This window comes from Thermodesulforhabdus norvegica (assembly GCF_900114975.1).
Taxonomy (GTDB): Bacteria; Desulfobacterota; Syntrophobacteria; order Syntrophobacterales; family Thermodesulforhabdaceae; genus Thermodesulforhabdus; species Thermodesulforhabdus norvegica.
The window spans coordinates 630048-740885 of the sequence record NZ_FOUU01000001.1 but is presented as its reverse complement, the minus strand read 5'-3'; the positions used below and the strand labels follow the sequence as shown (position 1 = coordinate 740885).

At 49.9% G+C, this 110838-nt stretch carries 102 protein-coding genes (1 of these 102 cut by a window edge); 47 read left to right on the top strand and 55 right to left on the bottom strand.

Annotated elements, in window-relative coordinates; genetic code table 11:
- On the top strand, positions 1–193 hold a 193-nt coding region (locus BM091_RS14050; protein ID WP_218148791.1), incomplete at its 5' end, for a hypothetical protein.
- Positions 194–831: 638 nt separating this feature from the next.
- On the opposite strand, the gene BM091_RS03545 is transcribed toward BM091_RS14050, so the two are convergent.
- The 15 genes from BM091_RS03545 to BM091_RS03480 form a co-directional block, all read right to left on the bottom strand.
- Entirely contained in the window at positions 832–1542 is a 711-nt protein-coding gene (locus BM091_RS03545) for a DUF4198 domain-containing protein (protein ID WP_093393496.1), read from the bottom strand.
- Positions 1543–1565: 23 nt separating this feature from the next.
- On the bottom strand, positions 1566–3395 hold the full coding sequence (locus tag BM091_RS03540) for a TonB-dependent receptor plug domain-containing protein (RefSeq protein ID WP_093393495.1): 1830 nt from the start codon (positions 3393–3395) through the stop codon (positions 1566–1568).
- 204 nt (positions 3396–3599) lie between these two features.
- Positions 3600–6032: a CRISPR-associated helicase/endonuclease Cas3 gene (locus BM091_RS03535; protein WP_093393493.1), complete on the bottom strand. Its 2433-nt coding sequence runs from the start codon at positions 6030–6032 to the stop codon at positions 3600–3602.
- Positions 6004–6753 (bottom strand): CRISPR-associated protein Cas5, encoded by a 750-nt coding sequence (cas5, locus tag BM091_RS03530; protein ID WP_093393492.1) that lies wholly within the window; start codon positions 6751–6753, stop codon positions 6004–6006. Before cas5 ends, BM091_RS03535 begins: the two co-directional genes overlap by 29 nt.
- A 10-nt stretch (positions 6754–6763) precedes the next feature.
- On the bottom strand, positions 6764–7777 hold the full coding sequence (cas7i, locus tag BM091_RS03525) for a type I-B CRISPR-associated protein Cas7/Cst2/DevR (protein ID WP_093393490.1): 1014 nt from the start codon (positions 7775–7777) through the stop codon (positions 6764–6766).
- Positions 7778–7790: 13 nt separating this feature from the next.
- Positions 7791–8783 carry a hypothetical protein gene (locus BM091_RS03520; RefSeq protein WP_093393489.1) on the bottom strand — a complete coding sequence of 331 codons (993 nt, stop codon included), beginning with the start codon at positions 8781–8783 and terminating at the stop codon, positions 7791–7793.
- An 817-nt stretch (positions 8784–9600) separates the two neighbouring features.
- Positions 9601–10581 (bottom strand): magnesium chelatase ATPase subunit I, encoded by a 981-nt coding sequence (locus BM091_RS03515; protein ID WP_093393547.1) that lies wholly within the window; start codon positions 10579–10581, stop codon positions 9601–9603.
- Between the two features lie 47 nt (positions 10582–10628).
- Complete coding sequence (locus BM091_RS03510) at positions 10629–12683, bottom strand: putative cobaltochelatase (RefSeq protein WP_218148789.1); 2055 nt, start codon at positions 12681–12683, stop codon at positions 10629–10631.
- Between the two features lie 17 nt (positions 12684–12700).
- The gene (locus tag BM091_RS03505) at positions 12701–13744 is read right to left on the bottom strand and encodes a hypothetical protein (protein ID WP_093393487.1); all 1044 of its coding nucleotides are present in this window, start codon (positions 13742–13744) and stop codon (positions 12701–12703) included.
- On the bottom strand, positions 13744–15216 hold the full coding sequence (locus BM091_RS14380) for a cobaltochelatase subunit CobN (protein ID WP_218148788.1): 1473 nt from the start codon (positions 15214–15216) through the stop codon (positions 13744–13746). The genes BM091_RS03505 and BM091_RS14380 overlap by 1 nt, the downstream gene beginning before the upstream one ends.
- A complete protein-coding gene (locus BM091_RS14375; protein ID WP_218148787.1) occupies positions 15213–17648 on the bottom strand; it encodes a cobaltochelatase subunit CobN in 2436 nt (811 codons plus the stop codon). Before BM091_RS14375 ends, BM091_RS14380 begins: the two co-directional genes overlap by 4 nt.
- A 92-nt stretch (positions 17649–17740) precedes the next feature.
- Positions 17741–18550 carry an ABC transporter ATP-binding protein gene (locus tag BM091_RS03495; RefSeq protein ID WP_093393486.1) on the bottom strand — a complete coding sequence of 270 codons (810 nt, stop codon included), beginning with the start codon at positions 18548–18550 and terminating at the stop codon, positions 17741–17743.
- Positions 18550–19551, bottom strand: a complete 1002-nt coding sequence (locus BM091_RS03490) for a FecCD family ABC transporter permease (protein ID WP_093393484.1) — start codon at positions 19549–19551, stop codon at positions 18550–18552. Before BM091_RS03490 ends, BM091_RS03495 begins: the two co-directional genes overlap by 1 nt.
- Complete coding sequence (locus BM091_RS03485; protein WP_218148786.1) at positions 19538–20533, bottom strand: ABC transporter substrate-binding protein; 996 nt, start codon at positions 20531–20533, stop codon at positions 19538–19540. The genes BM091_RS03490 and BM091_RS03485 overlap by 14 nt, the downstream gene beginning before the upstream one ends.
- Positions 20503–22839: a TonB-dependent receptor plug domain-containing protein gene (locus BM091_RS03480; protein WP_177193509.1), complete on the bottom strand. Its 2337-nt coding sequence runs from the start codon at positions 22837–22839 to the stop codon at positions 20503–20505. The genes BM091_RS03485 and BM091_RS03480 overlap by 31 nt, the downstream gene beginning before the upstream one ends.
- 172 nt (positions 22840–23011) lie before the next feature.
- Between BM091_RS03480 and BM091_RS03475 the strand changes: the two genes are divergently transcribed.
- On the top strand, positions 23012–23575 hold the full coding sequence (locus tag BM091_RS03475) for an isochorismatase family protein (protein WP_093393483.1): 564 nt from the start codon (positions 23012–23014) through the stop codon (positions 23573–23575).
- Positions 23576–23636: 61 nt separating this feature from the next.
- Here BM091_RS03475 and BM091_RS03470 read toward each other — a convergent pair whose 3' ends face one another.
- From BM091_RS03470 to BM091_RS03460, 3 genes are all read right to left on the bottom strand, one after another.
- Entirely contained in the window at positions 23637–24668 is a 1032-nt protein-coding gene (locus BM091_RS03470) for a peptidase U32 family protein (protein ID WP_093393481.1), read from the bottom strand.
- Between the two features lie 79 nt (positions 24669–24747).
- On the bottom strand, positions 24748–25545 hold the full coding sequence (locus BM091_RS14035; protein ID WP_093393480.1) for an N-acetylmuramoyl-L-alanine amidase: 798 nt from the start codon (positions 25543–25545) through the stop codon (positions 24748–24750).
- On the bottom strand, positions 25542–26516 hold the full coding sequence (locus tag BM091_RS03460; protein WP_093393478.1) for a UDP-glucuronic acid decarboxylase family protein: 975 nt from the start codon (positions 26514–26516) through the stop codon (positions 25542–25544). Before BM091_RS03460 ends, BM091_RS14035 begins: the two co-directional genes overlap by 4 nt.
- Before the next feature lie 81 nt (positions 26517–26597).
- Here BM091_RS03460 and BM091_RS03455 point away from each other — a divergent pair, with 81 nt between their 5' ends.
- Positions 26598–27110 (top strand): permease, encoded by a 513-nt coding sequence (locus tag BM091_RS03455; RefSeq protein ID WP_093393477.1) that lies wholly within the window; start codon positions 26598–26600, stop codon positions 27108–27110.
- On the opposite strand, the gene dacB is transcribed toward BM091_RS03455, so the two are convergent.
- Genes dacB through pheA form a run of 5 tightly spaced genes read right to left on the bottom strand, consistent with a single transcriptional unit; the run spans position 27005 to position 32540 of the window.
- Positions 27005–28540, bottom strand: coding sequence for a D-alanyl-D-alanine carboxypeptidase/D-alanyl-D-alanine endopeptidase (dacB, locus tag BM091_RS03450; protein ID WP_177193508.1), 1536 nt, complete (start codon positions 28538–28540; stop codon positions 27005–27007). The two genes, BM091_RS03455 and dacB, sit on opposite strands and share 106 nt — an antisense overlap.
- 1 nt (position 28541) lies before the next feature.
- Positions 28542–29834, bottom strand: a complete 1293-nt coding sequence (aroA, locus tag BM091_RS03445; protein WP_093393474.1) for a 3-phosphoshikimate 1-carboxyvinyltransferase — start codon at positions 29832–29834, stop codon at positions 28542–28544.
- Positions 29827–30663, bottom strand: a complete 837-nt coding sequence (aroE, locus tag BM091_RS03440; RefSeq protein ID WP_093393472.1) for a shikimate dehydrogenase — start codon at positions 30661–30663, stop codon at positions 29827–29829. The genes aroA and aroE overlap by 8 nt, the downstream gene beginning before the upstream one ends.
- Positions 30611–31378 carry a type I 3-dehydroquinate dehydratase gene (locus tag BM091_RS03435; RefSeq protein WP_093393471.1) on the bottom strand — a complete coding sequence of 256 codons (768 nt, stop codon included), beginning with the start codon at positions 31376–31378 and terminating at the stop codon, positions 30611–30613. The genes aroE and BM091_RS03435 overlap by 53 nt, the downstream gene beginning before the upstream one ends.
- Complete coding sequence (pheA, locus tag BM091_RS03430; protein ID WP_093393469.1) at positions 31359–32540, bottom strand: prephenate dehydratase; 1182 nt, start codon at positions 32538–32540, stop codon at positions 31359–31361. Before pheA ends, BM091_RS03435 begins: the two co-directional genes overlap by 20 nt.
- 230 nt (positions 32541–32770) lie before the next feature.
- On the opposite strand from pheA, the gene BM091_RS03425 reads away from it, so the two are divergent.
- From BM091_RS03425 to BM091_RS03415, 3 genes are all read left to right on the top strand, one after another.
- Entirely contained in the window at positions 32771–33793 is a 1023-nt protein-coding gene (locus BM091_RS03425) for a DctP family TRAP transporter solute-binding subunit (RefSeq protein WP_218148785.1), read from the top strand.
- A 78-nt stretch (positions 33794–33871) separates the two neighbouring features.
- Positions 33872–34348, top strand: coding sequence for a TRAP transporter small permease (locus BM091_RS03420; RefSeq protein WP_093393468.1), 477 nt, complete (start codon positions 33872–33874; stop codon positions 34346–34348).
- A gap of 21 nt (positions 34349–34369) precedes the next feature.
- Positions 34370–35653: a TRAP transporter large permease gene (locus BM091_RS03415; protein ID WP_093393466.1), complete on the top strand. Its 1284-nt coding sequence runs from the start codon at positions 34370–34372 to the stop codon at positions 35651–35653.
- Between the two features lie 56 nt (positions 35654–35709).
- Here BM091_RS03415 and katG read toward each other — a convergent pair whose 3' ends face one another.
- Both katG and BM091_RS03405 read right to left on the bottom strand, forming a co-directional pair.
- Entirely contained in the window at positions 35710–37914 is a 2205-nt protein-coding gene (gene katG / locus BM091_RS03410; protein ID WP_093393465.1) for a catalase/peroxidase HPI, read from the bottom strand.
- 75 nt (positions 37915–37989) lie between these two features.
- Positions 37990–38439, bottom strand: a complete 450-nt coding sequence (locus BM091_RS03405; RefSeq protein ID WP_177193507.1) for a Fur family transcriptional regulator — start codon at positions 38437–38439, stop codon at positions 37990–37992.
- A 239-nt stretch (positions 38440–38678) separates the two neighbouring features.
- Here BM091_RS03405 and BM091_RS03400 point away from each other — a divergent pair, with 239 nt between their 5' ends.
- The gene (locus tag BM091_RS03400) at positions 38679–39551 is read left to right on the top strand and encodes a PIG-L deacetylase family protein (protein WP_093393462.1); all 873 of its coding nucleotides are present in this window, start codon (positions 38679–38681) and stop codon (positions 39549–39551) included.
- Here the strand turns inward: BM091_RS03400 and BM091_RS03395 are convergent.
- Genes BM091_RS03395 through gatB form a run of 4 tightly spaced genes read right to left on the bottom strand, consistent with a single transcriptional unit; the run spans position 39475 to position 42957 of the window.
- Complete coding sequence (locus BM091_RS03395; RefSeq protein WP_093393460.1) at positions 39475–40299, bottom strand: tRNA (adenine-N1)-methyltransferase; 825 nt, start codon at positions 40297–40299, stop codon at positions 39475–39477. The two genes, BM091_RS03400 and BM091_RS03395, sit on opposite strands and share 77 nt — an antisense overlap.
- 21 nt (positions 40300–40320) lie before the next feature.
- The gene (locus BM091_RS14370) at positions 40321–40443 is read right to left on the bottom strand and encodes a hypothetical protein (protein ID WP_281243969.1); all 123 of its coding nucleotides are present in this window, start codon (positions 40441–40443) and stop codon (positions 40321–40323) included.
- Complete coding sequence (gene mtnA, locus BM091_RS03390; RefSeq protein WP_093393539.1) at positions 40440–41492, bottom strand: S-methyl-5-thioribose-1-phosphate isomerase; 1053 nt, start codon at positions 41490–41492, stop codon at positions 40440–40442. The genes BM091_RS14370 and mtnA overlap by 4 nt, the downstream gene beginning before the upstream one ends.
- A 25-nt stretch (positions 41493–41517) precedes the next feature.
- On the bottom strand, positions 41518–42957 hold the full coding sequence (gene gatB, locus BM091_RS03385; RefSeq protein ID WP_093393459.1) for an Asp-tRNA(Asn)/Glu-tRNA(Gln) amidotransferase subunit GatB: 1440 nt from the start codon (positions 42955–42957) through the stop codon (positions 41518–41520).
- A 286-nt stretch (positions 42958–43243) separates the two neighbouring features.
- On the opposite strand from gatB, the gene BM091_RS03380 reads away from it, so the two are divergent.
- The 3 genes from BM091_RS03380 to BM091_RS03370 are packed head-to-tail and all read left to right on the top strand — an operon-like array spanning position 43244 to position 45231.
- Entirely contained in the window at positions 43244–43576 is a 333-nt protein-coding gene (locus BM091_RS03380) for a hypothetical protein (RefSeq protein WP_093393457.1), read from the top strand.
- Positions 43554–44387 carry a BtaA family protein gene (locus BM091_RS03375; protein ID WP_093393456.1) on the top strand — a complete coding sequence of 278 codons (834 nt, stop codon included), beginning with the start codon at positions 43554–43556 and terminating at the stop codon, positions 44385–44387. The genes BM091_RS03380 and BM091_RS03375 overlap by 23 nt, the downstream gene beginning before the upstream one ends.
- Positions 44388–44418: 31 nt before the next feature.
- Positions 44419–45231 (top strand): inositol monophosphatase family protein, encoded by an 813-nt coding sequence (locus BM091_RS03370; protein ID WP_093393455.1) that lies wholly within the window; start codon positions 44419–44421, stop codon positions 45229–45231.
- Here the strand turns inward: BM091_RS03370 and nfi are convergent.
- Both nfi and BM091_RS03360 read right to left on the bottom strand, forming a co-directional pair.
- Entirely contained in the window at positions 45182–45916 is a 735-nt protein-coding gene (gene nfi / locus BM091_RS03365; protein ID WP_245735235.1) for a deoxyribonuclease V, read from the bottom strand. The genes BM091_RS03370 and nfi overlap by 50 nt on opposite strands.
- A 16-nt stretch (positions 45917–45932) precedes the next feature.
- Positions 45933–49238, bottom strand: a complete 3306-nt coding sequence (locus BM091_RS03360) for an LAGLIDADG family homing endonuclease (protein ID WP_093393537.1) — start codon at positions 49236–49238, stop codon at positions 45933–45935.
- 535 nt (positions 49239–49773) lie between these two features.
- On the opposite strand from BM091_RS03360, the gene dnaK reads away from it, so the two are divergent.
- The 5 genes from dnaK (at position 49774) to BM091_RS03330 (ending at position 56970) form a co-directional block, all read left to right on the top strand.
- Positions 49774–51681, top strand: a complete 1908-nt coding sequence (dnaK, locus tag BM091_RS03350; RefSeq protein WP_093393452.1) for a molecular chaperone DnaK — start codon at positions 49774–49776, stop codon at positions 51679–51681.
- Between the two features lie 99 nt (positions 51682–51780).
- Positions 51781–52737, top strand: coding sequence for a DnaJ C-terminal domain-containing protein (locus BM091_RS03345; RefSeq protein WP_093393450.1), 957 nt, complete (start codon positions 51781–51783; stop codon positions 52735–52737).
- 46 nt (positions 52738–52783) lie between these two features.
- Positions 52784–53125, top strand: coding sequence for a chaperone modulator CbpM (locus BM091_RS03340; RefSeq protein ID WP_177193506.1), 342 nt, complete (start codon positions 52784–52786; stop codon positions 53123–53125).
- Between the two features lie 51 nt (positions 53126–53176).
- Positions 53177–55816, top strand: coding sequence for an ATP-dependent chaperone ClpB (gene clpB / locus BM091_RS03335; protein ID WP_093393447.1), 2640 nt, complete (start codon positions 53177–53179; stop codon positions 55814–55816).
- A gap of 71 nt (positions 55817–55887) precedes the next feature.
- Positions 55888–56970: an NADH:flavin oxidoreductase gene (locus BM091_RS03330; RefSeq protein ID WP_093393446.1), complete on the top strand. Its 1083-nt coding sequence runs from the start codon at positions 55888–55890 to the stop codon at positions 56968–56970.
- Positions 56971–57005: 35 nt separating this feature from the next.
- Here BM091_RS03330 and qrcD read toward each other — a convergent pair whose 3' ends face one another.
- From qrcD to qrcA, 4 genes are read right to left on the bottom strand one after another with little or no spacing between them, the layout of a single operon-like run.
- The gene (gene qrcD / locus BM091_RS03325) at positions 57006–58250 is read right to left on the bottom strand and encodes a menaquinone reductase integral membrane subunit QrcD (RefSeq protein ID WP_093393444.1); all 1245 of its coding nucleotides are present in this window, start codon (positions 58248–58250) and stop codon (positions 57006–57008) included.
- A gap of 15 nt (positions 58251–58265) precedes the next feature.
- On the bottom strand, positions 58266–59036 hold the full coding sequence (qrcC, locus tag BM091_RS03320) for a menaquinone reductase iron-sulfur cluster-binding subunit QrcC (RefSeq protein ID WP_093393443.1): 771 nt from the start codon (positions 59034–59036) through the stop codon (positions 58266–58268).
- A gap of 34 nt (positions 59037–59070) precedes the next feature.
- Positions 59071–61458, bottom strand: a complete 2388-nt coding sequence (locus BM091_RS03315) for a molybdopterin-containing oxidoreductase family protein (RefSeq protein ID WP_177193505.1) — start codon at positions 61456–61458, stop codon at positions 59071–59073.
- 30 nt (positions 61459–61488) lie between these two features.
- A complete protein-coding gene (gene qrcA / locus BM091_RS03310; RefSeq protein WP_093393440.1) occupies positions 61489–62034 on the bottom strand; it encodes a menaquinone reductase multiheme cytochrome c subunit QrcA in 546 nt (181 codons plus the stop codon).
- A gap of 251 nt (positions 62035–62285) precedes the next feature.
- Here qrcA and BM091_RS03305 point away from each other — a divergent pair, with 251 nt between their 5' ends.
- The 28 genes from BM091_RS03305 to BM091_RS03170 all read left to right on the top strand — a co-directional run bounded on the left by BM091_RS03305 (position 62286) and on the right by BM091_RS03170 (position 84317).
- Positions 62286–63560 carry a double-cubane-cluster-containing anaerobic reductase gene (locus tag BM091_RS03305; protein WP_093393439.1) on the top strand — a complete coding sequence of 425 codons (1275 nt, stop codon included), beginning with the start codon at positions 62286–62288 and terminating at the stop codon, positions 63558–63560.
- A 2-nt stretch (positions 63561–63562) separates the two neighbouring features.
- The gene (locus BM091_RS03300; protein ID WP_093393437.1) at positions 63563–64342 is read left to right on the top strand and encodes an acyl-CoA dehydratase activase; all 780 of its coding nucleotides are present in this window, start codon (positions 63563–63565) and stop codon (positions 64340–64342) included.
- Between the two features lie 215 nt (positions 64343–64557).
- On the top strand, positions 64558–66270 hold the full coding sequence (gene ilvB, locus BM091_RS03295) for a biosynthetic-type acetolactate synthase large subunit (RefSeq protein ID WP_093393436.1): 1713 nt from the start codon (positions 64558–64560) through the stop codon (positions 66268–66270).
- Between the two features lie 4 nt (positions 66271–66274).
- Complete coding sequence (gene ilvN, locus BM091_RS03290; RefSeq protein ID WP_093393434.1) at positions 66275–66799, top strand: acetolactate synthase small subunit; 525 nt, start codon at positions 66275–66277, stop codon at positions 66797–66799.
- A gap of 89 nt (positions 66800–66888) precedes the next feature.
- On the top strand, positions 66889–67896 hold the full coding sequence (ilvC, locus tag BM091_RS03285; RefSeq protein ID WP_093393433.1) for a ketol-acid reductoisomerase: 1008 nt from the start codon (positions 66889–66891) through the stop codon (positions 67894–67896).
- A gap of 19 nt (positions 67897–67915) precedes the next feature.
- On the top strand, positions 67916–68575 hold the full coding sequence (locus BM091_RS03280; protein WP_093393432.1) for a phosphatidylserine decarboxylase family protein: 660 nt from the start codon (positions 67916–67918) through the stop codon (positions 68573–68575).
- Positions 68560–69396 (top strand): CDP-diacylglycerol--serine O-phosphatidyltransferase, encoded by an 837-nt coding sequence (gene pssA / locus BM091_RS03275; RefSeq protein ID WP_143083086.1) that lies wholly within the window; start codon positions 68560–68562, stop codon positions 69394–69396. Before BM091_RS03280 ends, pssA begins: the two co-directional genes overlap by 16 nt.
- Positions 69397–69406: 10 nt before the next feature.
- Positions 69407–70678, top strand: a complete 1272-nt coding sequence (leuC, locus tag BM091_RS03270) for a 3-isopropylmalate dehydratase large subunit (RefSeq protein ID WP_093393431.1) — start codon at positions 69407–69409, stop codon at positions 70676–70678.
- A 22-nt stretch (positions 70679–70700) separates the two neighbouring features.
- On the top strand, positions 70701–71216 hold the full coding sequence (locus tag BM091_RS03265; protein WP_093393430.1) for a 3-isopropylmalate dehydratase small subunit: 516 nt from the start codon (positions 70701–70703) through the stop codon (positions 71214–71216).
- The gene (locus BM091_RS03260) at positions 71213–72280 is read left to right on the top strand and encodes a 3-isopropylmalate dehydrogenase (protein WP_093393429.1); all 1068 of its coding nucleotides are present in this window, start codon (positions 71213–71215) and stop codon (positions 72278–72280) included. The genes BM091_RS03265 and BM091_RS03260 overlap by 4 nt, the downstream gene beginning before the upstream one ends.
- A gap of 27 nt (positions 72281–72307) precedes the next feature.
- Positions 72308–73333, top strand: coding sequence for an aspartate-semialdehyde dehydrogenase (locus BM091_RS03255; protein ID WP_093393428.1), 1026 nt, complete (start codon positions 72308–72310; stop codon positions 73331–73333).
- On the top strand, positions 73330–73878 hold the full coding sequence (gene rsmD / locus BM091_RS03250; protein ID WP_218148782.1) for a 16S rRNA (guanine(966)-N(2))-methyltransferase RsmD: 549 nt from the start codon (positions 73330–73332) through the stop codon (positions 73876–73878). Before BM091_RS03255 ends, rsmD begins: the two co-directional genes overlap by 4 nt.
- A gap of 33 nt (positions 73879–73911) precedes the next feature.
- The gene (coaD, locus tag BM091_RS03245; RefSeq protein ID WP_093393426.1) at positions 73912–74445 is read left to right on the top strand and encodes a pantetheine-phosphate adenylyltransferase; all 534 of its coding nucleotides are present in this window, start codon (positions 73912–73914) and stop codon (positions 74443–74445) included.
- A gap of 131 nt (positions 74446–74576) precedes the next feature.
- Positions 74577–74819, top strand: coding sequence for an AtpZ/AtpI family protein (locus tag BM091_RS03240; RefSeq protein ID WP_218148781.1), 243 nt, complete (start codon positions 74577–74579; stop codon positions 74817–74819).
- The gene (locus BM091_RS03235) at positions 74816–75220 is read left to right on the top strand and encodes an ATP synthase subunit I (protein WP_093393425.1); all 405 of its coding nucleotides are present in this window, start codon (positions 74816–74818) and stop codon (positions 75218–75220) included. Before BM091_RS03240 ends, BM091_RS03235 begins: the two co-directional genes overlap by 4 nt.
- A gap of 28 nt (positions 75221–75248) precedes the next feature.
- A complete protein-coding gene (gene atpB / locus BM091_RS03230; protein WP_093393423.1) occupies positions 75249–75923 on the top strand; it encodes a F0F1 ATP synthase subunit A in 675 nt (224 codons plus the stop codon).
- A 1-nt stretch (position 75924) separates the two neighbouring features.
- Positions 75925–76659, top strand: coding sequence for an ATP synthase F0 subunit C (atpE, locus tag BM091_RS03225; RefSeq protein ID WP_093393422.1), 735 nt, complete (start codon positions 75925–75927; stop codon positions 76657–76659).
- Between the two features lie 46 nt (positions 76660–76705).
- Positions 76706–76957: an ATP synthase F0 subunit C gene (gene atpE / locus BM091_RS03220; RefSeq protein WP_093393420.1), complete on the top strand. Its 252-nt coding sequence runs from the start codon at positions 76706–76708 to the stop codon at positions 76955–76957.
- Between the two features lie 18 nt (positions 76958–76975).
- Positions 76976–77401: a F0F1 ATP synthase subunit B family protein gene (locus BM091_RS03215; RefSeq protein WP_093393419.1), complete on the top strand. Its 426-nt coding sequence runs from the start codon at positions 76976–76978 to the stop codon at positions 77399–77401.
- Positions 77402–77429: 28 nt separating this feature from the next.
- The gene (locus tag BM091_RS03210) at positions 77430–78029 is read left to right on the top strand and encodes a F0F1 ATP synthase subunit B (RefSeq protein WP_093393417.1); all 600 of its coding nucleotides are present in this window, start codon (positions 77430–77432) and stop codon (positions 78027–78029) included.
- Positions 78030–78127: 98 nt separating this feature from the next.
- A complete protein-coding gene (gene ribD, locus BM091_RS03205) occupies positions 78128–79261 on the top strand; it encodes a bifunctional diaminohydroxyphosphoribosylaminopyrimidine deaminase/5-amino-6-(5-phosphoribosylamino)uracil reductase RibD (RefSeq protein WP_093393416.1) in 1134 nt (377 codons plus the stop codon).
- Between the two features lie 11 nt (positions 79262–79272).
- Positions 79273–79926: a riboflavin synthase gene (locus tag BM091_RS03200; RefSeq protein WP_093393414.1), complete on the top strand. Its 654-nt coding sequence runs from the start codon at positions 79273–79275 to the stop codon at positions 79924–79926.
- Between the two features lie 14 nt (positions 79927–79940).
- Positions 79941–80450, top strand: coding sequence for a rhodanese-like domain-containing protein (locus BM091_RS03195; RefSeq protein ID WP_093393413.1), 510 nt, complete (start codon positions 79941–79943; stop codon positions 80448–80450).
- Positions 80451–80564: 114 nt separating this feature from the next.
- Positions 80565–80855 (top strand): integration host factor subunit alpha, encoded by a 291-nt coding sequence (locus tag BM091_RS03190; RefSeq protein ID WP_093393411.1) that lies wholly within the window; start codon positions 80565–80567, stop codon positions 80853–80855.
- A gap of 121 nt (positions 80856–80976) precedes the next feature.
- Complete coding sequence (locus BM091_RS03185) at positions 80977–81966, top strand: MlaE family ABC transporter permease (protein ID WP_177193504.1); 990 nt, start codon at positions 80977–80979, stop codon at positions 81964–81966.
- Positions 81950–82711, top strand: a complete 762-nt coding sequence (locus BM091_RS03180; protein ID WP_093393409.1) for an ABC transporter ATP-binding protein — start codon at positions 81950–81952, stop codon at positions 82709–82711. The genes BM091_RS03185 and BM091_RS03180 overlap by 17 nt, the downstream gene beginning before the upstream one ends.
- Positions 82708–83667 (top strand): MlaD family protein, encoded by a 960-nt coding sequence (locus tag BM091_RS03175; RefSeq protein WP_093393407.1) that lies wholly within the window; start codon positions 82708–82710, stop codon positions 83665–83667. Before BM091_RS03180 ends, BM091_RS03175 begins: the two co-directional genes overlap by 4 nt.
- Positions 83668–83678: 11 nt before the next feature.
- A complete protein-coding gene (locus BM091_RS03170) occupies positions 83679–84317 on the top strand; it encodes an ABC-type transport auxiliary lipoprotein family protein (RefSeq protein ID WP_177193503.1) in 639 nt (212 codons plus the stop codon).
- Here BM091_RS03170 and dnaA read toward each other — a convergent pair.
- The 8 genes from dnaA to mfd form a co-directional block, all read right to left on the bottom strand.
- Positions 84288–85685, bottom strand: a complete 1398-nt coding sequence (gene dnaA / locus BM091_RS03165; protein ID WP_093393404.1) for a chromosomal replication initiator protein DnaA — start codon at positions 85683–85685, stop codon at positions 84288–84290. The two genes, BM091_RS03170 and dnaA, sit on opposite strands and share 30 nt — an antisense overlap.
- Before the next feature lie 381 nt (positions 85686–86066).
- Complete coding sequence (glgC, locus tag BM091_RS03160; protein ID WP_093393402.1) at positions 86067–87338, bottom strand: glucose-1-phosphate adenylyltransferase; 1272 nt, start codon at positions 87336–87338, stop codon at positions 86067–86069.
- 24 nt (positions 87339–87362) lie between these two features.
- On the bottom strand, positions 87363–87890 hold the full coding sequence (locus BM091_RS03155) for a peroxiredoxin family protein (RefSeq protein ID WP_093393401.1): 528 nt from the start codon (positions 87888–87890) through the stop codon (positions 87363–87365).
- Between the two features lie 25 nt (positions 87891–87915).
- On the bottom strand, positions 87916–88623 hold the full coding sequence (locus BM091_RS03150) for a cytochrome c biogenesis protein CcdA (RefSeq protein ID WP_093393399.1): 708 nt from the start codon (positions 88621–88623) through the stop codon (positions 87916–87918).
- The gene (gene recO / locus BM091_RS03145) at positions 88620–89387 is read right to left on the bottom strand and encodes a DNA repair protein RecO (protein WP_093393398.1); all 768 of its coding nucleotides are present in this window, start codon (positions 89385–89387) and stop codon (positions 88620–88622) included. Before recO ends, BM091_RS03150 begins: the two co-directional genes overlap by 4 nt.
- On the bottom strand, positions 89384–90331 hold the full coding sequence (locus BM091_RS03140; protein ID WP_093393396.1) for a helix-turn-helix domain-containing protein: 948 nt from the start codon (positions 90329–90331) through the stop codon (positions 89384–89386). Before BM091_RS03140 ends, recO begins: the two co-directional genes overlap by 4 nt.
- A 13-nt stretch (positions 90332–90344) precedes the next feature.
- The gene (locus tag BM091_RS03135; RefSeq protein ID WP_093393395.1) at positions 90345–91292 is read right to left on the bottom strand and encodes a peptidylprolyl isomerase; all 948 of its coding nucleotides are present in this window, start codon (positions 91290–91292) and stop codon (positions 90345–90347) included.
- Between the two features lie 13 nt (positions 91293–91305).
- The gene (mfd, locus tag BM091_RS03130; RefSeq protein ID WP_093393393.1) at positions 91306–94893 is read right to left on the bottom strand and encodes a transcription-repair coupling factor; all 3588 of its coding nucleotides are present in this window, start codon (positions 94891–94893) and stop codon (positions 91306–91308) included.
- A gap of 131 nt (positions 94894–95024) precedes the next feature.
- On the opposite strand from mfd, the gene selA reads away from it, so the two are divergent.
- Positions 95025–96473 (top strand): L-seryl-tRNA(Sec) selenium transferase, encoded by a 1449-nt coding sequence (gene selA, locus BM091_RS03125; RefSeq protein ID WP_093393392.1) that lies wholly within the window; start codon positions 95025–95027, stop codon positions 96471–96473.
- Here selA and BM091_RS03120 read toward each other — a convergent pair.
- The 5 genes from BM091_RS03120 to BM091_RS03100 form a co-directional block, all read right to left on the bottom strand.
- Positions 96442–96924 (bottom strand): N-acetyltransferase, encoded by a 483-nt coding sequence (locus BM091_RS03120; RefSeq protein WP_093393533.1) that lies wholly within the window; start codon positions 96922–96924, stop codon positions 96442–96444. The genes selA and BM091_RS03120 overlap by 32 nt on opposite strands.
- 249 nt (positions 96925–97173) lie before the next feature.
- Complete coding sequence (porB, locus tag BM091_RS03115; RefSeq protein ID WP_093393390.1) at positions 97174–98157, bottom strand: pyruvate synthase subunit PorB; 984 nt, start codon at positions 98155–98157, stop codon at positions 97174–97176.
- Positions 98158–99333: a transketolase C-terminal domain-containing protein gene (locus BM091_RS03110; protein WP_093393389.1), complete on the bottom strand. Its 1176-nt coding sequence runs from the start codon at positions 99331–99333 to the stop codon at positions 98158–98160.
- Positions 99333–99626, bottom strand: coding sequence for a pyruvate synthase subunit PorD (gene porD, locus BM091_RS03105; protein ID WP_093393387.1), 294 nt, complete (start codon positions 99624–99626; stop codon positions 99333–99335). Before porD ends, BM091_RS03110 begins: the two co-directional genes overlap by 1 nt.
- A gap of 3 nt (positions 99627–99629) precedes the next feature.
- Positions 99630–100178 carry a pyruvate ferredoxin oxidoreductase subunit gamma gene (locus tag BM091_RS03100; RefSeq protein ID WP_093393386.1) on the bottom strand — a complete coding sequence of 183 codons (549 nt, stop codon included), beginning with the start codon at positions 100176–100178 and terminating at the stop codon, positions 99630–99632.
- Positions 100179–100556: 378 nt separating this feature from the next.
- On the opposite strand from BM091_RS03100, the gene BM091_RS13840 reads away from it, so the two are divergent.
- On the top strand, positions 100557–100730 hold the full coding sequence (locus BM091_RS13840; RefSeq protein ID WP_177193502.1) for a hypothetical protein: 174 nt from the start codon (positions 100557–100559) through the stop codon (positions 100728–100730).
- Positions 100731–101147: 417 nt separating this feature from the next.
- Here BM091_RS13840 and BM091_RS03095 read toward each other — a convergent pair whose 3' ends face one another.
- Both BM091_RS03095 and ubiE read right to left on the bottom strand, forming a co-directional pair.
- Complete coding sequence (locus tag BM091_RS03095; RefSeq protein ID WP_218148780.1) at positions 101148–103007, bottom strand: menaquinone biosynthesis decarboxylase; 1860 nt, start codon at positions 103005–103007, stop codon at positions 101148–101150.
- A complete protein-coding gene (ubiE, locus tag BM091_RS03090) occupies positions 103004–103744 on the bottom strand; it encodes a bifunctional demethylmenaquinone methyltransferase/2-methoxy-6-polyprenyl-1,4-benzoquinol methylase UbiE (RefSeq protein ID WP_177193501.1) in 741 nt (246 codons plus the stop codon). Before ubiE ends, BM091_RS03095 begins: the two co-directional genes overlap by 4 nt.
- A gap of 103 nt (positions 103745–103847) precedes the next feature.
- Between ubiE and BM091_RS03085 the strand changes: the two genes are divergently transcribed.
- A complete protein-coding gene (locus BM091_RS03085) occupies positions 103848–105329 on the top strand; it encodes a hypothetical protein (protein ID WP_093393383.1) in 1482 nt (493 codons plus the stop codon).
- A gap of 3 nt (positions 105330–105332) precedes the next feature.
- Here BM091_RS03085 and BM091_RS03080 read toward each other — a convergent pair whose 3' ends face one another.
- From BM091_RS03080 to BM091_RS03060, 5 genes are read right to left on the bottom strand one after another with little or no spacing between them, the layout of a single operon-like run.
- Positions 105333–105722, bottom strand: coding sequence for a hypothetical protein (locus tag BM091_RS03080; protein WP_093393381.1), 390 nt, complete (start codon positions 105720–105722; stop codon positions 105333–105335).
- A 13-nt stretch (positions 105723–105735) separates the two neighbouring features.
- Positions 105736–106374: an SPOR domain-containing protein gene (locus BM091_RS03075; protein ID WP_093393380.1), complete on the bottom strand. Its 639-nt coding sequence runs from the start codon at positions 106372–106374 to the stop codon at positions 105736–105738.
- 6 nt (positions 106375–106380) lie between these two features.
- Positions 106381–108039 carry an arginine--tRNA ligase gene (gene argS / locus BM091_RS03070; protein WP_245735232.1) on the bottom strand — a complete coding sequence of 553 codons (1659 nt, stop codon included), beginning with the start codon at positions 108037–108039 and terminating at the stop codon, positions 106381–106383.
- Position 108040: 1 nt separating this feature from the next.
- Positions 108041–109183 carry an alanine racemase gene (alr, locus tag BM091_RS03065; RefSeq protein WP_093393378.1) on the bottom strand — a complete coding sequence of 381 codons (1143 nt, stop codon included), beginning with the start codon at positions 109181–109183 and terminating at the stop codon, positions 108041–108043.
- Positions 109137–109643 (bottom strand): ATP-binding protein, encoded by a 507-nt coding sequence (locus BM091_RS03060; RefSeq protein WP_093393377.1) that lies wholly within the window; start codon positions 109641–109643, stop codon positions 109137–109139. The genes alr and BM091_RS03060 overlap by 47 nt, the downstream gene beginning before the upstream one ends.
- 135 nt (positions 109644–109778) lie before the next feature.
- Here BM091_RS03060 and BM091_RS03055 point away from each other — a divergent pair, with 135 nt between their 5' ends.
- On the top strand, positions 109779–110838 hold the 5' portion of the coding sequence (locus BM091_RS03055; RefSeq protein WP_093393375.1) for a branched-chain amino acid ABC transporter substrate-binding protein. 74 nt of this gene lie beyond the right edge of the window; the window shows 1060 of its 1134 coding nt (coding positions 1–1060); its start codon is at positions 109779–109781; its stop codon lies off the right edge, out of view.

Below are 110838 nucleotides of genomic sequence, written 5' to 3'. Positions count from 1 at the left end.
ACCCGGTTGCGAGAGTACCTATGAGGGATTGAAACTGTTCTTCTCCAGCTTCAAAACCCCCTGCGCCAGCGGTTGCGAGAGTACCTATGAGGGATTGAAACGTAGCTCCGACGACGGGTTGTTGAGCAGTGACTTCGGTTGCGAGAGTACCTATGAGGGATTGAAACTTAGCTCAAGCGGAGCTTATCAGTGAAATCGTTGAAGTTGCGAGAGTACCTATGAGGAATTGAAACAACTCTGGTCTGGCATAAACAGACACATCTAGGCCCGTTGCGAGAGTACTATGAGGAATTTAAACTGTTTTTTCCGCCAAAGAGCCCTTTAAAGAAAAAGAAAGAATGGATCGTTGCGAAAGCACCTATGACTCAAGTTTTCCGTAAGCAATAATTTTACTATCTAACATCTTATAATTACTGGCAAAAACATGTAATGATACACAAAAAACAATAAATTACTTTTATGTACCTGGATTGATAAGGACGTTGTAAAATCAAGGTCGCTGCTAACATATTAAAATCACAAGCTTTCTTCAAATTACACGGCATTACACTATATCTATAATAATTTCCAGCGGTTATGTCATTTTGTGGAAAACTTCAGCCTGTATCTCTCCATTCCCACTAACCCACCCCTTAATGCCCAAAAAGGCACCTTCAAGGTACCTTCCGAGCTTCAAAGACTCTCCCCTTACCTCCAGGCTTGCCTGAATATCAACCCTGCCTCAGGATCGCTTACCCACGAATATCTCCCCTTCTCCTGGGATTTGCGTCCGGAAGGTGCTCGCATTTTTCTCTTGATCAGATTTCCAAAACAAATTCACGCAAGTCCAAATCAATCATTCACAGTGAATGTTAAAGTAGCCGAAATATCGACTTTGTGACTACATTGGACGAGCCAATTCCCGGGTCGATCGACCGGAACGCATGCTATTCCGTCCTCATCACTTTTAACGGTTATGGGAAAAGGTTCGGTTTCAGAGTAATAACCAGCATAAGTGGCATACAAATAGGTAGAAAGAGGTTGCCCTTCGTAAAGCACCTTGACGGGCAGACAGACACCAGGCTTAATCGAGGCAGGATTTTCCAACGGAAGGATATCAAGCCTGGGCTCATGTGGTAACGGTGGAATCGATTGTGACGTTCTATCCGTGCTGATTATAGCCTTGGCGTATTTCTCCGAAGGAACCTGCTTTTCTGAGCCCCTGCGCTTGATGCTGGCCACTACAACGTATGTTCCGGGCTCCTCTAACGGGATATCGGCCAAAAGAGCTCCTTTGCCGTCTCCTGTTTCTTCTTCTCTAACCTTCTCGACTTGTCGCCGTTCTCCCGATGGGACGACATAGAAGAAGTCCGCCAACCTGTCTTTGGTGATAAGGATGTCATAATAAGGAAAGTTGTGACCAAAGACCACTGCAACGGTGGCTTTGTTGTGCTTCACTTCTCCTACGTTGATCCAGAGGTCATGGGCAAAAGCGGTGGCACCCAGGAAAACGATGAAAAAAGCGGCAATTCCAAGCGGGCATGGGTTGCTAAACTTCTTCATTTTCTCTTCCTCCTTAATTTGTTCTAGAAGTTGACCTCGACCTTTCCGAAGAAAACCCTTCCTGTCCAATCCCCTGCAGGTTCACCGTAATCCGAATCGAAGAGATTATCTGCGTCGAAAGCAAGTGAGACGTTCTCCGTTATGCGTTTTTTGATGTGGATGCTTGATACGCTGTAGTCCTGCAACTTTGAAGTGTTTGTATCGTTTGTGAAGGCTTCGGAGTAGAAAGAGGTTGTCCAGCCGATGGACGCATCGAGAGGTTTAATATGGTAAGTGAAACCCACAGTTGCCGTATGGTGGGGACTGTAAGGAAGCTCTTTTTTTGTTTCCTTATCTTCCGTATCAAGCCAGGTATAGTTAACCGTGAACATGAGGGGCTCAACGGGTATGAACTTGCAACTTAACTCTACGCCCTGTGTGTAGGCTCTGTTCACATTCTTCCAAGTCCTGACCGGGTATCCATCCAGCGTCTCTCCCGTATCCACAGCTACGACCATGTCTTCCAGTTCGTTACGGAAGTAACCGACATCGAACTTCAACTTATCTCCAAATAAGTACTCAAGGTTAAAGTCATAGCCCCACGATTTCTCGGCTTCCAGGTCCGGGTTTGGTCTGTTCCACCAGTTACCGTGCTTGAAGAAAACGTAAAGCTGGCGAATCGTCGGTGATTTAAAACCTCGACCGACCGAAGCCCTTAGAGAAACAGACTCGTTTATATGCCATAGTGCTGCGAATCTTGGATTGAATTCGGTACCGTACAGAGAGTTATTATCAATTCGCCCTCCAATGACAAATCGAAAAGGCTTCCATTCAATCTCGTCTTGAGCATAAAGGCTCCAAAAACTGTCCGTCTCATCTGCGAAGGTAGCATCAATCCGGCGATTAAGATATTCACCACCAATGGTCAGGAAATGTCGATTCCAGAGTGGCTGGGCATACCTGATTTCGCCATGCCCGTAGGATATGTTCCCTTTTCTGGGCGTATATCCCGGAGAGAAACTATCGAGAAAAAGCTTGTACCAATAGCCCTTCAGAGTAATCGTTCCTTCGGTCGGCAGTTCATAGGTGATTGATGGGCTGATCCTGGTCTTTTCTTCAACCATGTAATTCCACTCCATTTTATCGTAGGCAACCTTCAACGAAGTTTCGAGGAAATCCGATAAAGGATGAGAGATTTTAACAAGGGCGTGGCGTCCGTTGAACTCGTCTGTCCGCCCACCGTAACGGCTTCGCTCAGACCTTTCCGCCTGGAAGCTTGACAGGATACCCGTGTGGCCCACCGTCCGTCCCAGAGTAGTACCTGCCTGGACGGTATCGTAAGATCCGTACCCCATGTGGAAACTGCACAGAGGTTCTTCCGGGATTGCTTTTGTAATTATGTTCACCACTCCAGCCAGGGCATCGCTGCCGTAGAGAACAGAACCAGGACCTTTGACAATCTCTACACGTTCTATCATCTGTGGAGGCAACTGGTTCAGGCTTATGCCGTATTCTCCCATTGCACCCCCAAGCACCCGTTCTCCGTCAATCAGAATGAGTCCATACCCGCGATCGAAATCCAAACCTCGAAGCCGCGCATGCCAGTATGAAGCCCCGGGCACATTTTCACCCCTTAAGTAAAAGCCGGGAATGAGCTTGAAAGCTTCTGCAACGTTCTTCGCACCAACATTTTCCATCTCTTCTTTCGTGATAACGTCTGTTTTCACCGGTACATCTTTCGTGCTTTCAGGATTCTTTGTAGCGGTGACCACCAACTCTTCGAGCACCGTCTCTGCAGCCTTGACTTGATGGCACAAAGTAACAAGCAAGCCCACAACAATAAGAAAAATAAAGTGAAACCTCCCACCACACATCAATTCACCCTCCACATGATTGTTTCTGCCTTTGCATTTCCTTCAATCGGCCGGACCAAACAAAAAAGCCACGAAGACCTAAGCCTTCGTGGCTTCAAGTTCGACAAGCTTTTTAAAAGTTGACTAACTTACAAAACCAGCCCCTTCACGGAAGCTTCTTTATCGGGACTCCTGATAGCACAAACACGCACGCCGGTCAACCGGTCAAGAAGAAATGGCCAAGAAATCGGAAGCAAATCCCGTTTCCGGGTCATAAGGTATTGCACATAGGAGCCACTTCTTTTTGCCGGCCTCGTGTAGATAAAACAATTTTAAGCGTTCACGGTTTGACTTCATGAGCCACCAGACCGGAACAGGTGCGAGGTAAATCGACTGACAACCTTCGTCGCCTAATTCCGTGAAAACCGCTTCCGGGATTACATCAATGGTGGGCATCACGATATCTCGTGGGCGGTAAACCTTGCCTTCTTCTTCGCTGAACCGAATTTCATTGTGGTTTAATCCAAACAAAGTACAAGCCTTGAAAAGCTCGTCAATTTGTGCCATTCCTAACCGTGCATCTGCGTAAACTAGGTCGCACTGCTCTTTAAGCCACCCGTAGGAAACCGGCAGGTTATCCTGAAGCACCTGCCATGTTCTGTTCAGTTCAGGGAGCGGGTCTCGCCTGTGGGAAATACAATAGGGTTGAGGATCCTGCACGCTAAATACCAGTAATTCAAACCCTTCAGGCTCAGCGGCGCCACGATGGAGCCTCCCCGCCCGTTGTCCTAATGCATCAATCGGTGCAAGCTCGGTAAACATGCGGTCGCAAGAGATGTCAAGGCTCACTTCGATAACCTGTGTCGCCACCAAGATTAACGGGCGAACCTTTTCCCGGAGCAGTTCCGTGATCCTCTGTTCCTTTTCTCTCCGGTGGGCGTAGCAAAAGCGAGAATGCAGGCACCAGAGTCGCTCATTTTCATCAATGCGCTCTTTGAGAGCACGGTAAAACATTTGAGCCTTTCTGACCGTGTTGACGATGACAAACTGACAAAGACCCCGTTTGAAGCCTTCAATAACTTCTCCAACAATCTCGTTATTAGGATTCAGGTTTCCTCCATCGTCTCCTTCAACCCGAACGAACATCCCCTCATTCCGCTTCCGTAGAATGAAGGGCTTGTGAGTTAGTCCCTCGTTATCGATTACGCGTTCGTAATCCCCGATACGAGTTTCACTTACCAGAAACTCCGGGAGGGTTCCGCTCATGATAAGGTGCGGGATTTTCATCTCCCGCAATAGTTTGAAGAGTTCTCGCAATTCGGCCAGCATTCTCCGGTCGTAACAGTGCACCTCATCAAAAACAACGGCTGCAGTCTGTAAACAACCAAGGGCGAAGTCAGCTTGGCGATAGCCGTGAACGAAAGTGAAAAGCAAATGGTCGGCAGTTGTTACCGTTATGGGCTTGGCGAAGACCTCGCTCCAGAAGTTTTCACTTCGAGCAAGTTCCTGCTCGATTTCTGGATCAAGGTCATCGCCTTCATCCGTTTGCACCACTCTTAATTGCACCAATTCACGGTGTTCCAGCAGGCTACGACCGTGATAAAGCCCAACGACATTATCACCAAAAAGAGATACAAGCCTTTCTCGCATGGCATTTGAAGTAACTTGTGTAGGCATCGCGATGATAAGCCTTTCGCACTTGTCAAGCATTCGCTGACGCAAGAACCATAGTAAAGCCCCTTCAGTTTTACCGCGCCCGCAGGGTGCCAGCACGATCACTCGTTCCGCTTCGGTCCGGTCCAATTGGGTCTGGAAGGAGTAGGGCTTACTGCCACCTCCGGTTAGCTTACTCCAAACTCGCTCTCTTGCATCGCAGGGAAGATGCCAGTCAGGCAAAGCCGGCAAAAGTTCATTTACAATTTTTTCAGACAGCTTTCCTGCTTGCTCCGAAAAGTTTCGACTTGCCCAGTAATCCGCAAACTTCAAATAAGCCAGAGCGAAAGTGTAGACTGCTTTCAACTTTGCAAGTGATGCAAGGTCTGAAGACGCTTTAATTTTTCGGTTTTGATCACGAAATCGGGAAAGGGCTATGGCGCAACTTTTCAGTTCCCACTTTGACCATTCGTTGAAAGGTAATGAGCGAAGGGTCCCGAGCCCTGACAAGTCAAACTGTTGGACAGCCCAGGAAAGGATTTCCGATAGCACGCTTTCCGCTTCCGGTTCGTATTCCAGGCGCTGCGAATGTTTAATAGCTCTTTGATACAAGTCATCGTAAAGCAAGGCATGATGAGCAACAACGACAAGCATTTCGACCATCGGTAAACCCAAGTCGCCGTAAAGACTTGGGAGTCTCAGTTGCTTCCACACTTCGCAGGCGCAAGGCAAAGCGATGAGGGCATGAGGTATATCCGAAAGGCGTTTGCCTTCGCAAATCGCTTTCTGGAAGGGTTTCGTCGCCTTGCCAATGTCATGTAAAGCTGCAATACCCAAAAGTGCTTTGCGAGCCTCGGTCTCATTGAGAGAGTGGCGACTGCAAAAAAGGCTGAAACCCGGGCATTTCGTGAGTTCGTTGACCAGGTGCAACACATCTTTCGTGTGTCCGAGAAGTGTTTGATAACGCAACCTGCCGTTAATTCGCTCGCTTTTCGCCAGAAGCATTTTCCCTCGCCTCTTTAGCGCTAATAAGGTGCACCGTCTCTTCAGCAAAACGCCAGAGCGACTCGGGTTGCGGTAACAGGAAGGGGAAATTCGACGGTAATGTGAGAAGAGGCGATAGCAGCAGTTTGCGCTCGCTTTCAAAGCCAATGGGGAGTCTCAAGAGTTCCGTCCCCTGGCCGTTAGCTTCGTACGAACCCCGAACCAATCCCCATGCTTCCCGACTCTCAACCTGCTCAACTTCGCCGCACCAGACAACTTTAAGCACAACCATATCATCAGATTGACCGAGATAGAGCGGTCGCTCGGGACAACCGAGCGCTTTCACTATTTCATCAACTGCTTCGCGATCTTCGCTTGCCACAAAAAAGCGGTAATAGGGTCGCGGAAGAAAATACCTGTACATGGGTGAAGAAGGAAAAGAAGTTGGACGGCGTTCTTCACGATTCTCCCCTACCAACTTCAGGATCTTCGCCAATTCCCGCGAGGGGCGTGGTAGTTTCGTTATGGGGCGAAGGTTGAGCCACAGGATGTTCTGAAGCCAGTTAATGCCTTCAAAGTACCCCGGTCGGGGGATGCCCAGGGCGTTGGCAATCATCCCCACAATGGTTGTGAACGGCGGGACCGGATAAGTCAGAATCACGCTCGTGCTGGCAGGCTTCCGGAAGCAGGCAAAATAGGGTAATTCTGCATCGGCTATGAAGCCGTAAAGCCTTTCCGCCATAGCTTTCACCTCACGATTGAACTATGCCAAGAGCCCTACTGCCTTCATCAATCGCCTGGCGTGGTGTTATGACGGGAATTCTCAGGTCATGAAGGACTTGCCTAACTTCGTCGGCATTCTCCACTATACCGTCAACCATCCCGGCCCACAGGGCGGGTGTGTCGTTAACCCTGACCAGTTCTTCTTGAAGTTCAAGGATGATCTGGCGCAGTCTCTCAACGTTGAGGTTGGCTGTACCATCACCCCGGATCTCAAGGGCTTTCTGGAGGCGATGGGAATAGTTATGCTGTAAGGCAATGAGCACGAAATCCGGCGTAAAGTCCGTAAGTAGCCGAGCCTGCTTGGAGTAGTCGCTGAAATACTTGATGGCATTAAGGAGTAAAGAGATACGGCGACACCGCTCTTGCTCATTCACATAATCCCTGAGACGAACACTCCTTATCGGGAAGCGACGTCTTGCATCTTCGGCGCTCACTAGATCCACGAGTTCTTCTTCTCGCCCCACTCGTCGAAGATCTATACATATGCCGGCCTTGTAGATATTGACTACCAGTTCAACGTTAACTATGCTTCGTGCATCTTCTACCTCTGTCGCCTCAACTGTCGTTTCTCTGGGACGCCTTGTCAGGAAGTCCGTAACCATTGTGTAATCCAACGGAAGCAATCCCATTGCAGGTGATACCTTTACAGGGGATGTCCGAACATGACTTCTGCCTTCGCCTCGTCTTTCAGAGCGTTCCGTCCACATGAAGCCAAACAGGTCACAAAGAACGCATTCGGCAATCCGTCCGCAGGTTTCGCCCTGCTCATCGGCGATACAGGCTTCTTCAGGTTCGAGGTGACGTCGTATGGATTCCCTGAGGTAATACCGCATCGCTTGCCCGCTGACATATGGAAACTCCTCGCCACAGTAACGGAATTTTTTGATGTCCACTAGGTTGCTTCCACCTTCACCGCTGTTCAGATTTGTTAGCCCCGTTTTGCTGAGCCAAACCAGTTGAATCGCCTTAACATCGCTTCTCATCGCTTCTCACCTCCTATTGAAGCTGGCGTTTTTGGGCCATTATATTTTTGGCATAGGCAACACCGGCGAAAACGATGAGGGTGTTTTTGATGTCCGAAAACCGTTTGGCATCCGTTGTCTGGTGTACGAGTTCTGTGAGCCTTTCGAGGGCATCCAGGGAAATGTATTGCATTTCCTCGGCGTCCAGACCTATGAGCCGATGGATACCCTCTTTTAGGACCTCAAGCAAATCGGAGCCGGAACGAACGCGCTCCAGAGCGTAAAGCAACACCGGCTGCTTTCGGCTGGCAGCAATCTGAGCCAGCGCCCTTCCCGCTTTCTTAAGAACTTCTAAGGTTTCGGTATCCATATTTGTCCACCTCCATAGTTGGACTAAATCTTCAACTTCGTCACCAATTACGAAAGGAAAACGAAGTTGTCTCCTGGGTTTCGTGGCGAAGGTTCTGGCAAACAAGTCAAAGTCATCGGTCAAAACCGCTTCTGAAAGAGACTCTCGCACGGCAGGGGTTTCTCTTTCCAGATATCTGCCTTTTTCATCGCTGAGCCAAATTTCAGTAATCATGTAAGCGTATGGCAACTTCCCTTTTCCCACCAATGCGGCTAGAAGTCTCAGCGTGGGTTCATCCAAGACCAAGTCGTGTGCCGTAATGTTTTTCATCCTTCCCTGAGGGATACTGACAAAAAGCCACCCGTCGGCAATTCGTTTTCGCGCTTCGGTAAATAAATCCGTTATTTCAACCTCTTCGGCAATTTCGTTAAGAGTTCGTTCAAGAAAAGCCAAAAGTAACGAATAGCGACCTTCCCTGACATTTCGTTCCTCTTCTTGCTCCTTTCCGTTTGACCTGCTTTTGAACTTCACGTTAGTTTTCCGTTCCCCGTATTTAGGACGGTAAGACTTAACTCGTCGCAGTCTGGTCAGACTGCCAGCCGTTGGAGCTGGAATCATGACAATCGCCGTTCCGTTGGTCCCGCCAATGTCGCAAAGGTAAAGTAGGGCATCGTCCATCCATGTTAATGCTCCTAAAAAGTAACAGTAAGGACAAACAATTAAGTATTCGGTAAAACCACTTAGACCACTGCCTTGCCATCGAGTTCGGACACCCGAAAATGATTTGATCTTGGTAACAAAGGGGTAAACCGAGAGAGTGAGTTTTTGTTCATGAGCGGCAATGGGTTCACCACAGAGAGGACAGCCCTTTAATTCACCCCGAGTTTGGACTTGAGAAGCAAACAACTGCTCAAGAAAATTACGGCGGCGGTCATCCTGAAAGATCGGTGGACGTTGTCTTTGGGGCTGTTGATTAAAGCCGACAAAAGGCTTTAAACTTTGACGCACTCCTACCGTATAATAAATTGCAGATTGACTTTTTTGCTTAATCTCGTCATCCAACAACTCGATAAAGCGGGATACATCTTTAATGGTTAACTTCAACCCATCCGGTTCCCATTGGACCTGAAGGATTCGTGGGTGCTGAGAGGCGATGTGCTCAACTATTTGACCGAATAATTCCAGCCCGTTGTCAAGCCACGGGTCATTACGCGTTCGCCATAGCATCTCGGCTTCCTTCTCGTGACCATGCTTTAATCACTTCTTTGAAACTCTTCTAAAGGTCCCTTCTTCCCCTGCGATAAAATCGTGTTTTCCGGGGTTAAGTAAAGCACCTGTAACAATATTAATTGAGTTGCTGCCGCTTATTTCAACATACGGTTATAGTTCTACTTTTTTCAAAAAAATCTTTTCCCCTTTTCCGTTAAATGAGCAAACGGAGCTTCAGGTCTTAGGTCTACCATAAGGGACAAGCGGTATTTAGACATGTCTATCTTTAGGCCGACTTCATCATTCTGAGGTCTTCAGCCATGTCCATAAAGGGCTGTTTTCTTACCCTGTGAGGAAGAACGAGTTCTGCGGCTTCTTCTATGTCGCCCGCTATCACTTCTGTTCTACCCTCAAAGGCCGCAATGGTTTTTGCGGTTTTCAGCATTATTATGTCGGCCCGGTGACCGTCCACCCCGAAGTCCAGGCAACAGGTTGCTATGTCGAAAAGAAGATCTCTTGGAACGACCACTTCGGGATAAAGCCTCCTTGCCCTTTCAATCCGATCCACCAGCATTTTGGACTCATTTTCCCAGAGTCTGCAAAAATTTTCCGGATCTTCGTCAAAGGCAATGCGTCGTTCCATTACCGTAACCCGACTTTCCGGGTCTTTAAGCCCTTCGACATGCACACACAGGCCGAAGCGATCCAGAAGTTGCGGCCTCAATTCGCCTTCTTCGGGGTTCATCGTGCCGACAAGGGTGAATCTTGCCGGGTGAGAAAAGCTCACTCCTTCTCGCTCAATGGTATTGACGCCCATCGCTGCCGAATCGAGCAAAACGTCCACCACATGGTCGTCCAGGAGATTGACCTCATCAACGTAAAGAATTCCTCGATGAGCTGCTGCCAGCAGGCCCGGCTCTATACGCTTTTCGCCTTTTTTGAGCGCATGTTCAAGATCAAGAGTCCCCACAACCCGGTCTTCCGTAGCCCCAACCGGCAATTCCACCACACGTATTTCACGCCATACCTTTTCCGGCTTTTTCCCGCCCATAACTTCACGGCTGCACTCGCTTCTGGGACATTCGCCACATAGACCTTCCGGATCGGCATCGGCCAGATTAAAGGGACAATCCCTGATCACCTCAATCTTCGGAAGTATGTGGGCAAGGGCTCTCACTGCCGTTGACTTCCCCGTGCCCTTTTCTCCCCGTATCAGGACACCCGAAAGGGTTGGATTGATGATGTTGAAAATAAGGGCTCGCTTCATTTTCTCCTGCCCAACGATTGCCACGAAGGGATAGATCCTGTCGCAACTCACCGAGATACCTCCTTTATAACCTCCAGAAGTTTCTCTGCCTTAAGGTCCTCTATGCGAAAATAAGAGGCATTCATTACATCGGCCAGTCTTCTTGCAAGCCCGAACCGAAAAACCCCTGATTTTTCCGTGTCAACCACGACGGGAAGAACCCGGTCGTCGGCGGCAAACTTCCGTGCGACGAAAAGCGCTTCTTCCAGTGGCTTCTTCCCTTCGCCCACCGAAACATTAGCCCTTCCGTCGGTAACAACTATCACTATGGGTCTTGCCGAGGGATCCTTCAAAAACACGCTCCTCAACACTTCATGGGCTTTAATAAGCCCTGCAGAAAGAGGCGTCCGCCCTCCTACGGGAAGTTCCCTAAGCTGTTTTGCCGCAAGCTCGACGGAAGAAGTAGGCGGGAGCTTTACTTCGGCTTCCTTTTGCCTGAAACAGACCATGGCCACTCGATCCCGCTTCTGGTAAGCGTCAAGGAGCAGAGACATTATGGCACCCTTCGTAGCGGCCATTCTCCCCTGAGCCCCCATTGAACCGCTTGCATCGACGACAAAGAGAAGAAAATTGCCCATGCGCTTCTCACGAATTTTGTGTCTGATGTCCTGAAGCGTCAGATGAACGGCCAGCTCTCCGATTGATTGTCCCCGACGGTGAATCTGATAAGGTGCTGCCGCCCTGAGTGTGGCATCCAGAGCCACATCCATACCGTCGGACATCAGACGACTACTTCTGACATAACGACCTCGCCTCTGAGCCGTTCTGGTTCGGCTTCTTCTCCCCGATCCCCTTCGTACCAGTCTGTCCTTAGGGGCGGAGATCTTTCTGACGCGAAAGGTTTCCCCGATTTCGAATACCCGTTCCATTATCCGCTCGTGGTTGACTTTTTCGTTTTCGGCCCCGTGATCCTCCGGGCTCTCGTCCTGTTCCTGTTTCCCATCGGCCGATTCAGCCTTCCCCGGGGACCTACCGGACTTTGCGTCGTCGAATTCACCTACAGCTTCTTTCGGTTCTCGCTGATGGCGGGTCTCGGCCTTCTGATCAGGCCGTTCATGCTCCTGATTTTCCCGGGGAGCGGGCGCCGGAGGAGCGGGTGCCGATTCTCTTCTTCGGTGTATAAGGACCATCTGTGCAACTTCGCCGACGTCTTCGATCGTTACATTAAGGCGTCCCTTAAAGGCCGCCAGAGCCCTTGCCGCCTGCTCAAGCACTATGTCGGCACGGTGACCCGCCACGTTGTTTTCCAGGCACAGGTCGGATATGAATTTCCTAATGGGATCGGGGGTTTTGACCTTCGATAGTAACTCCCTGGCCGCAAGAATCTTCCGGGCAAGGGACCTGTTATCCTCTTCGAAGCGCCTGTTGAAGCTTTCGGGATCATTGTCGAATTCTTCGCGAAGGGTCATCAATTCCACACGTCTGTTGAGGTCTTTTTCCCCGGAGACATCCACGCACACACCGAATCTATCGAGGAGCTGAGGCCTGATGCTTCCCTCTTCCGGATTCATCGTCCCTACAAGTATAAACCTTGCGGGATGGACAAAGGAGATACCCTCCCGCTCCACCCGGTTTAGCCCTGATGCTGCCGCATCTAGAATAAGGTCGGCGATGTAGTCATCGAGAAGATTAATTTCATCCACATAAAGAATGCCCCGGTGCGCTCTGGCAAGCACTCCCGGATAAAATCTGCGTTCTCCCGTTTTAATTGCCCTTTCAAAGTCGATACTCCCCACCACCCTGTCCTCCGTGGCGTTCAGAGGAAGGGTCACGACGGGAATGGGCTTTAAAACGACGGGCACAGGGGGCTTGAGTTGCCTACAGCCGCTGCACCATTCAGAAGGATTATCGGGGTCGCACGAAAAAGGACAGCCCTCTAAAACCCGAATTTTCGGAAGAATCGCCGCGAGTGATCTTACGGCCGTGGATTTTGCCGTGCCTTTTTCACCTCTTATGAGAAGGCCTCCTACGGCAGGGTTTATTGCGCAGAGGATAAGGGCCTTTTTAAGCTTTTCCTGACCTACTATGGCCGAAAAAGGGTAAAGCTTCTGAAAGACCTTCACCTGTATTCTCCGCCTTCTCACGAAAGGGTCATAAATGCCAAAAGCACGGCAACCCTTACCGCCATAACCAGAACCATGCTGGTAACCGCTCTAAGGGTCCCAAGCCTAATTCCAAAGATGGATATCCACTGGGGTAAGTAGAACCGCAGGTACAGAACCGGCAGCATGAAAATGCTTCCGAAAAGTAGAGCCGTGATAATCTGGCTGTCCGTAACGAGATGCTGTCTCCCAAGGGACCCCATCATGGAAATGCCAACGATGGGCGAGGCTATGTAGGCGGCAACGGCCGGAAGGGTTGCGCCGGGGAGGTGGAGTCTTTCGGCAAGAGGCATAATGGAGTGCTCGATCCTTAACATTAGACCTGCTTCGACGAGAAAGAATACGACGACGGTTACCGCGAAAAAGGTGCCTCCAATCCGGGCAAAGCGCCTTAAGAAGCGAAACAGGGCCTTTTTGAAGGATTTTTGGGGTTCACGGTAAATCATCCTGACTTCTTCGAAGCCATCCAAATCGACCTTCCGATCTTTCAGGAGGATACGGCCAACAACAAGGACGAAAAGAAGTAGAGCAATGCTTCCCAGCCAGAGCGTTGCCACGTAGATGCAACCGGCATAGAGTCCGAGAGCGGGAAGAATAACAGGGAGGTGATAGGTGAAGGTTACCTTTATCGGCGCTACCGCTCCCGTGAGAAGAGATGCAAAAAAGGTTTCTCGGTCGGTGAGAACCCTGTTTTCTCTCATGTTTTGAAGCATGGCATTTGCCGCAAGAAAGGAGACCGTTGCCGTTACTACTGCAATCCCGCACACCTCAGGGAGGCGGGCAAAACGACTGAGCGGACGCCCGATAGGGCTTATCCTCTGAATAATTCCCGTTTCCTCAAGGATTTCTGCAACGGCAAGTCCCGACCCGATTATCAGCAAAACAGGGATGGTAAAGTTCAAGGCTTTCCTGAAAACAACCACCGGTTCCATTGAAAGCTCACCGCAAAGTACGCCATCGCACGAAATGCAGTCAGTTTCCTGACTTCGGCCTTTGAATCGCAGCACCGACATGCCGACCATTACTGCGCTCCGAGAACTTCCTGCATCTTTTTCTTCCAGAATTCAACCTCCTCTTTCGTCACCACATCAACGGATCCCCCCTGGAATTCACCGCTGACTTCGCCCATTCTATCTTCAAGCCAGCCTTCAATTTCGAGATAGATTTCCTTCAATACTTCCTTAACATCCTCTGCCGGTTTCCAGAGCCCGCGCTCCCAGGCCTCAATAAGCCGTCGGCCTATTTCTTCAAGAGCCCAGGGGTTATGTTCTTCGAAGAACTTTTTGTTTTCCTCGTTCACCAGAAAGGTTCGTGCAATTTCGTCGAATATCCAGTCGTCCACCTCCTGCGTGGTGGCTTCCCAGCCGTAAACACGGCCAATTCTCTTCGAAATATCCCCCGCTCCCTTATATCCGTGGCGCTTCATGCCTTCGATCCAGCGGGGATTCAGGAGCCTGGTCCTCACGACACGGCGGATCTCGTCGGCGAGATCTCGAACCTCCACGTGCTCGCCTTCTCTCGTATCCCCGTAGTAGGTCTTCACATCCTTTCCGGAAAGATGTCGTGCCGCGGCGGTCATGCCACCGTGAGTACCGAAGTAACAACAACAGCCGAAAAGGTCGTATTCATCGCTTACCACTTTATTGTACGTGACATCTACGCTCTTAAGAATGCTCCCGAACTCCCTGTGCTTTTCCCTGCCCCAGATGCCTTTGCCGTAAGCATAGCCGTTCCAGTAGAGGAACACTTCGGCGAGGTCTTTTTCATCCTTCCATGCCGAAGCATACACGGCCAGTTGGGTTCCGGCCTGATAAGTGCCCGGCTTAGAACAGAAGATCCGAAGGGTTGCGTCTCTGAAATTGCCGCCGTCCTGCGCCATCCGTTCAAGAGTGTGCTTTCTCACAAAGTTCATTTCGGAAGGCTCATCAAGCGCCGCCACGGCCTGGACGGCTTCATCAACGAGTTCAATCACATTGGGGAAGTTGTCCCGGGTGATGCCCGAAACTCTCACCGTTACGTCAATCCTCGGGCGGTTTAACGCATCCAGCGGGATGATTTCAAAACCTTTGACCCTTCCGTTGGAAAGCCACAGAGGTTTAACTCCCAGAAGATACATTATCTGAGCCATACCTTCGCCGTCTGCCCACATAATGTCGTTACACATCCAAAAGATGGCAACGTTTTCGGGATACCTGCCCTCATCCTTCAGATGCTTTTCTATAAGGGCATCGGCAAGTTTTTTGCCGACTTCCCAGGCCGGCCTGGTGGGAACCCGATGGGGATCGAGGGAATAGAAATTTCTTCCCGTAGGCAGGATATCGTCGCGACCTCTCGTAATGAGCCCCGAAGGCCCTGAAGGAATATACCTGCCGGACATGCCCCGAAGAAGGGATTCTATTTCTTTGCTTTCTTCAATGCGCCTGTTTATGTCGAGAATCCTTTCCTTTATCTTTGCAAATTGCGGTTCATGCCAGGGAATAACAAGGGATTTCATGATTTCCGTCCTCCTTCACCCAAGGCCACACCTGCTTCCCGGAGCACCTCCCTGATGATGCTCCTGGACACGACATCGATCTCTTCAATAATTGCGCCGTAGGACTTCCCGGTTTTTGGGTCGACCCGTGATACGTTTTCAAGGAGCTCCGAAAGGTCGTAGCCCATGAGCTTTGCCACTTCCCGCCTGAGAGAAGCATCTTCTCCGGCGTCATAACGAAGTATCGAATAGATGAAGTCCACCCGCCGGTCTCCTTCGGGGATTGACCCGAATACATGCATTCCGTCCTGCATCTGGCTATTCCTTATAAGGGAAAGCTTTCCGTGGACCTCCTTTACGATCTCGTCAAAGGGGATTGAGTGGAGTTCTTCATGGCCAATTTCCGATAGGGATCTTCGCCTGCCTCCGATTCTTACTTTGACCTCGGCATCCAGCTTCGACTTTCTTAACTCCCGGAGTATGACATGTTCCAAAGCATGGGCACGACCCGGGTCTTTAATTCTCGTCTCCCCGTACTCCGTGAGGAGTCTGTCCAGTTCCGCAAGCTCTTCGTAAAGACCGCTTCCCGTCATAACAGTCTGCATGTGATCCACTAGAACGGCACAGGACCGGCGTTTGGCTATAGTTCCTTCCGGGGGGTTGTCGGCGTTGTAGATGTAAAGATGGGGTAGCGTGTCTATGCAGACGTCGGGCAAACACGCCGAAGAAAGCCCCACGCCTTTTCCGGGAAGAAACTCCAGGTTTCCGTGAGTCCCAACGTGAACCACGGCATGAGCCCCGAATTCTCTGGAAAGCCATTTGTAGGTGGCAACGTATTGGTGGGGTGGCGGGACGTCGGGATCGTGCAGAATTTTGCAGACCTGACCGTCACAACGAGCACCGGCACAGCCGCGCTTTGGCTGAACCATCACGAGGACGTTTCCGTAGCTTACTCCCGTTATGACGATTTTCCCGTCGTAGACCATTGCCGGGGGTATGCCGTCTTTTAATTCACCCGGAGGATTACCCCAGGCTTCAATCATCCTGAGCCTCGTTTTTTCGGGAAGTTCGTTAAACCACTCCTCGTATCTTTCCTTTTCAAGAAGCCTGAGCGCTCCACCCTTGCTCACGATCTCTTCAACAGTCGTCCACCGAAATTCGGAGATCGCTTTCTTTTCCATGATTTCGTCGATAAGGGCTTTGCCGCTTTCGGGTGGATCTACGGAATACCCCGCTTCCTTCATGCGCTTCATGATCTCCACGACGCTCTGGAGTGTATCCAGATGAGCGCCGGCTCCCACGGTAGCTTCCACAGAGGCGCAGGGATTGTTGTGCAATACGAAGGCGATCCTGCGCTCGGCAGGCGGAACCTTTCTGAGCTTTATCCACCGCTCAATTCTCTGTACCAGCTTATCGACCCGATCTTCTATGGGCACCCGCTCTCTTGAGTCCTCTTCCCCTTCCCTTTGAGCCGCAATGATGATCGGCTCGATGACGCCTTCAAACTCTGGGAGGGCAATTGCCCAGCCTATATCCAGATTCAGTTCTTCCCGTTCCCACTCTTCCACCGTCCTGTAATAGGAGCTTACCGGGCAGAAGCACGGGACGTTGAGCTTTTTCAGTACCGCGATCCCCTCCGAGGCCACATCCCTATCGGACAGCCCCTCGCGGTCTCTACCAGAACCGAGGAAAAAAGAGATAAGCTTAATCATGGCATCAATGCGGGGAGTTCCTCCGTCGTCCAGAAACCAATCCAGAACAACTTCACCACTTCCCCTTGTGCCGAGTGCCTCATCCTTTACGGAGTAAGCGAAGGCGGGAATGACCTTAAAGCCCGACTTTTCCAGGCGATGGATCAGAGTATTTTCCACGTCCAGGTTTCCGTTTATCCAGTAGTGGCGGGCAAAAAGGATACCAACCGTGCCTTTTGAAACCTTATCGTTCCAGTAAGCTTCATACCAGCGGAGAAAGTCTTCCACACCGGAAAAAACCTTTTCTGCGGCGGGATGGTACAAACCTTCCCAGGGAATTTCTTTTGGAGAAGCATAATCTACATCCAGGCCGAGTTCTTCTGCGGCAAGGAACCTGAGCATGTTCGTCACGTTTTCCTCGCCGTTTATCACCAGGTACGAGTAAGCCCGGCTTACCACTTCCGGCCGAACATTTGAAAGAGTCCAGTAGGCAGGATCATGGCTCAGGCATATAACCTTCGCCCTGGTTTTGCGCTCCCTTACGAATTTTTCAATTCTATCCCAGATGGATTCCACGGAACGGTATAAGAAAAGCATATCCGCCTCAGCGAGTCTTTCAAGAACACGATCAAACCTTTCGGGATCATTGTCCAGGGCCCTTGCCGAGTGCACCTCTATGTCCATCAGATGGCCCACATTTTTTGATGCTCTGTACAACATGTTGTAATAAGACTGCCAGACTATGACGATAACCTTTTTCACTGTAAGCCTCCGCAAAGTTTTTGCCGGAGTTAAACCATCCCTTCCAGGGGGGTTGTCTCTCAAACAGAGCTCTGTAGCTCCGGTAGCCCTGATCATCCCAGAGCTTCTTTACCGTATCGAAAAGAATACTTGTGATATACGGGACAGATGATACTCTGTCCGTTGACGAAAGCCTTCTTTACTTCCACGCCGTAAATCCTTCTAATCAAATCTTCCGTAATTATTTCTTCCGGAGAGCCCTCGGCAACTTTGCTTCCAGAGTTGATAACGAGGATCTTGTCTGAAAAGAGGCTTGCCAGATTCGGGTCGTGAAGTGTTACGACAACCGTAAGATCCTTCTCGAGAGCTATTTGCCTGATCTTTTTGAGCACGTTTATCTGGTTTCTGAAATCAAGGTGACTGGTCGGTTCATCGAGAAGCATTACGGGAGAACTCTGGGCCAGGGCTCTCGCAATAAGGGCAAGCTGGCGTTCCCCTCCGCTTATCTTCGTGTACGGTGTATTCTTCAGATGCTCAATACCGACCAACCCTATTGCCTCTTCCGCCCTTTCGTAGTCTTCCTTATCGGGTGATGAGAAAATGCCAACGTAGCCTGCTCTGCCCATCAGAACAACGTCCAGGACGGAATACGGAAAGGGCGGCTCATGGTCCTGAGGGACAATTGCAAAGAACCTTGCCCTTTCCCTGAAGGAGAGTTCGTTAACCGGAACACCCTCTACAGTGACCTGGCCTTTTTGATAGCTCCAGAGTCCGGAGATGCACTTAAAAAGGGTGGTTTTCCCCGATCCGTTCGGGCCGAGAATTGCGGTAATAGCCCCTTTGTGGGCCTCAAAACTTATTCCCTTTAAAACCTCTCTAAGGCTTCCTTTATGACGGAAGTGCAGGTCTTTTACGGACAACATTATCTGCCCCAGGCCTCCCTGCCCCCGCGCTTCATGAGGTACATAAAGAACGGTGCACCTGTGATTGCCGTAATGATACCGACGGGAATGTCAAAGCTCGTTAGTGTTCTTGAAAGAGTGTCTGCGGCGATCATAAACGCTGCGCCGGCGGAAAAAGAAAGCGGGACGAGGGTTCTGTGATCAGGTCCCGTAAGCATCCTGACAAGATGAGGTACCATGAGACCAACCCACCCTATGATGCCGCACAAAGACGTCGCTATAGCCACAGCAAAGGTCGAAAACCCGATGAATAAGAGCCTTTCTATTTTTATGTTTACCCCAAGAGCCTTTGCCTCTTCTTCTCCCATGCTCATCACATTAAGCCTCCAACGCATGAAAAAAATCGGCAAAACCCCAAAGGCCACCCCGAACATGGCCGTCTTAACGGCCTTCCAGTCCGAGAGACTAAAGCTCCCCATGAGCCAGTAAACAATGCTCTGAAGCTTGTGGGGATCGACCAGAAACTTAACGATTGAAACCATGGCCGTAAAAAAAGCCGAAACGATAACTCCCGAAAGTATGAGAGATAGCCTTGACATTTCACCCTGAGTCATTGCCACGAAGCAGGCAATAACCACTGCAAGGACCGCAAATAAAAAGGCCATTACCTGCACGGGAATGACGCCGAGAAACCCGATTGTCAGGGCACATCCGAAAGCAGCTCCTGCCGATATACCCAGGATAAAGGGATCAACCAGAGGATTTCTGAATATCCCCTGAAGAGCAACCCCCGACACAGAAAGGGCTCCTCCGACAAGACCTGCGAGTACTATCCTGGGAAGCCTTACATCAATAACAATCGTTTTCTCGGGTACATCTCCAACGTTAAAAATGTGGACGGTTTCGTTAAGTATGATTTTGATCACCGTTGACGGCGTTATTCCATAAGTACCCATAAATAATGCCGCCCAGCCGATAAAAAAGGGCGAAAGAATAATCGTTAAAGTCTTAAGGTTCTTCATATTTCTTTACTTCGTAATAGGACAATCCAAAAACCTTCTTGTAAAATTCGTCCACTCTTTTTTCAAAATCAACATCAGCAAAGCATTCAGGATAAACCCTCATTGCCATATAGAGTGCGATCGGTGCTAGCCTCGGCGACCAGGTTGACCACCGTGGAAGCTTGTGAACCTGACGGTCCCTTACGGCCTTTATGAACCTCCACTGAGAATTCCCGTAGAGCCAGGATTCATCATATCCTGCGCTACCCCAGATGAATATTACATCAGGATTCCATTCGATTATCCTTTCCACCGAGACATCAATGTTCTTTTGCATGATCTTCCCGGCGGCATTAATTGCCCCTACGGTCCTTATCACATCATTTATGACGCCAAGTCCTCCCGACACTCTTGTCGGAGCCCCTGCCAGATGAATGACTACTTTCCTTTTTTCGTAAGGTATTCTGCTCGTCCTTTCCGAGATAAGCTTAAACAATTTGTTCATTTCCCGAATTACTTCTTCTGTTCGGCCTTCCCTGCCAAAAATCTTTCCGTGCATTCTCATGTCTCTGTAAAGCTCTTCAAGGCTTTCTGGATATATCCCTATTACATTTATTCCACGTTGCTCAAGGAAGCCTATTACGTCCGGATTGTAGGTCCACGTTATCACAACATCCGGATCAAGCTTCATTACGGCCTCAATGTTTACGTTGGTTCCTACACCCACGACGGGTCTTTCAAGGGAGGGGTTTTCTGCAATCAGAGCCCTGTAAAGCCCACAATTTTCCTGCGCCCAGCGAGAAACCCCCACGACCTGATTCCAGAGATTAAGAGCAGGAATAAGTTCGTAGGATATGACGATAACTGCTCTTTTAACGGGAACTTCCAGTTCAACCCTACGCCCGAGCTTATCGATTACGGTTACGGTAGAGGCCTGGACTCCCCCTACCGTACAAACCATAAGCAACATTACTAGAATTTTAACCTTAACTCTGCATACCATGATCTTCCGGGAGCTTTATAGTACTGATAGTAATCTCTGTCTAAAATGTTATCGACCGAAAAGCTAACATCCACAAAGTCTGTAATTTGATAAGATATTCTTGCATCCACAGTAAAATAAGGATCATAAGATCCGTAAACATCATTTGTTTTGTCTGAATTATCATCGTAAATGTACCATTTGCCAACATATCTTCCTACAACATACGCTTTAAACTTTGATTTTTCAAACTCGGCACCGATGTTTGCTTTCCACAAAGGAGTATAGGTTAATCGGCATCCCTCAGTACTCGGTTTTGCCTCGTTTTCTTTGATCTCTGAATCTGTGTAAGTAAGGTTTCCAAAGAGTCTCAACCATTTGTCAAACCTCTGTTCAATCTCGAACTCAATACCCCTGGACTCGGCTTTTCCGACATTGACAAGTTCCTGCAGGTTATCCGATACAGTTTTACGATAGATTAAGTCCTCCATGTAGTTTTCGAAGTAAGTCAAAGATGCCTTTGCGCCTTCCCATAGTTTCTGTTCAATCCCAATGTCCCATGAAACAACCGTTTCCGGCTCCAGATAAGGGTTTCCCGCGTAGGTGGTTCCCCGTGAAGAAGTCCAGGTTCTATAGAGCTCGTAAACCGTCGGTGGGCGAAAGGCCTTTCCGATTGAGCCTCGAAGAGTAGTCGTGTCGAAGGGTTTGTAAACAAGAGCGAACTTTGGGCTGAAGGAAGAAGCCGTACTGGAGGAATAATCCTTTGGATAACCCGCTTTGCCAACATCGTTTACATATCCATCATAGGTCTTCCACCAGTCCTGCCTGAATCCGATATAGGCCGTCAGGTTATCAAGGAGCATGATTTCATCCTGAACAAAAAACGAGTAGGTTCTCGCTTTTCCTTCTGATTCATACTTTAAGGTCGTTTTTGAGTCTTCGTCCTTCCAGTTCGTCAGATACTTTTCTTTTGTATGAGCATGTTCATATCTGAAAGATCCTCCAAAGGTGATGATCTGGTTGTTCAACAGGGCAACGTTAATGTCGGATAAAGGCAGGGTGAACTGCAAGTCACCCATGTAAGCCTCTCCGGGGGTATTTGACACATAACAGGACGTGTCACCGCAACTGCCGTCTAATCTGGCACCTGAGACTGTCTGGACATACCAGTCTTTTTCGGTATCAATATATGACAGATTTAACTTCATCTTCAGGTCTTTAAAAAGAGTGGTCTCAAAGGTGGAAGCGTAACTATTCTGTGTTCTTCCACCTCCACCAGGTATAAAGGTATGTTCCCCAACCCTGCCGTAGGACCACACGGGATTACCTTCGGCATCCGTGAGGTAGGTATGCGGATTGTCGTAGTCGTACTCATATCGATTTCTCATAAATGAAAACCTTATCTTTGTATCCTTCGTAAATTCGTACTGTGCTTTTAAAGTTATTCCATCGTCCCACCACGTATTGTCTCCTTTATCACCAACGAGGTAGGCGGTTTGACCGGTTCTGGTTGAAGTTACTTCATATCCGGTAATTCCTTCAGGGGGTCGGCTTGACTGAACGTTAAAGTCGGTAGGATAACCGTTCGTGTCCTGTCGGCCGTAGCTGAGGAAAATACTGAATTTTTCCCACAGCTTATCTCCATAGGATAAGTAAACTCTTTTAAAGTCATCCATTGCTTCTCCGCGGTCGAAGCCTGAGCCGTATCCCGTCTTAAGGGTGAATTCCCGTTTCTCCGGCATTTTTGTAATAAAGTTGACAACGCCTCCCATGGCATAGCCACCGTAAAGAGAAGAAAAAGGCCCTTTTACGACCTCGACCCTCTCAAGGTCTTCAGGGAAGTACCCCCCGAACTTGACGTTTCCCGTATAGGGGTTATTCAAAACCATGCCGTCCATGAGTATGAGAGTTCTTTTTTGCTCTGGGATTCCCCTTAATGTGATAAAGGAAAGGGTGTCCATTAGGCCCTTACCCCGTCGTACCATAACCCCTGAGATGTCATTTAAAACTTGATCCAACGTTTTCGAGCCCTTTAGCTCAATTCTGTCCTTCGTAACAACGCTTACGGAAGCAGGTGCAGATTCCACTTCCTTTTCCGTCCTGGTCGCGGTTACCACGATTTCTTCGAGCCTAAACTCTTTTTCTTCTCCAAAAACCGGAACCACGAAGGTTAAAGTCAGGAAAGTACAAAGAATGCTTCGTAAAAGCATGCCCATACCTCCTGAGAAATGATGAACGATTCCGGGAGTTGAAGCCTTCGTAAGGCGGCCCTTAAACACAAAAAGGCCGCGGCAGGGATTCGTCCCTACCACGGCCTTCTTGGCCATCTTACGGTTTCCAGCAGGTTTATGCCATCACTCTGCCTTGCTGTCAAGCACTGAAAGTTAGCAGGTTAATTTTCGTTTTAAGATCTTTCACTATCTGCTAATCTGGATTTTGAGCGTTTTCTGACAGGTTAGCGTCAGGCGTTAACATCCCTTATGGGAAAGGAGTGAACCCGTGGAACAGGCCAGAGAGTTTTTAAAAAGGGATGATTGTCTTCTTCTGCTTGTGGATGTTCAAAAAACGCTTTTGGATCCCTGCGTAAGGCAGGAGCAAGTAGTAAAAAACTGTCATGCTCTAATTGAAATCTGTCAGATACTCGACATACCAATCGTTTTCACAACCCATAATGCCGAGAAGCTCGGTCCTTTTCTGCCGGAACTTGTAGAGAGAGTCGCCAATCCGACGATTTTAAACAAGCTGGAATTCAGCTGTTTCGAAAACGATTCCATCCGCAGTGCTGTTGAGCAACTAGGGCGCAGGACCCTTCTTTTGGCGGGCATGGAAAGCCACATATGTGTTTTTCACACAGGTGCTCACGCCCTAAGGCTCGGCTACAGGGTTGATCTTGCAACAGATGCCGTCACGTCCAGAAGTGAGGAAAACCGTCTTATCGGCATAAAACGCCTTCAGCAGGCCGGCGCTATTATGAGTTCAACGGAGATGATAATTTTCGAGCTTCTGAACAGGGCAGGAACCGAAGAATTTCGAAAGGCCCTGCCCCTCCTGAAGAAACTTTAATTGATGTGCCTCTTCTCCCCAACGGTCTTACCCACCTTGAGGGAGAAGAGGCCCTTTGAGGTTAGTAGAGACCTTTTATATTTCTGTGGAGTTCTCGAGTTTTCTCCATCCTGACACGATCCCTGTCACGGGCAATTTCATCAAGTTCATTCTGCAACGGGATCAGATCGGGGTGATCGTGGGGAAGACCTTTTGCGTGAGCATCGATCATGGTTCTGTAAATGGAAATCATCCTCGCAATCAACTCCACAGGGTACTCTCTTCCCTGAACTTTCAGGGTGGCAAGCCCAAGATCCATATAATCCCAGAGTTCCTTTCCGTTAATTGCAAAGGCAACGTTCGGATGTTTTCTTATCCTTTCGTTGATCGATTCTATCTCCTGATCAGATCGTCCTCGCTGCCTTAAAACCTTTCTCCTCTGTTCATCGGTCAGCAGACAGAGGCGGAAACAACTCCCACTCCTATCCGGCCATCCTTCGTATTCGACTATTTCATTCCCCTCTTCGTCGTAGTAAATTTTTTTTATGTAAGAGTCTGCTATCAGTTCATGAAAAGCACAGTTACCGACCCCACCAACACAGCGGTTGCCGTGGATGAGCACTTCCGTTTTAACTCCCACCTGATCCGCCGTTTCCTTAAATTTTTTCAGTTTTTCCACGGTATTGATTTCCGTACTGGCCACGATCTGGGTGGCTCCGTAGCTTTTGTACTCCTCCATCTGAGATCTCGTCTGAATGTTACACCCCACGCTTGCATGGATAACCAGACCCGGAAAGTTCTGTTTCACCATCTTCATGACGGCCGGTGTTTTCACAATTACACCTTCTGCACCCCACGAAGCATACCTGGCAAGCTTGCGCATAAGGACCATGAACTTTTCTTCCGGAATTTCGGCGTTAATGGCAACTCTTATCTTCTTGTTTCCCATCATCCGGGCGGTTTCTATGGCTTCCCTTATCTGAGAATCTTCCATTTCCCACGCACACTTTCTTCGACTAAAGCCTTTGGAGCCAACATATACCGCATCGGCACCGCTCCGGAGGACTGCTTCGACCATTTCCAGATTGCCACCCGGTGCCAAGAGTTCGTTCATCTTTGTTACCTCCTTTCCCAACCTTCTTTGAAAGGATTTTCTCTGGAACAGGCTTCGGACTTATCAAAACCGGAAAATGTTATTTTGAACTGAGAGCCAAGCGTATTGTGCGCCAGGGAAACAACTTTCCCGGACAGTCCGTTTGTGCTCCCGGAACATCACCGTGTCCCATAACATGAGAGGGAGGAATATGGTAATAATCCATAAGAACATTGAGGAGAAGCAATAGTGACCGAATCTGAGCCTCTGTGGGAGGTTTGTCATTAAAATCGCCTATCAAAGCAATACCTATTCCTACATGATTCATACCTCCTGCTTTACAATGAGCTCCATCCTGCTGTTTTATCCATCGAGGCGAAACCTCAATTTGCCCGTCGCCTTTGCCAAGCGTCCCGTTGTCAATTAAAAAATGGTAGCCCAGTCCGTAAATAAAACCCCTTTCTCTATGGCATTTGTGAATTACCGTCGCTTTACCTATATCCGTTGCCGTATGGTGTAATATAATATAACGCCATTTATTCGTGGGATAAAGGGGTATTACGTTCTTAAAGTAACGAGCATTCGGGATAACCAGTTTCTGACCAACGTATATAGTGTTATCCCGAAGGCCGTTTGCCTTCCTGATGGATTCAACGCTAACTCCGTACATTTTGGACAGCCGCCATAGAGTTTCAAGAGGGGCGACTTCGTGCACTATCGTCTTTGGGGCAGACCGTACCCACAGAGTTCTTTCAACTACCTCCGTATCCCGCTGTGGTTGATAAATTTCCTGTCGGTAATGAGTGGTGTAAGTCCCGGGTTGCTGCGGTACGCCTGAAGCACAACCCCACATAAAAAGCAGCAAAACCGAAACAGCCCCTGTCCTTAAACCACTCACCTTTCAATCACCCATCTGCACCACTCGGCGCGCAAACAATCATCAAAGTAATCAATCGTCTTTTTAAGACCCTCTCTCAAGGGAACGCGAGGTTCCCAGCCCAAAACTTTTTTTGCCAGAGATATGTCGGGGCACCTGCGCCTGGGATCGTCGTGGGGTAGAGGTTTGAATACTATCTCGGACTTAGAACCCGTAAGTTCCCTGATCGTTTCAGCCAGCTCAAGAATGGTGACCTCGTGAGGGTTTCCCAGGTTGACGGGACCCGTGAATTCGTCATCCGTATTCATAAGTAAGACCAGCCCTTCAACGAGATCGTCCACATAGCAAAAAGATCTGGTCTGCAATCCGTCCCCATAGATCGTTATGGGCTTTTCTCTCAGGGCCTGCAAAATAAAATTCGACACAACTCTTCCATCATTAGGATGCATCCGCGGTCCGTAGGTATTAAATATCCTTGCAACTTTTATCTTAACCCCATGCTGCCTGTGGTAGTCAAAAAAGAGAGTTTCGGCACAGCGTTTGCCTTCATCGTAGCAGGCTCTGGGGCCAAGAGGGTTGACATTGCCCCGGTAGCTTTCCGGCTGAGGGTGCACTTCCGGATCGCCGTAAACTTCCGACGTGGAAGCCTGCAATATCTTTGCCCTGGTTCTCTTGGCAAGCCCAAGCATGTTTATGGAACCGTGTACGCATACCTTTGTGGTCTGGACCGGATCGCTCTGATAATGTACCGGTGACGCCGGACAGGCAAGATTATAGATTTCATCGACTTCCACATAAAGAGGAAAGGTAATATCGTGCCTCATAAGCTCGAAATAAGGATCTTTTAACAGATGTTCGATGTTCACCTTGGAACCGGTGTAAAAATTGTCAACGCACAAAACATCATAATGCTCTCTAAGAAGCCTTTCGCAAAGATGTGAACCGAGAAACCCTGCCCCACCTGTGACCAGAACCCTTTTCCGCCAACCCATATCAAACTCCTTTTAAAATGTCCCTCCTATGTGATACCTCTCATTAGCAACAAAGGCCAGACAGAGAATGAGGAGGTTTCTATGCTACCTGCATTTATCGTTATGACCATCCTTTCCGTAATACTGGGAACCTACGCATACAAAAAGGATCCGACCCTTCTGCTGGAGTCCGCAAGATCCGGAGGTTTCCTTTTCATCAAGCTGCTACCCATAATGATCCTTGCCATGTTCCTTGCCGGACTTATGGAAAACATATTCCCGAGAGATGCCATAGCCCGATACGTAGGCCGTGAAAGCGGATGGACAGGGCTTCTGATAGGAACCGTTATGGGCATCCTTACGCCGGGCGGCCCCTTCGTCCAGTTTCCCATTGTCGCATCTCTTTTCAGAGCGGGCGCCGACATCGGTCCCGTGGTTGCCTATCTCTCTGCATGGTCTTTGCTGGGCCTGAACCGCGTAATCGCTCTGGAAGTTCCGCTCCTTGGCATTCATGTCGTCGGAATCCGATTTCTTTCAAGTCTGGTATTCCCTCCAATCATCGGTCTGATTGCTCGATGGCTATGGCTTGTTTTGAGATTTTCCCTGAAAACCTGAACCACATCCCGAACAAAGGATTCTATCAGTCTTTTTACTTTCCATGTTTCAGAACAATCATTGCACAAAACGGTAATCACGAAAGGATCGTTCTGGCGATCCCACAGGACATAGCCCGAAAGCCCAACCACGCCTCTGAGTGTACCGGTTTTTGCTGCAACCACAAAATCGTCCCCTTTCCAGTACCTTTTTAGCGTTCCATCGTCGCCGTTCTTTGCAAGAGAATTGAAAAATATACGCGAGTTCCTATCGAAATACATCGTGGTAAGAAGAATCTCAAAAGCCCTCACCGTTGCGCGATTGTCCCGGCTCAACCCCGATCCTGAAGTAAGGTGCAGATCTCCCCTGGGAACTCCAATTCCGTACAAATATTCTTCTATGGCTCTGAGACCTTTAAGTCTCGTACCCGGCGGCCCGTAAGTCCTTAGACCCAGCAATCTTTCAACGATTTCGGCAACGAAATTGTTGCTCTCGGTATTCATTTCCTTTATTGCATCAGCCAGAGTAGGTCCGTAACACCTAATAAGCACGAGATCCCCTGCCGGAATTTTCTTCCCCAGGGTTTTTACTCCCAGACCCCCAAGTTCCTTCAGGACAGCCCTCTCGATGAAGGTTGAAGGTGCCTCTATGTTTACTTCAACGGAAAGACCTCTCTTCAATCTTGCGCTCACACGCCCTTTAACAACGAGCACCTTGCCATCTTCTTTAAATCCTGCATAAAGACCAACATTTTTTGACGATCCTGTCGTAAGAACCCGATTTTGTACGGTAAGAAAATCAGAAGGCGGATCGAGCACTATTTTTGCCGGACCGCCGATTTTCCCGGGCAGGGCCGTAACCTTTAAGGTGTTAAAGTTGAGCGACAAGGGGCTTATCACCGGGTTGTAAGGCATGCTGCATCTATTATCTATGCACAGATGCTCAACCCCCGGAGAAAAAGACGACATATTAACAAATATCCTGCCTTCCAGGGTTTTAATGCCGTACCGATCAACCATTTGTGACAGGCACGTCTTCATGTCCTCGTAGGTCCAAAAAGGATTGCCATAAGAGTACAACAGGAGAGAGCTGGAAAGGATTCCTTTGTGAGGCATTATGCCCCGAATATCGGTGAAAAAGCGGTAATTTGCACCCAGGTAATGGAGAGCTGCCGAAGAAGTAAAAAGCTTGGTGACCGACGCAGTTGTAAGAGGTATAGTGTCGTTGTGGGACAAGACAACGGTTCCGTAAGGAAGCAGTCTTATCTGAAGTGCAGTTATCCCGCACCGGGCTGTAAAAAGGGGCAGATAGCCTCTCCACACTTCCTTAAGTCTGTATTTGAGAAAGGGTTCATTCCCTCCAGCCGGGGCGGCAAAAATCACACTCTGATATGAGGTTAAGACTACGAAAAGCCCCCAGATCCATAAGCGTCTTGACCTCTTTTCCCTCATATCAGTCCCCGTCCCGCCGCAGGACGAGTGACGAAAAAACATCCCAATACCCGGGAAAAGACTTCGCAACAACACCGGGGTTTTTAATAACCACGCCTTCAACCCTGAGCCCTAAAATCGAAAAAGCCATGGCAATTCTGTGGTCTTCGTAGGTTTCAATTAGTCCTCCGTGGAGCTTCCTGCCGCCCTTTATAACGAGGGTATCGTCCCCGACAATTTCCACATCTCCACCTACCCTGGACAGTTCGGTAGCAACCGCAGATAGTCTATCGGACTCTTTGATCCTCAAATGTCCCACGTTACGTATAACCGTTCGACCGCCCGCAAAAGCCGCCACAACCGCCAGGGTGGGCACCATATCGGGCATGGTGTTCATGTCAACATCAACAGGTTTCAGCAGTTCAGGCCCCTCGACAGAAACAACATCATCCCAGCGGTCGACCTTACAGCCCATCATCTCGAGAACGTCTAGGAAGGCGGCGTCTCCCTGATAGCTTTGTTTAAAAACCGGATAGGTTTCTACCCTTCCCCCCGTCACCGCCGCCGCAGCCCAGAAATACGAAGCCGACGAGCAATCACCCTCAATTTCTACTCTGCCAGGGGCATACTTCTGAGGAGCAGGGACTTCAATTGACGTCTCATCCAGATTTCTATATTCAATGCCACGCTCTTTCATCATCCTGAGAGTCATTTGAACATAAGGGAACGATGCCACGGGCTTTCGCCACTTTAAGACGACCGGTCCTTCTGCACAGGGAGCGGCAATAAGCAGGGAAGAGAGAAACTGGCTACTACGGCTTGCATCGACTTCGGCTTCACCTGACTTCAATCCGCTCGAAACAACGGCAACGGGCGGATATCCTTCTTTACCAAGGAATCGGCACTTAACTCCCAGACTCTCCAGAGCCCCGGCAACGGGTCCAATTGGCCTCTGGCGCATCCTTTCCGAGCCGTCGAGCACGATCCGACCCGTTCCTGCAGAAACAACACCGAGCAGAAGCCTCATGGTCGTTCCGCTGTTACCAACATAGAGCGGTCCATCAGGCACCGCCCAGCGCACCTGCGGCGGTCCTATAAAAACCCGATCCTGCTCCCAGCTAACCACTGCACCAAGTTTTGAAAGAGCCTCTGCCGTAAAAAGTGTATCCTCGGACTTCAGGGCATGCAGGACCTCCGATTGGCCATCCGCCAGTGCGGACATCAAAAAAGCCCTATGGGTCATGGACTTTGATCCCGGTAGCAAAACCCTACCGGATACGGATTTTACCGGTTTTATAGCAAGGACCTCAGACATGATCGTCCTGCTCCGCCGCTTCGTAAAGAGCCTTCTTCATAGCCTCTAAAGGGGCCGGCCTGTCAAACCACCATTCAAACTGGGCAACACCCTGGTAAAGCAACATATCAAGGCCTGAAATTACCGTACATCCACGTTCTTCGGCAGACTTCATGAATGCGGTCTTTGCAGGCCTGTAGACCAGATCCATAACGATCATTCCCGGTCGGAAAATATCGTAAGGCCAGAAATGCTCTACGGGATATCCATTCATTCCTACCGGTGTGGTCTGAAAAACAACCTGGAAATCGCAAACCCGCTCCTTCAGGCTCTTATGCTCCACTGCGTTAATGCCGAACTCATCTGCCAAAGAAAAGGCCTTTTCGTCGGTGCGGTTTACAACGGTCACTTCTGCACCCATCTTCAAAGCCGCATATATGACTCCTCTGGCCGCACCACCGGCTCCAAGAACCAGTGCTTTTTTTCCGGAAATGTCTATTCCCCGGCTTTTAAAACTATCAACCACTCCAATCCAGTCCGTATTCTTCCCCCGCCACACATCATCCACCCGTTTAAGACAATTGACGGCTCCAATAGCACGCGCAGCCTCATCATCAACGACGGCCAGCTTCATGGCCGATTCTTTATGAGGGATCGTCACACTGAGGCCGTCAAACCCCAGAGCGGTAATGTGTTTCATATCTTCAAGGAAATCCGAGACTTCAAGGGCAAGATAAAATGCGGGAATATCCAGAGCACGAAAGGCCGCATTCATCATGGCCGGACTGAGGCTGTGCTTAACGGGGTGGCCTATAACCGCAAACAGTCGGGTCTGTACACAGCGGATCATCTGGCACCGTTTCTCCGTGTAAATACTTCAATATCATGCGGGCGGTATGGGCATCAAATTTATGCCTTTCTTTCATATCAATAGGCGAGAAATGAACATAAGTCCAGGGGCTTCCCAGGAAAAGGCAGGCGATACGGCTCCATCTTCCCTTATTTCCCAGACCATAGGCTATTACGCCTTTTCCAAGCTCTTCCTGCATTTCCGGGATAATCTTAAGAAAGATGCAGCAATCCGCCGGATGCTCTACGTGACCTATAATTCTCAGAACATCTGCCCCTTTTTGAGCGATCTCTCTACATCGGTCTTTGAGCAAATTCGTATCTATGCTTTCATCGGGCTGTACCCGGTAAGTCCTGATAACTCTGGCCCGTTTTTCGGAAAATAAATGAAAAAACTCTTCCGGCTCATCATAACCGAGTTCAACCCACTCGGCGCCGCTTTCCACGGCCCTCAAAAGAACGCTGACTCTCTCTTTGTCGTTGCCTTCAAAGAATCCTCCGTCTCTCCTGGGCCTGCAGGCAATTATAACGGGCCACCTCTGAGCTTCAAGCAAGCCGTCAAAAAGGACATACAAACCGGCCCTTCCGACCTTTGTTTCCCACAGATCAAGCCGACACTCAACCAAATCCACATCAGGATGTCTCATGTAGGAGCCCAACACATCGAAGGAAACATGCTCCAGAATACCGCACAACTTAAACCTGTGATGCCCCATGACAGCTAATGCTCCCGCCGACACTTTCCGATCTTATCATCTCTTTGTTGACCTTAACCGGTTCATCAGAGGCCCGGGGATAAGAACCCAGAATTTTGACAAAGGGCAGAGCATCCTCCATTTCGCTCAGGGCCGCCCTTACCGAAGGATCATTTTCGTGACCTTCCAGATCCACGAAAAACAGATAAGACTTTAAAGGGACTCTCGCAGGCCTCGATTCTATGCGGGTTAAATTCACACCGTGACGAACACAGGGTTCCAGAGCTCTATAAAGAGCACCCGGGGCATGAGACACCCCAAAAATAATTGACGTCTTGTCATCACCGGAAGGCGAAGTTTTTTCACGACTCAAGGCTATAAAACGCGTTACGGAGTCGGGATAGTCTGAAATGTGTTCGGCAACAACGTTCAAGCCGAAGTGATGTGCTGCATAGAGATTGCATAAGGCGGCTCTTCCTCTAACTTCACGGCACAGCTCGGCCGCCTGAGCCGTAGATGAACATTCCACCAGTGCTACATCAGAAAGATGTTCGGCAAGCCAGCGACGGCACTGGCTGAAGGCCCTTGGATGGGCGTAAACCTCTCTAATTTCTTTCAAATCCTCAACATTCCCGGCCAGATGGTACTCCATTGCAACGTAACACTCTCGAACAATGTACAGGTCGTACCGGTACATAAGGTCCATTGTTATGCCGATACTGCCTTCAACGCTGTTTTCCACAGGAACCACCGCTATGTCATAACGATTGCGTGCAACAGACTCAAAGACCTCTTCCATGGAGCTGCAGGGGTTATATTCCACATCGTGGCCGAAGACGAAAAGGGCTGCTATGTGAGAATAGGTCCAAAGAGGACCCAGAAAGGCTACCTTCACGGGGTATTGAAGGGATCTGGAAGCGGCAAGAATTTCTCTGTATATGGAACGAAGAATCGGCGGTGTGAGGAGCGGTTCGGTGTTGAGCGTCACGAGCTTTTTCAAGATTGCTTCTTCTCTATCAGGATCAAAAAGAGGCAAACCCTGAGCTCGTTTCACCCGTCCAACTTCGTAAGAAAGCCTCATTCTCCTGGCAAGCCACCTTACGAGCTCTTTATCAACCTCGTCGATCTCAATTCTCAGATCATCAAGACTCCTCAGCGGGGGATTCCCTGAACTCTTTTCCATGACACGTCCTTATAATACCATTCATGCAAGCAATCTTTATGAGAATATTTACGATAGAAAAGCCGTCGCCGGGTGTCAACACAGTCAAGCGTAATTCAAGATATAAGAAGCAGTATCGGGCTTCAAAGGGTTTTTCCCTTCATGTCTTGACACCGAGCCTTAAAGCTGGCAGGAAAAATGCTGATGTTACGAAAACTTATCAAACTTTGTTTGAAACAAGGAGGTATTCTATGAGCCGAACCAGAGCTACGGGCCTCATGGTGGTGTTATGTGTTGCCCTGCTGACCTTATCGGGCATGGTGCAGGCTGCAGAGTACAAAAGTGAATATAAGATGAGCATTGTGGTAGGGCCTAAAGGTCCCTGGGGTGAAGCTGCTCAGAAGTTCGCCGACCTTGTAAAAGAGAGAACCGGAGGGCGTATAAACATCAAATGTTATTTTGCCGGTCAGCTTTTCGCCGGAAAGCAAACGAATGAGTTTTTACTTCTCCGTCAGGGTGTGGCGGATTTTGCCCTTGCGTCAACCATTAACTGGTCTCCTCAGGTTCCGGAGCTAAACCTCTTTGCTCTGCCCTTCTTTTTCGACAACTACGAGCAGGTTGACGCAGTAAAGAACGGCGAACCCGGTCGGATTTTGTTTGAAAAGATTGAGGAAAAAGGCGTTATCGGGCTTGCATGGGGAGAAAACGGGTTTCGTGAACTAACCAACCGCGTAAGACCTGTTGAAAAGCCCGAGGACCTTGCCGGTTTAAAGGTCAGGGTCGTGGGATCGCCGATCTTCATAGACATTTTCAGAGCACTGGGGGCAAATCCCATTAATATGAACTGGGGTGAGGCACAGACAGCCTTTCAGCAGGGAACCGTGGATGGGCAGGAAAATCCCGTAAACGCCGTAATCATTCCCTATCAGCTCTGGCAGGTTCATCCCTACATTACAATATGGCACTATGCCATAGATCCTCTCATTCTCGGAGTTAGCAAGAAGACCTGGGAAGGCTTTACCGAAGAGGATCGAAAGATAATTGCCGAGGCGGCGCAGGAAGCCTGTTCATGGGAGGTTGACCGCGCAAGAGAAGGCCTGACCGGAGAGATGCCCGCCTTAAAGATCCTTGAACAAAAAGGCATGAAGGTAACGGTTCTTACACCGGAACAGAGACAGGCTTTCAGAGCGAAAACCAGAGAAGTTTACGAAAAATGGAAGGCCACCATAGGGGCGGATCTGGTGGAAGAAGCCGAAAAGCTTCTGGGCAGATAAGGGCAAAGGAAACCGTGGCGGCCTTAACAGCCGCCGCGGCAGCACCCTGAGGGCAAACGGTACGGAATTTACGGCAAAATGAGAAAGTTCTTCGGACAGATTGAAGAAGTTTTCTGCGCTCTACTGCTTCTGATAATGGCCGTAGTTGCCTTTCTTAATGTTTGCGTCCGTTACTTTACCAACTATTCCTTTGCATTCACCGAGGAAATTGAGGTTGCAGGTCTTGTGTATTTGACCCTCTTCGGAGCTGCAGCGGCCTTTAAAAGAGGGCTACATCTCGGGATAGCGTTCGTTAAAAGGAGGTTTTCCCCTAAGATACAGGCCGGTCTTACGGTTTTCGCCGCAGTTCTGTCACTGGGACTCTTTTTAACGATAGCCTATTACTCCATCATCCAGATTAAAGACGAGCGTCTTCTGGGAACCACATCGGAAGCCCTTCAGATCCCCCAGTGGATCTACACCATGGCCATCCCGATCGGAATTTTTTTCATTACGGTAAGAATTTTGGAATACACATGGGATTCGGTAAAAGAGGGGTTTCGTAAAGATTTGTAAAGCTCTCTTTGAGGGGAATAGATGGAAGCCACACTCCTTCTTTTCGGCGGTCTTTTTCTTTTACTCCTCCTTGGGGTCCCTATTGCCGTTGCACTTGGAACCATGGCACTTCTGGCAATGTGGAAATACGAACTCGGCATATTCGTATGCTCGGCCAATTTCTACTCGGGAATTGCAAAATATCCCCTACTTGCCGTCCCCTTTTTCATCCTTGCGGGTATGATCCTCGAGCGAAGCGGGGTTTCCGCCAGGCTTGTTAATCTTGCCTCACTCATAGTTGGAGGCATCCCCGGGGGCATAGCCATCGTTGCAGTTCTCGTTTGCGTCTTCTTCGGCGGGATTAGCGGATCAGGACCGGCAGATGCAGCAGCCATAGGAGCCGTGCTAATACCCGAGATGGTAAGGAAAGGCTATTCAAAAGCTTTTGCCGCAGCCGTCATCGCCGCCGGTGGATCGACGGCAATAATAGTACCACCCAGCATAGCCCTTATCCTTTACGGAGTAATAACCACGACATCCATTCCCGCACTTTTTGCGGGGGGTGCAATCCCGGGCTTTCTTGCGGGAATGTCGTTAATCATTCCGGCCTACCTGGTTTCACGAAAGAGAGGATATGTGGGAGAGCGAAGAGGTTCGTTGCGAGAAATCGGCAGAGCTTTCCGGGAGGCCTTCTGGGGGTTGCTTGCTCCAGTGGTAATCCTGGGGGGTATATACGGTGGTATCTTCACAGCAACGGAAGCCGCCGTTGTAGCCGTCTTCTACGGACTCTTCGTCGGAATGATAGTCTACAGAACGCTGTCCCTTAAAGACTTTTACGAAATACTGGTTCAGGCTTCTCTTGCATCGGCCGTTGTTTTGCTGATTGTCACACTGGCAGGACTCTACAGCTGGGCCGGATCAACCCTGGGCGTAATGGAAAAAATGGCTTCTGCAATCCTCTCCATCTCCTCTTCTCAGATCACTGCCCTTATACTCGTGAATTTTCTCATTCTCATCGCCGGCATGTTCCTCGACGCGATTTCCATCTATTACGTCTTTTTGCCGATTCTTCTGCCCATTGTTGCCCACTTCAACTGGGATCCGCTCTGGTTCGGTATCGTTATGACCCTCAATCTGGCCATAGGTCAATTTACACCACCTGTGGCAGTCAATCTCTATGTGACAACAAATCTGGCTTCCATAAACCTGGAGGAAACCTCCGTTGCCGTCATACCCTTCGTTCTGGCCATGACGATTGCTCTTATACTGGTGATACTTTTTCCTTCACTCTCACTGATGCTTCCAAAAATCCTGAATCTCTATTAAAAACCGGCAATTCGTAAAAGATCTGGAGGCGAAAAGCTCGCCTCCAGATACGAAGCTTACCACCAGTAAACGTCAAATCTGTCGAGATTCATCACCTTATTCCATGCAGCCACGAAATCCCGAACGAATTTATCCTCTCCGTCGTCACTGGCGTAAACTTCTGCTATGGCACGAAGTTGAGGATGATGACCAAAGATTAAATCAACTCTGGTGGCCGTCCATTTTAATTCACCGCTTTTGCGATCTCGACCCTCAAAAAGATTGTCGTCTCCCTGAACGGGCACCCACTCGGTGTCCATGTCGAGCAGGTTAACGAAGAAATCGTTCGTGAGGGTCTCAGGACGTTTAGTGAAAACACCATGTGGTAACTTTTTGAAATTTGCATTTAATACGCGCATACCGCCGACGAGAACGGTCATTTCCGGTGCCGTGAGCGTAAGGAGCTGAGCCCTCTCTATAAGCAGCTCTTCCGCCGGTACCGTAAACCTGCTTTTGAGATAGTTACGGAAACCGTCGTATATGGGTTCCAGATACCTGTGGGTCTCAACGTCCGTTTGTTCCTGAGACGCATCAACACGGCCGGGAGTAAACGGTACGGTCACCTCGTACCCTGCCTTTCTGGCTGCCTCCTCTACGGCTGCACATCCGCCGAGCACTATGAGGTCTGCCAGAGAAACCTTCTTACCGTCATTTTTTTCGTGCTCGGCATTGAAATCACGCTGGATGGATTCAAGCACCCCGAGGACCTTTTGGAGTTGTTCGGGTTGGTTAACCTCCCAATCTTTTTGAGGAATGAGCCTGATACGCGCACCGTTGGCGCCGCCTCGTTTGTCGGAACCTCTGAAGGTGGCGGCCGCAGACCAGGCAGTATAGACCAGTTCGGAGATGGAAAGCCCAGAAGCAAGTATTCTGGCCTTCAATTCCGCTATTTCCTTATCCTCTATCAAGGGGTGATCCACAGGAGGCAGAGGATCCTGCCAGACGAATTCTTCTTTCGGTATGTCAGGTCCAAGGTAACGGGATCGGGGGCCGAGATCACGATGAATGAGTTTAAACCAGGCGCGGGCAAAAGCCTTTGCGAGTTCATCGGGGTGTTCGAGAAAACGACGGGCAATTTTCTCATACACGGGATCAAACCTCAGGGCGAGATCCGTCGTCAGCATCGTGGGTTTGTGCTTCTTATTGGGATCGTGAGCGTCGGGAACTATTTCCGGTGCATCCTTTGCAACCCACTGATATGCTCCCGCCGGACTTTTGGTAAGCTCCCATTCGTACTTAAAGAGGTTAAACAGAAAGTTATTGCTCCACTTTGTGGGTGTGACCGTCCAGATGACCTCAAGGCCACTCGTAATAGTATCGGGACCCTTACCTGTGCCGAAGGAACTCTTCCATCCCAGACCCTGCTGCTCAATGGGGGCTGCCTCGGGCTCGGGCCCCACGTGCGACACGGGACCTGCACCATGACACTTACCAAAGGAATGCCCCCCGGCAATTAAGGCCACCGTCTCTTCATCATCCATCCCCATACGACCGAAGGCAAGCCTTATATCCCTTGCGGCAGCCAGTGGATCGGGATTTCTGTTGGGCCCTTCCGGATTAACGTAAATCAGGCCCATCTCGGTAGCCGCAAAGGGGTTTTCAAGATCTCCTTCAGGAGTACGGCGTTCGTCGGTAAGCCATTCTCCTTCAGGCCCCCAATTCACACTTTCATCGGGCTCCCACCAATCAACCCTCCCCCCGGCGAATCCCAGGGTCTTAAAACCCATCGACTCAAGGGCGACATTTCCGGCAAGCACCAGGAGATCGGCCCAGGAGATCTTTCTTCCGTATTTTTTCTTAATAGGCCAAAGCAACCGCCTGGCCTTGTCCAGGTTAACGTTATCGGGCCAGCTGTTAAGAGGTGCAAAACGCTGTTGACCGGAGTTTGCACCACCGCGGCCATCGGCAACCCTGTAAGTTCCTGCACTGTGCCAGGCCATTCTAATCAGCAATGGACCGTAATGACCGAAGTCGGCGGGCCACCAATCCTGGGATTTGGTCATGAACTCTGCAAGATCCTTCTTCACCGCCTCGAGATCAAGGCTTTCGAATTCTTCTTTGTAATTGAAATCGGCACCAAAGGGGTTGCACAGAGGAGAATTCTGGTGCAGAAGTTTCAGGTTGACCCGGTAGGATACCCAATCTCTGGGTTTCGGGCCGGTATCTTTTTTTGCAGCCTTTTCCAGGCCGCCTTCGGATAATTTTTTTTCTTCATTACTCATGATTTCCTCCGTTTGTTAAATTTCCGGGTTTTGCCCTACCGTAAGTCCGCCGGCGGACGCAGGGTCCGGAACAGCTCAGCGAGTGCTCCTAAGGCATTCTTCACAGAGCCCTTCCAGAACGACCTTGACCGACTTAACCGCCACTCGATCTTTCAGATCAGGGGGGATTTCAAGAAAGTCGTAGGGAGGGTGTGAGAAGTCGATAATCCTATCGCATCTGGAACATCTAAAATGATGATGCTTTTTAAGATTAGGATCAAACCTTCTGGGCTCTCCCGTACCTTCCACCACCTTACCCAGTCCCATTTCAACAAAGGTCTGCAGGGTTCTGTTGACGGTATCGAGAGATATTGTAGGAAAGTCCCGCCTCAATCTCTCGAAAATCTGCAGGGCCGACGGATGATCTTCCGACGAGATAAAGGCTCGATAGATCGCTATCCGCTGGGGAGTGACTTTAAGCCGAAACTTACGGCAGATTTTTTCGAATTGTAAAAGATCGTCTTTTTTGGTTTCTGTACTATGCACTAGCAACTCCTAATTTCGGCTTCAACCAATATCGTAATAACTCCTATTTGTCAAGGGCTTTATTTTTCCGCGGGAGCCCGGGGCCAACAGCTAACCAATATACCAGGCTATGCGAATAGGAAAGGAACTTTTACACGGTGAATGGGAACTCCGGGAATTTCTGCCGTTCTGGAATTTTTAACCCTCCGTTGCCGTTGACTACTTCCGGTGAAAGGCGTAAGAAGCCTTGAGAAATCGGTATGAACTCCGCCTTAAACTTTTCGTTAAACGGCAGGTACGAGAACAGCATAACCCAATTAGAAATTATAGCCGAGAATTGGTGTATGAAGCAGGAGCAGGAGCTAATACCCTACGAATGTTCTCCTTTACCTGAAGGGCCCTATCTGGTATGCGCTCCTCATCCGGATGACGAAACCTTCGGAATGGGCGGAACCATTGTTAACGCCGTTGAAAAAGGAATCAGGGTTTATGTTCTTTTCGTAACGGACGGATCGGCAGGAGGAGACGGAAAAACCCGAAAGGAAGAAGCCAGAAGGGCCTGCAATTTACTGGGGGTTCATGAGATTTACTTCTGGGATTTTCCGGACAGGCAATTGATTTCTCACGGTCCCGCTTTTGAAGCGCGTTTTCGGGAGATCGTTGAATCATTGTGCCCCCGGACGGTTTTCGTACCCTCACTTTTTGAGTTCCACCCTGATCATCGCGCTACGGCTTTTTTTGTGTGGAAAACTCTGGCCGGATGCAGATACGCCGGTCAATTCTGGATGTACGAGGTAGGCCGTCAGGGAGAGGCCAACCGGCTTATTGACATAAGCAGCTATATGTCAAAGAAAATTGAGGCCATAAGGGCTTACAGCAGTCAGCTTCAGTGCAGGCATTACGAAGATGTGGTGGTTGCCATAAACCGGGCCCGTACTTTCACGCTGGAAGGAGTACGGTATGCCGAAGCTTTCTTTTGCATAGAGGCAGGAGACGATTTATTGGCACTACTGGAGTTCCGGGATCGATACGTTGAAGGATTTTCTTTAGCGGGTCTCAAAAAGAATTCTCCTCTTCTAGATCTTCTTGCAGTGCCTGTGCGCCGGGTAAGATCACTTTTCTTCCGAAGGTGAGAAACCCCGTGTGTGCGACCATACGATCCACAGGGCGAGTCCTTCGTTCGTCTATGTACCAGTCCCTTTTAAGTACTTCGAAGGTCTGAAGAAAACGAAAACCCCGGCGTTTCAACTCCTTCACCACGGCGTGTACCTGAGTAATCTGAGGACTGAGGGTGGCAATAATGCCACCAGGTTTAAGCAGTTCCGAAGCGGCAGATGCCGCTTTCCACGGCTCCGGCAAATCCAGAATGATCCGGTCAAAGGGCCCTTTAAGGCCGGGGTTTTCAATATCGGAGATGACCACGCTCCACTGTGCCGGTAAGTTCCCCAAAAATCTCCGTACATTGTCCATCGCCAGGTCTGCAAACTCGGGCCGCATTTCAACGGAAACCAGCATGCCATCGGGGCCTATGGCCGAGAGCAGAAAAAGCGTCAATGCCCCGGAACCCAGACCTGACTCAAGAACCCTCAGTCCCGGCCGAATGTCCCCGTAACAGATTATCATGGCCGCATCCTTCGGGTAGATAATCTGAGTCTTTCTCCGAAGGTGGAAAAGAAGATCTTTCATTGCGGGGCGAAACAGAAACACATTGACGCCCTTTGGTGTAACCCAGCAATGCCCTTCTTCACGGCCTATGATATCGTCGTGAGAGATACTACCAAGGTGACACGAGAAACTTTCTCCGGGTGAAAGACGAACCAGCCAATTTTTGCCCTTATCGGTTGTGAGAAGTACCCATTCGCCCGGCTGAAAAACGGTCACGGCAGTATTCCCATGTTAATTTCACAGGAGGTCACAGAAATGGGGAAACTTCCCCCTGTCCTCAGCGGCTCTGTGAGAAGTCAAATTCAGGGCCACAACCCTACCAAACCAGAACGGATCCCACGGGCAACACATAACCGTCATTTACCTGCCTCCTTCTGCAGTGCAAGCCTTATGTTTCTCGTATAGGGCCTGGTTATTATCCCCACTTCTGTAATAATTCCCGAAACGTACCGGGAGGGGGTTACGTCAAAGGCCAGATACAACGCTTCGGTCCCTGCAGGGGCTATGGCCTTTCCGCCGAGGTGAGTAATCTCCCTGCCGGGACGCTCTTCGATAGGGATCTGGTCTCCCCGGCTTTTCATCGGGTCTATTGTGGATCTGGGTGCCGCCACATAAAAAGGTATGTTGTGAGTTTTTGCAAGAACTGCAAGGGAGTAAGTTCCGATTTTATTTGCCACATCGCCATTTGCAGTGATACGGTCGGCTCCCACGACGACTACATTAATTTTCTTTTTCTGCATCAGGAAGCCGGCCGCGTTATCGGTGATCAGGGTAGCAGGTATGCCCTCCTTCAAAAGTTCAAACATGGTAAGCCTGCTTCCCTGAAGATACGGCCTGGTCTCACAGGCAAAGACATGGAACTTTTTCCCTTCCTCCCAGGCAGCCCGGATAACTCCCAGAGCGGTTCCATAGCCGCCCGTTGCCAGCCCTCCGGCATTACAGTAAGTCAGCACCGCTCCTTCCGCCGGTATTACATCTTTACCCCAGGCACCGATGGCACGGTTCACTTCAATGTCTTCGTTAATAAGAGCCTCCGACTTTTCCCTTAGCTTTTCTACGATTGCGTCTATGCCAATGGATAAGTTTTCGACGACCACCAGCCTCATTTGTTCAACCGCCCACTCGAGGTTATATCCCGTAGGGCGGGCACGTTTAACTCGATCACAAAGTCGATCGAACTTTTTCATGAAGGTATCCACATCCCGGGCATCTATCTCTCTCGCCCCCAGGGCAACGGCCGCAGCCCCGGTAAGGCCCACGGCAGGTGCTCCCCGCACGGCCATGTTCTTTATGGCTCTTATGGCTTTATCACTGGTATCGCAGTCTATATAGTGCTCCTTATGAGGCAAAAGCCTCTGGTCCAGTACTCTGAACACATCTCCATCCCATAAAACGGGCCGTATCGCCATGCCAGAGTTCGACATCTTCTATCTCCTACTTTCGTCGTTTTTCCAGATGCTCCCTTAAGAGCTGATTGACAATCTGGGGATTGGCCTTGCCCTGGGTTTTTCTCATAACCTGTCCCACGAAGAATCCTATAACCTTTTCGGCTCCCTTCAGGTACTTCTCAACCTCCGCAGGATGTTCATCGAGAACGGCACTAACCACACTTTCAAGTAACCCTTCGTCGGTAACCTGCTTCAATCCACGCTTTTCCACAATTGTGGAAGCCCTTTCTCCCGTTGCATACATTTCCTCAAAAACGCTTTTTGCAATCTTCCCACTTATGGTCTGGTCATCAATGAGGGTCAAAAGCTCGGCAAGGTTCTCAGGTGTTACCGGACATTCTGAAACCGGACGGTTGTCGCGGTTGAGTTCCCGCAAGAGTTCCGACAGGATCCAATTGCTGACCGTTTTGGGCTTACCGTAAAGCCTCACGGTAGCCTCAAAATAGTCGGCCAGATCACGGTCGGAAACGAGAATGTCGGCATCGTAAGCCGGCAGACCATATTGTTCCATAAAGCGCTTCTTTTTGGGCGTCGGAAGCTCCGGAATGGACTTTTTGACCTCTTCTATCCAGGAGTCGTCGATCACAACGGGCAGGAGATTCGGATCGGGAAAGTATCTGTAGTCGTGCGCCTCTTCCTTGGTCCGCATCCCTACCGTAATGCCCCGTGCCGCATCCCACAGACGCGTTTCCTGGACTACGGCTTTACCCTGCTCAAGCAGAGCCTTCTGCCTTCTAATTTCAAATTCCAGAGCTTTCTGCACATTCCTGAAAGAATTCATGTTTTTTACTTCGGTCTTTACCCCGAGCTCTCTGCTACCGGCAGGTCTCAAAGAAATGTTGGCATCACAACGAAAGCTTCCTTCTTCCATGTTGCCGTCGCAGATGTCAAGATAAACCACGATATCCCGCAAAGCCTTCAAATAGGCGGCTGCCTCCTCCGGTGTACGAATATCAGGCTCACTTACGATCTCCAGCAGTGGCACGCCCGTTCTGTTATAGTCAACATAGCTCAGAGGCTGACTCTCATCGTGTATCAGTTTTCCTGCATCCTCTTCCATGTGAATACGGCGTATGCCTATCCTGCGCGTTCCCGCCGATGTTTCCACTTCAAGCCAGCCCTGTTCTGCCAGGGGGAGTTCGTACTGAGATATCTGAAAATTCTTGGGCAGATCCGGATAAAAGTAATGCTTGCGGGCAAATCGACTTATCCTGGCTATCCTGCAATTCGTCGCCAGAGCAAGCTTCAGGGCGTATTCCACGACCCTGCGATTAAGTACAGGAAGGGCACCGGGCATACCCAGGCAAACAGGACAAACATTGGTATTGGGCTCGTCTCCAAACCTGGCGGGACACCCACAGAATATCTTTGTCTTCGTTTTTAACTGAGCATGAACCTCCAGCCCAATAACAGCCTCGTACTCCATGAGCAGGTCTCCCATGAGTTCTTAATTAAAAACACTCACCCGTAAACAGGATGAAACCTGACATGCCTCAATTCCCCATCACATCTCACCTTTTTTACGGGAAATAACCTATCACGCTCTTTAAGGTTATGCCACAGGGAAAATTTAGACACTCAGCCGGTCCTGTCGTTCCGGCGAGTAATTAACGCTACATTTCAAATCAAAAGTCCAGAGATTTGACGAAAGGAGTCATCTTTGCTAGATCCATCGATGAGAAAACCTTTGCTTTCCGGGGGAGCCAGAGGAAATGAAACAGTATGTAATCGATCAGCTCCGCGAATCCGATTTTTACAGGATAAGAGAGTATCTCAACGAGAATGCCGATTCAACGATAATGGAAGGAATCTACTGGGTTAACATCCCTGAAGAACTTTACACGGAGATCCAGAAAGCCCACAAGAGCTGTCAGCCCTTTTATTTTGCAGTAAATCTCCACAGGCGCTATGTCGGATTTGAGTGGCTAATAAGAAGCCGCAACGTTATAAGATGTAACTGTATCGGATACGCCACCCGTATCCAGAGAGACTACATAATAGATTTTGCGGATCGCATGCTTAATGACCTTAATATCAAGCTTTAACCCGGAATCTCCTCCTTACCTGTTTTCGACCGAATGTCCGTGGATCTTCTGGCCGGAAGAAGTCGAAATAGAAGGTAAACGGGTGTTTACCGTTGCGGGGAGCGGAGATGTGCCCCTTTACTTTCTTTATCGTAGTGCCGCAGAAGTAATAGCCTTTGATGTCTCTGAACACGCCTGTATGTGGAATAAACTCAAGCCGCTTTTTATGAAAGGGATAGGCTTTCGGGACCTAAGAAATCTTTTTAAAGACCTGATCGATAAGGGTGATACGGAACCCCTGTGGAACCTGATACGAAATAATTACCCGCGTCTTCGCCCCGGGCTGGAAAAAAATGCCCGGAAATACTGGGACGAACTGATTTTAAGCCCTCAAGCTTCCAATCCGCTTAAAAATTGGCTGAGACCGACCGACACACTTTTCGTACCACTTCTGTTCTATCTGGAAGAAGAGAAAACCTTCAACTTTCTGAAGAGGAAAATTAAGCCTTACAGGATTTTCAAAGGTTCAATTGAGATGGCATCGGAAATTATCGACGGAACTGCGGATATTTTGTACTGTTCCAATGTGTGTGAATATCTTCGTGTAGAAGGTGAAGGTCTCGCAATAACCTTCCTGAACAACCTGGGAAAATCCCTTTCCTCCGACGGGGTAATCATATGCTACGAAACCCAGAAAGCTTCACGGGCAACCGCAGCGTATAAACATCCAGGACTAAACTACAGGATTTTAAAGGTTCTGGAAGGAGTTCTAAAACCCAGGAAAGGTTTCTGTTTTAATCATTCTATGGTGGTGATGAGTAAGGCTGTATAAAACGTTAAACAACCGGAGTTGGAGGAATGAAATGGAATCGCTGTCCAAAGGTGAGATTGAGAGTTTTGCCCTGAATGCTTTAAAAAACGTTGCTTCCGTGGCGCTTCAATATTACGGGAAGGGGAACCCCTCCGTTAAGTTTGACCACGAACTGGTAACATCGGCGGAAATGGTCATAGATCGGCAAATGAGAGATGAAATCCGTTCCAGTTTTCCCGAGGCCGCCATCTTCGGCGAGGGTACCAAAGCGGTAGAGTACCGCCACGGTGAGGCCGGCCTGATGTGGGTTTACGATGCCCTGGACGGGGTGGCCAACTTCCAGGCAGGTATTCCCATGTGGGGGATTTCCCTCGCCCTTGTTGAAAATTTTTGGCCCGTCTTCGGAGCCTATTTCATCCCCGTGACAGGTGACATGTTTTGGGCCTTTGCCGACGAAAAGGCCTACTGGAACGGTAAAGAAATATGTCACGAAGAAGGTGAACCCACAAATAATGAAAGCCTGTTGTTCACCTACTCCAGATTTCACGATCACTTTAAGACGAACTTCCCGGGCAAGATAAGGAATCTGGGTTGTTCCGGAGCTCATATATGCTACGTTGCAGCAGGTCGTGCGGATGGTGCCGTGCTTTACAATGTGGGTTTTAGAGACCTCATCGCTCCCAGCATAATAGTGAAATCGGCCGGAGGATACATAGGTCGGGTAGACGGCGAGCCCTTTTACATTAACGATTACATAGACGGAAGAGGTATAAAGGAATTTCTCCTGGCAGCACGAAAGGACGAACACGAACAAATCAGGAGCTACTTGGTAAGGATTGATTTTCCCGAGAAAGATCAAGTTTAATTCTTCGGGCAATCTGCGTGGCCTCTCTGTGGGCCACGCGAAGGGGCTCGGGAATTCGATATCGTCCCAAGCATTTTTCAACCAGTCTTACGCTACTTTCTATATCCGTCTTATGGCCCGGAGAAACGTACAGCGGCTTAACCCCTGCCCTGGACCGGAGCACCACCCCGATTACCTTCTTATCGAGATAGAGAAAAGTTCGGACTCCTTTTTCAATCCCAAGCTCTGCGTGATGTCCGCAAAGGCGGGCTTTCGCACAACCCACTGTGGGTATGTCCAGCAGAAGGCCCAGGTGGCTGGCAAGCCCCAATCCTCTGGGATGAGCAATGCCCTGCCCATCACACAAAAACACATCGGGCTTTCTTTCAAGCTTTCTCCAGGCCTCAAATATGGCGGGAACTTCTCTGAAGGAAAGCAAGCCCGGTATGTAGGGAAATCGAACTTTACCAATATGCGACACAATCTCCAGTTGTTTTAGGTCCGGCCATGAAAAGGTAGCAACCACAGCAACATATGAATCGAGTTCTCTTACGTAAGCAAGATCCGCAGCCGCCAAAACGGAAAAGTCAAAAGAAAGAGGCTGCAAAACGACGGAATTTGCCAGCTTTTTCTGAAGCTTTATGGCCTCTTCCGGCGTTTTTACCTCGATAAGCTCTCTGTAGCGCAGCCACTCCCACTCGCCCAACCCCGAACTCTCCTTTTCAGGAGCATCGAGAAAATCCACAGGAACGGCAGACTATGCAACCGCCATCGTATTCAACGGCGGCTCCACAATCGGGACAGGCTCCCATCTCGGAGCGTTCAACTTCCACGCTGGACTTGGTGTACTCTTTAAGAGCCCTTGCAATCGCATCAGAGCAGGAAACGATTTGATCTCCGTTCTGCCAGACCGGCGATGGACATCTTATGCCCATAAGCTGTTTTATTATCGAATCCACCCGCACTCCCGACCTCAACGCCAGCGAAATCAGCCTTCCCGTCGCCTCTATCTGAGAATAAGCACAGCCGCCGGCTTTACCCATCTGTGCGAAAACCTCACAGATTCCGTACTCATCTTCGTTTATGGTCACGTAAAGCTTGCCGCAACCGGTGTTCATCCTGATGGTGACGCCCCGGGTGATCTGAGGCCGCGGCCTGGGCTCGATGCCTCGCGAACAAGGCGCAGGAGCCCTGGTGGCCTTCCCTACCGAAAGAACCTGTTGCTCACGGCTTCCGTCCCGGTAAACAGTAATCCCCTTGCAACCCAGCTTGTAGGCAAGGAGGTAGGCTTTTTCTACATCCCCGGGAGTGGCATTCTTCGGAAAGTTTATCGTTTTGCTGACGGCATTATCCACATACTTCTGAAAAGCGGCCTGAATTCTGACGTGCCACTCAGGTGAAACATCATGAGCAATCACAAAAATTCGCCTGAGGTCCTCGGGAATACCCGAGATATCCTTTATGGAACCCTTTTGAGAAATAGTCCTCATGAGTTCATCACTGTAAAACCCTCTGGACCTGGCTACTTCTTCGAAATAGGGGTGAATTTCCAGAAGCTCTTCCCCGTCCAGAACCCTGCGAACGAAACAGAGGGCAAAGACCGGCTCAATACCGCTGGAACACCCGGCAATGATGCTTATGGTACCCGTCGGAGCAATGGTTGTCGTCGTTGCATTTCTCATATAGGGCGTTTCGGGATTGTCCCAGACTGAACCGCGATAATTTGGGAAATTACCCCGTTCCATAGCAAGGGCCGCCGACGCTTTCTTGGATTCTCTCTGTATGAATGACATAACCTCTTCAGCAACCCTTTCGGCTTCTTCACAGTTGTAAGGTATCCCGAGTTTGAACAGCATGTCGGCAAATCCCATTACCCCCAGCCCGATTTTTCGGTTGGCCAGGGTCATTTGCTCAATCTGGGGAAGAGGATACTTATTTACGTCGATGACGTTATCCAAAAAGTGCACTGCCTCCCACACAACCCTACCGAGCCTGTCGTAATCAATTCGCCCGTCTTTGACCATTTGAGAAAGATTTATGGAGCCCAGATTGCAGGACTCAAAAGGAAGCAAGGGTTGTTCACCGCAGTTGTGCACAACAAAGCCATTGGCATCGAAAGCGTTCACTCCCGGAATGATAACGTCGTAAACTTCCTCCGCTCCATCCTCCGTAATTTCTTCGATAGTTGCGATGAACCTCTCTCTGTTAGGACTCCTACTGTACCTGCTTAAAAGCTCTTCCAGCATCTCTCTCTTCACCACATCGTTGAAACCCACTTTTTCCTGGAAAACTACGACGTTGTCGTTGGAGATCACGAGTTCATGCTGGTCCTTGAACTGATATTCCTTCTCTCCACCCTTTCCATCAGGCATTGGCCTTCTTCCAGCCTTTCTCCTGTATCGATAGATTTTTGAAGCTATGCCCATTCTAAGGAGCATTCTCTGAACACCTTTCAGCAGTTCGAGGTTCGACTGCGAAAGCCTGATGCTAAGGCCCTTCTCCTGTGATCCAACGACAGTGCCGTCAGAGTCAAACAACCCTCTCAGAAAACCTCTGTAGAACTGATAGGAAGCCTTCTCAATCTTTTCTGTTATGTTCTTGTTTCTGTAAACACCGATTTCCTTTGCGAGCCTGGTGATGTATGCCATTCTTAGCCTATATTCATTTCTTCCGTCAATTTTGCTCCAGCCCGCAAAATCGGATCTGTGAGGTAGGCCAGAGGCGTAAACTTCAACAACTTCTCTAACCGCTGCTGGACCACGGCTATCTCCCCATGAAGAGATCACGGCTCTGTTCTCTGAAAATGTCCCGTCCCCGAGGAGCAGTCCGATTAGGTATCCTTCTGCCTCCGAATACTGCCCGTCCCACTCAGGAATTGCCATGTGGTTGTTTATAACCACTTTATCTCCCTTTCTGAGCTCGGATACCTTTACCCACTCGGTTTCTAATCTGTATCTGGTTATTTTCTTCACCCTGAGAACGGGGTGGTCTGATGTGAGCCTGATCTCATAACCCTCCGTCGTGGTGAGTTTGTAAACCTTCCTGACACCTGTCTTAAAGAATCCCTTCTCGTCACTATCCCAGAAATCTCCGTTTACCACGGCAGTGAATTTCCTGCTGATGAGGTCTTTAACAAGCCTTGGCCCTTCAGCAGTCATCACCCAGGTGTCGGCTGTTACACACGGGTTGGTACTCTCAATCTGCCCCACGTGAGGCGTCGGGTTTTTTGCGTTAATCCTGTCTATGAAGACGACACCGGGTTCGCCATTTTTCCATGCAGCGTAAACTATTTTATCGAAAATTTCCCTTGCTCGAACTTCCCTTACGACTTCACCGGTTCGGGGGTTAATCAGTGGATAGAAAGTATCTTTTTCGAGGGCTTCCATAAAAGCATCGGTGACGGCAACAGAAATATTGAAATTCGTGAGCTTATCGTTATCTTCCTTACAGGTTATGAACTTTTCAATATCGGGATGGTCTATCCTCAGGATACCCATATTGGCACCACGGCGCGTTCCACCCTGCTTTATCGTTTCCGTAGCGGTATCAAAAACGGTCATAAAGGAAATGGGGCCGCTTGCAACTCCCCTCGTTGAAAGCACCTGATCGTTCTCGGGCCTTATTCGCGAAAAAGAGAAGCCCGTTCCTCCACCGCTTTTGTGAATCATGGCAGCGTATTTTATGGCCTCAAAAATGCTGTCTATGGAGTCATCAACGGGCAGGACAAAACAGGCCGAAAGCTGTCCCAGACGCCGACCCGCATTCATAAGCGTCGGAGAATTGGGCATGAAATCCTTGCCGACCATTAAAGAATAAAACTTCAGGGCCGTTTCTTTAACCTGTTCCGCCGTTTTCCCATACAGAGCATCAGCCTTGGCTATATGGCGGGCTACGCGCCAGAAGAGTTCCTCAGGGGTCTCAATGGGTTCCCCCTTTTCGCCTTTTTTGAGGTAGCGCTTCCTGAGAACGACAAGGGCATTCTGGGAAAGCCTGAGTTCCGGCACCTCGGGCGGTCTCGGCAGAGGCATTAAATCCAGTTCTTTTCTGATCTCCTCAGTTCCATCCCCATGACCGGAAGACAATATTTTCTCCACTCTACCACTTTTTTTCAGCGCCGTGGCTTCCATGCTCTCCCTCTTCTCCGCAAATTCCTTTATCGTACGGACCTGGACGGGCAAGCACAGGGCTCACCATTCCACCGTCCCATCAGGATCAAAAGAATTTTATTTTGCCCGTCGGGATAATCAAAGGTCTTAAATTTTCGTATTTACGCGGTTTTAGTTCTATTAGATTGTTTTTATTGCCAAAAATTTTTGCATCTTTTCAAGGTCGGGTCTGGAAAAGTTTACAACCGTGATTACCTTTTGTGTGGACTGATTATCCCCAAATCTGGAGGCAGGTAGATGACAGTTATGTGCCTCCCGGGGAATCTGGTTTGGCAGGGTTAGGACCCTGAATTTGATTTCTCTCAGAGCCACGGAGGTTACGGAGAGTTCTCTGTGACTCTGTGTGAAATTACAAACGGTGCGTTTGAGACATTTGTTCAAAGGAGGGTGATGGAATATGGGAAAAGCAGTAGGAATAGATCTGGGCACTACCAACTCGGTAATTGCCGTATGGGAAAACGGAAAGTATACGGTTATTCCCAATGCAGAGGGTAGTAGAACTACGCCTTCTGTCGTGGCCTACACGGAAGACGGACAGAGGCTGGTAGGTCAAATTGCAAAACGTCAGGCCGTCCTGAATCCAGAGGCCACTATATTCTCCGCGAAGAGATTCATCGGTCGGCGTTACGATGAGGTTCTTAACGAAATAAGCATGGTGCCCTACAAAGTAGAAAGAGGGCCCAACGATGCCGTGCGCTTTAATGTAAGAGGCAAGCTAATAGCCCCTGAAGAAGTGTCTGCTCAGGTATTAAGAAAGCTCGTCGAGGACGCCTCAAAATTCCTGGGAGAAAAAATTACTGAAGCCGTCATCACGGTTCCTGCGTATTTTAACGATGCACAGCGACAGGCCACGAAAAACGCCGGAGAGATCGCCGGACTCAAGGTGCTGAGAATCATAAACGAACCCACCGCCGCGGCTCTTGCCTACGGGCTTGAAAAGAAAAAGAACGAAACGGTTCTGGTTTTCGACCTCGGTGGCGGAACCTTCGACGTGTCCATCCTCGATGTTGGTGACGGTGTCTGCGAAGTCCGGGCAACCGCAGGCGATACTCATCTCGGTGGAGATGACTTCGACAAGCGAATAGTGGATTGGCTTGCCGACGAGTTCAAGAAGGAAACGGGTATAGAGTTGAGAAACGACCGTCAGGCTCTCCAGAGGCTTTACGAAGCGGCCGAGAAGGCCAAGTGCGAACTCTCCTCCATGATGGAGACGGAAATCAACCTGCCTTTCATCACGGCGGATGCCACGGGTCCCAAACATCTGGTAAAGAAAATTACCCGTGCAAAATTCGAATCCCTGGTGGCCGATCTGATTGAAAGGTGTATGGGCCCGGTTAAGCAGGCTCTTTCTGATGCCGGACTTACGGAGAACGACATAGATGAGGTAATCCTCGTAGGTGGGTCAACTCGAATTCCGGCAGTACAGCAGCTCGTGAAAAGGCTGACGGGCGGCAAAGAACCCAACATGAGCGTAAACCCCGATGAGGTGGTGGCAGTTGGTGCTGCAATTCAGGCGGCAATCATAAAGGGTGAAGTCAAGGACGTGGTGCTGCTCGACGTTACCCCGCTGTCCCTGGGAATCGAAACCCTGGGCGGTGTTATGACAAAGCTCATAGAGCGGAACACCACGATTCCATGCCGTCGTGAAGAGATATTCACAACGGCAGAAGACAACCAGACGGCCGTTGACATCGTAGTCCTTCAGGGTGAGCGTGAAATGGCCAAGGACAACCGCGTACTCGGCCGGTTCCGCCTCGAAGGCATTCCTCCGGCACCTCGAGGAGTTCCTCAGATAAAGGTAACCTTCGATATCGATGCCAACGGTATCCTGAAGGTTACTGCAAAAGACATGGCAACGGGAAAAGAGCAGACCGTTACCATTACCGAATCGACCAATCTGGATAAGAGCGAAATCGAGAGGATGATTCGTGAGGCGGAGCAGTACGCTGAGGAAGACCGAAAGAGGAAAGAACTGGTGGAAGCTCGAAATCAGACGGACAGCCTGGTCTATCAGCTTGAGAAAACTCTAAAAGAGCTTGGCGACAAGATCCCCGTGAACGAGAAGAGCCGTTGCGAAAAACTGCTGGAGGACGCCAGGACCGCTCTAAACGACCAGAACACGACGAAAGAAAGGTTCCAGCAACTCAATAGCGACCTGCAACAGGCCCTTCACATGATTGCGGCCGCGGCTTACCAGAAAGCGTCGGCCGGTCAGGCCGGCCAAAGCGAGGCCGCTTCCGGACAGGCCGGATCGAGTGGTTCCGGCGGAGACGACGTGATAGACGCCGAATTTACGGAGAAGTAATTCAACAAGGAGCGTCTGGGGACAGGGTTCCCACCCGGACGCTCTTCTCGGCACGGGGCTAACCAGAATCTTGTCTCTACAGGAGAGTAAACGAAAGCTATGGCCGTTCAGTATAAGGACTACTACGAGATACTGGGCGTCCCCAGAAACGCAACCCAGGAGGAGATCCAGCGGGCTTATCGTAAGCTGGCCCGAAAATATCATCCTGACGTGAACAAAGAACCGGGTGCAGAAGAAAAATTTAAAGAAATAAACGAAGCTTACGAAGTCCTTAAGGATCCAGAGAAAAGAAGACGCTACGATCAGCTTGGAGCCCACTGGAAAGCGGGCCAGGAATTCAGACCTCCTCCTGGATGGGACATCCATTTTGATTTCGGTTCGGGCGGAGAAGGTTTTGAAGATGTCTTCTTCGGCGGTTTCAGGGGCGAGTCCGGCTTCAGCGACTTTTTCGAGCTTCTTTTTGGGGGGCCGAGGCGTCGCAGAGCACACTACGGCGGCGCCACCTCGGGCGGTTTTACCTGGGTAAGAGACGGTGCCGATCGGGAGGCAACCATAAGAATTTCGCTGGAAGAAGCCTATAAAGGCTGTACAAAGACTTTTACAATTCCCGGAGAAAACAAAACCCTGGAGGTAAAGATTCCCCCTGGAGTCCTTCCGGGGCAGAAGATCCGCCTTGCAGGTCAGGGGAGCCCGGGAATCGGAGGCGGAAAAAGCGGCGATCTCTATCTTACCGTGGAAATCGACCCACATCCTCGATACCGCCTTGAAGGAAGGGACATATATGTGGACCTCCCGGTAAGCCCCTGGGAGGCGGCACTGGGAGCAACGATTAGCGTGGACACTCCCGACGGCCCTCTTTCGGTTCGCGTGCCACCCGGCACGCAAAGCGGACAGAAATTGAGATTAAGGGGCAAGGGAATGCCCAATCCAAAAGGATCCCCCGGAGACCTGTATGCGGTTGTGCAGATAAAGGTACCAAAGCATCTCAGCCCCAGAGAGCGAGAACTCTTCGAAGAGCTAAGCCGTATCTCAACCTTTAATGCAAGGTCGCCGTGATGGGGCCGCCCTGAATGAGCCAGTAGCCGGGGTAGGAGGAATAATAATGGCGACAACAAGGTACTGCCTTGTAAGGTATGAGGAAGCGGGACAGTACTTACGAATAGAGCAGGTTGCAGAAGCCTGCGGAGTTCATCCTGAGTTGATCGACCGATTTGTGCGGCTGGGACTTATAGACCCCGTGGACAACGAGAGTGAATTGCTGCTTTTCGAGCTGGACACCGTACCTCTGGTAAGGAAGATCATACGCCTCAGGAACGACCTGGGAATCAATTACGCAGGCGTGGGCGTGGTAATTGACCTCCTCGACAGGCTGGACAGCCTCGAAAGACGGATCGAAATACTGGAAGAGCAAATTGCCAAACTAATCGCCCTTGCGAGCACCTGATGAAAAATTCAGGTGCTCCCTTGACATAAAAACACAGCAGGAGGTGCGCTTATGGATATAAACAAATTTACGATAAAATCTCAAGAAGCTCTTCAACAGGCCCAGACCAAGGCCATAAAATACGGACATCAGGAAGTTGATGGGGAACATCTCCTTCTCGCCCTCGTCGAACAATCGGATGGTCTTATTCCCAGACTTCTTCAAAGAATGGAGATACCCGTTGATTCGGTAAAAGAACAGCTCGAGCAGGAACTGGAGCGAAGACCCAGAATAAGCGGCCCGGGGATAGAACCGGGAAAGGTTTACATTACTCAGAGGCTCAGCCGTTTGCTGGTTAAAGCCGAGGAAGAAGCCAAGAGGCTCAAAGACGAGTACGTTTCGGTTGAACATCTTTTTCTTGTGTTCGTAGACGAAGGACAGACCACTGCGGCGGGAAGGATTCTCGCCCGATTTGGAATAACGAGAGACCTGGTTCTTAAAACTCTTACGGCAGTTCGCGGCCATCAGAGGGTCACAAGTGCTACCCCTGAAGCGACCTATGAAGCGCTGAAAAAATACGGCCGGGACCTCGTTGCCGAGGCCAGAAGCGGGAAGCTGGATCCCGTAATAGGCAGGGACGCAGAGATAAGAAGGGTTATCCGAATACTGAGCAGGAAAACCAAAAACAATCCCGTTCTCATAGGTGAGCCCGGTGTCGGCAAAACGGCAATAGTGGAAGGACTGGCCCATCGTATAGTAAGAGGCGATGTCCCTGAGGGCCTCAAGGACAAAACCATCTTCGCCCTGGATATGGGAGCCCTGATTGCCGGTGCAAAATACCGGGGCGAGTTCGAGGAGCGCCTGAAAGCGGTCCTCCAGGAAATAAAAGAATCGGAAGGACGAATTATCCTCTTCATCGATGAAGTCCACACAATAGTTGGTGCCGGAAAGGCCGAAGGCGCCATCGATGCGGGCAACATGCTGAAACCCATGCTCGCTCGAGGTGAGCTCCACTGCATAGGGGCCACGACCCTTGACGAATATCGAAAGTACATCGAAAAGGACCCCGCACTGGAGCGGCGCTTCCAGCCCGTGCTGGTGGAAGAACCATCGGTAGAGGATACCATCTCGATATTGAGAGGCCTCAAGGAGCGCTATGAGGTTCATCACGGTGTAAAAATTCACGACAGCGCCCTTGTTGCGGCTGCCGTTCTTTCTCACCGCTACATTACGGATCGTTTCCTGCCCGACAAAGCCATTGACCTGGTTGACGAAGCCTGCGCCATGATCCGTACCGAAATCGACTCCATGCCTGCAGAACTGGACGAAGTAATGAGGCGCATCATGCAACTGGAAATCGAAGAAGCGGCACTGAAGAAAGAGAAGGATAAGGCGAGCCAGGAGCGACTTGAAAGTGTCAGGAAAGAACTGGCCGAACTCAGAGCCAAGGCCGACGCCATGAAAGCTCAGTGGGAGGCCGAAAAAGCGGCAATCAAGGAAGTGCAGGCTCTGAGAGAAGAAATCGAAAAGGTTCACAGGGAGATCGAAATAGCCGAAAGACAGTACGACCTGAACCGCGTTGCGGAGCTCAGACACGGAAAATTGCCTGAGTTGCAGGCCAGGCTCAGAGAGGCGGAACAGAAGCTCTCTCAGATTCAGGGCGAAAAGAAACTTCTTCGTGAAGAGGTAACGGAAGAAGAGATTGCAGAGATCGTTTCTCGATGGACCGGAATTCCCGTGTCCAGGCTCGTAGAAAGCGAACGAGAAAAGCTACTCAGGCTGGATGAAGTACTCCACAGGCGGGTCGTTGGTCAGGACGAAGCGGTCAAGCTGGTAGCCGATGCAGTGTTGCGGGCCAGGGCCGGGATCAAAGACCCCAGACGACCTATAGGCTCCTTCATATTCCTGGGTCCTACCGGAGTGGGCAAAACGGAGCTTGCAAAAACCCTCGCAGAAGCGCTTTTCGATACAGAAGAAAACATGATCCGCATTGATATGACCGAGTACATGGAGAAACATACCGTATCTCGCCTTATCGGCGCTCCTCCGGGATATGTGGGCTACGAGGAAGGCGGTCAATTGACCGAAGCCGTTCGCAGAAAACCCTATTCGGTCGTGCTTTTCGATGAAATAGAAAAAGCCCATCCCGATGTCTTCAACATACTGCTTCAGATCATGGACGACGGGAGGCTGACGGACGGACACGGTAGAACCATTGACTTCAAAAATACGATTATCATCATGACCAGCAACATCGGGTCAACCTATCTTCTTGAAGGGGTGGACTCAAGAGGACAGATTCGTGAAGAAGTTAGAGACCGCGTTATGGCAGAACTGCGACAGCACTTTCGACCGGAATTCCTTAACCGGGTTGACGAAATCATTCTCTTCAAACCTCTCACACTGGACGAAATCAAGCGAATCGTGGATCTTATGGTTGCAGACATACAAAAACGGCTGAAAGATCGTCATATCACTCTGGAACTTACGGAAGAAGCCAGAGAATTCATTGCACGGTCTGGATATGACCCCGTGTTCGGTGCCAGACCCCTCAGACGCTACATCCAGAGGAACCTTGAAACCAGAGTTGCCCGTGCCATAGTTGCCGGGGAGGTTCCCGAAGGTTCGGTTGTGAGGGTGGTTGTTGAGGGAGACGAACTGGCAGTTAAGGTTATAGCTCCTGAAGAAGAACAACAGACGGCTGTAGCGTAGTCAAAACACCCTGCGGCGAGGCCCGGCGGCTACGCCGCGGGGTTATTTTGTTAAAGGAGGAGGTGTTTTTTATGAGCATTCTTTTTTCGGAAGCCTCCATAGGAAGATTGACGTTAAAAAACCGTTTTGTCCGCTCTGCCACGTGGGAAGGCCTCGCCGCGGAAGACGGAAGTTGTACCGACAGGCTAATATCACTCGTCGAAAAGCTCGCTTCGAATGAAGTGGGGCTTATTATTTCGGGTCACGCGTACGTGGAACCCCAGGGACAGGCCGGCCCCGGACAAATGGGAATCTACGACGACAAGCTCATTGATGGCCTTGCCAGAATGACGGAAGCCGTGCATAAAGCCGGTGGGAAGATTTTCGTCCAGCTTGCTCATGCCGGCTGTCACGGCTTGAAAGCCCGTATAGGGCCTTCGGCAGTTTCTAGCGAGTCCGTTAAGAACTGTGGAGAAATGGGTCGCGACGACATAAGGCGGGTGGTGACGGCCTTCGGCAGGGCCGCAAAACGCGCCGTAGAGGCAGGATTTGATGGAATCCAGATACATGCAGCCCATGGATACCTCTTAAGCGAATTCCTATCTCCTTTTTACAATCACAGAACCGACGAATACGGCGGAAGCCCGGCAAACCGGGCACGGATTGTTATTGAGGTCCTGGAGTCCATAAGAGAGGTCACGGGGAGCGATTATCCCGTGTGTATAAAGATAAATTCTCAGGACTTCCTGGAAGGAGGCCTAACAGAGCAAGACTCTCTGGAAATATGTTCCATCCTCGCCGAAAAAGGCATCGATGCCATTGAGCTCAGCGGTGGCACGCCTCTTTCCGGTAAATACACGCCCGTTCGCACAACCAGAGAAGAAGCCTGGTATGAAGGAACGGCGAGAAAATTAAAAGAACTGGTTGCCGTTCCGGTAATTCTTGTGGGAGGTATAAGATCCTTTGAAACGGCCGAACGCATTGTTGGTAACGGCGTTGCAGACTTTGTGGCTCTGAGCCGCCCTTTAATCCGTGAGCCCGACCTCGTAAAGAGGTGGAAGGAAGGAGACAGACGGCCTGCTCAGTGCGTATCCGACAACCTCTGTTTTCGTCCTGCCATGAAGGGTGAAGGGATCTACTGCGTTACGGAAAAACGACAGCGGGAAAAGGAATAAAAAACGGGGCGGGACCAAACCCGCCCCTTTTGATTTTAAAGGGGATTTAATTCTCTTTCCCTGGGAAACAGCGGGAGGTATCGATAGGAAAGCGATATAATCAGGGCACCGTAGGCAAGCATCCCTATGCTGGGTGCCCATTCGTAAACGGTGGGAACGTAAACTTCCCACTTATCGAAGGGCATTACCGGAACGGCCAGAGCCTGAACGGTCATAACAAACCTGTTTATCACCACACCGGTGCAGTCCAGGAAAAAGGCTCCAAAGAGCAGAGTGTTACTGGCCCTACACCTCGGTGATAGTAAAATGGCTGCAGGGATTACCCCACAGACCACGAGCTCCGCAAAAAGCAACCACATGCCGTAGGGCTGACGATAAAAGTCCGTCAACTTGAAGCCCATCTCCGGAGCCGTCACCATAGCCCAGTAGAGAGTGTCGGCGATCTTAAGCATAATGTAGATGGCAAGAATTGAACCTTCAATCTTCCCAATTAGCTCGTAAACACTGCGGTCAACAAGAGGTCTCCGGGCAAACTTTTCTATCGCCCGGCATATAAGAGCAGTAAAAGCAGGCCCCGATGCAATTGCCGAAATAACGAAGAGGAAAAAGGTCCATGGCCAGATGAAGAAGCCGGTCCTGTAACAGAAAGGTCTGGCAAAGAGCACACCGGCAACGCCGCCCAGAGATCCTTGATGGAAAAAGCTCAGAAAGGTTCCGGTAAGAGCAAAGAGGGCCATAATTTCATGAAGAGAATGACCAAAAACATGAAGAGGCCTGATGGCATCGAGCTTTCGATTCTCAAGAATTATGGGTACATATTCGATGGTAAGGACTATGGCGTAGCAGGTGATACAGAAGATAACTTCAGTCAGCATTGAATGTACATTGGGATGCCAATAACCAAACCAGCCTCGAAGCGGCTGACCTATTTCGAGAAGCAAAACCAGCAGTGCCCCCGTATAACAAACGAAGCCTACCACCACGGCAAGATTGATGATCTTTTTTATCTCTTTAAGCGCCGGGAAAAACCTGGAAAGGCCGTAAAAGAGAAAGCCCGAAAAGAATGCACCGGCACCCAGGGCAATCACGCCGAGATCAACGGTGATGTACAACCCGAAACCGAAGTAGTTGTTCAGTCCCGTAAGATTCAACCCCTTCCAGAGAACCATAGCTCCGGCCCAGACACCCCAACCCATAAGGGCAAAAAGGAATAGCAGCCAAAGCGCAAAAACCGGAAAAGGACACCGTTTCACGCCTTCAGGTATAAGTGCTCTGTCCATTGCCGCCCCTCTTATTTAAAGTCCCTTGTCCGATAACTTTCGTACCCACGGTTGACTGCTGAGATAGTAAACCTTGGGATAGGTTTTCAGTTTTGCAGAGATCTGAAAAGCCCGGGGATCTTTAGACAACCTGGCAACTTCACTTTCCGGATCCATCAAATTGCCAAAAACAATGGCACCCGTCGGACAGGCCTCAACACAAGCGGGCGTGTATTCCACTCCATCAGGATCCCTTCCCTCGATCCGGGCCTTATCTCTCGCCCGATTGAGCCTGTGATGACAAAAAGTACACTTCTCGATAACCCCTCTCATGCGGGTACTAACCTCGGGGTTCAACATCTCTTCCATTGGCTCAGGCCACCTGGGATCCCACCAGTTAAAGCACCGGGCATGATAAGGACAAGCAACCATGCAGTACCGGCAACCTATACAACGAGGATATATCATATTCACAATGCCCGTGCGTTCATCTCGCTGAGTAGCATTCACAGGACACACGAAGGTACAGGGCGTATGATGAGGGGAATCACAGTGAAAACAGGGTCTCGGCAGGTAGGCAAACCGATATTCGGGATAATCCCTGCCATTTTCCAGATAATACATCCGCATCCAGGCAATATTGCGGGTCTTGTCCGTTTCATCGGGCAAAAAGGACACATTATTTTCCTGATGACAGGCTACTGCACAGGCCATACAACCGGTACACTTATCAAGATCTATGACCATCCCGTAACGCACGGATCCTTTTCCATGCCCATGCTCACCGTTGTGTTGCTTTCCACTCATGAGCCGTCATCCTCTCAGCAGTTTTATTACCTAGTCACGCCCGGACAAGTTTTGCCCGAGTAACCCTTTCCACTCCCAAAGCCGTAACCGGATCGAGCTGAACCTCTGTAAGCTCCGTTACCCGCAACCCCTTATCCGCCAGGTATTCATCGTAAGCCCAGTGACCCAGCCCTTTAACGGCCGCAATAAGGCCGGGAGAAACGGCAGGGCTTAGATGAACTCTGGCCCGAGCCTTTCCTTGAGGCGTCTCAACCACCACCGACATACCCTCCGCAAGGCCCAGTTCCTTTGCCGTCGCCGGGTTAACGCCAATAAAGCCGTCGTTCCCTTTCAGTTCAAAGTCCCAGAGGTTTTTCATCATGAGAGGCGAATTGGGGAAATATCCGGAGGAGATGTAGGAAACACCGTAGGCAACCAGAAGCAGAGGATATTCCTGTTCACTTCCAGAGGATTGCAGGGCTAAAAAGTGCGGCATCAAAAGCTCCGGTTTCTCCAGACCCATACCTGCATTCTCGAGAACCGATGCAAAGAATCGAGGCTTCCCCGTTTCGGTTTTGACGAATTGAGACGTACTCGCTACGGGCGCATACCAGAGGGAACCTTTTTTCAACTTTTTAAGAAGATCCGCCGCATTACGGTAATTTTTCTTCGGGGTTTTATCAGGCTCCAGATGGGAAAAATCCGTCTTATCGTCCGATACAGCTCCAATCCCCTGATCGGCAATGAACTTGACCTGGGCTTTAAGGACATCCTCATACTTTTTCCAGGGTAGAGCTCTTCTGGTTTCATCCCCGACCATGGCCGCAAGCTGGAGAACCACATCGCCTGGATGTTTTACGTCGTATAGCGGATTGATAACCGGAGCAGAAAGTCCGTAAAGGGCGAAAGGTAAACCCGGTACGGCGGTTACATCATCCCAGCGCTCAAGCATAACCGGTGTGGGAAGAATCAAATCGGCTTCCAGGGCAGTCTCGTCCATAAAGCCGGTCATCGCAACGGTAAACCCCGCCTTCGACCAGGCATCGCGAACCAGAGCGGCATCGGCCATCGAATAGATGGGATTGGCCTCGCAGACCAGCAATACATCAACAGGGTAGCCCTTCCCCTGCGCGAGAGCTTCAAAGAAGGCGTAAATCGAGTTCGACCGGGCACCGACCAGCCCGGATGTGCCGGCGGCTACATCAAGCCGTTCTTCCGCCAAACTTTCTTCCCCCTGAGCTGCCTTCAGGGAGTTCGTTACGGGCGTAAAGGTACACAGACCCTTGTCTTCAAAATTTCCGAGTAGCATGTTCAGCGCAACATAGGCCATTTCATGGTGGAAAAATCCCGGACCGCCAAACCCTTCTGAACCCCATACCACGAGCGGAGAAGGCTGAGATGCAACCCACCTTGCAAGCTCTTCAATCTTCGCTGCGGGAGCACCTGTGATCCCCGATACACGATCAGGGCTGTATTCTTTAAGAACATAATCCCTGAACCCCTGACGGGTTTCACCGGAAGAATCAATCCAATTCAGGTAACCCTCATACTCTTCAACACCCCGAAAAACCCTGTTTTCCCTGATGAGAACATGAGCTATGCCCAATGCAAGGGCAGCTTCCGTCCCCGGTTTTACGGGGATCCATTCATTCGATTTTGAAGCACTCATTGAAAGCCGCGACGAGACATGAACGATCTCCGTCCGACCTTTGCCGGGAACCTCACGAACCCACTCTTCATACATCCTGCCCATAGGAGCACAGGAACTCCATCCGTCCGCCCATTCGGCGCCGAAATTCAAAATACCCGTTGCCCTGTACAGCCTGAAAGCAAAAGGCCCTTCATGACCGAAAAGAGCTTGGCTCACGGCCGAATGCCCGTCCGTCTCCCGGGGCATCGCAAACAGGTTGGAAGAACCCAAAGCTCCACAAAAGAGGCTCCACAGCTCATAAAGGCTCGTATATCTCTGACCCGAAAGGCAGGCTACCTGATGGCCCTTCCCTTCCTCGTATAGCTTCTTCAACCTGGCTCCCAGTTCGCCGATTGCTTCCTTCCAGCTTATGGCCTTAAAACCCGTGCGATCTCCTCGTTTTTTGGTCTGCCTCAAAGGCTGACGTACCCGATAGGGAGAGTAGAGAAACTGAACGGCCGACGCTCCGAGTGCGCACAAACCGCCTTTATTGAGCGGGCTCAAGCTGGAACCCCTCACATATATAGCCCTCTGACGATCAACGAGATCCACTTCAACACTGCAGGCACTCCCGCACATGGTGCACAGAGTTCCTACCCCTGCTCTGTGACCTCTTTTGGGCGAAGGCCGCCAAGACCAGTTCTGAGTCCAGATGGCTATGTCATCGGCAAGTTTCCACGGGATGGGAGATAAAAGAGTGCCGGCAATTCCACCTGCAACAAACCCGATAAATGCTCGCCGCCCGACTTTCATTGTCTCCATCCTCTTAAATAAATATTCAGGTTACTTGTGACAGACCTGACAGGCATTGCTGGCGCCGCGCTCGGCATGGCACTTTTCGCACTCGACCATCTTCATGGTGGTCTTTCTGTAACCGGTCAGCCGGTTTATATAAACCGGCGGATTTTGTTCCTCCTGACTCACATCACGATGACATCGAACACAGTCCAGATCTCTGTGAGGGGCATGAGAAAAGTATACGTTGTCAGGCTGCCAGGCGTAAACCAACCACGGAATGGGTTTATTCTGCTGAATGTACTCCTCCACGAGAATCCGTTCAGCCTCGGAGTCCCCCATCATTTCCTCATGGCACTCCCTGCAATTGTCTATATTGGGGACACCCGAATAAGTGCCGTCATCCCGGAAATAATGACAATACTCGCAATCATTATCCTGATGGGCTACGTGAGAAAAGTTCAAAGGCTGATAATGCCTGGAATACAAGACGTTAGGAAAAACCACCCAGCCGACTATCAGCGCACCGATAAAGCCGACCAAAAAAGAAACAAGCACTACAATGCCCGCACCCTTCTGCTGATTATTTGCCATAACGACCTGCCCCTTCTGGTAAATAATTCGTTATGACCTGCCGGAGCCCTTCCGCACAAAATTTCACAAGGAGTAGTCTTATTAAACGGCACATTGGTCATTTGTCAAGTTATTCACGAGCTTTGACCGAGACACGGACATTACCGTAACCGATTGTAAGAAATCACCGCATTTAAAAAGCCTATTTGAAAAATCTCAAATCAGAGACTAGCTGATTTTCCGATTTACAAACCCCTTACCGGAGGGATGTTATGGGGTCCTATAAGGAACTCTGGGAGAAGCTTAACCTGGACCTTGATGCGCACGAATCATTGCTGGAGGTTCTGGGAAAGTTCTACGGCGACATTTATCTAACTCAGCAGGGCCGTCTAAGAGGAATAGAATATCTTGATTTCGTAATCTCCGAGATCCACGGCCTGAGGATTAAAGAACTTCAGGAAGCAAAGAATAACGGCCGCAAGGTCATCGGTACCTTCTGTATCTTCGTTCCCGAAGAACTCGTGCTTGCCGCACAGGCCATACAGGTCGGGCTCTGTGCAGGTGCTGAGACGGGAAGAGAGTTGGCAGAACAGGTCCTGCCCAGAAACACCTGTGCCCTCATAAAATCTTTCGTGGGTTTTAAACTATCACGGCTTTGCCCCTTTATCGAATCCTGTGATCTCATCGTCGGTGAAACTACCTGTGACGGTAAGAAGAAAGCCTACGAAATATTCGAGCAATACGTACCTCTTTTTGTAATGGAAGTACCCCAGATGAAAAGGGACGCCGACAGAGAGTTATGGAAGAGCGAAATCTACAGGTTCAAAAGCGTTCTCGAGGATCTTACCGGTTCCTGGATTACGGCAGAATCCCTTGCAAAAGGAATAAAAACCGTTAACAGAAGAAGACGGGTCCTACAGCGTCTCAACGAGCTAAGGAAGGCCGTGCCTGCTCCAATATCGGGCCGGGACGCCCTTCTGGTTCATCAAATTTCCTTCTACGACGATCCCGAAAGATTTACGAACAAGATATCGATACTCTGTGACGAACTGGAGAAAAGAATATCCGCCAAAGAAGGAGTGGTCCCTGAGGGGACGCCGAGGATTCTTCTGTCGGGATGCCCCATGGCCATACCGAACTGGAAGCTACCTTATGTGATTGAAAGCTCAGGAGCCGTCGTGGTCGTTGAGGAATCCTGCGTGGGAACCAGGAACATATCCCATCTGGTAGAAGAAAACGGAAAAAGCGTTGATGACATGATCGACAACATTGTAGATCGATACATGAAAATTGATTGTGCCTGTTTCACCCCCAACAGAGAACGCCTTAACAACGTCGTTTCTCTTGCCAAAGCCTATAAAGTGGACGGAGTAATACATTACAGCCTTACCTTCTGTCAGCTCTACGAAACCGAAGCGTTCAAAATCGGCAGGGCCCTTGAGAAAGAAGGAATACCTTTTCTATCGATTTCCACGGATTACAGCATGGAGGATGTGGAACAACTGAAAAACAGGGTGGAAGCCTTCGTTGAAATGATCAGAGGTTGAAAGTGAACAGTGCGGGCCTGGATGCTGGATCAACCTGGATCAAGCTGGTGATTTTGAATGAGAAGAAAGAGGTAATTCACCGCAAGAAGCTGGAAACAGCCCTTGATGCCCAATCGAGGTTAAGAAGCCTCTTTGATGAAGTGGCCCGATTTGAAGTCGGGTCTTTAGTTGCAACGGGGTACGGCCGAAAGCTGGCTCTTAAAGTCTTTTCCAACGTTCCCAAAAAAGCCACCGTCTCCGAAATTCAGGCTCATGCGGCGGGAGCCCTGTTCCTTTTCCCCGAAGCCCGGAGTGTTCTCGACATAGGGGGTCAGGATACCAAAGCAATAGTACTGGGGCCTGAAAAACGTCCTTCAAGATTTGAGATGAATGACCGGTGTGCCGCAGGAACGGGCAAGTTTCTGGAGATTACGGCGCGAGCCTTCGGCAAGAACCTCGATGACTTCGGATTATTCGCCCTTAAAGGTGACAGCCCTCCGGAGATAACATCAACCTGTGCGGTTTTTGCCGAAAGTGAAATTATATCTCTTACGGCCCGAGGAGAACGACCTGAAAATATAGCAAAGGCAATCCATCTTTCCGTGGCAAAAAGGACCGTGGCAATGCTCAGACGCGTGGGATTTGGTTCCCCTCTCGTTTTTTCCGGAGGGGTAGCCCGGAATCCCTGCATGGTAAGGCTCTTGCGGGATTTTCTGAAGGATTGCGAAATACTCACACCCGAAAAGCCCGAATTTACCGGAGCTCTGGGGGCCGCCCTTTTAGCCGTAAATAACCCATTTTAAACCCTTCTTGCCGGCAATCGATAAAATCACCCCTCAATTTCCCTGCCTTTTTATAGCTTTCAAAGCCGGAAAATCAGATTGTTGCAAATGCGTTGACAGGAAGAAATTATTTAACTAGAGTTCTAAAGTTCAAAAAATTCATTGATTTTAAGAGTTTATCGTAGGGAAATAGAATTTACACAAATTAAACAGGTGGTTTTAAGGAAGTATTTCCCATGAAGCTGACGGGAGCACAAATTTTCTTTGAATGTTTGAAACGAGAGGGAGTGGAGGTAATCTTCGGATACCCCGGAGGGGCGGTACTGGACATATACCATGAGATGCCCAAGCACAACATCAGGCACATTTTGGTCAGGCACGAGCAGGGAGCGGCTCATATGGCCGACGGTTACGCTCGGGCTTCCGGCAAAGTCGGAGTTTGCCTGGTCACGTCCGGTCCCGGGGCCACAAACACGGTTACCGGTATCGCCACTGCTTATATGGATTCCATCCCCATTGTTGTATTTACCGGTCAGGTTCCGACGGCTCTGATCGGAAATGATGCCTTTCAGGAAGTTGATATTGTAGGCATTACGCGTCCCTGCACGAAACATAACTATCTCGTAAAAGACGTAAGAGACCTACCCCGCATTATAAAGGAAGCCTTTTATCTCGCCAGATCGGGGCGACCGGGCCCTGTTCTCGTGGACCTGCCCAAAGATGTGATACAGGCAAGCACAAACCTTTCATATCCCGAAACGGTAAATCTTCGAGGCTACAAGCCAACGGTGGAACCTCACAGGGGACAGCTAAAAAAGGCAGCTCAGGCCATAAGGAAGGCTCAGCGTCCCGTCATATATGCCGGTGGTGGCGTAATTCACTCAAGTGCCAGAAACGAGCTGACGAAGTTTGCCGAAATGCTTCAAATTCCCGTAACCACCACCCTTATGGGTCTTGGGGCTTTCCCGGCCGTTACTGAGAAGGGCACCTTTAATCTTCACCCCCTGTGGCTTGGGATGCTGGGTATGCACGGAACCTTCCGGGCAAACATGGCCGTTACCCACTGCGATCTTCTTTTCGCCATAGGAGCCCGTTTTGACGATCGAGTAACGGGAAAGGTGGAAGGATTTGCGCCAAAGGCAAAGATAATTCACATCGATGTGGATCCCACCAGCATAAGCAAAAACGTTCGCGTCGATATTCCCATCGTGGGCGATTGTAAAAGAGCACTCAGGTATCTTATTGAAATGTTTCAGGAAGAGCCTCTGGAAAATGTGGAAGAAAGAAGGGCGCCCTGGCTGAAACAGATAGAGGAGTGGAAAAAAACCTATCCTCTGGCCTATAAGCAGCAGGAGGGCAGAATTAAGCCTCAGTTCGTTATTGAGAAAATCTACGAACTCTCCAGAGGAGACGCCATTATAGCCACGGAAGTCGGACAGAACCAGATGTGGACGGCTCAATATTATCATTTCACGGAACCGAGAACCCTTATAACCTCAGGCGGGCTTGGTACCATGGGATACGGCTTTCCGGCCGCAATTGGGGCTCAGGTTGCAAGACCCGATAAGCTGGTAATAGACATAGCGGGAGACGGAAGCATTCAGATGAACATTCAGGAACTGATCACGGCCGTTTGCAATGAGCTTCCCGTTAAGGTTGCAATTCTTAACAACGGCTATCTGGGTATGGTGCGTCAGTGGCAGGAGCTTTTTTACGAAAAGAACTACTGTGCTACCTGTCTTGAAGGAGGACCTGATTTCGTTAAGCTTGCCGAAGCCTACGGAGCCGTCGGTTTAAGAGCAACGAAACCCGAAGAGGTAGAACCGGTTATAAAGAAAGCCTTTGAGATTCCCAAACCGGTTCTCATGGATTTTGTTGTGGAACCCGAGGAAGGTGTATATCCTATGGTTCCTGCGGGAAAAACAATCACGGAAATGTTGCTGGTGTAGGACCATGAGCGGAAACTACCGAAATAATCACGATAAAAGGCACACCATTGGCGTGCTGGTGGAAAATCAGCCGGGTGTTCTGTCCCGCGTTGCCGGGCTCTTCAGCGGCCGGGGTTTTAACATAGAAAGTCTTACGGTTGCAGAAACAAACGAGCCCGGGATGTCCAGGATTACCCTCGTTACGACGGGCGATGAGCATATTGTCGAGCAAATAATCAAGCAGTTAAACAAGCTCATAAATGTTATAAAGGTCCTCGATTTTCGCGACACGGAGTTCGTGGAACGGGAAATGGCCCTCATAAAGGTCAAGGCGGATAAACAGAGCAGGGCAGAAATCCTCAGGATTGTGGATATTTTCAGGGCAAAAGTGGTTGACGTTTCGCCTCATTCTTACATTGTAGAGGTAACCGGAGACGAAGGGAAAATTCAGGCTATTCTGGATCTCCTCAGCGAATACGGAATCCTGGAGTTGGCCCGAACGGGAAAGGCCGCAATGGCCCGGGGTAAAAAGGATATACAAAAAAGGTAGCCGGTGAGGGTGAAAAACCCGACCGGTTTTGCTCAGGCACGGAGATCCGTGCCTTTATTGTGTGTTGACGCTAAAGGAGGAGGGAGCTGATGCGGATCTTTTACGAAGCAGATGCGGATTTTTCTTTTTTGCAGGGTAAAAAGGTTGCCATTGTCGGTTACGGAAGCCAGGGACATGCTCAGGCTCAAAATCTGCGTGATAGCGGTATAGACGTAATTGTGGCTCAGAGGCCCGGTAGCCGGAATTATGAACTCGCCCTGGAAGATGGTTTTAAACCTCTTTCCGTAGAAGAGGCGGCAAAGGAAGCCGATGTAATCCAGATGCTCATACCCGATCACGTACAGGCTGACGTTTACAGGACTTCCGTAGCTCCTCATCTTAAGCCCGGAAAAATGCTGATGTTCTCTCACGGCTTCAACATACACTACGGCCAGATAGTCCCACCACGGGATGTTGATGTAACGATGGTTGCCCCCAAGGGTCCGGGACATCTGGTAAGAAGCGAGTATGTGCGAGGAGCAGGCGTTCCAGCTCTCGTTGCCGTTCATCAGGACGCAACGGGCAATGCACTGAATGTAGCCCTTGCCTATGCTAAAGGCATCGGAGCAACCAGAGCCGGTGTTATCGAAACGACCTTCAAAGAAGAAACGGAAACGGACCTTTTCGGAGAGCAATGCGTTCTCTGTGGAGGCGTCTCGGAACTCATTAAAGCAGGGTTTGAAACCCTGGTGGAAGCGGGCTATCAGCCCGAGATAGCCTATTTTGAATGTCTCCACGAGCTTAAATTGATCGTGGATTTGATCTACCAGGGTGGCTTATCCTACATGCGTTACTCCATAAGCGATACGGCCGAATACGGAGATTTAACCAGAGGTCCAAGGATAGTGTCCGAACAGACCAGACAGACCATGAGGGACATTTTGAAGGAAATACAAACGGGAGCCTTTGCCCGGGAGTGGATCCTTGAAAATCGAGCGGGCCGTCCTGTGTTTCAGGCTCTGAGAAGGCAGGCAAGAAGTCATCTTGTCGAGGAGGTGGGAAAGCGGTTAAGGTCCATGATGCCTTTTCTGGAAGCCAAAGAAGCGCCGGATCAGTAAACAGAAGCGGGTCGGCAAAATGGACTTTCGCTCTGCCCGGAACCGTATTCCTCTGGCACCTGAAGGTATACCCTTTATCGGGCTGGCCGCTTTCTTAACGCTGATCCTTGCGATCCTGGGATGGGCCGTTCCTGCTTTATGCGGCTTTCTGGTCACGGCTTTTGTGACCTACTTTTTTCGGGACCCCCAGCGAATAGTACCTCAGGAGCCCGATTGCCTGGTCTCTCCGGCCGACGGAAAAATCGTAAGCATAGACCGAGATGTCCTTCCCCCCTGTTTTGCCGATACTGCCATGACGCGGATTGGAATATTCATGTCCATCTTCGACGTCCATGTGAACAGGGCACCGGAGGAAGGGCACATCAGAGGGGTGAAGTACTTCAGAGGATCTTTTAAGGCTGCCCAGTTGGGGCGGGCATCAGAAGAAAACGAAAAGAACTGCATACTTCTGGAAACCTCAAAGGGCCGGTCAATCGTTCTGGTTCAGGTAGCGGGTCTTATTGCCCGCCGTATCGTTTTCTGGCCCGGGGTTGGCGACCGGGTGGTGCGAGGTGAACCTATAGGCATGATAAGGTTCGGGTCCCGCGTCGACGTTTATGTTCCTCGGGACTGGGAAGTGGTGGTGTCCAGAGGAAATAGGGTTCGAGCAGGGGAGGACATAATATGCAGGACGAAGTAAAGACGCGTTCCCGATCGCGACGCAGAAAAAAAAGACGGTCCAACCGCACAGTCGGGAAATACCTGCTTCCCAATATCCTTACCACGGGAAACCTTTTCTCCGGGTTTGTGTCTCTGGTTTATTCAATCGACGGAGAATACGAAAAAGCCGCCGTTGCCGTGCTTGTATCCTGGATTTTCGATATCCTGGACGGCAAGGTGGCAAGGCTTTCCGGAGCAACGAGCAGGTTCGGAGTGGAATACGACTCCCTGGCAGACCTGGTGTCCTTCGGGGTGGCACCGGCCCTTTTGATCTATCTCTGGGCTCTAAAGCCCCTTGGACGCATTGGCTGGCTTGGAGCCTTTCTTTTTGTTGCCTGTGGAGCCCTCAGGCTTGCAAGATTCAATGTACAGGCATCAGGCGAAGAAAAAAAATACTTCACGGGGCTTCCCATCCCCGGGGCCGCCGGTTTTATCGCCACACTCACGCTTTTCGCCTACCCCTTCGCACACCAGCCCGGACGGGCTGTCACATGGCTGTTTCTGATCATCACGATATCGCTTGCTCTTTTGATGGTCAGCACGGTTCGATACAGCGTTTTTAAGGAGCTGGAATCCCTGAGAACACGCCAGGTTACGATGATAATGGGTATCCTTGCGGTTCTTGTGGTGGTTGCCGCAAAACCCAGGTACATGCTCTTTGCACTGCTTGCGGCGTACACTCTGTCAGGACCTTCGGTTTCACTGGGTAAGCGGATTAAGTCCCTGGACCTGAAGGTACAGGAATGTGGAGAAACGGCTTCGGCAAGAAGCAACAAAGATGGATCACTAAAGCAGGAGTGACGGAAGAAGCATGAGCGGTAAAACCCTGGTTGAAAAAATCCTGTCTGATCACATTGACGGAGGAGAGGCACGGGCCGGGCAGATCGTCGAAGCCCGGGTGGACTTTGCTTTTGGAAACGACATAACTGCCCCTATTGCCATAAAGATCTTCAAAGAAGCCGGCATAAAAAGGGTGTTCGACCCCTATCGCATTGCCCTGATTCCCGACCATTTTACTCCCAACAAAGATATCCAGTCGGCCATGCAGGTAAAAATCCTCAGGGACTTTGCCAGGGAGCAGGGTCTGCCCTACTACTTTGAAGTCGGACGGGTGGGTGTGGAACACGCACTGCTTCCCGAAGAAGGGCTCGTACTTCCGGGAGAGGTCATCATCGGTGCAGACAGCCACACCTGTACTTACGGGGCACTGGGGGCTTTCGCCACGGGTGTCGGAAGCACCGATCTCGCCGCCGCAATGATTACTGGGAAGGTCTGGTTCAGGGTGCCCGAAACGATGAAGTTCGTCTTCAGGGGTAAGCTCAGGCCCTGGGTTGGAGGAAAGGACCTGATACTTTTCACCATCGGTAAAATCGGTGTGGACGGAGCTCGTTATCGGGCAATGGAGTTCACCGGAGAGGTTATCTCCGAGCTTTCCATGGCCGACAGGTTCAGTCTCTGTAACATGGCAATAGAGGCAGGAGCCAAGGTCGGTATAATCCCGCCGGACGAAAAAACGGAAGAGTACATCGCTCCCCGAGCACAGAGACCCTATCGTTTCTATCAGAGTGACGGAGACGCCGTGTACGAAGCCGTGTACGAGTGGGACGTTTCCGACCTTGAACCGGTCGTTGCATTCCCCCATCTTCCCGAAAACGTTCGGCCTGTTACGGAAGCGAACGGAGTCGCCATAGACCAGGTCGTAATCGGTTCGTGTACAAACGGCAGAATTGAAGATCTTAGAATAGCGGCTCAAATACTGAAGGGCAGAAAGGTTCACGCCGGAGTCCGCTGTCTCATCTTTCCGGCCACGCCGTCGGTATATCGGCAGGCTCTGGAAGAAGGTTTGCTGAAAATTTTTGCAGAAGCCGAAGCGGTGATAGGCCCCCCGACATGCGGACCCTGTCTGGGAGGGCACATGGGCATTCTCGCCAAGGGCGAAAGAGCTCTTGCCACAACCAACAGAAACTTCGTCGGAAGAATGGGTCATCCGGAAAGCGAAGTTTATCTGTGCAACCCCGCAGTTGCTGCCGCATCGGCCGTCCTCGGAAGAATTGCACACCCTGGTGAGGTAATAGACCGATGAAACAGAGAGCAGGAGACGGGTCATGAGGTTCAGAGGCAGGGTCTGGAAATTCGGAAATGACATTGATACGGATGCCATCATACCGGCAAGATACCTGAACACACACGACCCCAGGGAGCTTGCGCTTCATTGCATGGAGGATGCAGACGCCGACTTTGCAAAAAAGGTGCAGCCCGGGGACATAATCGTCGCCGGTAAGAACTTCGGATGCGGGTCTTCAAGAGAACACGCTCCTATCGCCATAAAGGCGGCGGGAGTATCCTGCGTTATAGCGGCCAGCTTCGCCAGAATTTTTTATCGGAATGCCTTTAACATGGGGCTTCCGATACTGGAATGTGCCGATCTTGTGGAGGTCGTGGAAGACGGAGAGATCCTGAGCGTGGATCTGAGTTCTGGAGAAATAATCAGAGAATCTACCGGACAGACCTTTAGGGCTCAACCAGTCCCGCCATTTATGCAGGAACTCATCGAAGCGGGCGGATTGATTCCATACGTCGTGCAGAAAATGAAAAAGGAAGAGGAGGGAGTTGTTTCATGAGTGCAAAATCCTACCGAATCGCAAAGATCCCCGGTGACGGTACCGGACCCGAGGTGGTAAGGGAAGCCGTTAAGGTGCTGGATGCCGTAGCTGAAAAGGAAGGATTCAAAATCGAATGGGTGGAGTACGATCTCGGAGGCGAGCGGTATCTTCGAACGGGCGAAATTCTTCCAGCGGGTGTTATAGACGAGCTTCGTCAGATGGACGCCATCCTCCTGGGGGCAATTGGACACCCCGACGTCAAACCCGGCGTACTGGAACGGGGGCTTTTGCTGGAGCTCCGTTTCCAGCTCGACCAGTACGTTAATCTCAGACCGGTAACCCTCTTTCCGGGGGTTTACACGCCCGTTAAAGACAAGGGACCGGAAGACATCGATTTCGTCGTGGTGAGAGAAAATACGGAAGGGTTATACGCCGGAGCCGGTGGAATATTGAGGAAAGGAACACCTCATGAGGTTGCCGTTCAGGAATCTATAAACACCCGGATGGGTGTCGAGCGATGCATCAGGTTCGCCTTTGAATACTGCAGAAAGAGGAACAAGAAAAAGAAGGTAACCCTGTGCGGGAAGACCAACGTTCTGATTTATGCCTTTGATCTCTGGGAGCGAACCTTTCGGGAAGTTGCCAGGGAATATCCGGACATCGAAACCGATTATGCTCATGTTGATGCCATCTGTATGTGGATGGTAAAAAACCCCGAATGGTTTGACGTGATAGTTACGGACAACATGTTCGGAGACATCATTACAGACCTGGGAGCAATGATTCAGGGTGGCATGGGCATAGCTGCCGGAGGTAACATCAATCCCAACGGGGTGTCCATGTTTGAACCCATCGGAGGATCGGCTCCGAAATACACGGGCAAAAACGTCATCAACCCTCTCGCCGCAATATGTGCAGGCCAGATGATGCTGGAACATCTGGGCGAAGAGAAAGCGGCTCAGAGAGTGCTTGAAGCGGTTAAGCGGGCCGTTGCCAGAGACATTAAGGATCTGGGTGCCGGTAAGATGGGCATGACGACTCAGGAGGTCGGTGATCTCGTGGCACGGTACGCCGTTGAATAACACAGGGGTTCCTGGAGGGAAGTTGAAATGTCCGAAGATGGATTCCGGGTAGCCGTCGTCGGCGCAACGGGCGCTGTGGGTAACATGATGGTCCGGGTTCTTGAAGAGAGAAACTTTCCCGTGAAATCTCTGAAACTTCTTGCCTCGGCACGGTCCGCGGGGAAAACCCTGTCCTTCAGAGGAGAGGAAGTTCCCGTTCAGGAGCTTACGGAAGATTCTTTCAGGGATGTGGACATAGCCCTTTTTTCCGCCGGGGCTTCGGTGAGCAGGAAGTTTGCTCCCCTTGCGGCATCTCAGGGATGCGTCGTCGTCGATAACTCCAGTGCCTTTCGGATGGACCCTGACGTGCCTCTCGTGGTACCCGAAGTAAACCCACAGGCGCTGAGAAACCACAAGAAGATAATAGCAAACCCGAACTGTTCTACAATTCAGATGGTGGTCGCCCTTAAGCCCCTGCAGGACGCCGTAGGGATAAAACGCATAGTCGTAACGACCTTTCAGTCCGTTTCCGGCACGGGCAAAAAAGCGATATTTGAGCTGGAACAGCAGGTTAGGGGCTGGGTTGAAGGAAAGGCCGTGCCCCCCTCGGTTTATCCTCATCCCATCGCTTTTAACTGTCTGCCCCATATAGGTTCCTTTCTGGAAAACGGGTTTTCCGAAGAAGAGATGAAAATGGTCAACGAAACCCGAAAGATCTTCGAGGATCCGGACATCCAGGTCTGTGCGACGACCGTAAGAGTTCCGGTTTTTTACGGGCATTCTGAATCCGTAAACGTCGAACTAAAAGGGCTTCTGACGGTAGAAGAAGTTCGGCGTCTGCTCGAAAAAGCCCCCGGAGTGGTCCTGGTGGATAATCCCGACCGGGCCGAATATCCTCTGCCACTTAACGCTGAAGGTAGAGACGAAACCTTCGTCGGTCGTATAAGGAAAGACCCATCTGTGGAAAACGGTATCGTAATGTGGATCGTGGCCGATAACATCCGCAAGGGAGCCGCAACCAATGCGGTTCAGATAGCCGAGCTTCTCGTAAAGGAAGGCCTTCTTAGCGGGTGATACGAATTACGGGAGGAAGATTTAAGGGTCGAAGGCTTCTGGTTCCCGGAGGCAAAAAGGTACGTCCGACGACGGAAAGGGTGCGGGAAAGTATATTTTCAATAATCGGGGACAGGGTGCAGGGCGCCCGCGTCCTCGATGTTTTTGCAGGTACGGGAGTACTGGGGCTTGAGGCCTTAAGCAGAGGGGCAGTTCACGCGGTCTTCATAGAACGTAATCCCCGGGTATTTTCGGTCCTGAAGCAAAATATTGCGCTATGCAACGCCGAAAAGGAGAGCGAAGTCTATTGTTTAGATTGGCTAAAAGGTGTTAAGAAGCTTTTTGAAAGGGGTCTTGCTTTTGATCTGATTTTCGCGGACCCACCGTACGATTTGCATCTCGGCAGGAGGTTCTTTGAAAACGTAAGGGAGCTTTCGCATCCGGAAACCATTGTGGTTTTCGAACGTTCGGCGGGGCGGTCTATCGAATTCGAGGAAGATAAGTGGAAGCTGATACGGGTTAGAAAGTATGGGGAAACGGTAATTGATTTTTTCGGGCCTTTGTGATCTTAAAATAGAGCCTTTCACATGGAGGTGTTTATGGAGTCTCCGAATTGTACTCTTGCCGTTTATCCGGGATCGTTCGACCCCATAACAAACGGTCACCTCGACCTGATCACCCGAGGACTCAAGCTCTTTGATAGAATAATCATTGCCGTGGCGGTAAACCCCGCCAAAACCCCTCTTTTTACCCTTGAAGAACGCCTCGAACTGATCAAGGAGTCTCTTCGGGATTACCCACAGCGCCACAGAATAGAGGTCGATGCCTTTGAAGGGCTTTTGATGGATTATGTAAAGCGGGTGAATGCAAAAGCTATTCTAAGGGGGCTCAGGGCCGTAAGTGATTTTGAGTACGAATTTCAGATGGCTCTCATGAACCGACGCCTGAATTCTGATGTGGAGACTTTTTTTCTTATGACCGGCATGAGATGGATCTACATCAGTTCTCGTATCATTAAGGAAGTGGTTATGGCCGGTGGCAGTGTCACAGGTCTGGTGCCCGAACCGGTGGAAAAAAAGCTACTGGAAAAGCTCAACCCCGGCGCCCTTGAACAGGAAAGGAACTTTCCATGAGGTTTGAGAGAAGCTGGCTATGTGCAAAGTGTTGCAGAGGTGAAAAAAAAAATATTTCACAAATTACCGCACCTGTGCTATACAGGGTTCTGCCGCAGAAGGCCGGGTTGGATTTCAGGGGTGAGTGTTAATTGAGCCCGTCGGAAGATTTCAGAAAGAAGCGAACGTTTATTGAGTATCTCGCCCTGGTGAGCCAGCTCGGACTTACCATGGCGGGTTCCATATTGCTCTGTTTTGCCGTTGGTTTTTTTCTGGATATGTGGATAGGCGGAGGTGGTATCCTTCTGGCGTTGTTCATTGTACTGGGTGTTATTGGTGGTGGAATCACCGTTTACAGACAGATCATGGAACTGGACAGAAAAAGCAAAAAATGATCGATGACGAGATCGAGCAAGGAGTGGTTGAATTTCGTCGCGCCTATCGCAGGATGTCCCGAAGGTTCTTCTCGGGGATCGTGCTACTGGGTCTGGTTATCTTTATGCTGGGATACAAAGCAGTTGCTCGGGGACTGGTTCTTGGCGGTTTGTTCAGCGTCATAAATTTCAATTTGATGGCTCATTTCCTTCCCTATCAGCTGGGGGTTGCCCGTGCCAGAGCTTCGGTCATTGCTTTCGCATCTCTACTCGGACGCCTGCTCCTTTTATCGATTCCGATAGTTGTTGCACTTAAGTGGGACAACTTCAATGCCGTTGCAACGATTGTCGGGCTTTTCGCTGTGCCGGTAGGGCTTTTTATTGAGAAGGTTTTTCTGGGAAGGCTCTGTCAACATTCTTGATCAATACCAGGGCGTGAGGGGTTGAAAGATGGAAGAATTGGGGAAAATATGGCAGTGGTCGCTGGATGTTGCGGGGTATCATCTGGTTTTTAACATGACAACAATCGTTATGACCCTTCTTGTCATAACGGGGTTGCTTGTGTTTTCTCACTTTGCCGTGAGGAACAGGAGCTACATACCCGGCACGTGCCAGTTGATCGGTGAGATGTTTGTGGGGACCTTCTGGAAGCTCACGGTCGATGCCCTTGACGAAGACATGGCAAAGAAGTACTTCCCTCTGATATGTGCCCTTTTTATGTTTTTGTGGTGTTGTAATGTAATGGGTATAGTACCGGGGCTTTCAGAGCCTACGAAGGATTTAAATACCCCTCTGGGGCTCGGCATAATGGGTTTCATCATTGCCCACTATGCGGGAATCAGAACCAAAGGTTTCAAGAATTACGCCAAAGAATACTTTCAGCCCGTGTTTTTTATGATGCCTCTTAATGTGGTGGGAGAACTGGCGAAGGTGATATCCATTTCCTTCCGTCTTTACGGAAACATTATGGGGGGCTCCATCATAATTCTGGTGGTCTCCTATCTTGTATATGATGTGGTATTACCACCCTTTCTTTACGGATTTTTCGGGCTTTTCGTGGGAACCGTTCAGGCCTTTGTTTTTACCATGTTAACCCTTGTGTATATATCGGTACAGGTGAAGTGATATGGCTTGGGAGCAGGCAGAATTCGTTAAGGCTGCGGCTGCTTTGGGAGCAGGGTTATCAATCGGTTTTGGCGCAATAGGAGCGGCCATAGGCGAAGGGTATGCGGCGGGAGAGGCCAACAGTGCCTTGTCCAGAAGGCCGAGATTTTCCGGAAACATCCTGACCACCATGCTGGTCGGTCAGGCCGTTGCAGAATCGGCAGGTATATTTGCCCTTGTTGTTGCGGTACTGTTGATGTTTCTGGGAACGGAAGGAAAGCCGATTCTGTCTGGCTGGGCCTTTATAGGAGCAGGGCTTAGCATGGGACTTTCAGCAATCGGAGCGGGTATAGGATCGGGGTTTCCTACGGCTTCGGCCTGTCATGGGATGGTTCGTCAGCCGGCGGTTTCCGGCAATTTAATGACCCTGATGCTTATAGGCTCGGGCGTAGCGCAGTCTCCCGCAATCTACGGCATGCTTGTTGCCTTTCTGCTTATTTTTAAATCCTACGGCACGGCAATTACGCTTCCTGCGATAACCTCCGTGGTGGGTGCGGGCATTGCTGCCGGAGCAGCCGGAATCGGTCCCGGTCTCGGATCCGGGCTGGCGGCCGGCCCTGCAGTGGAAAGCGTTGCCCGTCATCCCGAGGTGGGGCCTCTCATGACGAGAATTATGCTGGTCGGTCAGGCCGTTTCTCAGTCAACGGCAGTATACGGGCTGGTTGTAGCTCTGTTGCTTATAATCGGCGTAAAATAGTTAATGAGGCTGGAGTTTTAATTTTTTCAGAGAGGAGGTATAGCAAATGGACATTACGGGAGCTGATTTCATCAGAGGGATGGCACTGTTGGGAGCGGGCATTGCCATGGGCTTCGGGGCAATCGGACCCGGAATTGGTGAAGGTTTTGCGGCCGGGAAGGCCTGTGAGGCAATAGGCAGGAAACCCGAAGAAGCCGGCCTTCTTACAAGAACGATGCTGGTCGGTCAGGCTGTCTCGGAGTCAACGGGAATTTATTCTCTGGTCGTGGCGCTGTTGCTCATGTTTGTAATCAAGTAACAAAAGAGCAGGTTTATCATGATTAGCCTGAACGCTACCATTTTTGTGCAGGTAGGGCTGTTTCTGATTTTGATGTTCCTTTTGAACAAAAAAATGTTCCAGCCTATCCATCAGCTCATGATGGAACGCGAAGAATTTATCAGGCAGAAGGAAGCGGAACTCGAAAGGCTGGATGAAGAGCTGAGGAGGCTGGAGAAGGAATACGAAGAGCGTTTACAGAAAGCTGCCCGGGAAGCCGTCGCGCTGAGGGAAAGGTATAAGCAGGAAGGAAGGGAAATCCTTCGGGATACCATGACGAGTGTTCAGGAAGAGGTTGCGGCTATTAGACAAAGGGTACAGGCTGAAGTTAATCAGGAACTGGCCCGGGCACGCGAAGAACTGCGCACACTTGCCGAGACCCTCTCCTACGATCTCACGGAAAAGATTCTCGGGAGACGGGTGTAAAGGCATGGGCAAATGAGGATCAAAGGCTATGAATTCGGGTAGATTTTTGGTGAGAACGATTTGGTTTGCCGGTGTTATGCTGCTCGTCGGAGTCGGCACATCGGCTTTCGGTGCTTCCGAAACGGTTTTTGGCATTGACCGCCAGATGTGGAGTTCTTTCTGGCGGGTGGTAAACTTTCTCATCCTGGTATATCTCCTTAATCGATGGCTGAAGGAGCCGGTTAAGCAGTTCTTTCGCGATCGTTTCAACTCCATAGTGGGACAGTTTCAGGAATTGGAAGAAGAGGAGAAAAAGCTTTCAGAACGGCGTGCTCGCCAGAATGAGCTCTTCGATAGGCTGGACGACAAAATAAGGGAAATCCGTGCCTATTACGAACAGATGGGCAAAGAAGAAAAGGAACGACTGATAAGGCAGGCCGAAGAGTTGAAGAGGAAGACTCTTGAGGATGCTCGAATTGCGGCTGAAAGAGAATTTCAGCAGGCAAAGAAGCGGTTCCGTGAGGAAGTGGTTGATCTGGCCGTGGAAATGGCAGAAGAGAGGATTCGACGGTCTATCGGTTATGAGGACCATCAGAGCCTGATATTTCAATACGTGGAAATGCTGGAAGCACGAAGGCCGGAAAAGTAATAACGATCAGGCCGGCTTTTAATAAAAGACCGTATGGGTTAGAATAGCCCATACGGTTTTTATTTGCCACTGTCGGTCCTATTGGGAGAAAGGTTGCCGTGGTTCAGGATGCGGATGAACTCTTTATGAAAGAAGCCATAAGGCTTGCCCGAAAGGCTCAGGGAAAGACCGGTCCTAACCCCTGCGTTGGGGCTGTGCTTGTAAAGAACGGAAAAATCGTCGGTCGAGGTTACCACAAAGCGGCGGGCACCCCTCACGCAGAGATAAATGCCATCAAGGATGCCGGAGGTGAAGCAAAGGGGGCAACCCTTTACGTCACTCTGGAGCCCTGCAATCACTTCGGAAAAACCCCTCCGTGTACTCACGCTATAGTCAACGCCGGAATTGGTCGCGTCGTAATCGGCATGAGAGACCCGAATCCCGTTGCGGGAGGAGGCAAGGAATATCTCGAATCTCGCGGTATAGCGGTCACATCGGGCATCTGCGAAAGGGATTGCAGGAAGCTCAACCAGCCTTTTATAAAATGGGTAACAACCGGTAAACCCTATGTCATCGTTAAGATAGCTCTCACGCTGGACGGAAAGATCGCAACACGAACCGGGCACTCCAGGTGGGTTACAAACAGCACATCTCGCTTCACGGTGCACAGGTTAAGAAGTGAAGTCGATGCCGTGCTTGTGGGCATAGGAACCGTGCTCGCCGACGGCCCGAGATTGACCGCAAGGCTCGGAAGGAAATCACGGCAGCCTGTTCGGGTAATCCTGGACAGCCATTTGAGATTTCCCATCGAAAGCCCGACCCTGAGCGTGGAAAAGGGAGGCCCTCTCTGGATATACTGCGGCCGCAGTGTTGACCGGAACAGGAAACTCGAGCTGGAGACCCGGGGCGTCAGAGTCGTGCAGGTTCAGGACCAGGCCGCCGGGGTAAAGCTCGGCGAGGTGCTTCAAGATCTGGGAAAACATTCCCTTCAATCGCTTCTGGTTGAAGGTGGATCAGGGGTTTTCAGATCTTTCTTCTCAGAAAATCTGGTCGATGAGGTGTGGCTTTTTTACGCCACAAAACTCATCGGCGACGACGAGGCCGTTCCTGGCATTCCCGGTTGGCGAGAATGTTTCTTTATGGATGATGCTGTGAGACTTTATGATATAAATGTAAAGATTATGTCCCCAAAAGAGGAAAACGAAACGACGGATGTACTGATAAAGGGGAGATTGAGAAAAGAGCTCTACTGAGGAGCATTGAGATGTTTACCGGTCTCGTTGAAGGTCTGGGAACCGTGGTGAGGATAAATCCACAGGGTGTCGATAAAAGAATTTTCATAAGACCCGACTTCGATCCCGGAGAAATTATTCCGGGGGAAAGTATAGCCATAGACGGGGCGTGCCTCACGGTCGTTGCCTGGGACGGTTCGGTTTTTGCCGCCGACGTCTCTTCGGAAACCCTGAGACGAACCACTATCGGAGATAGAAAACCGGGTGATAAAGTCAATCTTGAAAGGGCTTTAAGACTTGGTGACAGGTTCGGCGGTCACATAGTCATGGGCCATGTGGATGCCGTGGGTGTTGTAACGGAGCGGTATGAGGAAGGCCGGTCTGTACGGTTTTCCTTCCGAATACCGGCGGATCTTGCGAAATACGTGGTGGAAAAAGGATCCATAACCGTAAACGGAGTAAGCCTTACCGTTAATTCCTGCAGGGGCTCCCTTTTCGATGTCAACATAATCCCTCACACGGCCGCAATGACCAACATAGGTCTTCTGAAAGTGGGGGATCGTGTGAATATAGAAGTGGATATAATCGGGAAGTATGTGGAAAAACTCCTCAAGGGCTGGAACACAAGAATTCCCACAGGAGACAGGATAAACGAGGATTTCCTGAAAGAACACGGTTTTATTTAGCAGGAGATGTCACCGTGAAGGGAGACTACAAAAAAATCCTCCTTGAAGCTTTTATCATACTCGTGCTGGCATCAACCACCGGACTTGCCGTAAACCATATCAGAAAGGACAAACTGCGGCTCTTCGGAACGGACTGTTTTAAGCAGACCCGGGTATGCCACGCCGAAGCCAAAAGCCAGGAAATCGTAAGTCTTGAAGAAAGCTCGGCCTTTTTCTTCAAAAACGCCGCAATCTTTGTGGATGCGAGATCGCCCGTTGCCTTTATGATGGGTCATATTCCCGGGGCTTTAAACGTTCCCATAGATCAGGTAGCGCTTGCCCTGGAAATGTATTTTAAAGGACTATCTCCCGATACAATGATAATAGTTTACGACGGTGATGCCGAAGGGAATGTTGGAGCGGACGTAGCGGATGTGCTGAAGTCGGCCGGTTTTAAAAACGTTCTCCTTTTTCCTGACGGATGGACTAAATGGCAGGCCAAAGGGCTTCCCGTTGAAATAGGAGCCGTTTCCGCAAACGGATAAGAGGTTTGACTTTGCAAGCAATCGATTTTTCTTGAGAAACCCCTTCTTTTCTGTTATGCATTCATGAAATTTTACAAAGAACATGTACCTGATGGGACAAACGGGGAGGATCACATGACCGTTACAAAGGCTCATATTGTGGAGCGACTTTTTCAGAGAGCCTACGGAAAGCTGACAAAGACGGATTGTGCAAGGATCGTTGAAACGATTTTCGAGATAATGAAGCAGAGCCTGGAAAACGGGGAAGATGTGCTTATCAGTGGCTTTGGTAAGTTTGCCGTCAGAGCCAAGAGCCCTCGTCGTGGCAGGAACCCCCAGACCGGAGAAGCAATGATGCTTCCCGGCAGGAGAGTTGTAACCTTCCGCTGTTCAAGTGTACTTCGTAACAAGATGAATGCCGAATAATTTGAACGTCGCAAATGTGAAAGATGAGTATATCGTTGATAATATACGGTCACCAGACGATTTCCTTTTTCACTACCGGCAAATAGCTTCCTTACTGGATAAAAGAACAAGGCCCCTTCGCGTGAGAATAGGTTCCGGGGTTCCCCGTGGAGGGGCACTGAGAATTTTCCTCAAGAAACTGGATTCCTTATCTGCCGACCGCGGAGTTCCTTGTGAAATCGTGGTTGAAGGTGCCGTGCTTCCCGTAGTGGAAAAAGCGGAGAAACCGCTCAAAGACTTCCCTCGGGAACTCAACGGGCAGGGATATTCCTTCCCCATTTCCATTCTGGATGCGCTCGGTGCAAAAATTTTAGATCTGCTGAAGCAATACGAGGATTGTTCCAGGTTTGTCGGGATGCTTTTGCTTCATTTCGTAAACCTTTTGACGCTCCGTACCAAATTTCGTTTTGGTGAATGGCTTTATCAGCTTGAACATACCGGTGCCAGAGCCATGCCCATTGTAGGGCTTATGAGTTTTTTGATTGGGCTCGTTACGGCTTTTCAGGCGGCAGTTCAGCTTCGGCAATTTGGAGCCAACATTTTTGTTGCCGATCTGGTGGCCCTTGCCATGGCAAGGGAGTTAGCGCCGCTGATAACGGCAATACTTATGGTGGGCAGAACCACTTCCGCCTTCACGGCCGAAATCGGTACGATGAAGGTTAACGAAGAACTCGACGCCCTCAAGGTATTGAACATCAACATTTTAGACTATCTGGTGATCCCCAGAGTGCTTAGCGCAGCCCTTGCAGGGCCGCTTCTTACCGCATGGTCTCTTGGAGCCGGATTGTCGGGCGGAATGATGGTCGCCTCCCTTGGGCTCGATGTCACCCCCTACTCTTTTTTGCAGGAGGTTTACGGCATTCTCACTCTTACGGACCTCTGGGTAGGTTTTCTTAAAAGTGTCCTTTTTGCGCTGGCCGCCGGCTTAATAGGCTGTTACATGGGACTCAGAACCGGCATAAGTGCTGATAGCGTGGGGAGACAGACGACCCGGGCCGTAATCAATGCCCTTTTCGCAGTGATATTGATAGATGCATTTGTAACGGTGCTGGCACATGCTTTTGGATGGTAAAGACGGTGAAGTGCTTCGGACGGAAAACCTGACGGTCGGATATGGTGGTGAACCCACTCTGGTGAGGGTATCCCTTTCCGTTGATAAAGGTGAAATAGTTACCGTCCTCGGCACAAGCGGATGCGGCAAAAGCACCCTCTTAAAGTGCCTGGTGGGTCTGCTGAGCCCCATCGAGGGAAGTGTTTTCCTATTCGGAAAGAACGTCACCATCGAGGGATTTACTCTGGATGTCAGGCTAAAGATGGGAGTGCTATTCCAGGCCAGCGGTCTCATTGGATCTCTTTCACTCTACGAAAACGTTGCTCTGCCCTTAAGGGAACACACGGCCTGGCCGGAAGATTGGATAAACGACATGGTCTATGAGAAGCTTAGAACGGTGGGGCTTGAAGGATACGCGAATTATTTACCTTCAGAGCTCAGCGGCGGCATGAAAAAGCGAGCAGGTCTTGCACGGGCCCTCGTTATGGATCCACCGCTGCTTTTCTGTGACGAACCTCTGGCCGGTCTAGACCCGATAACGGCATCCGAAATAGACCACCTTTTACTGGATCTGAACCGAAACCTCGGGATTACCATGGTGGTTGTGACCCATGAACTTTCCAGTATAGAAAGAATCTCCGATCGATGTATTATGCTTGACCGAAGTGTAAGGGGGATACTTGCCACGGGAACCGTTGAGGAGCTAAAGGAGCACGAAAATCCCATCGTGCGGGCTTTCTTTGCCCGTGGGAGACTTAAGACATGAGCCGCCGGGTAAAAACCGTCTATGTGGGCGTCTTTACGCTGATCTGCCTGTCTTTAATTGTTGGTCTCTTTTTGTGGATCGGGCTGTCCCACTTTTTTGAAGAATATAAAACCTACGCGACCTATTTCGACGAATCGGTGAAAGGGCTTCAGAAGGATGCCGTGATAAACTACAGAGGAGTTCCGGTGGGTCGTGTCGGCCGGATCGGAATAGCCCCTGACGGCCGCCTTATAGAAGTCCTTTTGCATCTTAAGCCGGATCTGGTCGTCGATGAGGATGTGGTGGTAAGGTTGAGGGAACAGGGGATAACGGGTTTGAGATTTCTGGAAATAGATCGTGCTCCTGAAGATGCGGAAAAGTTAAGCCCCGTTATTACCTTTTCTCCACCATATCCCGTTATTCGAAGCTATCCCTCCGAGTTTGCCCTTCTAAAAAGAAGCCTGGAAACCCTTTATTCCAGGATCGAGTCTCTGAACATTGAAGGGCTCGTATCCCAATGGAGCGCTCTGGCGAAGGAGCTCAGAAGCGCCGTTTCAGAAGAAGAGTTCGGCGAAATGATAAGGTCCCTGAGGATTTTTTCTGAAAATCTTTCGAGCATTTCAGAAAATCTTAAGGTCGTTGCAAACAGGGAACGCCTGGAAGACTATGCCGACGAAATAGAAGCTCTGTTAAAAGAAAGCAGACTGGCCTTAACAACCACGACTCAGAAAGCCAGGTCTCTCGATGTAGCTTCCTTAAACCAGGCCATAAGAGAAACCCGGGACCTCGTGGTAAACACGCAGAAAACCCTGGAAGCACTACAGGTTATGCTGACCTCGGTGCTTGAGGATCTGCGAATGTCCGTTGAACAATTGAGTCTCACCGTCGAAGACCTGAGAGCGGAACCGTCCCGAATACTATTAGTTCCAAGAAAAAGCGATCCCTTTGAATCAACGAATAAAGGCCATAAAAAGTGAGAATGGGAAAGATGAAGCGATCGATCTGCGTAACCATCATGTTTACCGTGATCTGGGGTTGTAGTTTGGGTTTTTTAAATCATCAAGAAGCTCCGCTGTTTTACGGCCTCTTTTATGAATATCACCCCGTTGATTTCAAAAATTTGCAGACCGGCCCTTTTTTACCCGTGGTTAGCATCATGAAATTCCGGTCTTCCTATCCCTTTGGCGAAAGACGAATGGTCGTGGAGATCCCTCCCGTCGGTGTCAGCCTGTCGGACCGTCATCAATGGATAGCGTCTCCACCGATGTTAGTCCGTGATTTCCTTCTGAAAGATCTCTTTTCGGACGGCAGAGTCCAGATAGTCGAGAGGGGTACAGCCGGTCCCGAGCCCTTTTACGGAATCTCAGGCCGAATTGAAAAATTCAGCTGGGTTCAGATGGAAAACGGAAACTTCAGGGCAGAACTACAGGCAACCCTTCAACTATGGAGCGACCGTCTAAGAAAGGTTATTCTGTCCAGGCGATACTCCTACAGCAGTCCGGAGTATCATCACAACAGCCCTGAGGTCTTTGCTTCTTCCATGAGCAAGCTTGTCATAAGGCTGTCTAAAGACTTTCGCAGAGACCTATATGTTGCTCTATTCGGGAAAGGCGCATCGGATTTTTAGCTTTCTGGATATCAGATCCACGTATTTCCCTAAAGAGCTTTTTCCGCCCGAAAGCTTCTTTTTCACATCATTTACGGCATATACAACCGTACTGTGGTTACGATTAAAGGCACTGCCTATGGTTTGCAGGCTTTCACGGGTATATTCACGGCACAGATAAAAAGCTATTTTTCTGGCCAGGGCAACCCGTTTTTTCCGGCTGGGCGATGCCAACTCCTGAGGTGTTACATCAAAGGTTTCGCAGACCAGTTGTTGTATTAATGCAATATCAACCCTGGGAAGTCGTTCGTAGACCATGGCAACGACATCTCGAGCCAGTCCGATGTCGATGGGAACACCCAAAATATTGCTTTTGGCTATGAGACCGATCAGACAGCTTTCCAGCTTCCTCACATCGCCTTCGATATGGCCTGCCATGAATTCGAGAACCTTCAGGGGGATTTTAACTCCTTCCTGTGAAGCCTTCTTCTGAAGAATTCTAAATCGTGTGTCAAAATCGGGCGGTTCTATGGGCGCTACCAGCACACCGGAGAGCCGGGATTTAAGGTCCTCATGGAGTCTGGGTATTTCCCTGGGAAGTCTGCTACCGGTACATATTATTTTTTTTCCTCTATCAAGTAATTCATCTATGGTGTAGAGCAATTCCGACTGAATTTTTTCCTTTCCGCTCAGAAATTCTATTCTTTCCAGAAGCAAGATGTCACATGAAGCCCGGTATTTCTTTTTGAAGCTCTCCATACGATCGTTCTTAAGAGCCGCTATCATCTCGTTGGTGAACTGCTCTGCGGTAACGTACCTGACCTTCAATCGGGGATTCTTTTTCAGAACGTAGTTGCCGACGGCATGAGACAGATGGCTCTTTCCCAGGCCGGAGTCGGAAAGGAGATAGAGAGAAGGCACATTAAAGGACTGGCCTGTGGCAACGGCCATAGAAGATGCGTAGGCGAGTTGATTGCAGGTTCCAACAACAAAATGGTCGAAGGTAAATCTAGGGTTAAAGGGTGAAGGCCGTACCTCAAGAACATCGTTTATTGACAGCTGCCGCCCCACGGGTTCTCTCTGAGATCCCGGCAAGGCGTAGTCATCTTCCCGCGGTCCCTTCTCCTCGCCTTTGATCCGCCCTGATGCAATCTCGTATCGGATATCTCGGATATCGGGGAAGACGGACCTGATGGCATCAAGAATTTTCCGCTGTAAACGTTCCTTCAGCCACTGAACATGGAAGTTGTTACGGCAGCCCAGACGAATAGAATTGCCTTCAATGCCGCAAAATTCCAGCGGAGCAATCCACAGGTCGAACTGTCCACGGGGTAATGAACCTTCCAGCTTTTGTTTGACGATCGTCCAGCCATCCACTTCCGAAGGCATTACTCACCACCACCCAGCTTACGATAATCCGCTATTTAAAAGACAAGATACGATTAAAGCGTCTCTTCATTTCCAAGAGGCCCTTCATGCTATTGCTTCTTTCAGATACATTATCGGCGGATTCAGATCAAAGCCGATTAGGGCGAATTGTACCCCGTCGATTCATGTTCGTCCGGGTTGAGATATAAGCTCTGGGGTTCAATAGTTATGAAGAAACCAATCCTAATGATTTGAACTACCACAATTTTTGAGAAAAGGGCTGATTGGTTAATAATCCGATAGAAACCAGCACTTCGAAAAAGGACAGACCATTACCCGGCGAACTCAAAATCTCTCAATCTCTTTTTTTTGCAAAAAATCTCCATCCGATCTTTTCCGTCATCATCGGAAGAATGCTTTGGGCACCACCACAATGCCCCGTGGGGTGACATGAAAGGTTTTCATATCTTCTCGAGGATTTATGCCGATCTCCGTTCCCGGAGGTATGTTGTTATCCTTGTCAATTATGGCCTTCTTTATGCGGCAATGCCTTCCAATCTCCACATTATCAAGGATCACCGATTCATCCACTTCGGCGAAGCTGTGAACATAAACATTATAGCCCAGTACGGAATGCCTCACCGTACCGCCGCTGACGATACATCCCGGAGAGATGATCGAATCGTAGGCAGCCCCTACCCTCTTTTTAGCTCGATCGTTAAAAACGAACTTTGCAGGTGGATAAGAACGATGAAGTGTCCGTAGCGGCCACAGCTCTCCGTACAGGCTGAAAAAGGGATCCACACCGGTTAAATCCATATTGGCATTCCAGTAGGCATCAATCGTTCCCACATCTCTCCAGTAGGCCGAGTCACGGGTTCGAGACATCAGGACTTTTCTTCGAATTCCTTCCTGATCCGTGGGTTCGTAAACGTAATCACGTATTCGATTCATTGCGCGATAGGGATAAGCGTAAACGCGATAGCGCTTTATAAGCTCCGGTATGATTTCCTTCCCGAAATCCTCAGCATCACTCCCTTTCAGCACCTCCTCCAGTACCTGCCATCGAAAGATATAAATACCCATGGAAGCGAGAGCATGGTCGGGATCTCCGGGAATGGCTTTGGGTTCCCGGGGTTTTTCTTCAAAGTCAATTATCCTAAAATCGTCATCTACCTGAGCAATCCCGAACTCATGAGCAAAAGAAATATCCACTTCAAGAAGACTTACCGTAACGTCTGCCTCTTTTTCTTCATGATATTTTCGGAAAGCCGAGTAATCCATTTTGTAAACGTGATCCCCCGAAAGGATCAGAACATGACGGGGGTGTTCCCGTTCTATCAGATACATATTCTGCCGCACGGAATCGGCCGTTCCCCTATACCATTGCTCCCCCATCCGCTGTTGGGGAGCGACAATCTTCATGTAGTGCCCCAGGGGGCGGGAAAAGTAAGGAAGCCAGCCTTCTTCAAGATGATCGACCAGGGATTGTGACTTATACTGTGGAAACACAAGGATTTTGTAGATTCCAGAATTAACACAATTGCTCAAAGGAATATCTATCAGCCGATAAATTCCACCGAAAGGTACTGCAGGTTTGCATCTATCTTCCGTGAGAGGGCGAAGCCTCTCGCCCCTTCCCCCGGCCATAACGACAGCCAGTACATCCTTCATACATCAACTCCCGGAATATGTGGACTAGCTTCTGCTTTTAAAAAAACCCAAAACGTCGGGAAGCTCATGGCCCCAGTAAATTATTTTACCATCGGAATTTATGAGGACAAAAAGAGGAACACCAAAAGCACCGTACCGGGCACTTACCTCGCCTTTCCTGTCGTAGAGGACGGGCAAACTTACCCTATTCTCCTTAACGTATCGTACCACCCGCTCTATGGGATCATTAACCCCGATATTCACCGCAAAAATGGCAAGTTTTTCACCGTCTATCTTTTTTCTCAATGCCTCCACGTCCGGCCTTAAACGAGAACACATGGGACACCAGGTAGCCCAGAAATAAAGCAAAACAGGCCGGCTTTGCAAAACTTCCGAAAGAGACACGTAGCCGCCGGAAATCTTTGGCAATCTGAAATCGGGAGCAACCACGCTGGAGCCGATCCCCTGTGGGGCCAGCTCTATCTCTTCATACTTAGGAGATTTATGCCATAAAGCCATGATAACACCCGCACCGAAGACCACAATCACGGCAAGAACGAAAAGCTTCTTCATCTTTAAAATCCTCTCCAGGGATTATTCAACTCAAGGTACCGGCTTTGAATATAAAGTACTCCCCTACGGCAAACATGCACATGGCAAGGGCTTTCTGGATAAATCTGAGCCATGGTCCTGAAGAGGGGAGCGCCGTCAGTAAGCCCGCAAAGATCCCGGCAATAACGACAATGAAAGCAAGTCCGTAGGAAAAGGCCAGAAAGACCGAAATAGTCCACGGTAGATTTTGTTTCGCAGCCGCCATCGACAGCAGAACTCCGAGTATCGGTGTAGTACAGGGGCCTATAATAAGTGCAGAGGTCACTCCCATGCTAAAAGCGCCCAGTCCCCCCCAGGAATTCTTACTCCGACCCAAATTCCTGAGCCACGAAGGCGGACGGACGTGAAAAACTTCCAGCATAATCAATGCCGCCAGGATGCAGATGTTTCCAACAACGAGGTAAAGCCACCTATTACCGACCCAGGATCCGAATAATTTCCCGGTCAATGTTGCAACGATGCCCAGGGTCGTGTAAGTAACCGCAAGGCCTGTAGCGTAAAGGGCCGAATAAAACAATACTCTTCTTTTGTCTCGTGAAGCCTGGTGCCCTATATAAGCCACCGTTATGGGCAAAACAGGATAGGTGCAGGGTGTAAAGCTTGCGAGAACTCCGCCCCAGAAAGCTGCTATAAAGGCAAGGAGAGACTGTCCCACCATCCACTCTCTAAATTCCACAATCCACGAAGAACTCATGTTGTCTCCTTAAGCCCTCTTTCTAAAATCCACCTGTAGCTTTTAAGTTCTTTCGAAATCAGCATCTCCAGCCACGAACAGATATTTTTCAAAAGTACCGGTGCTTTAAAGGCCGACATTCTGATATTCCACAACCTCCCCACCGGGAATGAAATAGAGCTTTTTATAATACTCAAAATTTCCCCGTCCCACTCCCATTTCATCGTCCCCGAAAGGAAATGTGTCGCACAGGTAACCCTGAATGGGCTCAGTTGCCATACCCATCTTCTCACAGAACTGAGGTCGGCGCCGCATATGTCGCATCTATCAAAAGCAGGGAGGTAGCCGGAGATGGCAGTTTGACGCAATAAAAAAATATCGGTCAATTCGACCGACCTTTCGGCCTGCCTGGAGGCAAGAGCATTGAGAAAACCCAGCAGAAGAAAAAAATTCTCCGGATTACCCTCACCCTCAGGGAGCAGATTAAGCAGAACTTCACGAACCAGATCCTTGAGTCCGGCAACCAGAGGCGGGTCGTCACCGAGGGAAAAGGCCTTTTCAAGCTTACCATCTTCAAGCCATAACCGATCCCCATAGTGCCGATACCTGAGAGTTACAAGGGAAAGGGTGCCAAAAGCGTTTACAAATCTTTTCCGGCTTCGTCTTCCGTGTTTTGCCAGAGCCCTCAGACGAGTACCTTTTTCATCCAGAAAATCGACGATTACATCGGCTTCGTTTGCATCCTTCGTCTGCAGGATAACAGCTCTGGTCGTGATAAATTTCATGGCTGTTTTTTAATTCGGGGAATGTCGTCCGGAAGTGTGAGCCTTACCACCTGACCTCGTTTTCCGGCGGGAGGCAACTTCTCGCCGTGCCATATAATCTCAGTACCCCCTGCATTGCCGAGAATAAGCCTGGCCTTAACGGCATCGGCGAACTGCAACTCCTCACCCGACGCCAGCAGCCTGCTTACGGGCTTTTCTTCATCAACCCATATTCGAACCCAGGCCTCCTCAAGAGCTTTTACCCGAAGAGAGTTGTCCTCAACTTTCTGCAATGTCTCAGCATTCCCAAGCTCCGGGGCTCTGACATCCCTTTCACCCTTTTCCATAACCGAGGCCAAAGGGGGTCCTTCATTCCCCGACATTATTTCGCCTTTCTGCGATAAGGCTTCTAAAGAACTGTTCTCCCGATCGACCACACCAACAGAGGGGAGTACTGACTTCTGAGGCTCCTTTGCTTCCTCCTCACGAGTAACTTCCGGCAAGGGGGGAACAAAATTATGTACGGCTTCAGGGTTCGGTGCAGGAAGCCGATTTGACCTGTGAAACAGGTAAACCCCACCGGATACCACAAGCGAAGAAATCAGAACAACAGTTGCATAAAAGACAAGGCGGCTCTTATTTTTTATGCGTCTTGGTTTACGCTGTAAAAGCCGCTCAAAGTAGTAATCTCTTCGATATGATTCGTCTATATTTTCGATTGCCTCAATAAAAGGCCTGGGCGATGTTTTGATGGCCTGACAATACATTCTGATGAAGCTTTTTACCAGAAACTTTGATCCCAGCCGCTCCCAGCGTCCCTCTTCAAGACACTTCAATACATCTACTGCTATGTTCGTTTCCGAAGAAACATAATCAAGAGAATGCCCCGCTTCTTCCCTCAGCGCTTTCAGGGCATTTCCAAGTTCGGCAGGGCTTTTGTATCTTTGTAATGTATCAGAAGTCATTTTATCTGATTTTTTATAACATTATTTTCACATAAGACCTTTTCATCAAATCTTGCATCCATTCTTTAAATTTTTTATTCACTTCCTGATTAAAAAGAAGCCTTCGGATCTTTTCTCTATCACGCTCTGTTATGGTACCGGGTGAGTAGGTTTCTCTTTCTTCCAGTCTAACAATGAAGTCGCCTGCATCAAGAGAAATCACTTCCGATACCTGGCCAGGCGAAAGTCCGGAGACGGCCTCTTTTATCGGCTCGGCGAGCTCGTCCAGGCTCATCCACCCAACCCTGCCGCCCTGATCCGCCGCAGGTCCTTTTGAGTATTTCCTCGCCAGTTCGTAAAAATCAGCCCCCTTTTGAATCTCTCTGAGAATATCTTCCGCCGTTTTATTTACTCTCTCTTCAGAAGGTATGAATATGATCGACAGATTGACCCTTCCCGAACTCAGTTGCCCCCCGTGTTCACGCAAATATTCTTCAATCTGATCATCGGTTATAACCGTTCTGGATTGGAAGACGCGTTCCATAAGTCGAGAGCGCTCCAGTTCCCTGCGAATTTCCTTTCTGAAGTCATCAATACTCATGCCCTGTTGCTTGAGAACATACTCAAATTGATCATCACTCCAGCCGTTCGACTGTTTTATACTCTCAACGGCCGCATCCACCTCCGATTCGTCAACCTTTATTTTCAACCGTTTCATTTCCTGTTCTACCAGCTTTTCCTCAACCATTTGCCTGAGCACTTCTCTTTCCAGAACCGATTGGGGCAGAGGAATCGGCCTGGGAGAATTTCTTTTAATAAAGGCTATTTCGGCCCTGAGATCACTGTACAGTATTATCTCATCGTTAACAACGGCCACTATACGATCCAGAACCTCAGCTTTTAAAGGATTGCAAAAAACACAGAGCAACAGAGAAACCAAGTATAGAACGGACCTGTAATCCCGATTAAAGAATTTTTTCATTATCGGTCATCTCCTAGGCTTTTAAAGATTTTTTCTCTGACCTATCACGCTCCCAGAAAGAGTGCAAAGTTCTTTTCAGGAAAGCCAACCTGTAAAGCATCTTCTCATGAGGAACACTTATCAACAGGCCACCTTCGGGATGTTTGTGAACACTGATACCCTTATCAGAGGCCCAGCTCGAAAATTTCCCTTCTTCATCTTTCTTTACGAAGCATATTCTAAACCGTTCTCCCGTTTCTTCAATCCTCAATATTCCGAGCTCTTTCATAAGAAGCCTGATCTTGGCCAGCATTATCAGGTTCTTGGCCTGAGTCGGAAGCGTTCCGAAACGGTCACGCCACTCCTTAACCAGTTCGTTAATATCTTCTTCCGTCGAAGCCGAAGCAAGTTTTTTATACGCCACAAGCCGTTGAGAAGTATCGGGGATGTATTCATCCGGTAGAAAAGCGGAAGCCGCTACTTTTATTTCCGGCTCCGGCACTTCCTCCGGAGAGTCCCCTTTGAGTCTGCGAATCATTTCCTGAACGAGCTCAAGATAAAGCTCATACCCCACTGCGGCGATATGACCCGACTGAGCCGATCCCAGAATTGTGCCGCCCCCTCTGATCTGGAGGTCGTTCATGGCGATTTTAAAACCGCTCCCAAGATCACTGAAATCCAGCAGGGCTCTAAGCCTTTTACGGGCATCTTTCGTTATGAGATGTTCTCCCGGGATGATTAGATAGGCATAGGCCTGTTCATCGGATCTGCCCACACGGCCTCTGAGCTGATACATCTGCGCAAGCCCGAAGCGATCTGCCCGGTTGATTATGATTGTATTGGCCCTGGGTATATCCAGTCCAGACTCTATTATGGTGGTGCAGACCAGCACATCGGTTTCTCCACGAACAAAGGCCATCATGGCTTTTTCCAGCTCTCGTTCTTTCATCTGACCGTGAGCCACGCCGACTCTGGCTTCGGGCACGAGTTTCCGGATGAACTCCGCCATCTGCTGAATGTTTTGAACATGGTTATGAACAAAAAAGACCTGCCCTCCCCGGGATAGCTCCTTCCTTATGGCATCCCGTATAACAGCCTCGTCAAAATCAATCAAAAAGGTCTTAACGGCTTTACGATCCTCCGGCGGCGTTTCTATTACGGAAAGATCCCGAATACCCGAAAGTGCCATGTGCAGGGTTCGGGGAATTGGCGTTGCCGTAAGCGTTATCACGTCAACGGATACTCGAAGCTCCTTTAATCGCTCCTTATGCTTAACTCCAAAGCGGTGTTCTTCGTCGATTATCAGGAGCCCAAGGTCACGAAAAGCCACATCCCTCTGGAGCAATCTGTGAGTTCCTATAACTATATCCACCGTTCCTTTTTTCAATCCCTCTATGACCTTTTTCTGCTGAGCCGGTGTTCTGAAGCGACTCAAAAGTTCAACGGTTACGGGAAAAGGAGCAAACCTTTCGCTGAAGGTTCTGAAGTGCTGTTCGGCAAGAACGGTCGTGGGCACCAGGACCGCTACCTGCTTTCCGTCCATAACGGCCTTGAAGGCGGCACGAAGGGCCACTTCGGTTTTGCCGAAACCGACATCCCCGCAGATGAGGCGATCGGCAGGCCTGGGGCTCATCATGTCGGCCAGCACATCCTCAATGGCCTTAAGCTGATCTGGGGTTTCCTCAAAGGGGAACAGGGCTTCAAATTCATGGTAAAGGCGATCGGGTGGTGAGAAGGCATAACCCTCTTTTACCTGACGGAGAGCGTAAATTCTCAAAAGCTCCTCTGCGATCTTTTCGGCGGATTCGCGAGCCTTCTTTTTTGCCGTCTCCCAGTGTTTCCCACCAAGCCTATCTATCCTCGGCGGAGCATCGTCCACACCGACATACTTCTGCACCTTATGGAGCTTTTCCACCGGCACATAGAGCTTATCCTCATCCATGTACTCAATGAGAAGAAAATCGCCTTCGAAGCCTTCACTCTTCAGGCGAACCAGCCCACGGTATCTTCCTATACCGTGATCCACGTGGACAACGTAGTCCCCTTCGGAAAGATCCTGAAAAGAACTGAGAGCAATTCCCTTAACACCGCTACCGCCACGTCGGCTCCGCCGACCCCGACCGAAAAGCTCCTCCTCTGATAGGACGGCCATGTACTCTGCCGGCCACTCAAAACCACGGGACAAACGTCCCGTAGTGATAAATAAGGAACCCGGAGGCAAAGACTCCCAGGCTGCCGGACCATCTAAAAGATCAACCGGAAGATCGTACTCCGAAAGAAGTTGCTTCAATCGTTCGGCTCTGTGTTTGTGCCCGCAAACGATGACAGCCCTCACGTGACTTTCCTTCCACGCAGTCAGAGACCTTACCAGAGGTTCAAGAAGTCTCTCACCGGGACGAACAGCCCTGAGCGACTCCTTGAGAAACTCCATTCCCCGAACATCTACCCGGATCACAGGCCTTTCGCTTTCGTCGGAGTATCGGAGGTCATCGCACCATATATGCCTGAAGCTCTTCAGGCTACGGTATATGGCCTCCGGAGACTCAAGCCACCGATCAACAGGCTGTCGCCATTCCTGCTCCCTTCGCTTTCCGTCCCCGCTTCCCAACAACTCGGAGAGTTGCTGATCATAGTACTCCCTGAGCACGCTTTCTGTCCTGTCCGCATCCCACCAGATCCAGATGCTATTGACGGGGAAGTAGTCAGACAGAATGCCCAGGCTCTCGTAACATGTCCCGATCATGCGTTCGTTATCTTTCCAGGAGCCATCGTTTATTCTCTTCAACCAGTAAGGCAGAGCGGAAGCTTCCACGAGTCCTGCTTCCACATCTTCCATCAGAATGCGGCTCGCCCTTTCCCGAGCCTCTTCGTCGACTATAATTTCACGACAAGGTACTATAAAGACATCGTCGGCTTTTCCCAGAGACCGCTGACTGGAGGGATGAAAAAAGCGGATTGATTCAACCTGATTTCCCCATACCTCTATGCGGATCGGCCATGTATAAAGAGGAGTATAAAGATCGTACAGGTCACCGCGCCTGCTCCAATCGCCGGGCTCTTCCACCAGGTTAACCCTGACATACCCCCAGGAATACACAACTTGCTCAAAATCGGCCGGCAGTTCCTCACCGACCCGGATGTGCATGAGCGATTCCTCCAGCACTTCTCTGGGAAGCGTTTTCTCGAGAAGTGATCTGGCAGGAACGACAAATATCCCGGGAGTGTTATTCCACAGCAATCGTGTCAGGGTTTTCATCCTCTGTGCGGCATCGTGGGCCTGACCGGACCATACCCCCCGATAGGCGAACTTGGGTGGAAAGACGAGCAAACGCTCGGAGAAAGCCGCTTCCTCCCTTTTGGCATTCCGATTCTGAAGGAAAAATTCAACACCCTCCGTCAAAAGCTCCTGTTCCTTTTCCTCGGGCACGACCAAAACTATGTGTGCCTTTGCCAGAGAAAGAAGCCGAACGGAAACGTAGCCGAGGGCGCTCAGATTGAGCCCATGAAGGGAAACCTGCCCCTTCAGAGAAGACAAAGTACGCCAGAGGGTCTCCAGATTAGCAGAACGGGAAGCCGAATTCCCCGGAGAAAAACTCTCCGTCGCTTCGGTCAGATGGGGCATATTCCTTCACTCCAGAACAGCACACCTCAGAGGGCAGCTTGAAATTTTATCTGTACCCAAGTAAGGTACATTACCTTTCCGGGTTTCTATTTTATATAGAACAGACCAAACGTTGAAAAGGGTTGTCGACAATGAAAGACCGGAGATCGGATAACGAATTACAGGAGGTATTGAAAAGGCTCCCGTCGGTTGACCGCCTGCTTCATCATCGGGAAGTGAAAAAGCTTCTTGACGGTTGCCCCCGGAAAATTGTCGTGAACTCCATACGAGAGGTCCTCGAGGCCCGGCGCAAAAAACTTACTAACGGCTATGGACACCTTGAACCGCCCTCGATAGAAGAAATCGTCGAAGAAGTAACTGCCGCCGTCAAAAACAGGCTTGAATGGACGTTAAGACCCGTCATCAACGCCACAGGCGTCATTATTCACACGAACCTTGGAAGATCTCTTCTGCCGACCGAGGCCATCGACAGGGTTTGCGAGATAGCTTCCCGGTACAACAATCTTGAATACGACCTTGCCGGAGGAAAACGGGGTTCCCGATACGTTCATGCGGAAAGTTTGATAGCGGAAATCACCGGTGCCGAAGGAGCCCTGGTCGTAAACAACAATGCCGCAGCGGTATTTCTGGTTCTCAACACTCTTGCTCAGGGCCGCGAGGTCATAGTTTCCAGAGGCGAACTGGTCGAAATCGGGGGCTCCTTCAGGATGCCCGACGTCATGGCCAAAAGCGGGGCTGTACTCAAGGAAGTGGGTTGCACCAACAGAACTCATCTCAGAGACTACGAAGGGGCCATTTCCGAAAACACGGCTATGATACTGAAGGTCCACAAAAGCAATTACAGAATAGTGGGCTTTACGAAAGAAGTGAGCACGGCAGAAATAGCGGAGCTTGCACACCGAAAGGGGCTTCTTGCGGTAGAAGATATGGGAAGCGGTTGCTTCATCGATCTCAGCCGCTTCGGCCTCAGAGACGAACCCGTGGTGCAGACCGAACTTGCCGAAGGTATGGATCTGGTAACCTTCAGTGGAGACAAGTTACTCGGAGGTCCTCAGGCCGGGATAATCGTGGGCAAAAAAGAGCTCGTCGAGAAATGCAAAAAGAATCCCATGACCAGGGCTTTCAGGGTAGATAAGCTGACGCTTGCAGCTCTTGAAGCCACCCTGAGGCTTTATCTCGACGAAGCTACGGCAATAAAGAACATCCCAACCCTCAGGATGATTGCAACACCACTTCACGAACTGGAAGAGAGGGCCAGGAAACTGGCAGGGTTGCTCACAGAGGCCATTTCCTCTGCGGAAGACGGTGCTTCTGGGGAGAGGTATTTCATCGGGGTTGAGCCCACCGTTTCAAGAGTCGGAGGCGGGTCGCTTCCGGAACAGGATCTTCCTTCCTGGGCGGTATCGGTAAGGTGTTCATCGGCTTCGCGTATAGAGAAATTGCTGAGGTCGAATAAGCCACCCATTATCGTTCGAGTCGAAAACGATGCCCTCTTAATGGATGTGAGGACTCTATTACCCGAAGACGATGGTTACATAGTGACGGCTTTCAAGAAGATTCTTGGGGAGCACTCACGTTGAAAAGCAAAGCCACTTCATCACACTCGGGAAATTTGGGGCATTTCAGGCAATCCACCCAGATTTTCTGAGGAAAGATGTTTTTGTCGACGATCTGAAAACCGAGCTTACGAAAAAATTCCTCTTCATAGGTGAGAACAAAAAGGCGCGGAATACCCAGCTCTTCAGCTTCTTCTATGCAGGCCTGGACGAGAGACCTTCCTATACCACGACCGTGAAATTCCTTGTTTACGGCAAGACTTGTTATTTCGGCAAGATCCTCCCACACAATATGAAGGCCACAACACCCCACTATTCGGCCGTTATCCTCACAGACGAAAAAATCCCGGATGCGGGAATACAGCTCACTCAAGGAGCGGGGTAAAAGCCGCCCTTCCCTGGCGTAAGGCATTATGAGGTCCTGAATGGCCCTGACGTCACCGATCTTCGCTTTTCGTATTACAAAGTTTTCCATCCTCGTTCGCCGGTCCACGAAGCCTTCCTTACGTAATTCTTCAGGAAACGAGCATAACATGCACCATGACCCGTTTCCTTGGCAACATCGTAATTGGCAAACAGAGCTGTTTCTTAAATTATCAAGCAAATCCGGAGATTTAGATGCCGGGCTTATAGGTAGAAACGCAGTTCCGCCGTTAATTCGGGATGGCCGCTATGGGTATGGGGCAGGTCACCCCGGCGGGCTTGCGGCCCGCCGGAGCCGGGATTACTCGGATTCTCCTTTTTCCTTTTCCCCAGTCTCTTCTGTTACACCACACCGTTCAAGGAGCGCACGCCACTCCTGGTCAACCCGAGCCTGAATCTTTGCTATCTCTTCATCTGTGAGATGACGGAATCTTCTCTGAAGCTTCAAATACTCTTTAACGGGCTTGGGTTTTGGATTTTTTCTCGAGAGGATCCACTTACCGTCTATGACCTCATAAAGCGGAAAAACGTTTGTCGCAACGGCCATTTTTGCCACTTCAATAGCAATGTTGCTGTCATGTCGCCACCCTGTAGGACAAACGGCAAAGATGTGGACATAGGCCGGCCCCGGGACCAGTGCCGCTTTCTTGACCTTATTCATGAGATCAATCGGATAGGCCGGTGACGCCGTCGCAACATAGGGAATTCCATGAGCCGCCGCAATAGCCGGAAGGTTCTTCTTCCAGGTAGCCTGACCTATACTCTTTTTCCCAGGCGGGGATGTCGTGGTCATGGCGCCATAAGGAGTGGAAGAGGAGCGCTGAATTCCCGTATTCATGTAAGCTTCATTATCCAAACACAGGTAAACGATGTTATGTCCCCTTTCCAGAGCACCGCTTAAAGCCTGAAGGCCTATGTCAGCGGTTCCGCCATCACCGCCGTAACCCACAAAAACAACGTTTTTGTTCTCAATTTTCCCCTTCCTGGCCAGAGCCTTATAAGCCGCTTCCACACCGCTTATAACGGCCGCTGCATTTTCAAAAGCAACATGTATCCAGGGCACGCGCCAGGCCGTTTGCGGGTAAGGCGAAGTAACTATTTCCATGCAACCCGTTGCCGAGGCAACGATCACGTTCTTCCCCAGAGCCTTCAGAGCAAGCCTGAGCCCCAGCATCTCAACACAACCCTGACAGGCCCTGTGCCCCGGGGATATGGGCTCAAACTCCGGAATGTTTTTCATTGAAAAGCCTTTAAAATCCTTAAGTGCTTCTGCTGCCGTGCTCATTTATTCCCTCACATTAATAATCTCGTAGGTCATGGGTTCCTTTGCCCTTGCCTTCTGCTCGGTTGAATCAACCATCGAAACGAAATCTTCAACGGTAACATCTCTCCCGCCGAGTCCCGCCACGTAGTTCATTACGTAGGGGCGGATCCCGTGGTCAAAGAGCGTGGACTTCACTTCCATGCAGAGAGGTCCCACGTGACCGTTAAAACCTAAAGCCCTATCGACGACAATTAAATTTTTTGCCTTCTTAACCACACTTACAAGCTCTTCTACGGGAAAGGGTCTGTAAAGGCGAAGCCTTGCAAGCCCAACCTTACGCCCCTTATCCCTCATAATGTCCACGGCCTGCATGGCCGTCTCGGAGATGCTCCCCACCGTGAGGAGCAAGGTTTCTGCATCATCGGCTTTATAAACCTCAACGGGACGATAGCGTCTGCCGAAATGCTTCTCAAACTCGTCCCAGGCTTCAAGTATTACGGGTTTCGCATTTTTGAGTGCTTCATCCTGAGCCTTCTTCGCCTCCGTATAGACCTCAGGAACGCCGACGGGCCCCATTGTAACGGGGTTATCGGGGTCCAATCTCAAAAGAGGCTTATAAGGTGGAAGATAGGCCTGAACTTCTTCCCTGGAAGGAAGATAGATGGGTTCAATCATATGAGTGAGAATAAAGCCGTCGAGATTGACCATCACGGGAAGAAGAACACGATGGTCTTCTGCAACACGATAGGCATGAATGAGAAGGTCCACGACATCCTGCCCATTTTCGGCAACCGTCTGGATCCATCCTGTATCGCGAGCCAGCATCATATCTGAATGATCGTTCCAGATGCTGATCGGAGCACTCAGAGACCGGTTGGCCACGGCCATGACTATCGGAAGCCTCATACTTGAAGCAATGTAACAAATCTCCACCATAAGGGCATATCCCTGGGAGCTTGTGGAGGTAAAGGTTCTTGCTCCGGCAGCGGCAGCCCCCACGCAAGTACTCATTGCACTGTGTTCTGACTCAACGGGAATAAACTCAGCGTCCAGATGGCCGTTAGCCACAAGCTCCGACAAATGCTCAACTATATGAGTCTGTGGCGTGATGGGATAGGCGGCCACCACGTCCACATCTATAAGAGCAATGGTCTCCGCAGCGGCTATGGAGACCTCCATTCCCACTCGTTTTCCCATTATCGCCCCTCCTCAACCATTTCGATAGCATCCTTTGGGCACTCGTTGGCGCAGATGCCACACCCTTTGCAGTAGTAGTAATTAAGCTCGTAATAGCCATCATCTCGGGGCGTATAGACCATATCAGGACAAAGGATGTAGCATCGACCGCACTTTATGCACTTTTCGTAATCCACCACCGGGCGCATCGAACGCCAGTCGCCGGTTTTCAGCTCTGAAGCATTCCCCGGCGTCACTATGGCCGCACCCAGAGCAAGTTCCTTCCAGCTACAGATTCCTGTTTCCTTAGCCACGGGTCACTCCTCCAGCTCAGTTTCTTCAAATGCTTTCTTACAGGCGGCAAAATTCTTTTCTCCCAACGGGCCGAATCTCTCCTTGATGGGTTCTTCAAAGCTTTCCAGGGGAACCACCCCACTGGCCTTCACCAATGCACCGAGCATGGTGGTGTTGGTAATGGGCACCCGAAGAACCTCCATTGCTATTTTCATCGCATCGACGGTAGCAACATGAGCTTTGACTCCATACTTCTCCTTAACTTCCCTGGGAGAACTCTTCGTATTGACGATCAACCAGCCACCGTCCTTGAGTCCTGCCTGAACATCAACAATCTCCATAAGGCTTGGATCAAGAACCACGACGATATCGGGTTCGTAAACCTTCTCCCGCGTAAGAATCGGCTCTTCGCTGACCCTCACGAAGGCCATCACGGGAGCTCCACGCCGCTCGGGACCAAAGCTCGGAAAAGCCTGTGCGTAAAGCCCCTTGGAAATCGCGGCCAGAGCGGTAAGTTCTGCCGACGTAACGGCACCCTGTCCACCTCGACCGTGCAACCTGATTTCAACCATCACCCATCACCCCGTCTCGTGATATTTTTAAGGTTTCCAGATAGCTCACGCTGCATACTATGTAACTATATCAATTTGGGCAAGCCTATTGTGAAAAATATCGGAAAGTAACGCCCCCTTAGCCCGCTTACCAATAACTTAACCGAAAGGAGTAATCGAAAAATAGAATAAACTGACGATTCTGAAAGGATGCATGGTAATTTTGCCTTATAGTATGTCCTTTTTAAAAAATCTTGAAAAGTGAACAGACCATTTTCAGAGCTCAAAAAAGAGAGCCTTTCAGAAAATTCTTGATGAGTTCTTCGTATCGTGGCAGGAAAAACTCAACGTGAGGTTTTTGACCGATTATAACTCACAACTTCCACGGAGGGCAGAAGAATGGAGGAAAAAATCAAGATCATAGAGGCCATTGAACAGAAAGGGCTGGACATCAAAGAAATTGCAGAAAAGATAGAGTTCGATCCAATTCTTCTAAAGCTCTACCTGAATCGAGACGACTACCCGGTCCCCAAAAGAATTCTCAAAAAAGTAGAAGAAATCGTGTTAAACTAGGCCCGAAGCTACCGAACGGAATCTTTCAGGACAACCGATGACGGTTGTCCTTTTTTCTAATGCATGATCTATTCCTGAAAATCACCGTAAAAATCAGGATAGTGTGTAAACGGGAGCGAGACTACACTGCCCTGCTGGGCCACCAATGGGAGCTAAAACCGGTCCTGGAAGAGGAGTCAGTGACGCAAGGGAAAGACGTTAAAACGGTCCACATCCATAGGTGGAAGGCCAATCTCGTAAAAAGGAGATCGCGCTGGCAGCCCTAAAGGGTCAGAAGACCATCGTGGACATGGCGTGCAGCGCAATCTCAAACAGAGCGAAATCTGGTATTGGATCGCATGCAGGCTCTTAGGGTCAATACTGAACGCAGGGCGCAAGAATGTGAGCTTACAAAATAATCCTATTTCAGTCGGATGTTCAGCCTCTCGGTGAGAGAAGTTCTTCAATTCCCAGTTCCGACGCCCTTCTTCGAACTCTTTCTTTGATCTCTTCACTCATTACGATTTCATCCGGCCAAGGTCGACTGTGCCCGTCCTGAGGCCCTTTCTTTGTAGCATCTATTACAATACGACCGTGCTGGACCGTTATATCCCTTCGGGGGTCAACGTTGTTGAATATTTTCCAGAAAATAAGTGACGAATCCTGAAGGTCGATGTGATCGTCAAAGAGCACGAAAACGGAGAAATATTCAAGATCTGGGTGTTCCAAAAGAGCAGGAATGAACCTTTTGCAGGTCAACCCGGAATCTTTGCGGACGGTCAACAGAAGGGGGTTATGGAGGGTATTCATCCGGGGAAAGTAAAAATCTTTTATGCCTTCGTTAATTCTGATAAGGGCGCTATGAATCACACTTTCTCCCGGAAATCTGCTCTTAATTTCGGGCAATTTTCGTTCCGGTTCGTAGGTCATCTTCTTCGTCGCGTCTATGCCAAGCTTTGAGCCGAAGAGCGGTTGAGGCGCACTGTGATCCAGAACATCCAGGATACCCTCGGTAATCACCAGATCCTTTTCAAAATCTACGCTGTTAAGCAGGTGAGTGACGATGCTTTTAGGGTCGTTTACCCTCAAGTCCCCGTCAACCACGACAATGCACTTGCAAAAGGACATTTGCCCCTGGCTCCAAAGAGCCTGCATAATTCTGTGAGCATGACCCGGATAGGCTTTATTGATGGAGACCACGGTTATATTGTGGAAGACGCCCTCCCAGGGCATCCAGTAATCGACTATTTCGGGGAAGACCATTTTCAGAAGCGGTAGAAAAATCCTTTCCGTCGCCTTTGCAAGATAGCAATCCTCCATAGGAGGTCGCCCTACAACGGTGGCGGCGTAAAGAGGTTTCTTCCTGTGGGTTATGGCCGTCACATGGAACACGGGGTATTCGTCTTCAAGGCTGTAATATCCCGTATGATCCCCAAAGGGGCCTTCAATTCGGGTCTCGCAAGGATCCACATACCCTTCAATAACGATTTCTGCCGTGGCCGGAACCTCCAGATCAATTGTTTTGCACTTAACCATTGGAACCGGCTCTTCTCGAATAAAACCGGAAAAAAAGATCTCATCCACACCCCGCGGTAGAGGTGCCGTAGCAGCATAAATCGTTGCCGGATCGGCCCCTATTGCAACGGCAACGGGCATTTTTATGCCTCTTTTTCTGTATTCCTGAAAGTAATGTGATCCGTCTTTGTGGATGTGCCAGTGCATTCCGGTGGTTCTTGCGTCGTAAATCTGGAGGCGATACATGCCGGCATTCCGTCTGCCCGTCTCAAGGCTCTTAGTAATCACGATGGGCAATGTTATGAAGGGCCCTCCGTCTTTCGGCCAGCAGGTCAAAACGGGAAGCTTCCCCAGGTCGGCCTGAGAACCAATGTGACAAACTTCCTGACAGGGTGCAGGGCTACCCCGAAATTTCCTCGGGATAAACCTGCTGAGCTTATGCCCCATCAAAGCCAAACCCAGAAGGTCTCGCAAAGAAGTCGGAGCCGGAGGGGAAGCAAACCTTGCGAGACGATCGGCCAACTCCTCAAGATCTGACACTCCCAGAGCCATGCATATTCTTTTCTCACTTCCGAAAATATTGGTAACCACCGGGATTGAATGCCCTTTTACATTCTCAAACAGAAGGGCCTTGCCGCCTCCGGGGTACTTACACATAATGTCCGTGATTTCCGTTATTTCAAGATAGGGCGAAACCGGAGCCCTTACACGAAGAAGCTCTCCTTCTCTTTCCAGCTCTGCAACGAAGTCCTGCAGGTCTCTATATTTCCTCTTTTTCATCATTCAACCTTTCTCCCGATGATAAAGTACGAAATCCCTGCCAAGAATATATGCCTGTGAACCACTTCAAACCCGTGATCTTGCACGACATCTTCCATGGCGCAGGGCGGCAAAAAATGGTGAACCGAGACGGGAAGGTATGTGTAGGCTTCTCGATCGCCCGAAATAAGCCCTCCCATGAAGGGAAGAATACGGTTGAAATAGAAGAGATAAACTTCGCGGATCAGAGTTTTCTCAGGGAGCCCGAATTCCAGAATCATCATGTATCCTCCGGGTTTGATAACCCGGTAGAACTCTTCGAGGGCACGGTTTACATCCGGAACATTTCGAATGCCGTAGGCTATCATGAGAGCATCGAATGAGACCGACCTGAAGGGAAGTGCCAGGGCGTCCCCTCGCACACAACTGTATTTGTGACCTCTCCTGTTACTTCGGGCCTTCCTGAGAGACCTCAAAAGCATCTCATCGGCTATATCAACCCCGATAACAGACCCACCGGAAAACCGGCGTAAAAAGGCAAAAGCCAGGTCGCCCGTTCCCGTTGCAACATCCAGAACGGTGGCCCTGCTTTTCCCTGCTTTTTCGAGGCACATTGAAAGGGCTTCCGTTGCCTTAAGGCGCCACCACCGATCAAAACCTGCCGAAAGGAAGTGGTTTAAAAAATCGTAACAGGGAGCAATGCGGTTGAACATCCTGGCAATTCGGGATTGATCTTTTTCCAAAAGAGGGGCATTTTTCACTTTAAGTCCCTGCATGTTGCGTATTACATCATATGATCACAGGCTATCATAGCAGGATAACTGCTGTGTATGCAATCGGGCAGAGGGGTGGAGGTTTTCCGTTATGGCCCTTATGCAAATTTCCGACAGGATTTTCGTTTCCTGCGAGGCTCCCGGAGCAGGAGAACTGGCCGCGCTTTTTTCGGCGAACGGTGTTACCAGGGTTATCGGGCATCCGACCTTCAGAAACGAAAACAACATAGGAGACGAGATAAAAAGAGATATCCGGGCGGTAACAAAGCAGTTCCCTCAGGAAAATGTCGCCATCTGTGTGTCTGACGGCACCTGGACTGAAGACTCAAAAGATGATTCCACATTGAAGGCGGCAATAGCTGGAGCCCGTGATGCCCTGGTAAATTTGACGGATTCGCAACGGAAAAACCTGCTGCTGGTTGCCGTTCCCTACGATGGTTACGCCGGAAATCACACGCCCGGTAAGGGAAGTGCCCTGAAGTTGTTATACGAAGAGGTGTCCAGAACTCCATCGGTTAAGGTGTTAATACTCCTCGACGGAGATCTGAAGAACGATTTCGATCCATGGTTCAGAGTTTTCAGAGAAGTAGAGCAGGAACACGCAATTAACTTCCCCGAAAAGAGTTTTTTCATAACCGCCCGCTATGCCCGGCATTTTGTCGATGCCTCCCTGACCAGATTTGTAGTGGGACCCCTCACGACGATTATGGGCGTATATGTGCCAGGCGGCATTTCAGGAGACATAGTGCTTTCTCAGGGAGCCGTAAGAAGAGAATGCCTTGCCGAATGGGACGACCACAGGAGGCGTTACGGAACCGACATAGCAACGACCTTTGATAACATCGCAGACCCCGATACACAGATTTATGAAGTTTATCTCGGAGCAAAACTCCATGACGTGACGGACGAATCAAAGCTTGCGGTAATGCCCGGCGAGGTTATCGGTGCCGCTTTGAAGCAAATAATTACGTACGAGAAGGAGCGCGGCCAGGTGAAGCGCGTTTTATCGGGTAACGAGCCGCTCCGAAGACCCATAGTGTGGGATTCCCGAAAAACGGGCATTCCTTTCATTGATCCGGGATATACGGACGTTTTTGATGTGGATGTCAAGAGAACCGTTCTCGTTGAGCGATACCCCGAATTCCGGAAAGAAATATCCAAAGTTCTTCTTCCTGAATCCTTTCACAGGGTGGAAAAATCTTACAAAATTCTTTCGCAGTTCGAAGCAAGAGATGAAGACCCGGTCACATTTCTCGGAATAGATAGAGACTTCTGGATTGAACTCCTTTACGAGCACATCGCATTTTTATTAAGCACCGAAGATGTGGAAAGTACAAAGAGGTCTATGGTCTATCTCTACTCGGCTGCTTTTTGTGAATTCTGTAAAGAAAAGCTGGCCGTCCTCGGAGCAAAACGCCTTGGCGAAGTAAGAGCCCTACAGAGGCAACTGGGGGTTCCGGCGGATAAGGCCGAAGAATTCTATCGCCGTGAGGTCGATGCCGTAGTGGATCAGATGGCAATGGAATTTTACGAGGGCAGGAAGAGAATTCTGGAATTAATGGAGAAGAGATAAAAATTACACAGCACACCACCAGAGATCCGAAACCTCTGCATAAAGCTGGAGAAGTGCAAAGGCCAATGTGTGTTTTCGATGCTTTCTGGTTCCCCAGAGTGGCCATCTGTGCATCTCTTTCAGAATCCGCACCAGATCGTTGTGAAAATACTGGGCCCGTTCGAACTCACCATAGGATCTGCCCGTTATGCGGTCTCTGGTGGGATACCAGAGGAAAACCCACCCGTGCACATTTTCATCGTAAGCCTCCCATACCAGATAGGGATTAACGGAATGCGGCACCGTTTCCCAGCAAATGTCGGGAAGAGGTATTTCCGGATCAAAGAAATCTTCCAGAAGCGGATCGGGTCTGCGCCCGTAGGTTTTAAACCTGTCTTCACGGTTTTTTTCCATCCAGGACTCCTGTCTATTTCTGGATTACTATCCCCTGCAATCCTTCCTTTGAATTGAACATACTCAGAAATTTCAAAGCGTCTTCCCTGTTTTTAAAGGTACCGACCACCACCCTATGCCAGACCGAGTCACGAACCGAAATCCGCTCAACCGTTACGGGGTAGCCTTTCGATTTTAAAAGCATCATAAGCTTTTGGGCATTTTCCGGGTTTTGAAATGATGCAGCAAGGACGGTATAAACCTTTTCTTCAGATTGCGATGTTTCGGGAATAGACTCCGAACTTTCCTCCTCAACTTCCGCTTCCGCAGGGGCGGCGGAGGTTTCAACCCCGGTTTTTTCCGGCGCCTTCGCAATCAAGGCATCATAATAGCCCAGCTCTTGTTCCATCTCTTCAGGAGAGATCCAGGTGCGGGATGCATCGGCTCTCCACACCTGTTCAACCGGGGGAGGTCGATAACCGAGAAAGAGCGCAGCCTTCTTCATAAAAGATTCTTCGTTCCTCACAATAACGCTTCGACCTACAGTCACTCCCAGTTCAAAGGTCCACAAGTACGAGGCAAAAAGGATAAGGCAAAGAAAAACGAACCTCCCCATTGAAAGTTCAAGTCGCATTGCTTTTTTTTGAAATTTTTCTCTATTAGGCCCCTGCACAGAATCTCACATTCTCTCCGGCGCCGACACTCCTATTAACTCCAGAGCATTACGGATCACCACCCGCAAAGCCCTGGCAAGATAAAGGCGAGCAAGGGCAAGCTCTGTATCATCTCCCAGTATTCGATGGTGATTGTAATAGGAGTGAAATTCAGAAACCAACTCGTGAAGATAATAGGGAATCCGATGGGGTTCGAGGAATATGGCGCTGGATGCAACGACATGAGGATACTCGCCGAGAAGCCTTATTAAATCGAGTTCCTGTTGCTCCCTCAACAAACTCAGATTGGGCACCTTGTCGTTCTCCGCAGAAAATCCCCGTTCACGGGCGACTTCAAAGAGGCTACACAGCCTTGCGTGGGCATACTGGACGTAATAAACGGGGTTTTCGTTGCTCTGTTGCTTTGCCACTTCAAGGTCGAAATCGAGATGGCTGTCCGAACGCCTCGTAAGGAATATGTATCGGGCGGCGTCAACCCCCACTTCATCCATGACCTCTCTGAGCGTTACGAATTCGCCGGCACGGGTTGACATTGCCACAGGCTGGCCTCCCCTGAGCAGATTTACGAGCTGTACGAGCACGATCCTGAGTTGCTCGGAATCATAACCCAGAGCCTCTACTGCCGCCTTCATACGAGCCACGTAACCGTGATGGTCTGCTCCCCAGATGTCAATTACGGTGTCGAAACCCCGCATGAATTTGTTCCAGTGATAAGCTATGTCGGCAGCAAAATATGTGGTCGCACCGTTACTTCTCACAACTACGCGATCCTTTTCATCACCAAAGGCCGTGCTTCTGAACCAGAGGGCTCCATCTTTTTCGTAGATATGCCCTCGCCCTCGCAAAAACTCTATAGTTTGCTCCACCTTACCGCCTTCGTGGAGACCTTTTTCGCTGAACCACTCATCAAAGGTTACGCGAAAGTCTTCCAGGTCTTTTTTAATTCCCTCAAGGATTCTATTTCCGGCATACTGTGCACAAAAACTTACGGCCTCACTTTCCGGTAACCCCAGAAGTGTGTCACCCTTGTGACCCAGCAATTCCGCCGCAAGATCCTTCATGTACTGCCCTTTGTAGTGATCTTCGGGGAATTCGATTTCTTTTCCCAGAGCTTCGAGATACCTAAGATAGAGGCTTCGCCCCAGGATTTCCATCTGCTTGCCCGTGTCGTTGATATAGTACTCTCTTTGAACACGATAGCCACAGGCTTCAAGTATTCTTGCTATACTGTCACCTGTTGCAGCGCCTCTTCCATGACCTATATGCAAAGGGCCTGTGGGATTGGCGCTGACGAACTCCACCTGAACGTACCTTCCGTTGCCCAAATTCGATTTTCCATAATCTCTGTCGGAGGCCACAATGTAAGGGAGCATCGCCGTGAAGGCATCAGGGTAAATAAAAAAATTCACGAATCCCGGACCCGCCACTTCAATCTTTTCGATAAAATCAGGATTTCGCTTCTCTATGCACGATACAAGGCGAGAAGCAATGTCTCTGGGTTTTTGTTTTAGCGTCCTGGCAAGCATCATTGCCGCATTGGTTGCATAGTGACCGTGCTCTCTGGATGAGGGAATTTCGATTTCCGGTTCAAAATCACCCAAATCACTGCTCAGTTCCCTTACGGCCAGAATTAGAAGCTCCCGCAAACGGTCTCTAACCAGCACCTTACTCCTCCTCACCTGTAAATTTCACAATGCGCTTTAAAGGATTTGCTCCAAGTCGGCAATAGATTTCATAGCTTATCGTACCCGCTTTCTCTGCCAGCTCATCTGCCCCAATGCATTCATGTCCCTGGGATCCCAACAGCACGACCTCGTCGTCGGGCACGACATCAGGAACATGAGAAACATCCACGGTTAGAAGATTCATCGAGACCCTGCCCACTATGGGACATCTAACCCCCCGAATGATGACCTCCGCCTTATTGGACAGACATCGAAAATACCCGTCCCCGTAACCTGCGGACACGACGGCTATTCTCATCGCTCTTGGAGCAATAAAAGTACGGCCGTAACCAACGGAATGACCCGCCGGTATGTCCTTCACCTGCAGGATTCGGCTTTTAAAGCTCATAACGGGTTTGAGATCGGGAGCAAAGTGAGCGGGACCGTAAAGGGCAAGGCCCGGGCGAACGGCGTTGAAATGGGATTGAGGGAAAAGAAAAAAGGCGGCACTATTGGAGGCATGAATCCTTCCCGGAAAAATCCCTTCGCTTTTTAAGATCTTTATTATCCGCTCAAAACAGGTTAACTGTTCCAGAATGTGGGTGGAAGACCTGTTGTCGGCATCGGCAAAGTGAGTCATTACGCCGTCAACCTGCACATAAGGTGATTTCCTGAGGACCTCTATTATTTTATCGATTTCAGAAATCATAAATCCGAGGCGCCCCATTCCGGTATCGAATTTGACGTGAACCGGGAACCGACGGTCCCGATCCCGACCAACCATGTTGCACACTTCAATCTGATCCGGGCTGAATACTACCGGCATAAAGTTATGCTCCAGGGCATCCCCGTATTCGTTTCCTTCCAGGCCTGAAAGGACAAGAAGAGGTAGGTTAATTCCGCCCCGTCTGAGGGTCAATGCTTCATCCATTTTACTTACCGCAAGCGTGCGAACTCCCAGCCGCACAAGCTCACCGGCGATGATAGGTGCTCCGTGACCGTAGGCATTGTTCTTCACGACGGGTATGATCTCAACACCTGCCCCGGCACGTCTTTTAATCTCCGCAAAATTATGACGAAGGGCCGAAAGATCTATTTCAATCCAGTTGTGCACAATCGCCTCTACTTTCTCCCGACCCGTCATCGGGAGTTCCGGATTCGTAAGGTATGCGTTCAAGTTTGTAAAGAGAGCAGGATTCGTCAGGAGGTTCTTTTTTTAATTGATGATACATCCTTAAAAGAACCGATTCGGGGAAACCGTCCTGTTTTGCTCGATCAAGGCATACAGAAAGAGGAGTATCGATCCAGACCAGCCGAACCTCATATCCGTAATCCTTTGCCAGTCCAATCCACTTACTTCTCGCCTGATTCACAGTGTTCGTTGCATCCAGAACCACAGGACGTCCCCTTTCCATAAGGGCTCTCAATTGAGCCTCCACAACCGCCCAAACGAAGGGCTCCAGACGCCTGTCGTGTTTTACCCCAAGGCCCTTGCGAATGTCGTCAGGGCAAACCAGTTGATATTCCGACAGGAAACGGTCAACGTAGGTTGACTTCCCGGAACGAGGCAGGCCGATCATCAAAACAAATTCTTTTCCCTTCATGTCTCCGTTTGACAAACGGGATCAAATGCTGTTTAAGAAAATCGAAACCCTTTTTAGATTACACGATGTTATGTAGTCTGTACAGAGAGTGGTTTCGGGGCGGTAAACCATTGGTAACAGCAGGGAGGTAGGAATATGAAGCGGTTGATTACAGTAGTGGGTGTTTTTGTGTGCCTGTTCCTGTTTTTCGTTTCATCCCGTGTTTATGCCGACGCCTTAAAGATAGGTCTTATGGGTCCCATGACCGGACCATGGGCCAGTGAAGGTCAGGAAATGAAGCAGGTTCTGGACATCATGGTTGATGAGATTAACGCGGCCGGGGGAGTAAACGGACAGAAGGTCGAATTGATCGTTGAAGACGATGGCGGAGATCCACGAACGGCGGCACTTGCGGCGCAGAAGCTGGTAACTCAGGGTATCGTGGGGGTTATCGGAACTTACGGTTCTTCGGTTACGGAAGCAACTCAGAACATTTATAACGAAGCCAAAGTCATTCAGATCGCAAACGGTTCAACGGCCATAAGATTGACCGAAAAGGGATTAAAATACTTCTTCAGGACCTGCCCGAGGGATGATGAGCAGGCAAGGGTTGCGGTTAAAACAATAAAAGACATGGGGTTTAAAAAGGTAGCCATACTTCACGACAACACCACCTACGCAAAAGGTCTGGCCGACGAAGCCAGGGGGCTTCTTGAAAAAGAACAGGGTATTGAAATAGTCTTTTTCGACGCCCTGACTCCGGGCGAGCAGGACTACACCGCCATTCTGACCAAGCTGAAGGGGGCAAATCCCGATGTGGTATTTTTCACAGGGTATTATCCCGAGGCGGGCCTGCTTCTGCGGCAGAAGAAAGAAATGAAGTGGGAGGTGCCCTTTATCGGCGGTGATGCCACGAACAATCCGGACCTCGTAAAGATAGCCGGGGCTGATGCTGCTGCGGGGTTTTACTTCCTGAGTGCTCCTCTGCCAAAGGACCTTCCCGGTGAAGAAGCTAAGGCTTTCCTTGCCAAGTTCTCCGAGAAGTACGGAAATCCACCCAATTCGATTTATGCCGTTCTGGCCGGAGACGGTTTCCGGGTACTCATTAAGGCCATTCAGGAAACGAAATCCACCGATCCCGACGTTCTGGCAGATTATCTGCACAACAAGCTTAAAGACTTTCCGGGTCTTACGGGAACGATCTCTTTCAATGAGA

Coding starts and splice junctions, on each gene's coding strand:
- recO (WP_093393398.1), bottom strand. CDS start 89,387: ATGAAATTTATCACGACCAGAGCTGTTATCCTGCAGACGAAGGATGCA.
- BM091_RS14380 (WP_218148788.1), bottom strand. CDS start 15,216: ATGAAATCCCTTGTTATTCCCTGGCATGAACCGCAATTTGCAAAGATA.
- BM091_RS03180 (WP_093393409.1), top strand. CDS start 81,950: ATGCTTTTGGATGGTAAAGACGGTGAAGTGCTTCGGACGGAAAACCTG.
- pheA (WP_093393469.1), bottom strand. CDS start 32,540: ATGGAAAAGAGTTCAGGGAATCCCCCGCTGAGGAGTCTTGATGATCTG.
- BM091_RS03210 (WP_093393417.1), top strand. CDS start 77,430: ATGAATTCGGGTAGATTTTTGGTGAGAACGATTTGGTTTGCCGGTGTT.
- BM091_RS03100 (WP_093393386.1), bottom strand. CDS start 100,178: ATGGTTGAAATCAGGTTGCACGGTCGAGGTGGACAGGGTGCCGTTACG.
- BM091_RS03120 (WP_093393533.1), bottom strand. CDS start 96,924: ATGGAAAACTTTGTAATACGAAAAGCGAAGATCGGTGACGTCAGGGCC.
- BM091_RS03375 (WP_093393456.1), top strand. CDS start 43,554: ATGACCTTAATATCAAGCTTTAACCCGGAATCTCCTCCTTACCTGTTT.
- BM091_RS03080 (WP_093393381.1), bottom strand. CDS start 105,722: ATGGAAAAAAACCGTGAAGACAGGTTTAAAACCTACGGGCGCAGACCC.
- BM091_RS03280 (WP_093393432.1), top strand. CDS start 67,916: ATGGACTTTCGCTCTGCCCGGAACCGTATTCCTCTGGCACCTGAAGGT.
- BM091_RS03235 (WP_093393425.1), top strand. CDS start 74,816: ATGATCGATGACGAGATCGAGCAAGGAGTGGTTGAATTTCGTCGCGCC.
- alr (WP_093393378.1), bottom strand. CDS start 109,183: ATGACGGGTCGGGAGAAAGTAGAGGCGATTGTGCACAACTGGATTGAA.
- BM091_RS03345 (WP_093393450.1), top strand. CDS start 51,781: ATGGCCGTTCAGTATAAGGACTACTACGAGATACTGGGCGTCCCCAGA.
- BM091_RS03315 (WP_177193505.1), bottom strand. CDS start 61,458: ATGAAAGTCGGGCGGCGAGCATTTATCGGGTTTGTTGCAGGTGGAATT.
- BM091_RS03425 (WP_218148785.1), top strand. CDS start 32,771: ATGAGCCGAACCAGAGCTACGGGCCTCATGGTGGTGTTATGTGTTGCC.
- aroE (WP_093393472.1), bottom strand. CDS start 30,663: ATGATCCGCTGTGTACAGACCCGACTGTTTGCGGTTATAGGCCACCCC.
- dnaK (WP_093393452.1), top strand. CDS start 49,774: ATGGGAAAAGCAGTAGGAATAGATCTGGGCACTACCAACTCGGTAATT.
- BM091_RS03520 (WP_093393489.1), bottom strand. CDS start 8,783: ATGGACGATGCCCTACTTTACCTTTGCGACATTGGCGGGACCAACGGA.
- cas5 (WP_093393492.1), bottom strand. CDS start 6,753: ATGGCGGAAAGGCTTTACGGCTTCATAGCCGATGCAGAATTACCCTAT.
- BM091_RS03360 (WP_093393537.1), bottom strand. CDS start 49,238: ATGCCTCTGCCGAGACCGCCCGAGGTGCCGGAACTCAGGCTTTCCCAG.
- qrcC (WP_093393443.1), bottom strand. CDS start 59,036: ATGAGTGGAAAGCAACACAACGGTGAGCATGGGCATGGAAAAGGATCC.
- BM091_RS03490 (WP_093393484.1), bottom strand. CDS start 19,551: ATGAAGAACCTTAAGACTTTAACGATTATTCTTTCGCCCTTTTTTATC.
- clpB (WP_093393447.1), top strand. CDS start 53,177: ATGGATATAAACAAATTTACGATAAAATCTCAAGAAGCTCTTCAACAG.
- BM091_RS03170 (WP_177193503.1), top strand. CDS start 83,679: ATGAAGCGATCGATCTGCGTAACCATCATGTTTACCGTGATCTGGGGT.
- BM091_RS03330 (WP_093393446.1), top strand. CDS start 55,888: ATGAGCATTCTTTTTTCGGAAGCCTCCATAGGAAGATTGACGTTAAAA.
- BM091_RS03495 (WP_093393486.1), bottom strand. CDS start 18,550: ATGTTGTCCGTAAAAGACCTGCACTTCCGTCATAAAGGAAGCCTTAGA.
- BM091_RS03260 (WP_093393429.1), top strand. CDS start 71,213: ATGAGTGCAAAATCCTACCGAATCGCAAAGATCCCCGGTGACGGTACC.
- BM091_RS03200 (WP_093393414.1), top strand. CDS start 79,273: ATGTTTACCGGTCTCGTTGAAGGTCTGGGAACCGTGGTGAGGATAAAT.
- BM091_RS03340 (WP_177193506.1), top strand. CDS start 52,784: ATGGCGACAACAAGGTACTGCCTTGTAAGGTATGAGGAAGCGGGACAG.
- BM091_RS03415 (WP_093393466.1), top strand. CDS start 34,370: ATGGAAGCCACACTCCTTCTTTTCGGCGGTCTTTTTCTTTTACTCCTC.
- BM091_RS03370 (WP_093393455.1), top strand. CDS start 44,419: ATGGAATCGCTGTCCAAAGGTGAGATTGAGAGTTTTGCCCTGAATGCT.
- leuC (WP_093393431.1), top strand. CDS start 69,407: ATGAGCGGTAAAACCCTGGTTGAAAAAATCCTGTCTGATCACATTGAC.
- BM091_RS03175 (WP_093393407.1), top strand. CDS start 82,708: ATGAGCCGCCGGGTAAAAACCGTCTATGTGGGCGTCTTTACGCTGATC.
- gatB (WP_093393459.1), bottom strand. CDS start 42,957: ATGGAGTACGAGGCTGTTATTGGGCTGGAGGTTCATGCTCAGTTAAAA.
- BM091_RS03255 (WP_093393428.1), top strand. CDS start 72,308: ATGTCCGAAGATGGATTCCGGGTAGCCGTCGTCGGCGCAACGGGCGCT.
- BM091_RS03460 (WP_093393478.1), bottom strand. CDS start 26,516: ATGGGTTGGCGGAAAAGGGTTCTGGTCACAGGTGGGGCAGGGTTTCTC.
- BM091_RS03190 (WP_093393411.1), top strand. CDS start 80,565: ATGACCGTTACAAAGGCTCATATTGTGGAGCGACTTTTTCAGAGAGCC.
- BM091_RS03110 (WP_093393389.1), bottom strand. CDS start 99,333: ATGGGAAAACGAGTGGGAATGGAGGTCTCCATAGCCGCTGCGGAGACC.
- BM091_RS03095 (WP_218148780.1), bottom strand. CDS start 103,007: ATGATGAAAAAGAGGAAATATAGAGACCTGCAGGACTTCGTTGCAGAG.
- BM091_RS03155 (WP_093393401.1), bottom strand. CDS start 87,890: ATGAAGAAGCTTTTCGTTCTTGCCGTGATTGTGGTCTTCGGTGCGGGT.
- mtnA (WP_093393539.1), bottom strand. CDS start 41,492: ATGGCGATACGGCCCGTTTTATGGGATGGAGATGTGTTCAGAGTACTG.
- BM091_RS03140 (WP_093393396.1), bottom strand. CDS start 90,331: ATGACTTCTGATACATTACAAAGATACAAAAGCCCTGCCGAACTTGGA.
- ilvN (WP_093393434.1), top strand. CDS start 66,275: ATGAGCGGAAACTACCGAAATAATCACGATAAAAGGCACACCATTGGC.
- porB (WP_093393390.1), bottom strand. CDS start 98,157: ATGAGCACGGCAGCAGAAGCACTTAAGGATTTTAAAGGCTTTTCAATG.
- pssA (WP_143083086.1), top strand. CDS start 68,560: ATGCAGGACGAAGTAAAGACGCGTTCCCGATCGCGACGCAGAAAAAAA.
- BM091_RS03480 (WP_177193509.1), bottom strand. CDS start 22,839: ATGGCCAAGAAGGCCGTGGTAGGGACGAATCCCTGCCGCGGCCTTTTT.
- BM091_RS03420 (WP_093393468.1), top strand. CDS start 33,872: ATGAGAAAGTTCTTCGGACAGATTGAAGAAGTTTTCTGCGCTCTACTG.
- BM091_RS03150 (WP_093393399.1), bottom strand. CDS start 88,623: ATGAGTTCTTCGTGGATTGTGGAATTTAGAGAGTGGATGGTGGGACAG.
- aroA (WP_093393474.1), bottom strand. CDS start 29,834: ATGTCTGAGGTCCTTGCTATAAAACCGGTAAAATCCGTATCCGGTAGG.
- mfd (WP_093393393.1), bottom strand. CDS start 94,893: ATGCCCCATCTGACCGAAGCGACGGAGAGTTTTTCTCCGGGGAATTCG.
- BM091_RS14370 (WP_281243969.1), bottom strand. CDS start 40,443: ATGACGGTTATGTGTTGCCCGTGGGATCCGTTCTGGTTTGGTAGGGTT.
- BM091_RS03135 (WP_093393395.1), bottom strand. CDS start 91,292: ATGAAAAAATTCTTTAATCGGGATTACAGGTCCGTTCTATACTTGGTT.
- dacB (WP_177193508.1), bottom strand. CDS start 28,540: ATGAGGGAAAAGAGGTCAAGACGCTTATGGATCTGGGGGCTTTTCGTA.
- BM091_RS03215 (WP_093393419.1), top strand. CDS start 76,976: ATGATTAGCCTGAACGCTACCATTTTTGTGCAGGTAGGGCTGTTTCTG.
- BM091_RS03535 (WP_093393493.1), bottom strand. CDS start 6,032: ATGCTTCTGGCGAAAAGCGAGCGAATTAACGGCAGGTTGCGTTATCAA.
- BM091_RS03515 (WP_093393547.1), bottom strand. CDS start 10,581: ATGAAGCGAGCCCTTATTTTCAACATCATCAATCCAACCCTTTCGGGT.
- BM091_RS03485 (WP_218148786.1), bottom strand. CDS start 20,533: ATGGTATGCAGAGTTAAGGTTAAAATTCTAGTAATGTTGCTTATGGTT.
- BM091_RS03455 (WP_093393477.1), top strand. CDS start 26,598: ATGCTACCTGCATTTATCGTTATGACCATCCTTTCCGTAATACTGGGA.
- qrcD (WP_093393444.1), bottom strand. CDS start 58,250: ATGGACAGAGCACTTATACCTGAAGGCGTGAAACGGTGTCCTTTTCCG.
- dnaA (WP_093393404.1), bottom strand. CDS start 85,685: ATGCCTTCGGAAGTGGATGGCTGGACGATCGTCAAACAAAAGCTGGAA.
- ilvB (WP_093393436.1), top strand. CDS start 64,558: ATGAAGCTGACGGGAGCACAAATTTTCTTTGAATGTTTGAAACGAGAG.
- BM091_RS03060 (WP_093393377.1), bottom strand. CDS start 109,643: ATGAAGGGAAAAGAATTTGTTTTGATGATCGGCCTGCCTCGTTCCGGG.
- ilvC (WP_093393433.1), top strand. CDS start 66,889: ATGCGGATCTTTTACGAAGCAGATGCGGATTTTTCTTTTTTGCAGGGT.
- cas7i (WP_093393490.1), bottom strand. CDS start 7,777: ATGAGAAGCGATGTTAAGGCGATTCAACTGGTTTGGCTCAGCAAAACG.
- BM091_RS03380 (WP_093393457.1), top strand. CDS start 43,244: ATGAAACAGTATGTAATCGATCAGCTCCGCGAATCCGATTTTTACAGG.
- atpB (WP_093393423.1), top strand. CDS start 75,249: ATGGAAGAATTGGGGAAAATATGGCAGTGGTCGCTGGATGTTGCGGGG.
- BM091_RS03540 (WP_093393495.1), bottom strand. CDS start 3,395: ATGTGTGGTGGGAGGTTTCACTTTATTTTTCTTATTGTTGTGGGCTTG.
- glgC (WP_093393402.1), bottom strand. CDS start 87,338: ATGAAGGATGTACTGGCTGTCGTTATGGCCGGGGGAAGGGGCGAGAGG.
- selA (WP_093393392.1), top strand. CDS start 95,025: ATGAAAGACCGGAGATCGGATAACGAATTACAGGAGGTATTGAAAAGG.
- BM091_RS03085 (WP_093393383.1), top strand. CDS start 103,848: ATGGCCCTTATGCAAATTTCCGACAGGATTTTCGTTTCCTGCGAGGCT.
- BM091_RS13840 (WP_177193502.1), top strand. CDS start 100,557: ATGGAGGAAAAAATCAAGATCATAGAGGCCATTGAACAGAAAGGGCTG.
- atpE (WP_093393422.1), top strand. CDS start 75,925: ATGGCTTGGGAGCAGGCAGAATTCGTTAAGGCTGCGGCTGCTTTGGGA.
- BM091_RS03265 (WP_093393430.1), top strand. CDS start 70,701: ATGAGGTTCAGAGGCAGGGTCTGGAAATTCGGAAATGACATTGATACG.
- atpE (WP_093393420.1), top strand. CDS start 76,706: ATGGACATTACGGGAGCTGATTTCATCAGAGGGATGGCACTGTTGGGA.
- qrcA (WP_093393440.1), bottom strand. CDS start 62,034: ATGGCAAATAATCAGCAGAAGGGTGCGGGCATTGTAGTGCTTGTTTCT.
- BM091_RS03305 (WP_093393439.1), top strand. CDS start 62,286: ATGGGGTCCTATAAGGAACTCTGGGAGAAGCTTAACCTGGACCTTGAT.
- katG (WP_093393465.1), bottom strand. CDS start 37,914: ATGAGTAATGAAGAAAAAAAATTATCCGAAGGCGGCCTGGAAAAGGCT.
- BM091_RS03400 (WP_093393462.1), top strand. CDS start 38,679: ATGAACTCCGCCTTAAACTTTTCGTTAAACGGCAGGTACGAGAACAGC.
- BM091_RS03505 (WP_093393487.1), bottom strand. CDS start 13,744: ATGGTCGGCATGTCGGTGCTGCGATTCAAAGGCCGAAGTCAGGAAACT.
- BM091_RS03470 (WP_093393481.1), bottom strand. CDS start 24,668: ATGAACGAACTCTTGGCACCGGGTGGCAATCTGGAAATGGTCGAAGCA.
- coaD (WP_093393426.1), top strand. CDS start 73,912: ATGGAGTCTCCGAATTGTACTCTTGCCGTTTATCCGGGATCGTTCGAC.
- BM091_RS03435 (WP_093393471.1), bottom strand. CDS start 31,378: ATGGGGCATCACAGGTTTAAGTTGTGCGGTATTCTGGAGCATGTTTCC.
- BM091_RS03545 (WP_093393496.1), bottom strand. CDS start 1,542: ATGAAGAAGTTTAGCAACCCATGCCCGCTTGGAATTGCCGCTTTTTTC.